The sequence below is a fragment of the Azospirillum thermophilum genome (assembly GCF_003130795.1).
In the GTDB taxonomy this organism is placed as follows: domain Bacteria; phylum Pseudomonadota; class Alphaproteobacteria; order Azospirillales; family Azospirillaceae; genus Azospirillum; species Azospirillum thermophilum.
The window spans coordinates 110,765-226,107 of the sequence record NZ_CP029356.1 but is presented as its reverse complement, the minus strand read 5'-3'; the positions used below and the strand labels follow the sequence as shown (position 1 = coordinate 226,107).

The following is a 115,343-nucleotide window of genomic DNA, read 5'->3' as shown; positions in this document are numbered from 1 at the left end:
TTCAAGCTGCTGGTCGACGGCAAGGTGATCGGCGACGCCAAGGTCGGCGCCACCAGCACCACCGCCTACAAGTTCGATGCGGAGATCGACCCGACCAAGGGTCACACCGTCCAGGTCTGGTACGACAACGATTCCTGGGCGAACGGCCAGGACCGCAACCTGTTCGTCAAGTCGATCAGCATCGCCGGCCACACCATCGCCTCGACCGACGCCAGCATGGTCACCTATGACAAGGGTGCCGTGGACGGCAAGGACGTGGTGAAGGGGCAGGAGGGGCTCTACTGGGGCGGCGCCCTGAACTTCAAGGCCGGGCCGGAGTATTTCTCGCCCGCTCCGATCATCACCGCGCCGAAGGGGCCGGCCTTCTACGTGGCCGCCAACGGCAAGGATACCTGGTCGGGCAAGCTGGCGGTTCCCAACGCCGACGGCACCGACGGCCCCTTCGCCAGCCTGGAGAAGGCGCAGGCCGCCATGCGGGCGAGCGACATCGACACGACCTATGTCCGCGGCGGCACCTACCACCTGACCAAGACGCTGGAACTGACGGGGCTCGACAACGGCCACAGCTTCAAGAACTACCCCGGCGAGAAGGTGACGCTGAGCGGCGGCGAGGTGGTCAAGGGCTTCGTCGACGAGGGCAACGGCATCTATGCGGCCAAGCTGTCCGCCGCCTCCTACCTCGACCTGATCGTCGGCGGCCAGCGCCAGCATCTGGCGGAACTCGGCCATTACGACAACGGCGACGTCACCTCCGGCTGGATGTTCGCCGATGCCGGCGGCAGCGGCGTCGACGGTCGCTTCGCCATCCGCTACCACACCGGCGACATGAAGGCGTCGGACATCGCCCCCGGCACCATCATCCAGGTGATGGACGCCGAGCGGCTGGGCGACGTGCTCTCCACCATCACCTCGGTCAACGACGCGACCCGCCTGATCACCATGAAGACCGGCTCCGGCATGTCCTATGCCGAGGGCACCACCTACAAGCTGCTGAACAACGCCGCCTTCGTCGATCAGGCCGGCGAGTTCGCCTGGCGCCCGTCGGACGGCAAGCTGGTCTACAAGCCGGCCGACCCGGCCCATTTCGAGGCGTCGGGCGTCGAGGTGCCGCGGCTCGGCACGCTGATCCGCCTGAACGGCACCAGCAACGTCACCATCGACGGCTTCACCTTCACCAACACCACCACCGACGGCAACGCCCTGGTGCTGACGAACGCCCAGCACAACTACATCAGCGACAACGTCTTCCAGAATGTCGGGACGGGCATCAAGCTGACCGCCGGCTCGTCCAACAACTTCGTCGCCCACAACGCGATGAACCACCTGGCCAACAACGGGATCGAACTGGACGGCCGCAGCAACGCCAACAACGTCTACGCCAACAGCATCAGCAACATCGGTGAGTTCCGCAAGGCGGTGGCCGGGATCTTCGGCACCGGCGTCGACAACAACCTCATTTCCAACAACGACATCGACCACAGCGCCCGCTACGGCATCTCGCTGAAGGATTACGGCGGCACCAGCAACACGGTGAACTACAACAACATCATCCAGTACAACAAGATCAGCTACACCGGACTGGAAACCGCGGATGGCGGCGCCATCGAAATCCTGGGCCGGTCCAGCAAGGACACCGGCAACATCATCCAGGGCAATCGGATCGAGCATGCGAGCGGCCTGGCGACCAGCAACAGCGACCAGTGGCTGCACAACCACAAGGGGTTCGGCGTCTATCTGGACGACATGGCCGGCGGCATCACGGTGCGCGACAACTTCATCAAGGACGCCGACTGGGCCTCGATCCAGATCCATGGCGGCGACAACAACGTGGTGACCAACAACTTCGCGGTGCTTGCCAGCAACATCGAGGACTTCATCCGGCTGGAATGGGCGCCCAAGCATGGGGCTGCCGGCAACCTCCTGAACAACAGCATCACCGGCAACGTCGTCGTCGGCACCCTGCCGCTCGACGATTACGTCGAGCTGCTGAGCCCCGGCACCTTCGTGATCGACAAGAACCTGACCTACAACGTGCCGGGCTACGGGTACCAGGACGTCTACGCCAACCCGATGTTCACCAACCCCTACTGGGGCGACTATTCGCTGCAGGCATCGTCCAGGGCCTTCGAGATGGGCATCCATGATCTGGCCTGGGTGAAGATGGGGGCCGACGCCTACGGCGTCGTCGGCAGCCTGCAGACCTTCTGGGACGGCGTCTGACCGGCGCGCGGGACGGCCGGGACCGGTCCCGTCGGGATCCCGGCCGCCCGCAGGTGCTGCCGCGGCGCTCCGGGCCGCGGCGTGGTCCGGCGGGCGGCAGCCCGGAACAAGCGCCCCTTGCCCGCATTACCTACGCGATGGTCCCTGCGCAGTCCGGCGCACGGCCCCGCCGGGCAAGGAGAAGACGCCGTGGCTGCCACCTTCGTCCAGGGACCGCCGAGGGCGATCCATCCCGTCCATGCGGTGCTGCTCGCCAGCACCGTCCCGCTGTTCCTGGGCGGCCTGCTCGGCGACGTCGCCTATGCCCGCACGCAGCAGATCCAGTGGAGCAACTTCGCCGCCTGGCTGATCGCCGCCGGCATGGTCTTTGCCGGCCTCGCGCTGTCGTGGGGGCTGGTCGACCTCGTCCGGGCGCCGCGGCGCGGCGGGCGGCCCCTCCTCTATGTTCTGCTGCTGCTCGCCGTCTTCGTCCTCGGCCTCAACAGCTCGTTCATCCATGCGCGCGACGCGTGGGGCAGCATGCCGGAGGGGCTCGTCCTCTCGGCGGTCGTCGCCGTGCTGGCGGTCCTGGCGACCTGGGTCGGCTTCTCCAGCCTTCGCGCGGGGGGCCGGCCATGAGACGGTCCAGCCCGCCGGCCGCCGGCCCCGCCATCCTGCTGGCCGCCCTGCTGTCCGCGGCCCTGCTGTCCGCCTGCGACAACGATCCGGCGCCGCCCGGCTATGGCGCCGACCCGCGCCTTCCCGAACCGCAGCGCGGCCTGCTGCCCAGCATGAAGATCGCCGATCCCGCGCCGTGGGGCGACCGGCGGCCGGCCGTTCCGGACGGCTATGCCGTCGCGCCCATCGCCACCGGCCTCGGCATTCCGCGCCAGACCCTCGTCCTGCCCAACGGCGACATCCTCGTCGCCGAGGGGCGCGGCGGCGGGGCGCCGGCGCTGCGGCCGAAGGACGTCATCGCCGGGGTCATCAAGGCGAGGGGGACGACCCCGGTCAAGAGCGGCAACCGCCTGACCCTGCTGCGGGACCGCGACGGCGACGGCGCCTACGAGGAGCGCACGGTCTTCGCCGAGAACCTGAACGCGCCATACGGGCTGGCGCTGGCCGGCGGCCAGCTCTACGTCGCGAACCAGGATGCCCTGGTGCGGTTCGCCTACAGCGACGGGCAGACACAGGCCGACGGGCCGCCGGTCAAGGTCACCGACCTGCCCTCCGCGATCAACCACCACTGGACCAAGTCGCTGGCCGCCAGCCCGGACGGGCGCTTCCTCTATGTCGGCATCGGCTCCAACAGCAACATCACCGAGCGCGGGATGGAGGCCGAGGTCGACCGCGCCATGATCTGGCAGGTGGACGCCCGGACGGGCGCGCACAGGCCCTATGCCACCGGCATCCGCAACCCGACCGCTCTGGCCATCCAGCCCGGCACGGACACGCTGTGGGCGGTGGTGAACGAACGCGACGAGCTCGGCCCCGACCTCGTCCCCGACTACCTCACCTCGGTCCGCGAAGGCGGCTTCTACGGCTGGCCCTACAGCTACTGGGGACAGACCGTGGATCCGCGCGTGCAGCCGCAGGACCCGCGGAAGGTCGCCTCGGCGATCCGGCCGGACTACAGCCTGGGGGCGCATGTCGCGGCGCTCGGCGTCGCCTTCTCCGCTCCGGCGATGGGCGCCCGCTTCGCCGAGGGGGTGTTCGTCGGCGAGCATGGCAGCTGGAACCGCAGCGTGCCCAGCGGGTACAAGGTGGTCTTCGTGCCGTTCCGCGACGGCAGCCCGGCCGGTCCGCCGGTCGACGTGGTGACCGGGTTCCTCGGCGAGGACGGCAAGACCCGCGGCCGGCCCGTCGGCGTCACGGTCGATCCGCGGGGCGCCCTGATCGTCGCCGACGATCTGTCCAACACCGTGTGGCGCGTCACGCCCGCGCAGCGCTCCTCCGCCGTCGGGGAGCCGCCGCGGCCGGGCGCCCCGCCGCCTTAAGCGGGTCCTTCCGGCCGGTCCGGCTGCGGTCCGGCATAGACGGCGCGGGGGCGGATGAGCTGGTCCGTCCCCCGCTGCTCCAGCGCCTGGGCGATCCAGCCGACCGAGCGGCCGAGCGCGAAGAGGATGAAGGCGGCGCCCTCCGGCAGGGCGAGGTGGCGCCGCAGCGCGACCAGGGCGAAGTCGATCGAGGGTGCCCGCCCCGTCAGGTCGGCGGCGGCGCGCGCCAGCTCCGCCGCTTCGGGATACTCCGGCAGCAGCCGCGCCAGCAGGGCCTTGGCGCGGACGTCGCCCTCCGGATAGAGCGGGTGGCCGAAGCCGGGAATCTCCTCCCCCGCGGCAAGCCGGCGCCGAAGCTGTGCCGCCGCCGGCTCCGCCGCCGACAGGCCCTTCCAGAAATGCTCGATCCGCGTGGTCATCGCGCCGTGCCGGCTGCCCGACAGGGCGCAGAGCCCGCCGATCACCGCCGCCCGCAGGCTGGCCCCGGTCGAGGCGATGCAGCGCGCCGTGAAGCAGGAGGCGTTCAGCTCATGGTCGGCGCACAGAACCAGCGCCCTGCGCACGAGGTCGGCGCCGCGCCCGTCCAGCCCCCAGGCCGCGGCGAGCTGCCGGTGGAGCGGCCCGGCGTCCGGGCGGCTGCGCAGCGCCGCGGCGAACAGCAGCCGCACCAGCCCGCCGCAGTTCGCCGGCAGCCGCGGGTCGTCCCGCCGCCAGGAGGCCGTCGCCTCGTCCGTGGCGGCGGCGGCCAGCAGGGTGGGCAGCGCCTCGCCCGCCGGGCAGGCGCCGAGATGCGGCAGCAGGGCGCCGTACCCGGGCAGCGCCTTGGGTGGCCGGGCGGGGAAGGCCTCCCCGGCCGCACAGCCCCAGAACAGCGCCGCCACCTCTTCCAGGGTCGCTGTCTCCGCCAGCAGGACCGCGTCCCGGCCGCGATAGTAGAGCCGTCCCCGGCTGATCAGCGTGAGGGCCGATTCCAGCACCGGCGCGCCCCAGTCCAGCGTCGCGCGCGCGACCTCCTTCGGCTTGCGGCCGCGCTTGCGCTCCGCTCCCAGCCGCGCGACCTCCTCGGCCAGATAGCGGCGCTGCCGCGGATCCTCCGCCGGTACGGCCTGCAGCAGGCCGCGGCTGACATAGGCGTAGAGAGTCTGGCGCGACACGCCCAGCCGCCTCGCCGCCTCCTCCGCCGACAGGTACCCGGTCATCTGGCTGTCCCCGCCGCCGGCCGCCACGGCCGGTCGCTGATATTGATCGACTTAATCAAGATTGACGATATCCGGCCGGCGCGATGAAGTGAAGCCGTCTTCCCGACCGACGACGGCCACAACCCGATGGAGCGTCCCATGGCGCCGACCAGCGCGGAACCCGCTTCCGCGACACGCCTCCCCCTTGCCCGCGGTCCAGCCGAAGCCGCCGCCGTCCTGTGGCGGGCGGCCGGCGGCGGCGACCGCTTCCTCCCCGCCCTCGACATCCGCGGCGGGGGCGAGCTGCCGTCCGTCTTCGCCGTCAGCGATCTCGCCGCCGCCGCGACCGCCGCGGTCGGGCTGGCGGTCGCCGAATATCGGGCGACGGCCTTCGGCGGCGTCCCCGCGGTGACGGTCGACCGCCGCCTGTCCTCGCTGTGGTTCGGCACCTCGCTGAAGCCGCAGGGCTGGGCGCTGCCGCCGGCCTGGGACCCGGTGGCCGGCGACTACGCGGCGCGGGACGGCTGGGTCCGCCTGCACACCAATGCCCCGCACCATCGCGACGCCGCGCTGGCGGTGCTCGGCGTGGCGGCCGGCAGGGCGGCCGGCCGGGGAGCCGACCGGGCGGCGGTGGCCGGCGCGGTCGCCGGCTGGCAGGCCGATGCGCTGGAGGCCGCCGTGGTGGAGCGCGGCGGCTGCGCCGCGGCCATGCGCGACCTTGACGGCTGGCGTCGCCACCCGCAGGGACAGGCGGTGGCCGCCGAACCCCTGCTGTGGTGCGAGGCGCTGGAGGCCGGTCCCGCCGTCCGCCCGGCCGGCACGCCCGCCCGGCCGCTCGCCGGGGTGAGGGTGCTGGACCTGACCCGCGTCCTTGCCGGGCCGGTCGCCACCCGCTTCCTGGCCGGCTTCGGGGCGGAGGTGCTGCGCCTCGACCCGCCGGGCTGGGACGAGCCGGCGGTCCTGCCCGAGGTGACGCCGGGCAAGCGGCGGGCACGGCTCGACCTGCGCGATCCCGGCGGCCGGGCGCGCTTCGCGGAGCTGCTGTCCGGCGCCGACCTGCTGGTCCACGGCTACCGGCCCGACGCGCTCGACCGGCTCGGCCTCGATGCCGCGGCCCGGCGGGAGATCCGGCCCGGCCTGATCGACGTGTCGCTCGCCGCCTATGGCTGGACCGGCCCCTGGTGCCTGCGCCGCGGCTTCGACAGCCTGGTGCAGATGAGCAGCGGCATCGCGGCCGAAGGGATGCGCCGCCATGGCGCCGACCGTCCGCAGCCCTTGCCGGTCCAGGCGCTCGACCATGCCGCCGGCTGCCTGCTCGCCACCGCGGCGCTGCGCGGGCTGACGCGGCGGCTGCTGACCGGGCGGGGATCCCGCTGGCGCAGCTCGCTCGCCCGCGTGGCGGCGCTGCTGGTCTCGCTGCCGGGGCCGCAGGACGGGCCGCTCATCGAGGGACCGGCCCGCGACGATTTCGCGGACCGGCCGGAGGCCACCGGCTGGGGACCGGCGCTGCGCCTGAAGCCGCCGCTGTCGGTGGAAGGCGCTGCGCTGCGCTGGGACCGCCCCGCCGGGCCGCTCGGCATCGACGACGCACGGTGGTGAGCGGATGGACTCGGCGCGGCGGTCCGGGCGGGAAGGCGTTTTTCCGCGCGTCCTTGTCCGGCTCCCGCTCAACCTTTAGTCTGCGTCCGTCACCGTCCCCCGTGCCGGTCTGCCATGCGGCGCGCCCCGTGCGCCACCGCAGGAGGGACCGCCGCGTGGCGGCGAAAGGCCCGATCGTGCAGCCGATGCACAATGCAAAGGGGAGGGGAAGTCTTCGCAACCGCTTGAACAAAAAGACGGAAAGCAGAAAACAACCCGTTGTGCGGGAGATGGTGGCTGCACAATGCGCCCTGTCCGGCACGATGGGCGCCCCGGCCTCCTAAGGGTTGTTCCCGGTCCCGCCGTCCCTTGACTCCCCCTCCTTCGGGCCTACCAATAACGGGGTACGGCCGCGGCATGCGGTCACCATCGGGACGTCCGGATGCAGTCGGCTCTCGCCTTCCTCAGGCCGGTCAGGTTCAGCGGCGCCGATGCCACGGCCTATGGCGCGCGGGCGGCGGAGCGGGACCGGATCGCGCTGCGCCTCTTCGCGCTGCTGATCATCCTGGTGCTGTGCATCCGCCTGATCTCGGACTGGAGCCTCTATCCGGAGGCCACCTGGATCAGCTCCAGCTACCGGCTGGGTGCGATGGCGGTGCTGCTGGCGCTGATCGCCGGCTCCTTCGGCCGGGTGCTCGACCGGGTCTTCCACCTCGCGGTCGGCACCGGCACCTTCCTGGTCGCCGTGCTGCTCGCGTTCGGCAACGCCACGGCGCCGACCCTCTTCCCGCTGGCCACGGTGGGCATCTGGGTGATGGTCTTCCTGATGGGGATCTTCGCCTTCGGCAAGCGGCTGGTTCTGCTGGAGGCCGCGATGGCGGTGATCCTGCCGATGATCGCGTGGCCGCTGTCCCAGGTCCGGCCGGATCCGCTGACCGCGACCCTGCCGGTGGGGATGCTGACCACCGCCATGTCGCTGGGGCTGAGCTATGTGCTGGAGCAGTACTGGCGCCGCGCCTTCCAGCGGGACCTGGACCTCGCCGCCTCCTACAAGGAGCTGCGCCGCACCCACCGGGACCTCGCCGCCGCCTATGCCAGCCTGACGCAGACCCAGGCCGAGCTGGCGAAGATGGAGCGGACGGTGGCGCTCGGCCGGCTGGTGGCGAACGTGGCGCACCGCATCAACACGCCGCTCGGCACGGTGCTGTCGCTGACCAGCCATCTCGACGAGGCGGTCGCCGCCTTCGCCGGGCGGGTGGGGCAGGGGACGCTGCGGCGGTCCGAGCTCGCCGACTTCATCGCCCTGGTACGCGAGGGCAACGGCATCGTCCTGGACAACGCGCAGCAGATGGCCGGGCTGATGGAGACCTTCAAGCAGCTCGTCGCCGACGCCGGCGGCCCGCCGCGGCGGCTGGAGGTCCGCGACCTGCTGGACACCCTGAGGGAGGCGCTGCCGGGGATGCTGGCGCCCGGCGTGTCGCTGGTGGTCGAGACGCCGCCGCCGCTCGCGGTCACGGCGCAATGGCAGATGATGGAGATGGTCCTGCGCGAGCTGGTGCGGAACGCCGTCCAGCACGGCTTCCCCGCCGGGCGGAGCGGCACGGTCACCATCCGGGCGCGCGCGGCGGGGGAGGGGGCCGTCGAGATCCGGGTGGCCGACGACGGTCGGGGCATCCCGCCGCAGCATCTGGGGCATGTCTTCGACCCCTTCTATACCGACGGCCGGATCGGCCGCAGCTATGGGCTGGGGCTCTCCATCGTCCACAACGCGGTGACCGGGCCGCTCGGCGGGACCATCGCCATCGACAGCCGCGAGGGGCAGGGGACGGCGGTCACGCTGCGCCTGCCGGCCGCCCGGGGCGAACCGGCCCTGGCGGCGGAGCCGGCCCGGCCGCGCCTGTCGGCCTGAGCCTGTCCGCAAGATGGGCGGTGCGGGTCCGGGCTGTCCGGGCCGCCGTATGGCGAACAGCCGCAGGGGCACTACCCGTCGACTGTGAGGTAGCGGTCCATTGCGCTGCTCAGTTGCCGCGGGGTCACCGGCTTGTACATCAGGCCGAAACCGTGGCGCGCGGCGTCGCGCTGGCATTCGGGGCCGGTCTCGCCGGTGACGACGATGGCCGGGATCTCCGTGCCGAACAGGCCGCGGATCGCCAGGATGACGTCGGTGCCGACCTCGCCCTCGCGCAGGCGGTAGTCGGCGATGATGATGTCCGGGGTCCGGTTGCCGGCCCGCAGCTTCTCCATCGCCTGGTCGCCCGATCCGGCGATCAGGACGGTATAGCCCCAGTCCTTCAGGATGGTCTGCAGGCCGAGCAGGACGATGGGATCGTCGTCGACCACGACGGCGAAGCGCTCGCCGCTGCTCGCCCCCGGCGCCTCGGCATCCTGGCCGCGGTCGGGCGGCGGCGGGGCCTCGCCCAGCGGCACCTCGATCGTGAAGGTGGACCCCCGGCCGGGGACCGAGCGGACCGACACCGGATGGTCGAGCAGCCGGCTGATCCGCTGGACGATGGCGAGGCCGAGGCCGAGGCCCTGGGTGCGGTCGCGCTCCTGGTTGCCGATCTGGTGGAACTCCTCGAAGATGCGGGAGAGCTGGTCCTCGGGGATGCCGATGCCGGTATCGCCGACCTCGACCCGCAGCCGGTCGCCGGCGACGTGGCAGGCGACCTCGACGCTGCCCGCCTCGGTGTAGCGGATGGCGTTCTCGATCAGGTTGCGGATCATCCGGCCCAGCAGGACGCGGTCGCTGCGCACGACATGCAGGCAGCCGGACATCCGCCACTCCAGCCCCTTGCTGCGCGCCACCGGGGCGTAGCCGGCGGCGATGTGGTCGAGCAGCGCGTCGATCGGGAAGCTCTCGATGGTCGGGCGGACCACCCCGGCGTCCAGCCGCGAGACGTCCAGCAGGCTGTCCAGCAGCGACTTCAGCATGTCGAGGCCGCGTTCCAGATGGGTGAGGGCGGCCCGGCCCTTCTCGCCCTGGACATGGCCGTGCAGGGCGCCGGCGAACAGGAACAGCGACTGCATGGGCTGGCGCAGGTCGTGGCTGGCCGACGCGAGGAACTTGGACTTGGACTGGGCGGCCTGCTCCGCCTCCTCCTTGGCGCGGCGCAGCGCCTCCTCCACCTCGAACTGCTCGGTCACGTCGGTGTTGGTGCCGAACCACAGGATGATGTTGCCGCGCTCGTCCCGCACCGGCAGGGCGCGCGACAGGAACCGGCGCCACTCGCCGTTGCGGCCGCGCATGGGGAAGGTGTCCTCCCACGGCTCGCCGGTCTCCAGAGAATACTGGAAGCGGGCGACCACCCGCTCGATGTGGTCGGGGTGGTGCACGCTGCGCCAGCCCCAGCCGCGCATCTCCTCGAAGGTCGAGCCGGTGTATTCGTACCAGCGCCTGTTGTACCAGAAGATCGCCCCGTCCGGCCGCGCCATCCAGGCGAGCTGCGGAATGGAGTCGGCCAGCGTGCGGAAGCGCTGCTCGCTGTCCTTCAGCAGCGCCTCGGCCTCCTTCTGGGTGGAGATGTCGCGGAAATAGACGGAGAGCCCGCCACCCTGCTGGGGGTAGATGCTGAAGGACACCCAGCGCCGCAGCACCGGCGAGACGGATTCGAAGTTCGCCATCTGGCCGTCGGCCATCGCCTGGCTGTAGCGGGCGTGGATCTCGCTGCCGCGGATCTGGGGGAAGACCTCGAAGAAGTCGCGGCCGACCATCTCGTCGCGGGTCATGCCGAACAGCTCCAGGGCGTGGCGGTTCACATAGGTGAAGCGCCAGTGCTGGTCGATGGCGTAGAAGGCGTCGCCGATGCTCTCCAGGATGTCGGTGGCGCGGTCGACGGCGTCCTTCAGCCGCTGTTCCGCGGCGAGCTGCTGGGTGATGTCCTCCATCACGGTGACGGCGCCCGAGATGGTGCCGCCATACTGGAGCGGGACGGCGGAGTGCCGGATGGTCTTGCGCACCCCGTCGAAGCTTTCGATGTCGATGATCTCGTTCAGCGAGGTTTCGCCATGGCGGACCGCGCGGGCGGCGGCCCAGTCCTGCGGGGCGACCGGCTCTCCCGTGCCGTGCCACCAGCCGCGGTATTCGCCGTAGCGCTCGATGCCGACCTCGCGGATGCCGCCCCAGATGCGCCGGGCGGCCGGGTTCAGGTTCAGCACCCGCCCGTCGGCGCCGATGACGCCGACGCCGACCGGCAGCGTCTCCATCACCCGGTCCAGCAGCGCCTGATACTGGGTCAGATGCTCGGCCAGCCGCCGCTTCTCCGTCACGTCCTGGAAGTAGACGGCGAGCCCGGCCGGGCTGGGGAAGGCGCGCACCGCGTACCAGCAGCGCAGCGGGCCGTAATAGGCCTCGAACTCCACCGGCGTCTTCTCCGTCATGGCGCGGCGGTACTGCTCCTCGAATTCCGACCCCACCGCCTGGGGAAAGACCTCCCACAGGACGCGGTCGGTGAGGTCGCGCCCGTCGGCGATCAGGTTGCGGGCGCGCTCGTTCATGAAGGTGATGCGCCAGTCCGGGTCCAGCTCGATCACGCTGTCGGTCGTGCTTTCCAGGATCGCGGCCGAGCGCCGTTCCGCCACCGACGAGGCCTCCAGCGCGACGACCCGCCGTTCCGCCGCCTCGCGCCGGGCGTGGGACCGGGCGAGCGACCAGCTTATGGCGAGCGTCAGGAGAAGGGCGGCGGCCCCGCCGACCAGCACGGCGAGCGTGGTGCGGTGGGTCACCCGCTCCACCACCGTGGCCGGCGCGCCGAGGATCACGGTCCAGCCGGTCGCCGCCGAGACCGCGGCTGCCGTATAGACCCGGTCCCCCAGCCGCGACTGCGAAAAGAAGAAGGGGTTGCCCCGCCGCAGCCCTTCGAAGACCGAGGGATCGGGAAGCGTGCCCAGCACCGGGTCCGTCGGCCCTTCCGACAGGGTGCGGGCCAGGAAGCGCTGGTTCTCGTCGAGCAGGGCGACGATCCAGCCCATCGGATAGCCCTGGTCGCGCAGCGCCCGGTTCAGCGCCCAGGCCCGGACATGGGCGGTGAGCGCATAGGCGACCCCGGCATCGCCGAAGACGGGAATGCTGACCGCGATGGTCGGCTCCTGCGGCGGCTCCGGCGTCGCGAGCAGGCCGCTGACCCGCGATTCCCCGAAGCGGAACACGGCGTCGAGCTGGGCGCGGATCGCCTCGCCCGCCAGGGGCCTGGCCGAGGGGTCGTCGCCATGGGCGAAGGCCAGGACCTCGCCCTCGCGGTTGCGCAGGTCCAGCGCCACCCAGTCGAGGCGCTGGCGCAGCGCCCGCGCCATCCGGTCGGCGAAGAGCGGCTGGTCCAGGTTCTCCAGCGCCCGGGAGGTCGCCAGCATCTCCAGCGCGCTGCGCGTCACCGCCACCCGCTCGTCCACCGCGCGCAGCGAGGCGGCGGTCGCCTGCCGCAGCACGGCTTCGACCGACTGCTGCTGTTGCTGGCTGACCATCATGATCATCAGGATCGCAAAGATGATCAGCGGCAAGGCTGCGGCAAGAACGGCGACTGGCAGGCGGAGGCGCATGCGGGGTCTCAACCTTCATTCGACCGGGCGAAGAGGCGTCGCCTCTGCCGTCCTGACCGGAGCGATCAACAGTAAAACGGCCCCGGCCAGTTGTGCATAACTTCGCCGAAGGACAGAATCCGAATCTACTATCCTTTTGCGTCCCGATGCGGGGGTAGATTTGTGGCAGCATTTTCATGACCACGCCGGGACGAGGCCGGCGCCATGGTCCGGGTCGGGTGGGCTGGCCATGCCGGGCAAGCGCCGCAACATCGGACAAATCGATCGCGTGACGGGGCCGTGGGCGCTGCCGCGGCCCGCCATCCTCGCCCTGGTTCTTGCCCTTGCCCTTGCCCTTGTGCTCGTCGCCGGCCACCGGTCCGCCCTTGCGCAGGCGGCCGTGGCGGAAGCGACGCTCGACCGGATCCTGCGGACCGGCGAGGTGCGTATCGGCTATGCGCCGGAGCAGCCCTTCTCCTTCCGCTCGCCGGACGGACAGTTGGGCGGCATCGGACCGGCCGTCGCCCGGCAGGTTTTCGCCGCGCTGGGCGTCACGACCATGAAGGGGGTGGAGAGCGAGTTCAGCGCGCTGATCCCCGATCTGCTGGCGCGGCGTTACGACGTGATCGTCTCCGGCCTCTCGGTGCGGCCGGAGCGCTGCCGGCGCGTCGCCTTCTCCGACCCCTTCTTCCGGGCGGGAAGCGCCTTCGCCGTCCGCGCCGGCAACCCCAGGGATCTGCATGGCTACGCCGACGTGGCGCGCAATCCGGCGATCCGGCTGGGGGCCGTGTTCGGCACCGTCGAGATCGACGACGCCCGTGCCAGCGGCGTCGCGGGAGAGCAGATCCTCCTGTTTCCCGATGCGGCCACGGCGGCGAGCGGGGTCAGGAGCGGGCGGGTCGATGCCTATGCCGCCCGCGCCCCGACGGTGGAGAACCTGGTCCAGCGAAGCCCCCGCCTGCTGGAACGTGCGGCGCCGTTCGAGGAGCCGGTCCTGCCGGGGCGGTCGAGCATCGATCACGGCGCCTTCGCCTTCCGTCCCGAGGACGGCGACCTGCGGGCCGCCTTCAACGCCCGCCTGACCGAACTGCTGCGGACGCCGGACTATCCCGGTCTGATCGGCCGGTTCGGCTTCACCGCCAGCGAACTTCCCGCCCGGAGGCTCGACGAGCTCTGCCGGACGAGCCGGCGCCGGCACGATAGCCGCCCGACCAGCGACACGGTTCCTTGCGGGGATCAGATATGCTAATAATAGTCAGTCGCATTACTGAAGCCGCCCCGTGGCCGTTCCGTCGGTTTTTTTCGCCGGGACGGAACGGATCGGGGGCGCCGGCAGCGCACGGCGCCTGTTCAGTCATGACTGTCGGATCTCGAGAACCATGGGACGAAGGAGGATGACGGTCGGGCGGTCGGGGCGCCGGCGGGAACGGCGCCAAGCGCCGATACCGTCGGCCGCCGGCCGTGGCCGGTCCCGACGGAGGTGACGGAGCATGCATGACGCGCTCACCCTGCTCGTGGTCTTCGCGCTGGTTTATCTCGGCTTCGCCGCGCTGGCCCAGGTGCTGGACCGCCGCCGGCGGGACCTGCTGGACGCCCGCGGCGGGCCGCTGCACCGGACGGCGATGCGGCTGCGGCTCTCGGGCCTCGTCTGCGCCACGGTGGCGCTGGGGGTGGCGGTGCTGCGCGACGGCATGTCCTTCGGCTTTCTGCTGTGGACCCTCGCGCTGACCGTCGGGGCGCTGGCGGTCGGCGCCACCCTGGCCCGGATGTCCGCCGGGAGACGCACCCCGCACCCATGACGGGGCGGCGCTGCGCACCATATCAGTGCTCGGTGATGTTTCGGGAACGACGTCCGGCCGGCGGCAGGAGGTCGTCGTTCGTATCTCAGTGCCCGTTTGCTGTGCAGAAGGCCGTGATGCAATAGCGCGCCTCGAATATCCCTTCGAATACTCTGGTATTGGCTGGCGAGTCAGTATTGATAGTCGTTATCATTGAGACTTGATAGTCATTCTCATTGCCAAAGCTTTGCGGTAGGGCCGACATGGATTGCAAGTTTCGCCTCGATGTGGTTTCTTTGTCGCAACTGGTTTGAAGGGAGACAGAGACATGCAAGGCGATCCAGGCGTCATCGACCGCTTGAACAAGCTGCTGATCGGGGAGCTGAGCGCTGCCGACCAGTATCTCGCCCATGCCAGCATGATGGAGAACTGGGGCTTCAAGGCGATCTACGAGCGCATCGCGCACGAGCGCCATGACGAGCTGGAGCATGCCGACAAGCTGATCAAGCGCATCCTGTTCCTGGAAGGCACGCCGGACGTCGCCAGCCGGGATCCGCTGCGCATCGGCAAGGACATCCCGGAGATGCTGCGCAACGACCTGACGCTGGAGCTGGAGGTCGTCGACGCGCTGAAGGAGGCGATCGCCTATTGCGAGCAGGTGCGCGACTACGACACCCGCCGCATCCTGGTCGAGCTGCTGGAGGACACCGAGGAAGACCACGCCCACTGGCTGGAGCAGCAGCTCACCCTCATCAACATGATCGGCCTGCAGAACTACCTGCAGTCGGCCATCGGCAAGCTGACCTGAGGAGCGGCGCCATGAAGGGCAATCCCGACGTCATCGCCCAGATGCAGATCGTCCTCAAGGACCAGCTCACCCTGATCAACCAGTATTTCCTGCATGCCCGCATGCTGAAGAACTGGGGCGTCAAGGCGCTGGGCAAGTGGGAGTATCACGCCTCGATCGAGGTGATGAAGAGCGCCGACGAGATCATCGAGCGCATCCTGTTCCTGGAATCGATCCCGAACCTGCAGGACCTCGGCAAGCTGCGCATCGGCGAGGACGTGCCGGAGATCCTGTCGAGCGACCTGACGGCCGAGAAGGAGGCGCGCGAGCGTCTGGTCACCGCCGTCGCGGTCGCCGAGGCCAAGGCCGACTACGTCACCCGCGACGAGCTGGCCGAGATCCTGGAAGAGACCGAGGAGCGCATCGACTATCTGGAAATGCAGCTCGGCCTGATCGACAGCGTCGGCCTGCAGAACTACATCCAGACCGCCATCGGCGAGATCGGCGACTGATCCGGCCGCCCCTGATCCGGCCGCCCCGGGCCCGGACATCCCGGATCGGGAGGCGGGCTGCGCCCGATATGGAACCCGATATGGAAAAGGAACGCCGCGGGTCCGTCCGCGGCGTTCCTTTTTTTCTTGCGATGCGCTGTGCCGTCCGGCTGTTCAATGCGGCGTGGGCGCCGAACCGCCGCCCCCGCAGCATCCCGAACAGCCCGAGCCGGCGCCCGGACAGCCGCCGGGCTCCCGGGCCTCGCCAAGCCCGGCGAGGCGGCGCAGGCGGTTCCGGGCCGTCCGGGGCAGGGCGAGGGTCCAGACCACCCAGGCGAAGGCCCCGGCGACGATGACGGCGACGATCACGGTCTGCAGCATGGGTCAGGCTCCCAGCAGGGCGCTCGACACCCGGAAGGTGACGAAGGCCGCGCCATAGGCAAGCAAGGTCATGTAGGCGATCATCACCGCCGTCCAGAACCAGGAGTTCGTCTCCCGCTTCACCACCGACAAGGTGGAGATGCACTGCGGGGCGAAGACGAACCAGGCGAGCAGGGAGAGCGCCGTCGGCAGGCCCCAGTCGGCGGCCAGGACGCCGGCCAGCGAACCGGACAGGGCGTCGCCCGTTTCGCTCAGCGCATAGACGGTGCCGAGCGCCGCCACCACCACCTCGCGCGCCGCCACGCCGGGAACCAGCGCGATGGCGATCTGCCAGGTGAAGCCGATGGGGGCGAGCAGCGGGGCCAGCGCATGGCCGAGCATGCCGGCGAAGCTGTAGTCGATGGCGGGGCCCGTGGCGCCCTCGGGCGGCATCGGGAAGGTGCCGAGGAACCACAGCAGGATCATGATCGCAAAGATCACCGTGCCGGCGCGCGCCAGGAAGATGCGCGTGCGCTCCAGCAGGCCGAGCAGGATGTCGCGCGGGCTGGGCAGGCGGTAGGCCGGCAGCTCCATCAGCAGGGGCTCGCGCGCGCCCTTGAAGATGGTCCGCTTCAGAACGAAGGCGACGGCCAGGGCCGACAGGATGCCCGCCGCGTAGAGCACGAACATCACCAGCCCCTGCAGCCCGACGAAGCCGCCCAGCACCGTCTCGCTGGGGACGAAGGCCGCGATGATCAGCGTGTAGACCGGCAGCCGGGCGGAGCAGGTCATCAGCGGCGCGATCATGATGGTCGCCAGCCGGTCGGCGCGGTTTTCGATGGTGCGCGCCGCCATGATGCCCGGCACCGCGCAGGCGAAGCTGGACAGCAGCGGGATGAAGGCGCGCCCGTGCAGGCCGACCCCGCCCATCAGCCGGTCGAGCAGGAAGGCCGCCCGCGCCATGTAGCCGGTCGCCTCCAGCACCAGGATGAAGAAGAACAGCACCAGGATCTGCGGCAGGAAGACGATGACGCTGCCCACGCCGGCAATGATGCCGTCGGTCACCAGGCTCTTCAGCAGGCCGTCGGGCATCGCCGCGGCGACCATTCCGTTCAGGCTGCTCAGCCCGGCATCGATCAGCTCCTTGGGCGCCTCCGCCCAGGCGAACACCGCCTGGAACATCAGGAACAGCACCAGGAACAGGAAGGGCAGGCCGATCGCCGGGTGCAGCAGGGCGGCGTCGATGCGCCGGGTGATGACCGGCGGGCGGCCGGCATCGCGCAGCGACGCGGCGATGATCTCGCCGACCTGCTGGTGGTAGGCGCGCAGGTCGTGCGAAGACGGCTCGCTCCAGCCGCAGGGGGCGGGATCCGGCTGCTGCCGCACCACCGCCATGGTCCGGTCGATCTGGTCGAGCAGCCCCTGCACGCCGGTGCGGCGGATGGCGACCGTCGGCACCACCGGCACGCCGAGGGCCGCCGACAGGGCGCCGGCGTCGATGCTGCAGCCGCGGCGCTCCGCGACATCCATCATGTTGAGCGCCAGGATGATCGGGCGGCCGAGCTTCTTCAGCTCCAGCACGAGGCGGAGATGCTGGCGCAGGTTGGTCGCGTCGGCGACGCAGACCAGCACGTCGGGCGGCGCCTCATGATCGAACCGGCCGAGCACCACGTCGCGCGTCACCTCCTCGTCGGGGAGCGGGCGCGCAGGCTGTAGGTGCCGGGCAGGTCGACGAGCTGGACGCGCTTGCCGGCGGGGCTGAGGAACTGGCCGACCTTGCGCTCGACGGTGACGCCGGGATAGTTCGCCACCTTCTGGCGCGATCCGGTCAGGGCGTTGAACAGGGCGGTCTTGCCGCAATTCGGGTTGCCCACCAGCGCGATGCGGGGAGGGGCGGCGGATACCACGGTGGACATGGACAAGGGGTCCTCGGGAAGTCTGGCCCGCGTGTGCGGGCCGTCGCCTGTCGGCCGATCCGGGATCAGCCGATCAGGGCGACGATGACGGCGCGCGCCTCGGCGCGGCGCAGGGCCAGCGTGTGTTCGTTGACGGAGACCGCGATGGGGTCGCCGCCCGGATAGCCTTGGTGCAGCACTTCGACGCGTGCCCCTTCGACCAGCCCCATCTCGATCATGCGGCGTTCCAGTTCGCCGGGCGGGAGGGAGGTCGCGATGCCGGTCTCGTCAAGGCCGAGGACTTCGGCGCGCTGGCCCTTGCGCAGTGTGCCGAGACGGGACGTCGGCGTCCCGGGATCATGGAAACTCATCAGCTTCACCTCGCGGCTCGCAGGATCGCGAGCTCATTCGGCGGCCACGGTGCCGTCGAGGGAATGATGGTGCGAGTGATTCGCATTTCGGAATGAGGCGAAACGCCGCACGGGGGCCTTGTCACGGGGCGGCAGCCGCTAGAGGAGCTGCCGCTCCATCATCTGCGCGAAGAAGCCCCCGGTGCGGGACAACTCGGCGTAGGACCCGCTTTCCTCGACGCGACCGTCGCGCAGCACGATGATGCGGTCGGCGTTGATGACGGTGCTCAGCCGGTGCGCGATGACGATGCGGGTGGCGCTGAAATGGTCGATGCTGCCGGTGACGACGGCCTGGGTCCGGTTGTCGAGCGCGCTGGTCGCCTCGTCGAACATCAGGATGCGCGGGCGAGCGATGATGGCCCGCGCGATCAGCACGCGCTGCACCTGACCGCCCGACAGCGTGCCGCCGGCATCGGCGATGACCGTCTGCATGCCCATGGGCATCGCCCGGATGTCGTCCTCCAGCCCGACCAGCCGCGCCGCTTCCCAGGCATCGGCCTCCTGCATGCGGGTGTGGGCGCCCAGGATGTTGTCGAGCAGGCTGCCCGGCATCAGCTGGCCGCCCTGCAGGACGACCCCGCACTGCCGGCGGACCGCCTGGACGTCCAGGCTGGCGAGGTCGCAGCCGTCATAGAGCACCGCGCCCGCCGACGGCGTCTCGAACCCCAGCATCAGGCGCAGCATCGTCGACTTGCCGCAGCCCGACGGGCCGACCACCGCGACATACTCGCCGGCCGCGATGGAGAGCGACAGGTCCTCGAACAGCGGCGGCGAGTCGCCATGGGCGAAGGCGACGTGGCTGAGCTCGATGGCGCCGGACAGCTCGCCGGGGTCGGCCTTGTCCTCCGTCACCTCCGGCACGGCCCGCAGGATGGGGGCGGCATAGGCGTAGACCGGCTTCAGGGCGGCGATCTGCACGATGGCGTTGGACAGGCCGGTCATGCCGCTCAGCGCCTGTCCGAAGGCGGACAGGAAGGCCAGCACCGCGCCCAGCCCCAGCGCCCCGTCGGCAAGGCCGAGATAGTAGATCATGCCGAACAGTGCGGCGGTCGCCAGCGGGCCGTAGAGGCCGGCGATCATCGCCATCAGGTTCCCCACCTGGTCGGCGAGGAAGCGCTGGCGGCTGAACCGGGCATAGCTGCGCGCCCAGCGCAGGAAGGCGCGGTCTTCCGCCGCGGCCAGCCGCAGCTTGGCGATCCCGTTGGCGAGTTGGAGCATCAGCCCCGCCGTCTCGCCCGTCGCCTCCATCACCAGCCGCTCATGCTTCACCCGCAGCAGCCCGAGCACCAGGGTGACCGCCATCAGCAGCACGATCAGCCCGAGCCCGACCAGCGCCAGCTTCACCGAATGCCACGCCATCAGGCCCAGCGCCGACAGGGCGAACAGCGCGTTCAGCAGGGTGCTGGTCAGCGTGCCGTTGACCGCCTGCTCGATGGTCGAGATGGCGAGCGCGCGGCGCGCCAGATCGCCCGAGGTGAACTGCTTGAAGAAGCCGACGGGAAGCCGCAGCAGGCGGTCGATCACCGCCGCCTGGATGCGCGTGCCCGACCGCCCCTCGATGCGCACGAGTGCGATCTGCGCGGCATAACGGGTGACCAGCAGGGTCGCCGCGACGACCAGCAGGACCGCCACCATCTCCCACAGGCGCGGCAGGTCGTGGGCGGGGATGATGGTGTCGACCAGGAAGCCGGTCGCCATCGGCACGCCCATGCCGAGCAACGCGCCGACGAGGCCGAAGCCGACCAGCGCCAGCACGTCGGACAGGCTGAAGCGGAAGGCGCTGAAGCCGATGTCGAGCCCGCGGAGCGGCCGGAAGGGCAGCGGCGCGTAAAAGGAGAAGGCCTCCCCCGCCAGGTCGCGGGCCTCCGCCGCCGACAAGGGCCGCTCCACATCCTCGACCGGGTCGTAGACCAGATAACGGTTGGCGGAAGCGGGGCGCAGCAGGGCGAGCGGCCGGGAGTCGGCGGCACGGATCAGCAGGATCGGGCCGCAGTCGGCGCGCCACCAGCCCTCGTCCAGCACCACCCGCCGGTGGCGCAGCCGGTTGACGCGCAGGATCTCCTCCAGCGTCGGCGCCCCGCCCTCGCGGTCGCGCCGCAGGGCAGGCGGGGTCAGCCGGTGGCCAAGCGCCCCGGCGACGGCGGCGACGGCGCGGGCCAGCGGATCGGCGCCGACCTCCGCGGCCTCGCGCCGCGCCGCCCGGCCGAGCGGCATGGCGAGCCGCTCCGCCGCGGCGATGCGGGCGTTCTCGTTGGCCGAGGCCCGCTCGCGCAGCCGGTTGAACTCGTCCACCGCGGCAAGCCGCAGGTTCAGCGGAAGCGCCTCCAGCATCAGCCGGTGGAAGGCGGCCAGCGCCGGCCACAGGCTGCCGTCCGCCAGAGCGGACAGCGTGTCGCTGCTCGTCACCGTGCAGGTGCCGCCGGCCGTCGCCCAGCTCGCCGCGCAGAGCGGCAGCGCCGTGCCGGCGGCCGTCTCGAACACCTCCTCGCTGTCGAGGAACAGCGGCGGGGCACCGTCGAAGCGCGCCCAGGCGACGCCGCGGTTGCAGCCGAGCCGCTGGTGATGGTGGAGCCGGCAGCCCTCGCCCGGCGCGATGATCAGCGGGATGCGCGGGCGCGGCACGATCAGGCGGGACAGCCCCTGCGAGGCGGCGACCACCCAGCGGTCGACCGCCGCGGCGATGTCGGCGGTGACGGTGGTGGCGGGGCGGGGTCGTGGGCGTCCGCCAGCAGCGGCAGTCCGGCCTCGCAGATCTCGGTGCCGACCGCGCCGACCGCCAGCAGGGAGACCGGCAGCAGGGCGGCCGACAGGTCGAGGCCGAACAGCAGGTCGCCGGCGCGCAGCGTGAAGACATGCTGACGCAGCCCCCGGCTCGCCTCGTCCGACATGTCGGTGAGGAACAGGTCGACCTCGCCCTTCAGGATCAGGACGCAGCGGTTCGGGTCGTCCAGGTGGAAGGGCAGGTTGCCGGCCACCCGGCGCGGCAGCGCGCCGGCGGAGCGGAACAGCCCCGGCAGGTCGCAGGGCGGCGCGGCCGGACCCTGCACCGGCATCACGTGCTGTGCCATGGGCCTCAGGCCTCCACCAGCCGGCGATAGGGGCCGTCGGCCGCGGCCATCGCCTCGTGCGTGCCGCGCTGGACGATGCGTCCGCGGTCCATGACGACGATCTCGTCGCAGTCGCGGATGGTGCTCAGCCGGTGCGCGATGATCAGACAGGTGCAGCCGCGGCGGCGCAGGTTGTCCATGATCGCCTTTTCAACGAGAGGATCGAGGGCGCTGGTCGCCTCGTCCAGGATCAGCAGGGAAGGGTCGGTGACGAGGGCGCGCGCGATCTCGATGCGCTGCCGCTCGCCGCCGGAGAAGTTGCGCCCGCCCTCCTCGACATGGCTGTCGTAGCCGCCGGTGCGGGCGAGGATGGTGTCGTGGATCATCGCGTCCCTGGCGGCGCGGACGACGCGGGCTTCCGGCATCGTGTCGTCCCACAGGGTGATGTTGTCGCGGACCGTGCCCTCGAAGAGGACGATGTCCTGGTCCACCACGGCCAGCGAGTTGCGCAGGACGTCGCGCGCGATGCCCGCGGGGGGCCGCTCGTCGAACAGGATCTCGCCGGCCCAGGGATCGAACAGGCCGGCGACCATCCGGCCGATGGTCGATTTGCCGCTGCCCGAGGCGCCGACCAGCGCCACCCGCGTGCCCGGCTCGAAGCCCAGCTCGAAATCCTGGACCAGCGGGGCCTCCAGCGGGTTGTAGCCGAAGGCGAGGCCGCGCACCGCGGTCCGCCCGCTCAGCCGGCGGACCAGACCGGTGGCGCCGACCGGCGCGCCGCGGTCCCCGCCGGCCCTTTCCTCGTCGCGGGCGAACTCGCCGGCGATGGCATGGGCGGCCACGTCGTCGAACTGGTCGAGCGTGCCGCGGGCGCCCTGCAGCGCGACGCCCGCCTGCATCAGGCTCTGCACCGGCGCGTTGAAGGCTCCCTGCAGCGACTGGAAGGCGACCAGCATGCCGATGGTCAGCGACCCGGCCATCACCTCCATCCCGCCGGCCACCAGCACGGCGACGGTGGCGAGGTGCGAGACCGCCTCCGGCACCAGGGCGAAGACCGCCTCGCCGCGGGCGATGCGCTGGTGCTGCGTCTCCACCAGGGCATGCAGCCCGGACCAGCCCTCGAAGAAGGGGCCGTCGGTGCCGTTGGCCTTCAGCGATTCGATCATCTGGAGGCCCTGCATGGTCTTGCCGGTCAGCTTCACCTGATCCTGCGTCGCCTTGCGCTGCCACTCCTCCTGGCGGCGGCGCATCAGCAGGAACAGGGCGATGTTGCCGGCGGCGCAGGCGACGGTGACGGCGGTCAGCAGCGGGCTGTAGGCCAGCATGACCGCGGCGAAGAACAGCAGCGACAGGGCCTCGATGACCAGCACGGTCAGCGCGCCGGCCGCATGCTGGGCCAGCGCCGGGGCGAGGTCGGTGCGGCCGCCGATCGCGCCGGCATAGCGTTGCGCGAAGAAGCCGATGGGCAGCCGCAGCATCCGCTGCACGAAGCCGGAGGCCTCGCGGATGGCGATGCGGGTCTTCAGCCGCTGCAGCACCGCCTGCCGCAGCCAGAGCAGCCCGCCCTGGACCATCGCGGCGGCGGCCATCGTCAGCAGCAGCGGGATGACCCAGTCCTCCTGCCGCTCGATCAGGTACTGGTCGACGAAGATCCGGCTGAAGCCGGGCACGACGAAGCCGGGGACCACCAGGCCGAGCCCGGCCAGGATCACCAGCAGGACGGAGACGCGCGCCCCCTCCAGCCGGGCCAGCAGCCGGTCGATCAGGCCCGGCCGGGCGCCGCCCCGCTCGAACGCGGCGGTCGGGACGAAGGTCAGGGCGATGCCGGAATAGATGCGGTCGAACTCCTCCTCCGTCAGGACGCGGCGGCCGGCGGCGGGGTCGTTCAGATGGACCCTGCCCTTGCGGAATCCCTCCAGCACCAGGAAATGGTTCAGGTTGACGAACAGGATGGCCGGCATCGGCAGGCTCTTCAGCTCCGCCGGGTCGAGCCGGAACCCCTTGGCCTCCATCCCGTAGCGGCGGGCGGCGCGCACGATGTTGCCGGCCTTGCTGCCGTCGCGCGAGACGCCGCAGGCCACCCGCAGCTCGTCCAGCGGCACCCAGCGCCCATGGGCGGCCAGCACCATGGCGAGCGAGGCCGCGCCGCACTCCGTCGCTTCGAGCTGCAGGACGGTCGGCGTCCGCACCGGCCGGCCCGGCTTGGCATCCGCGGCCATGGCTCAGAGCCCGAGAAGGCGCAGGACGGTCTCCGCCTGCGGCACGACGAGCGCGATCAGCCGGATGTCGTCCACCACCAGCCGGCCTTCGACGATGGTGCCGCCCTCCACCCGGCGGTCCGGCCCGGTGCCGGAGGACCAGCGGTAGCCGGACGGCGTGGCGGGATCGGCCTCCAGCCGCACGGTGACCTCCACCGGCGCGCCCTGGCGCGACCATTGTTCCACCAGCGTGCTGTTCTTGAGGACGCGCATCATCCCCTCGCGCGTCGCCGGGATCGGCGAGACCTCCGCCACGGTGCCGCGGATGAAGCCGTCGCGCTGCACCCGTACGGTGGAGGGGATGACCTGCACCGCCATGCCGGGCTTCACCTTCTTGCCGTCGCCCGGCGGCAGGTAGAGGCGGGCGACGAGCGGCGCGGCGCCGGTGCCGGCCACCTCCTGCGGCAGCATGCGCATGACCGGCGCGCCCAGCGTCACGATGTCGCCGCGGCTGGCCGAAACCTCGACCACCACGCCGTCGCGCGGCGCGGTCACCACCGTCTTGCGGCCGATGTCGCTTTCGATCGCCGCGATCTCCCGCTCGACGGCGGACAGCCGCATGTCGTTCTCCAGCACCTCGCGGGCGGCGCGGGTGCGCTGCGCCTCCTCGTCGGTGGTGAGCTGGACCAGCGCGTTCTCCGCCTCTGCCCGCTGCAGGCGCGCGTCGGACAACTGCGTCGCGGCGGCCAGGACCTTCTCCCGGCTGGTGAAGCCCTTGGCGAACAGGTCGCGCTGGCTGTCGTGGAGCTGGGCGAGGGTCCTCTCGCGCTCGCGCAGGGCGGCGATCTGCGCCTCCAGCCGGCGCCGCCGCTCCTCGGCCAGCGTCTGGCGGGCCTTCGCCTCGCTGTCGAGGAAGCTGCGCACGCGGGCCGCCTGGTCGACCAGCTTCTCCGCTCGCGCCGCTTGCCGTCGAGCTGGGCGGCCAGTTCCGGCTGATCCAGCTCGGCCACCACGGTTCCGGCGCGCACGATGCTGCCGGGCGGGACCAGAACCTCGGCGACGCGGCCGCCCGCCGGGGCCGGGATGTCGGCCACCCCCTCCGGCGTCAGGAGCAGGCCCGCTGCCGCGACCTTGATCGGCGCGGTGGACAGCACGCTCCACACCAGCCCGGCGGCCAGGACGGCGAACAGCACGCCCAGCGCCGACCAGGTGGACGGCGTGCTGACGCGCAGGAGCCGGTCCAGCATATCCGGCGAGGGCAGCCGGACGAGAGCTTGCCGGGTCAGGATGTGCCGGGCTGGGCCGGAGGCGGCTGGTGAGGACGGCACGGGGCTTGCCACTCCGCTTGATGATGCTCAACGGCGACCGCCCGCGGCCGGCGGCGCCGGTCGCGGGTCGTGGCCGTGTCGCCTTGCCGGCGACGGGGATGGGACGGTCCGGATGGCGTCCGGGCGCTTACCGCCGGAAGATCGGGAAGATGGGGAAGAAGGGGAAGAGGAAGGAGGGGGGGAAGGCGACGCCCGGGTTCGGGACGCCGAACGACGCGCCCCCGGCGACGGCGTCGAGGTCGGCATCCGACATCTCGCCGGCCTGCTTGACGGCGGCGTCCAGCCCCTGGCGGATCTGGTCGGCCGGCAGGTCCAGCCCGTTGTCGGTGGCGATCTTCGCCAGGAGGTCGGCCGCCGCCGCGATGTCGGTCGCGGTCTTCAGCGGCTCGAACAGCTCCGGCTTCTCGGCCGCCAGGGTCTGGAAGCGGGCCCAGGATTCGTTCGGGAGGGTCATTTTCTGTCTTTCCTTTGGACTACGTTGTCAGCGGGAACTTGGTGAAAGGGAGTGGTCCGGCGCCCGGCCGTTGCCCGAAGCCAACCGCGGGCCGAGGTCGTCGACGGCCGGAGCCTGTGCCGTAGCGCAGCCGCCTAGATGCGGGTTTCCGAGGGCATCCCCAGCCACCGGAACGGCGCCGGCCAGGAGATGGAGAAGCCGCCGGCCACGGAGTCGAGTTCGCTGTCGGAGAGTTCCGTGCCCTTCTCGATGAAAGCATCCAGCTCTTGTCGGAAGGTCTCGGCCGGGATGTCCAGCCCGTTGTCGGCTGCGATCCGCGTCATCATCTCCGCGGCTGCCGTGGAGTTGGTCGCACCCTTCAGAGGCTCGAAAAGCCCGGGCTTCTCGGTCGCCAGCGCTTTGAAGCGGGCCAGGGATTCGGCTGTGGTCGTCATCGGCTCTCTCCTTCGGTCGGTGACAGGGGCGCGGAAACTCCATCGGGCGCTGCCGGAGGCGAGGGGCTGCGGGGGGACGGGCAGGCCATCTCCCGGTTCAGCAGGTCCCTGGCCAATGCGTTGTCGATCCGTCGCTTAATCTCCTCCTCGGTCGTCGCAATGCCGTTCGCGCCGGCGATACGCGCCAGTTGTCGGGCGATCTCCATCGGATCGCTCAGACGCCGCAGCGGATCGAGCAGGCCGGGCTGCCGGGACAGCAGGTCCTGGACCTGCCGCATGAAATCGCCGCCGCCTACATTCAAGGGGTCGGGCCGCCGGACAGGATGCCGCCGAACAGGACGCCGACGAGCTGGCAGCCGATCGGCTGTTGCGACCCTGCGCCGAGGGACACCGACATCGCCGCCATCGCGCGCCATCCCTCCGTGCCTCCGGCGACGGCATCCAGGTCGGCATCCGACAGCTCGGCGTCCGCCATCCCGGCCCGGCTGCGGGCCGATGCCAGCGCGGCATCGATGTTGCGGCGGATCTCCGCGGCGCTGGTCGGGATCCCGTTCGCGGCGCCGATCCGGGCCAGCATCTCCGCCATGTGCGACGGATCCGCGACGTCCTGAAGAGGGCGGGCGAGCTCCGGCTGGGTAGAGAAAAGCGCCTGGAACTGCGCGATGGGGTTCGTTCCGATCATGGGGGCAGGCCGCGTCGTCCGATATTCGATACGCGGACCATACCTCAATCGGTTTCGCCGCACTTTACCGCTCGTCCCAACTGCTTGACTGCCTGTTCCAATTTCGGGGATCGCGGCTTGTCCGTCTGTCCCAGTCCCGGCGATGCCGCCCCCCCGTCAACCCAGGCTGCGGATCCAGGCCTCCAGCCGCGCCGTCCCGGCGTTGGTCCCCCAGGAGGCCGACTGCGACGAGGCCACGGCACGGGTGTCGCGCGGCGACATGCCGAAGCGGCGGCGGAAGGCCCGGCTGAAGGCGGACTCGCTGGAAAAGCCCCAGTCGTAGGCGATGTCGGCGATGCGCCGGTGCCGCTGCGCCGACGACATGATCTCCATGAAGCAGCGCAGCAGCCGCCGGTCGCGGATATAGTCGGTGACGCCGCCCAGCGGCTCGAACAGCCGGTAGAGGGTGGAGCGCGACAGGCCGAAGACGTCGGCGATATGCTCCGGCGTCAGCTCCTCCGCGGCCAGATGCTCTTCGATGTAACGGCGGATCCGCAGGATCTGCAGGTGCCGCGCCCCGCCCGCCGCCGCCTGCATGTCGGCCACCGGCCCGACCGAGCGGGCGATCATCGCCGCGGTCCCTTCCGCCACGGCGACGCTTTCCGTCCCGGTCATATTAGGGGCTTCTGCGGTCAGGCATTGCAGGTGGTGGCTCAGCACCCGCCCGAGCGCCGACTGCCCGGACAGCACGGCGCCATGCAGCCCGTCCGGGTCGCGCAGCAGCGGCGCCAGCACTGCCCGCGGGACCAGCAGGTTCACATTGCTGAAGGCGCTCGCCGAGGTGTGCACCGGCTGGGCCAGATCGACCACGCAGATGTCGCCGGCCCGCACCTCGATCTCCCGCTGGCCGGCGACGCCGCCATAGCCGCCCGTCTCATAGAGCTGCACGAGGTAGTGATCGACCGCGCTGCGGGCGATGGTGGTGGAGGAGCGGCGGAACTGCTGGGCCGACGCGGTGGCCCGCCCGATCAGCATCGTTCCCATGTGGTGCGCCGACAGCGTGGCCTGGAAGCTCTCCACCGCCTGGCGATTCGCAACCGCGACGTCCCACAGTACGGACATTTGCTCGCGCCATGCCCAGAAGATCTCCTCGGGCGATACCGCAGGACCCGGGAAATGCAGGGCGGCGGCAGGGGGAGCGGAACCTGCGGTCTGTTCCATCAGCGACTTTCTGCTATCCGATCGGTCATTGCGCCACCATCGAAGGGTTTACCCTAATTCGTTTGAGTGCCTACATCAATCTCGCTGCGGTATCGTGCTGCCGTGACGCTGGCGCTTGGAATGGGTTGGAACGGGACCGGATTGCCCCTATCCTGCGCCGGACCCTGCCCCGACCCTGCATCGGGCGACCCGAACGGCGGGACCTGCATGACCGATGACCGACCATCCGCCGCGCCATGCCTGACCAGCCGGTGGCGCTCCGCCGCCGGACGGCGGCTCAGGGCCGCCCTGTTGTGCGTGCTGCTCGGCCTGCCGGCTCCGTCCGCCCCGATCCTTCTGCCGGGGGCGCTGGCGGGCGGCCTCGCCCTCGCCGGGCTGCCGTCCGAGGCGGAGGCGCGCGCCGGCTCCAGCCGGTCGAGCGGCGGCTACAGCCGGCCCGGCGGATCCTCGCGCACGCCCTCCTTCAGCGCGCCGCGGCCGTCGTCCGGCTCGTCGGGCAGCGGCGGCTACCGCCGCCCGTCGCTGTCGCCGCCCCCGTTATACAATCCGGGGCCGAGCTATCAGAGCCCGGCGGACCGCGAGCTGTCGCGGCGCCAGAGCGGCGAGGCGCTCGACCGCTACCGGCAGCCTCCGCCGATGGCGGCGCCCACGGCACCGCGCTCCTCGCCGGTGCCCGCCAGCCCGCCGCCCGCCGCCCGGCGTTACGGACAGACCGACAGTTGGGGCGGTTCGTCCGGCGGCGGAGGCTGGGGCGGAAGTTGGGGTGGAGGGTCCCGGGGCGGCGGGTGGTCCGGAGGCTGGCGGCCGCCCGGCTACGCCTACAACACGCCGCCGCGCTTCGGCATCTGGGACGGGCTGTTCCTGTGGTTCCTGCTGGACAACCTGTCGCGCGCCGGCTCGGCCGACTTCTTCCACAATCACCGCGACGATCCCGGCTATGCCCAGTGGCGCGCCGAGGCCGAGCGGCGGGCGCAGGACGACGCGGAGCTGCGCCGCAAGCTCGACGATCTCGACCGCCAGCTTGCGGAGCGCAAGGACCAGCCGCGCGACCCGAACTACCTGCCGCCCGACATCCCGCGCGATGCGGCGGTGGCGGAGGACCGGGCCGGCGGACGCGGCGGCATGGGATTCGGTCTGGTTCTGGCGGTCCTGCTGATCGGAGGAGGGGTGGCGATGGTTCTGTGGATGCGCAGCCGGCGGCGGAGCCAGACGCCCGCCGGACCGGCCCCGGCCTCCAGCCCCGCCAGCATGGCCGGGCGCATCCTGCGCAACGCCGTCGGCGGCGGCGAACCGTACAAGCCGTCGCTGTTCCGTGTCGGCATGACGCTGACCGCCGACCCGACGCCCTTCATCCTGGCCGGCGGCGTGACCAAGGTCGCCGCCCCCGACACCGGCAGCGGCGGCCTGGTCTCCGTCGAGGCGGTGGGCACCCTGACGGCCGGCGGCACCACGCTGCACCGGCTCTATCTGCCGGGCGGCGGCTTCTTCCAGCTCCATCTCGGCGCCGACGGCAAGCCGGACGAGTGCCGCTACTTCTCGCCGCTCGACGAGGTGTCGCCGGCCAGCGCGGAGGAGTGGGGCTTCTGGCTCGACCCCGCGGAAGGGATGATCGGCTGGCCGGAGTTCCAGACCAAGGACGGCAAGCTCTATGCCCGCCAGTGGGCGCCCGGCCAAAGCCGCGTCCAGCCCTACGGCTTCGCCGAGCAGCGGCAGGAGGCCGGCGGCGAGCAGTCGCGCCGGCTGCAGTCCATGCTCTATGCCGCGCCGACCGGCGCCGCATCGCCGGCGCCGCCGACCGAGTACATCCTGGTGACGGCGGTGGAGCAGGCCGGACAGGCCTGGGTCGAGGTCCATGCCGGCATCGACGTCAACCCCGCCATCCTGTCGCTCGCCTGACCGGCGCAAGAGATCGAAGAAGGAGCCCGCCCCATGGAGAGCAACACCGCCCTGATCCTCAACGGCCTGGGGACCGGGCTGCCGGTCCTGCTGTTGCATTTCGTCGTCACCGTCCTGCTGTTCCTCGCCGGGGTCGGCGTCTATGTCGTCGTGACGCCGATGCGCGAGCGCCAGCTTCTGGCCGACGGCAACCGGGCGGCGGGCATCCTGCTGGGCGGAACGGTGGTGGCGCTGGCGATCCCGCTGGCGGCGACGCTGGCGACCAGCCTGTCCGTGCTCGACATCGTCATCTGGGGGATCGTCGCGCTGATCCTGCAGATCGTCACCTTCGGGATCGCGCTTCTGTTGTTCCGGGACCTGCGGCCGATGATCGAAAGCGGAAACGTCGCCGCGGCGACGACGCTGGCCGCCCTGCAGCTCGGTATCGCGCTGCTCAACGCCGGCGCGATGGCCGGCTGAAACTCTGTGGAGGGACTGGAGATGCTTGCTTTCATCCGCAATCTGGTGGGCGTGAAGACCGATCAGGCGGTCAACAGCGCCGTCGAGGCGCTGGTCCGGTGGGACCCCAAGGCCGCGACCGAGGCGGAGCTGCGCACGATGGAGGAGCATCTGGACCGGCTGGGCCGCCAGGTGGCGGAAGCCCGTCAGTCCTATGACCGCGAGAAGAAGGAGGCGGACGCCATCGCGGCTCTGTCGCGCCAGCGCCTCGCCGCGGCCGAGCATCTGCAGCGCCAGATCGACGGGGAAAGCGATCCCACCCGCAGGGCCACCCTCGAAAAGAGCCTGGAGACGCTGGTCGGCCTCCTGGAGCAGATGGCGCCGGAGGTCGAGCGCGAGGCGCAGGACGCCATCGATGCCGAGGAGTTCCTGCGCATGCTGGAGCAGACCTACCAGCAGGCGGGCGACAAGCTGAAGACGGCCCGCGGCGAGCTGACCCGCGCCGAGCGCGACATGGCCCGCGCCTCGCAGCAGCGCTCCGTCGCCGAGCAGCGGGCGGAGGCGGCGCGGCAGGCCGCCGGGCTCAGCGGCGCCACCAGCGGGCTCGGCATGGCGCTGAAGGCCATGCAGGACGCGGCGGCCCGCGAGCTGGCCGATGCCGAAGCCGCCAACGCCAAGGCGCGGCTGCTGAAGCCGACCCGGCCGGAGGAGGACGATCCCGACATCAAGGCCGCCCTGCAGGCCGCCAGCGGGGCGCAACCGGCCCCCACCGGCCTCAGCGACCGTCTGGCGGCGATCCGGGCGAAGCAGAAGTAGCGGGCGCGCCGGGGGCGGTCCCGGCCAGCATGGCCCGCAGCCGCGGCGTCATGAAGTCGAGGAAGGCGCGGATCCGCCGCGGCGCCCGCTCCCGCCCGAGATAGAGCGCGTGGAAGGCCTCGCTGTCGGCCATCGCCTCGTCCAGAACGCTGACGAGGCGCCCGGCGGCGAGATCGGCGCGGATGTGGAACTCCGCCAGCCGCGCCAGCCCGAGCCCGAGCAGCGCCATGTGCCGCACCGTCTCGCCGTTGTTGGCGACGATGCGGCCATGGACCTCGCGGTCGGTCAGCCGCCCGCCGGTGCGCAGCGGCCAGACGGCGGCGGCGCGGCGGAAGTTGAAGCCGAGACAATCGTGCCGCTCCAGATCGGCCGGCGACCGCGGCGTGCCGCGGCGGGCGAGATAGTCCGGCGAGGCGACGATGCGCCGCCGCACGTCACCCAGCTTGGTCGCCAGCAGGGCGGAATCGGGCAACGGACCCGCCCTGACCGCGATGTCGACCTGCGCTGCATAGAGGTCCACCACCTCGTCGGTCAGGGTGAGGTCGAGCCGGATGTCCGGATAGGCTGCCATGAATTCCGGCAGCAGCGGCAGGATGCAGTGCCGGCCGAAGGGGACGGAGACGTTGATGCGGATCGTCCCGGCCGGGCAGCGGGCGCCGCCCGCCACCTCCGCATCGAACGCGTCCAGTTCCGCCAGCAGGGCTTCCGCGCGCTCGCGGTACAACTCGCCTTCCGCGGTCAGGCGCAGGCGCCGCGTCGACCGCTCGACCAGCCTCACGCCCAGCCGCTCCTCGATGCGCGTGATCAGCTTGGCCGTGGCGGACGGCGTCATGCCGACGTCGCGTCCGGCGGCGCTGAAGCTGCCGCGGGCGGCGACGCGCAGAAAGACCGTCATTTCCCAGGCGCGGGGGTCGCTCATCGGGCTCACCTTGTCATCCAGTGACATAATGATGCGAACCGGCGCCGTATTCCATCCCCGGATTACAGGATGCATCTGAAGGGGCCTCGTCATCCTCCTTCAGATGGAGTCCTCCCATGCCTCTCGCCCTGCTGGCGCTCGCCATCAGCGCCTATGCGATCGGCACCACGGAATTCGTGATCGTCGGCCTGCTGCCGACGGTGGCGACCGACCTCGGCATCAGCCTTCCGCTGGCCGGCATGGTCGTCAGCGTCTATGCGCTGGGCGTCACGGTCGGTGCCCCGGTCCTCACCGCCATCACCGGCCGGCTGCGGCGCAAGCCGCTGCTGCTCGGCCTGATGGGGATGTTCATCGCCGGCAACCTGCTGGCCGGCGTCAGCCCGAACTACGAGACGCTGCTGGTCGCCCGGGTGCTCAGCGCCTTCGCCCACGGCGTCTTCTTCTCGGTCGGCGCCACCATCGCCGCCGACCTCGTGCCCGAGCACAAGCGGGCCTCGGCCATTGCCCTGATGTTCTCCGGCCTGACCATCGCCATCGTCACCGGCGTGCCGATGGGCACCTGGATCGGCCAGCATTTCGGCTGGCGCGCCACCTTCCTGGCGGTGTCGGCGCTCGGCGTCGGCGGCGGCCTCGGCGTCGCCCTGCTGGTCCCCGGCCGCCTCAGCCAGCCGCCGGCGGCCGGGCTCGGCGATCAGGTGAAGGTCCTGGCGAAGCCGCGGCTTCTGCTGGCCTTCGCCATCACCGCCCTCGGCTATGGCGGCACCTTCGTCGCCTTCACCTTCCTGGCCCCGATCCTGGAGACCATCACCGGCTTCTCCAGCGGCACGGTCAGCCTCGTCCTCGTGCTGTACGGGGCGGCCATCGCGGTCGGCAACCTGATCGGCGGCAAGGTCGCCAACCGGCGGCCGGTCCGCGCGCTGGCCTGGCTGTTCGCGCTGCAGGCGCTCGTCCTGTTCGTCTTCACCTTCACGGCCGACGCCAAGATCCCGGCGCTGATCACGCTGGCCGGCATGGGCGCGCTGGCCTTCGCCAACGTGCCGGGGCTGCAGCTCTATGTCGTGCAACTGGCGCAGCGCCATTCGCCGGGTGCGGTCGACGTCGCGTCGGCGCTGAACATCGCCGCCTTCAACCTCGGCATCGCGGCCGGCGCCTTCTTCGGCGGGCAGGTGGTCGATTCCTCCCTCGGCCTTGCCGCGACGCCGTGGGTCGGCGGCCTCTTCGTCCTGGCGGGGCTGGGGCTCACCTTGTGGAGCGGGTTGCTGGACCGGCGCGAGCACCGGACAGTCCAGGCGGCCTGACAGCCTTCCCCCGTCCGAAGCCCGTCCGAAGCCTGGGCGGAACCCGCCTGCGTCCGCGGATGTTGGCCGTTGCGTAGCAGAAAGGAGTGCATCCGCAATGGCCAAGTCCTTCAAACTGCCCAAGAAGATCGCCGGGGTGAAGGTCCCGAAGCATCTGCGCAAGTCGGCGAAGTCGCTCTCCGCTTTCATCGAGACGCCCGCCGGGCGACAGGCGCTGGCCGCCGCCCTGACCGCCATGGCGGGCGTTCTGGCCGGCCGCAGTACCCAGGTGCAGGCGGCGGCGGGCGACGCCGGCCACGCGGCCGGGCAGGCCGCGTCGGGGGCCGCCGGCCTCGTGCGCGAGATGGCGGGGGCCGCCGTGGAGGTGGTGTCCGACGCCGCCCGCGATTTCCTGACGCCGGACCAGCAGAAGGAGCGCGCCCACCAGGGCCGCCAGGCGGCGGAAGGCCGCGGCAAGGCCCACTGAGCGCCCGCCTATGGTCCTTCGGGACCGGTCCCACCGCCGTCGGTCAGCCCATCGGACCAATGCCGGCTCTACCCCATCCGATCAGCAGGGACAAGCGGTGGCTTCGCCTGTTGGTCCGGACAGCAGGGCGCATGATGTGCCGCGTCCTGGCTCCATCAGGGAAGGAGGTCGGTCACACGATGTGCGGCATCAGCGGCGAGATCCGTTTCGACGACAGCCCGGCATCCGCGTCCGCGGTCGGGGCCATGACGGAGGCCCTGGCCCGGCGCGGACCGGACGGGCAGGGCATCTTCGTCCAGGGGCGGGTCGCCTTCGGCCACCGGCGGCTCAGCATCATCGACCTGTCCCAGGCGTCGCAGCAGCCGATGGTGGATCCCGACCTCGGCCTCGGCATCGTCTTCAACGGCTGCATCTACAATTACCCGGAGCTGCGCGCCGAACTGGAAGGCCGCGGCTACCGGTTCTTCTCGCATGGCGATACCGAGGTTCTGCTGAAGGCCTATCATGCCTGGGGTCCCCGCTTCGTCGAGCGGCTCTACGGCATGTTCGCCTTCGCCATCTGGGAGCGCGACAGCGGCCGGGTGACGCTGGGCCGCGACCGCCTGGGCATCAAGCCGCTCTACATCGCGGAGACGCCGGGGCGGCTGCGCTTCGCCTCCAGCCTGCCGGCCCTGGTGGCGGGCGGCGACGTCGACACCGGCATCGATCCGGTGGCCCTGCACCATTACATGAGCTTCCACGCCGTCGTGCCGGCGCCGCTCACCATCCTCAAGGGCGTGCGCAAGCTGCCGCCGGCGACCCTGCTGACGCTGGAGCCGGACGGGACGCGCCGCGAGGAGACCTATTGGACGCTGGCCTTCGGCCCGCAGCCGGGCGACGAGCGGCTTTCCGGGCGCGACTGGCAGGACGCGGTTCTGGCGACCCTGCGCAAGGCGGTGGAGCGCCGGCTGGTGGCCGACGTGCCGGTCGGCGTGCTGCTGTCGGGCGGTCTCGACAGCTCGCTGATCGTCGCCCTGCTGGCCGAGGCCGGGCAGAGCGGCCTGGAGACCTTCTCCATCGGGTTCGAGACGGTGGGGCAGGAGCGCGGCGACGAGTTCCAGTATTCCGACCTGATCGCCGACCGCTTCGGCACCGACCACCACAAGCTGTTCATCGACAGCAGCCGCGCCCTGCCGGCGCTGCAGGAGTGCGTGCGGGCGATGGCGGAGCCGATGGTCAGCCATGACGCCATCGGTTTCTTCCTTCTGTCGCAGGAGGTCGCCCGCCACGTCAAGGTGGTGCAGAGCGGCCAGGGGGCCGACGAGATCTTCGCCGGCTACCACTGGTATCCGCCGATGATGGACGCGGCCGATCCCGTCGCCGCCTATGCCCGGGTCTTCTTCGACCGCGACCATGCCGAGATGGCGCAGGCGCTCGATCCCCGCTACCTCGCGGGCGAGGACGTCAGCCGCGCCTTCGTCGCCGCCCATTTCGCCCGTCCCGGCGCCGACCGCCCGGTGGACAAGGCGCTGCGGCTCGACACCACCGTCATGCTGGTCGACGACCCGGTCAAGCGGGTGGACAACATGACCATGGCCTGGGGGCTGGAGGGGCGGGTGCCCTTCCTCGACCATGACGTGGTGGAGCTGGCCGCCCGCATCCCGCCGGAACTGAAGCTGCGCGACGGCGGCAAGTTCGTGCTGAAGGAGGCGGCGCGGCAGGTCGTGCCCGCCGAGGTGATCGACCGGCCCAAGGGCTATTTCCCGGTGCCGGCGCTGAAATACCTGCGCGGCCCCTATCTGGATCTCGTGCGCGACGTGCTGAACCAGCCGGCGGCGCGCGAACGGTCGCTGTTCCGTCCCGCCTATCTCGACACGCTCTTCCGCGATCCGGAAACCCACATCACGCCGCTGCGCGGATCGAAGCTCTGGCAGGTCGCCCTGCTGGAATTCTGGCTGCAAACCCAAGGGATCTGACGCCGAATGATGACCCAGAACCAAGCCCGCCCTGCCTACCGCATCGAGCGAGTCCTGGTTTCGACCTTGCTGGCCTCGAACCCTTCGGTCAAATCGGCGCTCCGCCCCGCCGGCCCGGTGCCGCGGGCCGCCGTGGAATGCGGCTGGGGACGCCTGCTGTTCGCCCATACCTTCGCCGACGCCGCGGAGCTGATCGAGGAGATGCGGCGCGAGCGGCCCGGCCGGCGCGACATCGCCTTCTATCTGGAGGACCCGCATGTCGTGCTGTCGCAGGCGCCGAACGAGCTGTTCCTCGACCCGTCCCACACCTACCGCCTGCGGCTCCACACCTTCCGGCCGGGTCTGGAGCTGCGCGGCTTCAACGTCGAGGCGCCGCGCAGCCGCGAGGACGCCGACGCGGTGAACCGCATCTATGCCGCCCGCGGCATGGTCACGGTCGATCCCGAATTCTACTGGGCGGAGCGCGACAGCCGCGTGCTGACCCACCTGATCGCGGTCGATCCGGTCACCGGGGCGGTGATCGGGTCGGTCACCGGCGTCGACCATGTCCGCGCCTTCAAGGATCCGCAGAACGGGTCGTCGCTCTGGTGCCTGGCGGTCGATCCGCAGGCGGCCTATCCCGGCATCGGCGAGGCGCTGGTGCGGGCGCTGGCCGAGCATTACCGCTCGCGCGGCCGCAGCTTCATGGATCTCTCGGTCCTGCACGACAATCAGAACGCCATCGCGCTTTACGAGAAGCTGGGTTTCAAGCGGGTGCCGGTCTTCACGCTGAAGACCAAGAACCCGATCAACGAGAAGCTGTTCGCCGGGCCGGCGGTGGAGGCCGGGCTGAACCCCTATGCGATGATCATCATCAACGAGGCGCGGCGCCGCGGCATCGGGGTGGAGGTGCTGGACGCCGAGGCCAACCTCTTCCGCCTCAGCTTCGGCGGGCGCAGCATCCTGTGCCGCGAAAGCCTGAGCGAGCTGACCTCGGCCGTCGCGCTGTTCCGCTGCGACGACAAGGCGGTGACCCGCCGCACCCTCGCCGCCGCCGGACTGTCGGTTCCCGACCAGAGGATCGCCGGCAGCGCCGACGACAACGCCGCCTTCCTGGAGCGCCACGGCAGCGTGGTGGTCAAGCCGGCCCGCGGCGAGCAGGGGCAGGGCATCACGGTGGACGTGCGCGACGCCGAAACGCTGGCCTGGGCGGTGGAGAAGGCGACGGCGATCTGCAGCACCGTCCTGCTGGAGCAGTACGTCAAGGGCTGCGACCTGCGGGTTCTGGTGATCGACAACCGCGTCGTCGCCGCCGCGATCCGCCGTCCGGCGGAGATCGTCGGCACCGGCGACCGGACGATCGCCGAACTGATCGAGGCGCAGAGCCGGCGCCGCGCCGCCGCGACGGGCGGGGAAAGCCGGATCCCGATGGATGCGGAAACCGAGCGTTGCGTGCGCGACGCCGGCTACGCCATGGACAGCATCCTGCCGGAAGGGCAGGTCCTCGCCGTGCGCAAGACGGCAAATCTGCATACCGGGGGCACGCTTCACGACGTGACGGATCGCCTCCATCGGCGGTTGATCGAAGCGTCGATCGAGGCCGCGCGGGCGCTGGACATTCCCGTGGTCGGCCTCGACCTGCTGGTCCCGGACCTCTTCGGTCCGGACTACGTGATCATCGAGGCCAACGAGCGGCCGGGGCTCGCCAACCATGAGCCCCAGCCCACCGCCGAACGGTTCGTGGATCTGCTGTTCCCGTACTCGGCGGTCTGACCCGGAAGAGGAGGGGGCATGGAGCAGGCGATCCTGAGCCGCGGCGTGCTGGAGCGCCCGGTCATCGACATGGACTATCTCACCGGCATCCTGGGCCGGCTGCTCGAAATCCCCAGCCCCACCGGCTACACCGACCAGATCGTGCATTTCTGCGGCGACGAGTTCCGCCGCCTCGGCATCCCGTTCGAGCTGACGCGCCGCGGGGCCATCCGGGCCGATCTGGTCGGCCGGCTGAAGAGCCCGGACCGCGCGCTGGTCGCCCATCTCGACACGCTGGGCGCCCAGGTGAAGATGCTGAAGCCGAACGGCCGGCTGGAGCTGGTTCCGGTCGGCACCTGGTCGGCGCGCTTCGCCGAAGGGGCGCGCTGCACCATCTTCACCGACCGCGGCAGCTATCGCGGCACCATCCTGCCGCTGAAGGCGTCCGGCCACACCTTCAACACCGAGATCGACACCCAGCCGGTGGCCTGGACCAACCTGGAACTGCGTGTCGACGCGCGCAGCGAGGCGCTGGACGATCTGGTGGCGCTCGGCTTCAACATCGGCGACTTCGTGGCGATCGACCCGCAGCCGGAGTTCAACCCGAACGGCTTCATCAACTCCCGCCATCTGGACGACAAGGCGGGTGTGGCGGTGATGTTCGCCGCCGCCAAGGCGATCCGCGACAGCAAGGCCAGCCTGCCGGTGGACTGCCACCTGCTGCTGACCATCTCGGAGGAGGTCGGCTCCGGCGCCTCCTCCGTCCTGCACCGGGACGTGGCGGAGATGGTGACCATCGACAACGGCACGACCGCCGCCGGGCAGAACAGCCGGGAATATGGCGTGACCGTCGCCATGGCCGACTCCTCCGGCCCCTTCGACTACCACCTGACCCATAAGCTGCTGAGGCTGTGCAGCGACTACGGCATCGAGCATCAGCGCGACGTCTTCCGCTATTACCGCTGCGACAGCGCCGCGGCGATCGAGGCGGGCAACGACATCCGCACGGCGCTGGTCTGCTTCGGCATCGACAGCTCGCACGGCTACGAGCGGATCCATGCCAGCTCGCTCTGCTCGCTCGCCGAACTGGTCGCGCTCTACATGCAGAGCGATGTGACGGTGGAGCGCGACCGGGTGCGGATGGGTCCGATGGGCGAGTTCCCCTGGCAGCCGACCGACCCCGCGGAGTGCCCGGAGGATCCGGCTTAAGGCCGGTTCCGCCCCATCGTTCGCGCCGCCGCGGCGACCAGCGCGGCATTGCCGTCCGCCGGCAGCCCGTCGGGCAGGAGGAACCCGTCCTCCAGCCCGACGCGGGTCGAATAGCCCTCGCGCGCCGCCCGCTCCACGAAGGCCCAGACGGTTTCGTCGACGCCGTGGAGCAGGACCGGCTTGGTGACGCCGGCGGCGGACAGCACCGACAGGATGGCATCGGCGGCGGCCATCGCCTCCTCCGTCTCCTGCTCCTCGATCTCGATCAGGACGCGCAGGCAGAGCGGCGCAAGGCCGAGCGAAACCAGCCGTTCGGCATCCAGGACCGACGCCAGCCCCGCCTCGATCCCGATGCCGCGGCGGTGAAGCAGGGCGATGACGTCGGGGGCCGTCGCCTCGCTGAGGTTGACGGAGGCATGGTCGGGCAGGCTCCGCCAGCCGGCGATGAGCTGGATCCGCCGTTCGTCCGACGGTTCGATCCAGGCGCCGGTGCTGAGGCCGACGAAGCTGCCGGGCGCCCGTGCCCGCACCGCCAGCAGCGTCGCGTCGACGGCATCCGGCTCCAGGCTTTCCAGCCCGTCGGGCCCGCGGACATGCAGGTGGATTTCCGCCGCTCCGGCCGCGATGCAGGCCGCCGCGTCGTCGGCGACCTCCTGCGGCGACAGCGGCAGCCGGGGATGGTACCCCCGCGGCCGGGCGCCGTTGATGCAAGCCTGCACGATCATGGCCGGTCGATGCCTCCCCGGATCGTTCACCCAGCTCCTTTACCCGGGTCCTTTACCCAGCTCCTTTACATGGTAGCGCCGATCTGCCAGGGCACGAACTCGTTCCCGCCATAGCCGAGCAGTTCGGACTTGCTGCGCTCGCCCGAGGCGACGGCGATGATGCTGCGGAAGATCTCCTGCCCCTTCTCCTCGATCGACACGCCCTCCAGCACGTCGCCGCAGTTGATGTCCATGTCGTCGGTCATGCGGGCGTAGACGTCGGAGTTGGTGGCGAGCTTGATCGACGGCGTCGGCTTGCAGCCGAAGGCGGAGCCGCGGCCGGTGGTGAAGCACAGCATGTTCGCGCCGCCCGCCACCTGCCCGGTCGCCGATACCGGGTCGTAGCCCGGCGTGTCCATGAAGACGAAGCCCCTGGCGGTCACCGGCTCGGCATATTCGTAGACCGCGGCCAGCGGCATGCTGCCGCCCTTGGCGACGGCGCCCAGCGACTTTTCCAGGATGGTGGTCAGGCCGCCGGCCTTGTTGCCCGGCGAGGGGTTGTTGTCCATCTCGCCGCCGGCGCGGGCGGCGTAGTCCTCCCACCACTCCAGCCGCCGGACCAGCCTGGTGGCGATCTCGGGCGAGACGGCGCGGCGGGTCAGCAGATGTTCCGCGCCGTAGATCTCCGGGGTCTCCGACAGGATGGCGGTGCCGCCGTGACGCACCAGCAGGTCGACCGCGGCGCCGAGGGCGGGATTGGCGGTGATGCCGGAATAGCCGTCGGACCCGCCGCACTGCAGGCCCAGCACCAGCTCCGACGCCGGGATCGGCTCCCGCCGCACGGCATTGACCAGAGGCAGCATCTCGCGCACGCGGGCGACGCCGGCCTCCACCGTCTTGCGGGTGCCGCCGGTGTCCTGGATCGTCATGCTGCGGAACAGCGGCCCCTCGGTCATGCCGTATTCGCTCTTCAGCCGGCCGACCTGCAGCACCTCGCAGCCCAGCCCGACCAGCAGCACGCCGCCGAAGTTGGCATGCGAGGTGTAGCCCCACAGCGTGCGCTGCACGACGTCATAGCTCTCGCCCTTGCCCGCCATGCCGCAGCCGGTCCCGTGGACCAGCGCGACCACGCCGTCGACGTTCGGATAGTCGTCCAGGATGCCGGAGCGGGCGACCTCCTCCGCGATGAAGCGCGCGACGGTGGCCGAGCAGTTCACGCTGGTGGCGATGCCGATGTAGTTGCGGGTCCCCGCCTTGCCGTTCGGCCGGCGGAAGCCCTGGAAGGTCACCCGGTCGCGGTCCGGCAGCAGGTCGACGCGGAGGGAGCCGTCGCGGCTGTCATGGTCGCGGGCGAAGTCGAGCATGCCGGCATTGTGCACATGCACCCAGTCGCCGGGAACGACGGGTTCGGTGGCGGCGCCGATGATCTGCCCGAACTTCAGCACCGGTGCGCCCGCGGCGATCGGCTGGACCGCCACCTTGTGCCCCTTCGGGATGCGGGTACGGGCGGCCGCACCCCCGGCAGCGGCGTTCCCTCCGCCAGCTCGTCGATGGCGATCAGGACGTTGTCCTGCGGATTGAGGCGAAGCGTACGCGGCAGGTTGGAGGCAGCGGACATCGGGAAATCCTCCGCGGGAGACCGTCCGGCAATCCGGGGACGGCATATCGGGCGCGTCGCGGACAATCCGCCGCCCTGCATGTTTCGTGTCTATAAAGAGCGGGGCCGGGGGAGGCTCGTCAACCTGCTTTTTATGCAGAAAAAACGAGTGTAAGAATCAGTCGGCATCGATGGTCTGGTGCGCGTCGATGCGCGAGAGCGAGCGCAGCAGGGTGGTGCGTGCCGTCTTCAGATGCGCACGGAAGGTTATGGTCACCGCCTCGCGGTCGCGGCTCTTCAGCGCGGCGATGCAGGCCAGATGCTCCTGGATGGCGACGGCGTTGCGCTCCTTCTCCTCCGCCTTGTTCCACTGGTAGTGGTAGTGGAAGATCATGGAGATAATGTCGTAGAAGTTGCCGATGAAGCGGTTGCTGGCCGCATCGTTGATCAGCCGGTGGAACCGCTCGTCGAGGTCGGAGAAGTCGGTGAAGCGCTGGTCGATCTCGTCCAGCAGGGCGAGGTGCTGGCGCTCGATCTGGTCGAGCTTGCGCCAGACCGGCGAGTCCGGCGGCTGTTCGATGAAGCGCTGGACCGAGCGGTGCTCGAACAGCTCGCGAACCTCGGACAGTTCCAGCGCGAAGTCCTCGGTGAAGCCGCGGAACATCCAACCGCCGTTCTGCGACTTCTTCAGCAGCCCGAAATGGTTGAAGTGGCCCAGATAATTGCGGATGGCCGAGGTCGACACGCCGAACTGCCGGGCGAGGTCCAGACTGTTGATGTGCTGGCCCGGCCTGCAGTCGCCCTTCAGCACCCACTCCATGAACTTCTTCTCGACGGTGGCGCCGACCGATTCGGTCTCGAAGTCCGGGAAATAGTCCTGCGGCTTCGGTGCCCGCAGCACGGTCTTGCCGCGCCCGTCCAGCGCGATCAGCCGCGCCTCCGCCAGGGCCGAGAGGACGGCGCGCACCGTGGTCCGGCTGACGCCCAGCAGGTCCGACAGTTCCGTTTCCGATCCCAGGTCGCCGCCGGCGGGCAGTTCCGCCAGTCGGTCCAGGCACCGGTTGTACGCGCGCTTGTAGACGGTGTTGGTCTTCATGGCACCGGCCCGTCGGCAGGGGAGGGGGCTGTCCGTGGCGGACGGACTGTTCGTTTAAAAAACAATTTGACAGCACCGGGAATCAACCGTTTTTTGATCATAACGAACAGAAGGGTGCCGCCCCGGCCGGCCTGCGCGGCGCCGGCCTTCACAGCGGACGGGACGACGACGGGAGAGTGGGACATGACGGAAAGGCTGGCCGGCAAGGTCGCGGTCGTCACCGCCGCCGCGCAGGGCATCGGCCGCGCGACGGCCGAGCTGTTCGCCCGCGAAGGTGCGCGCGTCGTCGCCACCGACATCAACGGCGCCAAGCTGGCGGAGCTGGAGGGGCGGGGAATCGAGACGCGCGTGCTCGACGTTCTCGATCCGCAGGCGGTGCGGCGGGAGCTGACCGGCATCGGCCGGATCGACGTCCTGTTCAACTGTGCCGGCATCGTCCACAGCGGCACGATCCTGGAGGCCGGCGTCGAGGATCTCGACTTCGCCTTCGACCTGAACGTCAAGGCGATGATGCGCGCCATCCAGGCCGTGCTGCCCGGGATGCTGGAGCGCGGCGACGGATCGATCATCAACATGTCGTCGGTCGCCTCCAGCGTGAAGGGCGTGCCGAACCGCTTCGCCTATTCCGTGACCAAGGCCGCGGTGATCGGGCTCACCAAATCGGTCGCGGCGGATTTCGTGGCGAGGGGCATCCGCTGCAACGCCATCTGCCCGGGCACCGTCGAGTCCCCTTCGCTCCAGCAGCGGCTGAGCGCGCAGGGGGACTATGAGACCGCCCGCGCCGCCTTCATCGCGCGCCAGCCCATCGGCCGCATCGGCCAGCCGGAGGAGATCGCCGAGCTGGCCCTGCACCTCGCGACGGCAACCTACACGACGGGACAGATTCACGTCATCGACGGCGGCTGGACGATGTGATCGCTCCGCCCTTGCTGCATAACCGGCAAGCGGAACCTCGCCGGCAGCAAGTAACGGATCTGGCTTGTATATGTCTTAGCGCCTATGTCCATTGCGCAACTCCATGAGTTGCGTGGGGCAGGCGTGCCGTTTTCCTTCCTCTGGCCGCGGTCTATTGGATCATCAGCTGACCGGCGCAACAAAATAGCTTGCACGCCAAACAATCTGCTGCTGGTATATTACGGAGGGCGGTCAGCCGGGGCGCGGCGCGACCCCCAAGGTTCCCCGGCCAACCGGGGATGCTTTATAATCGGGAGGACTGCCAAATGGTAACTCGCACCGGGCGCGCGGCGTTGGGCTTCGCCGTGCTGATGGCCCTGCCGTTCACCGTTCCGTCTGCGGCCCAGGCCCAGACCAAGCTGAAATGGGCGCATGTCTACGAGACGTCGGAGCCCTTCCACACCCAGTCGCTCTGGGCGGCGCAGGAGATCGCGAAGCGCACCAGCGGCCGCTATCAGATCGACGTGTTCCCCGCCTCGCAGCTCGGCAAGGAGGCGGACATCAACCAGGGCCTGTCGCTCGGCACCGTCGACATGATCATCTCGGGGTCCAGCTTCGCGGCGCGCAGCTATCCCCCGATCGGCGTCACCTACTACCCCTACATCTTCCGCGATCCCCAGCATCTGCTGACCTACGCGAAGAGCGACGTCTTCAAGACGCTCGCCAAGGGCTACGAGGACAAGACCGGCAACCACATCGTGGCCCTGTCCTACTACGGCACGCGCCACACCACCTCCAACAGGCCCGTTCAGAGCTGCGCGGACATGAAGGGGCTGAAGATCCGCGTGCCCGATGCGCCGGCCTACCTGGCGATGCCCAAGGCCTGCGGCGCCAACCCGACGCCGATCGCCTTCGCCGAGGTCTATCTCGCCCTGCAGAACGGCACGGTCGACGCCCAGGAGAACCCGCTGACCACCATCGAGGCCAAGAAGTTCTTCGAGGTGCAGAAGCAGATCGTCCTGACCGGCCACATCATCGACAGCCTGAACACCATCATCTCCAAGAGCCTGTGGACCAAGCTGTCGCCGGAGGACCGCCAGATCTTCACCGAGGTCACGCAGGAGGCGGCGGCCCGCTCCACCGCCGAGATCCAGGCCAAGGAGAAGGAGCTGGTGGAGGGCTTCCGCCAGAAGGGCCTGACCGTCACCGAGGTCGACAAGGCGGAGTTCAAGGACGCGGTGATGAAGGCGGTGACGCCCGAAAGCGCCGGCTACCGCAAGGCCGACTGGGAGGCGATCCAGGCGCTGCGGTGACGCGCCGCCCGCCGCCCGCCGTCCCGCAAGCCACTGGGGTCCGCATGACGAGCTACGCAAAGCGGTCGGTTCCGCACGGGGCCGGTTTCCACCAGCCTCCCGCGGAGGAACACCACATCCAGATCACGCCGGAGGAGCTGGCCCACAGCTTCGTGGAGGAGGCTCCCCCGGCGGACCTGTCGCATTACGCGGTCGAGGACTGGGCGACGGTCGCCCTGTTCTGGCTGATGGCGGCGGCGGTCTTCCTGCAGTTCTTCACCCGCTACATCCTGAACGACTCGCTGAACTGGACGGAGGAGATCGCCTCCTACTGCCTGGTGGCGCTGGTGTTCGTCGGGTCGTCCATGTGCGTGCGGCTGTCGCGCCACATCCAGGTGGACATCCTCTACCGCTTTCTGCCCGCCGGGCCGGCGCGGCTGCTCTCCACCCTGGTCGACGTGATCCGCACCGCCTTCTTCGTCTATCTGACCCACCTGATGTGGCGGCTGATCGAGGTGGTCGGCGACGAGATGATGGTCACCGTCGAGCTGCCCAAGGGGCTCCTCTACTACGCCGTGCTCGGCGGCTGCGCCCTGATGGCGGTGCGGTCGCTGCAGGTGACGGTGGTGAACTGGCGGCGCGGCCATTCGGTGCTGGAGAAGCCGGAAGCCTTCGACGGGAAGGGAGTGTAAGCGGATGTGGATCCTCATCGGTTCCTTTCTCGGCCTGATGCTGCTGGGGCTGCCGGTGGCGGTCGCCATGGCGGTGGCCTCGCTGATCTATATCGTGGTCAGCGGCTCGGTGCCCGACCTCGTGCTCGCCCAGCGCATGATCGCAGGTGTGGAGAGCTTCCCGCTGCTGGCCGTTCCCTTCTTCATCCTGGCCGGCAACCTGATGAACATCGCCGGCGTGACGGGCCGCATCTACAACTTCGCCATCGCGCTGGTCGGCTGGATGCGCGGTGGTCTGGGGCAGGTGAACATCGTCGGGTCGGTGATCTTCTCGGGCATGTCCGGCACCGCCATCGCCGACGCCGCCGGGCTCGGCACCATCGAGATCAAGGCCATGAAGGACCATGGCTATTCGACGGAGTTCGCGGTGGGGGTGACGGCCGCCTCGGCCACGCTGGGGCCGATCATCCCGCCGTCGCTGCCCTTCGTGATCTACGGGATGATGGCGAACGTCTCCATCGGCGCGCTGTTCCTGGCGGGCGTGATCCCCGGCGTGCTGATGACCGTCTTCATGATGGGGACCGTCGCCATCCATGCCCGGCGCCACCATTGGGGCGGCGACATGGCCTTCGACTGGCGCCGGCTGGGTGCGGCATCGGTCGAGATCGTCGTGGTGCTGTGCTTCCCGATGGCGGTGTGGCTGATGACGCTGGCCGGCGTCCCGGTCAACTGGGCGATCTCCGTCGCCCTGGCCGTGCTGCTGGCGGCCGACTGGTACTTCGACTTCTCCGCCGTGATGGCGCTGATGGCGCCGGTGATCCTGATCGGCGGCATGACGCTCGGCTGGTTCACCCCGACCGAGGCGGCGGTCGCGGCGGTGCTGTGGTCGCTGTTCCTCGGGCTGGTCCGCTACCGTTCGATGACGCTGCGCTCGCTCGCCAAGGCGACGTTCGACACGGTGGAGACGACGGCGTCGGTGCTGTTCATCGTCACCGCGGCCTCGATCTTCGCCTGGCTGCTGACGGCCAGCCAGGCGGCGCAGATCATGTCGGACGCCATCCTCGGCTTCACCGACAACAAGTGGGTGTTCCTGCTGCTGGCGAACCTGCTGATCCTGTTCGTCGGCTGCTTCATCGACACCATCGCGGCGATCACCATCCTGGTGCCGATCCTGCTGCCCATCGTGTTGAAGCTGGGGATCGACCCGCTGCATTTCGGCCTCGTCATGGTGCTGAACCTGATGATCGGGCTGCTGCATCCGCCGCTGGGGATGGTGCTGTTCGTGCTGGCGCGCGTGGCGAAGCTGTCGGTGGAGCGCACGACCATGGCGATCCTGCCCTGGCTGGTCCCCTCTTCGCCGCCCTGATCGCCATCACCTACGTGCCGGAGATCACGCTGTGGCTGCCGCGGGCGATGGGGCTGGGCAAGTAGGGCAGGCAACGACAAGGAATGGGGGGGAGGGCGCGGCATGTCCCTGGTTGGCGATCACCTCGAATACCACGACCGGCGCTTCTACGACCTGACGGTGCCGATTGCGCCGCTGGAGACGCTGTTCACCGGCTGCCGCTGGGCCGAGGGTCCGGTCTGGTTCGCCGACGGCGGCTATCTGGTCTGGAGCGACATTCCCAACAACCGGCTGCTGCGCTGGGTGCCGGATCTCGGCGTCGGGGTGTTCCGCGCCAACTCGAACTATGCCAACGGCAACACCCGCGACCGCGAGGGGCGGCTGGTCAGTTGCGAGCATGGCGGCCGCAGGGTGACGCGGACCGAACACGATGGGCGCATCACCGTCCTGGCCGACCGGTTCGAGGGCAAGCGGCTGAACTCGCCCAACGACGTGGTGGTGAAATCCGACGGCACGGTGTGGTTCACCGACCCGACCTACGGCATCCTCTCCGACTATGAGGGCTACAAGGCCGAGCCGGAGCTGGCGGGCTGCTACGTCTTCCGCCTCGACCCCGCGACGGGCGACCTCGGGGTGGTGGCGGAGGATTTCGCCAAGCCCAACGGTCTCGCCTTCTCGCCCGACGAGCGCACCCTGTATGTCGCGGACTCCGGGGTGTCGCACGACCCGCAGGGGCCGCACCATATCCGCGCCTTCACGGTCGGCGACGACGGGCGGCTGTCCGGCGGCCGGGTCTTCGCCGAGATCTCGCCCGGCGTGCCGGACGGCTTCCGCGTCGATGGTCAGGGCAATGTCTGGACCAGTGCCCGCGACGGCGTGCAGTGCTTCGCGCCGGACGGCGCGCTGCTCGGCAAGGTGCGGATTCCGCAGATGGTGTCCAACCTGACCTTCGGCGGTCCGCGGCGCAACACGCTGTTCATCACCGCCACCTCGACCCTCTACGGCCTCAGCGTCGGCGTGGCGGGTGCGGCGCGGGCCTGAAGGGCGGCGCGGTCAGACCTGCGCCATCTCGCCGCGGGACTGCGCCCGCACCCGCTCGATGTCGGCGCGGTTGTTGGTCAGCAGCTTGCGCATCGCCGCCGCCGCCCCGTCCGCGTCGCGGCGCTGCACCGCCTCCAGCACGGCCTTGTGCTCCTCCAGGTTCGAGACGAAGGCGTTGTCGTGCTCGTTCGCGGTGGCGAAGTTCACGCGCAGCAGGACCGAGAAGGCGGTGAAGACGCTGAGCAGCAGGCGGCTGTCGGCGGCCTCGAACAGGCGGCGGTGGAACAGGATGTCGGCGTCGATCGACGCGACGGGGTCGTCCCGCTCGCGCTCCATCGCCTCGAACGCCTCCCACATGCGCAGGCACTGCACGGTCGTCGCCCGGCGGGCGGCCTTTGCCGCCACCTCCGGCTCGATCATCCAGCGCAGGTCCATCAGCTCGTCCAGCAGCCGTTCGCGCGCCTGCGGGCTTCCCAGGCTCCAGGACAGCAGGTCGGGGTCCAGCAGGTTCCATTCCGCGTGGGGCTGCACGATGGTGCCGGCGCGCCGGCTGGTGCGCAGCAGCCCCTTGCCGGCCAGCATCTTCACCGCCTCGCGCACCGCGTTGCGCCCGACCCCCAGCGCGTCGGCCAGCTCCGGCTCGGTCGGCAGGGTCGAGTCGGGGGGGTATCGCCCTTCGGCGATCCGGCGGCCGAGCACCTCGGCCACGCCGGCCACGCGGCTGGTCGCCGGCTGCTCCCCGCTGTCCCTGTCCTTCATCCGCAACGGACCGCTCCTTCGGCAAGAATCCCCGTCGCACGGTACCGGCGCGGAAGGGGAAGGCAATAGGACCGCCCCCCGGTTTCCCGGTCAACACCGGCGTCGCAGGCTGCGGAGATTAGGTGGGATGAAAAATAATAATCATCCCTTGATATATTGTCACGCCTCTGGATAATCACGGATACGAACAGAGTGGTGCGCGCCCGCTCCCGGTGGGAAGCGCCCGGCAGAAGCCCTGACGGATCGCAGGGCCGGAACGAGGAGGGACCCATTGATGAGCAAACTTTTGTCGGCCGCGGCGGCGGCATCGCTCGTGGCCATGGCCGCGCTGTCCGGCCCGGCCATGGCGCAGGGCAAGGGCAAGACCTACGAGCTGCGTTTCCAGTCCAGCGACACGTCCGGCGCGCTCGCCTTCCAGATCGCCAGGGACTGGGCCGAGCGTGTCGGCAAGATGAGCGGCGGCCGCATCAGGATCGAGATGATGCCGGTGGGCTCCGTCGTCGAATACAGCGAGACGCTGGAGGCGGTGGGCGCCGGCATCCTGCAGGGCCACGTCACCGACAGCTCCTACTTCACCGGCAAGGATCCGGCCTTCGCGCTGATCGCCAACCCGGTGGGGGCGTGGAGCGACCCCAACGACATGCTGAACTTCTTCAACTACGGCGGCGGGCGCGAGGTCTACAACCAGATCGTCAATCCCTACGGCGTGCAGTTCATCGGCGCCTCGGCGGCGGCGGTCGAATCCATCGCCTCGCGCGTGCCGATCGACAAGGTCGCCGACCTCAAGGGGCTGAAGATCCGCGCGCCGGAAGGGCTGGTGCAGTCCACCTTCGCCGCCGCCGGCGCCTCGCCGGTGAACCTGCCGCAGTCGGAGGTCTTCACCTCGCTCGACAAGGGCGTCATCGAGGCGGCCGACGCCACCACGCTCGCCACCAACGACTCCATGGGCCTTCACGACATCGCCAAGCACCCGCTCTGGCCCGGCTTCCACTCGCTGCCGATCGTCGACATCTCGATCAACAAGGCGATCTGGGACGAGATGCCGGAGGATCTGAAGACCATCCTCACCGTGTCGGTCAACGACCTCGCCCGCGACAGCGTCTCGCGGGTCGCCATGATGGACAAGAAGGTCGCGGCCAAGCTGCGCGCCCGCGGCGACGTGACCATCCATGACTGGCCGCTGGAGGAGCGGCAGAAGTTCCGCCAGATCGCCCAGTCGCAGTGGGCCAAGTTCGCCGAGCGCTCCCCCAACGCGCAGAAGGTCTACCAGGCCCTGACGGCCTATCTGAAGGACCAGGGGCTGCTCTGACCCGGGCCGGTGCCGGTACCGGCGGCAAACCGCGACGCGTGACGAAGCCGGGCGGCCCGACCGCCCGGCGCTGGGAGGAGCCATGGAGACGCAGCATGACGGCGGGGCCGCGCCGCCGGGCCAGCCGACGGACCGCCTGTCCGCGGTCATCGCCTGGATAGGGCGCTATCTCTGCATCCTGTTCATCGTCAGCACGGCGGTCTCGGTCTACGAGATCGTCATGCGCTACCTGTTCAATTCGCCGACGGTCTGGGTCCACGAGACGACGACCACGCTGACGGCGATCTGCTTCGCCTTCGGCGGGGCCTATTGCCTGGCGACCGACAAGCACATCCGCGTCGTCCTGATCTACGACCATGTCGGCCCCCGGGTCCGGCGCTGGATGGACATCGTCATCAGCCTCGTCGGCGCGGGGGTGTGCGGGCTGATGGCCTACGCCTCCTGGGGCATGGCCTGGAAGTCGCTGTTCACCCCGTCCGGCGCCTTCCGGATCGAGACCAGCGGCAGCGCCTGGAACCCGCCCTCTCCGGCCCTGCTGAAGCCCTTCCTGTTCCTGATCCTGGTGGTGATGACGCTGCAGTTCCTGCTGCAGATGTGGCGCCACATCCGTCGCCCGCCCGGCGACGTCCATCACGGCCAGCCCGGCGCGGGGGTTTACGAGGATGCTTAACCTGCAGGACCTTGGCATCGGCGGCGGCAGCCTGACGATGTTCGCGCTGCTGCTCGGCCTGCTGGTCACCGGCATGCCGCTCGCCTTCGTCACCATCCTGGTGGCGCTGATCTTCGCGCTGGGATGGTTCGGGCCGATGGTGATCCCGATCGTCACCACGCGCATCTACTCCTTCATCACCCAGTACGTCTTCGTCTCGGTGCCGATGTTCGTGCTGATGGCGTCGATCCTCGACCGCTCCGGCATCGCGCGCGACCTGTTCGACGCCATGAAGATCATCGGCGGGCGGGTGCGCGGCGGCGTGGCGGTGCAGACCCTTGTGGTCTCCGTCATCCTCGCGGCGATGTCCGGCATCATCGGCGGCGAGATCGTGCTGCTGGGCCTGCTGGCGCTGCCGCAGATGCTGCGGCTGGGCTACGACCGCAACATGGCGATCGGCGTCGTCTGCTCGGGCGGCGCGCTCGGCACCATGATCCCGCCGAGCATCGTCCTCATCATCTACGGCCTGTCGGCCAACGTGTCGATCGGCGACCTCTTCACCGCCTCCTTCGTTCCGGGGCTGCTGCTCGCCTCGCTCTATGCGGCCTATGTGCTGATCCGGGTGCGGCTGAACCCGTCGCTGGCGCCGCTGCCGGACGAGGGCGACGGGATGGCCGCGGCGGACCGCTGGTCCCTGATGAAGGGGCTGATCATGCCGCTGCTGGTGGTCGTCTTCGTGCTGGGCTCGATCTACGGCGGCATCGCCTCGGTGACGGAGGCCTCGGCCATCGGCGTGGCCGGCGTGATCCTGTCCACCGTCCTGCGCGGCGAGTTCTCGTGGCGGATGCTGTGGGACAGCGCGCTGCAGACGCTGTCCACCTGCGGCATGATCGTCTGGATCGGCATCGGCGCCAGCGCGCTGATCGGCGTCTACAACCTGATGGGCGGCATCCGCTTCATCGAGGGGCTGCTGCTGAACGTCTCCGACACGCCGATCGTCATCGTGCTCTTGATGATGCTCATCCTGGGCGTGCTCGGCATGTTCCTCGACTGGGTCGGCATCGCGCTGCTGTGCATCCCGATCTTCGCCCCGATCGTGGTGAAGCTGGGGTACGATCCGGTGTGGTTCGGCGTCCTGTTCTCGATGAACATGCAGGTGTCCTTCCTGTCGCCGCCCTTCGGCCCCGCCGCCTTCTATCTGAAGAGCGTGGCGCCGCCGGGGATCACGCTGGGCATCATCTTCCGGTCCCTGGTCCCCTTCATCGGCCTCCAGATCCTGGCGTTGGCCCTGGTGCTGGCTTTTCCGTGGATCGCGCTCTGGTGGAAGCCGTGAACCTGCGAGGTCCCATGTCCACGAAGCAGTTCCCCGCCGACTGGTTCCTGCGCGCCCGGCTGAAGCTACGCCACATGCAGCTTTTCCTGGCGCTGGACGAGCACCGCAACCTGCACCGCGCCGCCGCCAGCCTCAACCTGTCGCAGCCCGCCGCCTCCAAGCTGCTGTGCGACCTGGAGGACTCGCTGGGGGTGGAGCTGTTCGAGCGCCACCCGCGCGGGATCGAGCCGAACTGGTACGGCGCCCTCATGATCCGCCACGCCCGGATGATCCTGTCGGAGCTGGGCGAGATCGGGCAGGAACTGACGGCGCTCCACGCCGGGCACAGCGGCCGGGTGATGATCGGCACGGTCACCGGCCCGGCGGTGGAGTATCTCGCCAAGGCGGTGGACCGGCTGCAGCGGGCCCACCCGCGCCTGCGCATCACGGTCGAGCTGGAGAACAGCGACGTGCTGCTGAACCATGTCGAGCATGGCCGGCTGGATTTCGCGCTGGCCCGGCCGTCCAAGGCGCGCGACCCCTCCATCTTCCTCTATGACGAGATCGGCGAGGAGGAACTGAGCTTCCTCTGTCGCGACGGCCACCCGCTGCTCGATCTCGGCCGGCCGGTCAGGCTGGAGGATTTCGCCGACCAGCTCTGGGCGCTGCCGCCGCGCGGGACCCTGCTGCGCGACCGGGTGGACGCCATGTTCCGCTCGGCCGGGCTGCCCGCGCCGTCACGGGTGGTGGAGAGCGTCTCGCCGGTCATGCTGGCGGCGCTGGTCGCGCCGACCGACACCATCACCGCCTTGTCGCGCCCGCTGGCCTGCCTGTTCCAGGCGCCGGGGCGCTTCGCCATGCTGCCCTTCGAGAAGCGTTTCGCCGTCGAGCCCTTCGGAATCGTCCGCCTGCGCGGCCGGCCGCTGTCGCCGGGCGCGCTGACCGTCCTGCAGGAGATCCGCGCCGCCATGTGCGACGCCGACCTGCTGGTCGGGGCGGACTGACGCCGCATCCCCGTTCCTCCGCCCGTTCATCGGCAACTTCACCGGGAAAGCCCCCATGGACCTGACCCCCGCCGACTGCCTGCCCCAGGATCACGACCGCGCGACGCTCGTCGGGCGGGTCTGGCTGCCCGATGCCGGCGGGCCGGCCGTGGTCCGCGTCACCGCCGAGGGCGTCTACGACCTCTCCGCCCTCGCCCCGACGATGAGCGCGCTGCTGGAGCTCGACCGGCCGGCCGAGGCGGTGCGCAGCCACGGCGGCACCCGGCTGGGGGCGGCGGACGCCGTCCTCGCCAATTCGCGCTGGGACGCCCGCGACCCCGCGCTGCCCTGGCTGCTCGCCCCCTGCGACCTGCAGGCGGTCAAGGCCGCCGGCGTCACCTTCGTCGTCAGCCTGCTGGAACGCGTGATCGAGGAGCGGGCGAAGGGCGATGCATCGCGTGCCGAGGAGGTGCGCGCCGCCATCGCCGGCGTGCTCGGCAGCAGCCTCGCCAGCCTGCAGCCCGGCTCTCCCGCCGCGCAGCGGCTGAAGGAGATGCTGGTCGCCCAGGGCATGTGGTCGCAATATCTGGAGGTGGGCATCGGCCCCGACGCCGAGGTCTTCACCAAGGCGCAGCCGCTCTCCGCCGTCGGGCCGGGGCCGAGATCGGCATCCACCCGAAGTCGGAATGGAACAACCCGGAGCCGGAGGTGGTGCTGGCGGTGGACAGCCGCGGCGCGGTCAAGGGCGCCACGCTGGGCAACGACGTCAACCTGCGCGACTTCGAGGGGCGCAGCGCCCTTCTCCTCAGCAAGGCGAAGGACAACAACGCCTCCTGCGCCGTCGGCCCGTTCATCCGCCTGTTCGGCGAGGGGTTCGGCATCGACGACGTGCGCTCCGCCGAGGTGACCGTCACCGTCACGGGCGAGGACGGCTTCGTCCTGACCGGCAGCAGCGCCATGTCGATGATCAGCCGCGATCCGCTGGACCTCGTGGCCCAGACGATCAACGGCAACCACCAGTATCCGGACGGCTTCGTGCTGTTCCTCGGCACCATGTTCGCCCCGATCCAGGATCGCGGGGCGCCGGGCGCCGGCTTCACCCATCGCCTGGGCGACACGGTCGCCATCGGGTCGCCGCGGCTCGGCCGGCTGGTCAACCGGGTGAACCACAGCGACCGGATCGCGCCGTGGAGCTTCGGGATCGGCGCGCTGATGCGCAACCTGGCGAAGCGGGGGCTGGCCGGCGCCCCGTGAGGCCCGGCCGGCCACCCGCCTGTCAGTCGCGGGTGAGCATCCCGTCCACCCGCCGCCAGAGCTTCAGCGGATTGCCGTCGCGCAGGGCCTCCGGCAGCAGGGCCTGCGGCAGGTCCTGGTAGCAGACCGGCCGCAGGAACCGGCGGATCGCCAGCGTGCCGACCGACGTGGTGCGCCCGTCGGAGGTGGCGGGGAAGGGGCCGCCATGCACCATGGCGTGGCCGACCTCCACCCCCGTCGGGTAGCCGTTGACCAGGATGCGGCCGACCCGCCGCTCCAGCACCGGCAGCAGGGCGCGCACCTCCCCGGTGTCGCTCTCCTCCATGTGGATGGTGGCGGTGAGCTGGCCTTCGATATGCTCCACCACGGTGCGCAGCGTCGCGAGGTCGGGGCAGCGGACGACGAGGGAGGAGGAGCCGAAATTCTCCTCCTCCAGCGCCGGATCGGACAGGAAGCTCGCGGCCTCCGTGACGAACAGCGCGGCCTGGCTCTGGTTCGGGCCATTGCAGGCGCAGCCGCGCCCCACCTCCCGCACCGTCGGATTGCCCGCCAGCTTTTCCAGCCCGGCCGTGTAGGCGGCATGGATGCCGGGCGTCAGCATGGTCGCCGGCTGCACGCCGCCGAGCGCGTCCGCCGCCGCGGCCAGGAACGCGTCCAGCCCGTCTCCCCCGACCGCCAGGACGAGGCCGGGATTGGTGCAGAACTGCCCGGCCCCCATGGTGAGCGACCCGACGAACCCCTTGCCGATCGCCTCGGCCCGCCGGGCCAGCGCGCCGGGCATCAGGATGAAGGGATTGACGCTGCTCATCTCCGCATAGACCGGGATCGGCTCCGGCCGTGCCGCCGCCACCCCCATCAGCGCCAGCCCGCCGCGGCGGGAGCCGGTGAAGCCCACCGCCTTGATGTGGCGGTGCGCGACGAGGTCGGTGCCGATCTGGTTGCCCGTCCCGACCAGCATGGAGAAGACGCCCTCCGGCATGCCGCAGGCCGTCGCGGCCGCCTGGACGGCCCGGCCGACCAGCTCCGACGTGCCGGGATGGGCGGGGTGCGCCTTCACCACCACCGGGCAGCCGGCGGCCAGCGCCGAGGCGGTGTCGCCCCCGGCCACCGAGAAGGCCAGCGGGAAGTTGCTGGCGCCGAAGACGGCGACGGGGCCGACGGCGATGTGGCGCTGGCGCAGGTCGGGCCGCGGCAGGGGCTTGCGGTCGGGCAGCGGCGTGTCGAAGCGCAGCTCCGGCCAGCTTCCCTCGCGCAGCACCTCGGCGAACAGGCGGAGCTGCCCGGCGGTGCGCGCCCGCTCGCCCTCCAGCCGGGCGCGCGGCAGGCCGCTTTCGGCCATGGCGCGCTCGATCAGCGGGTCGCCGATGTCGATGATGGCCTGCGCGATAGCTTCCAGGAAGCGCGCGCGGCTCTCGGCGTCGGTCTCGCGATAGGCGTCGAAGGCGGCCCAGGCCAGATCGCAGGCACGGTCGACCTCCGCCCTGGTCCCGCCGCCGAAGGCCGGCTCCATCCGCTCTCCGGTCGCGGGATTCACCGCGTGGAACTCGGCGTCGCTGCCGCGGATGCTGGACGAGCCGATCAGCATCTCGCCGGTGAGTGTCGTCATGGGGAACTCCTCAAGGCACTGGGGTGGGGCGGCGTCCGTGGGGTGCGGCCGTGGACGGCGGGCCGGCCCCCGCCCGGCACTGCCCGGACGCCGCCGCCCGCGGTCAGCGCGCCCAGCGCAGGACCAGCGGGTCGAGGCGCCGGGCCGTCTCGATCAGGCCGGCGCGCGTCTTCGGGTGCAGCGGCTGCAGCGGATGGCGCACCGCCTCGCTGGCGATGATGCCGCCCTCCTTCATCAGCGCCTTGGCGGCGATCAGCCCCGCCTGCCGGTTCTCGTAGTTGATCAGCGGCAGCCAGCGGCCATAGGCCGCGACGGCGGCCTCGCGGTCGCCGGCCTGCCAGGGGTCCATGATCTGCCGGATGCCATCGGGATAGCCGCCGCCGGTCATCGCCCCGGTGGCGCCGGCGTCGAGGTCGGGCAGCAGGGTGATCGCCTCCTCGCCGTCCCACGGCCCTTCGATGGCGTCGCCGCCCAACTCGATCAGTTCGCGCAGCTTGGAGGCCGCCCCCGGCACTTCGATCTTGAAGTAGCTGACGTTGGCGATCTCCTTCGCCATGCGCGCCAGGAAGGGTGCGGACAGGGCGGTGCCGCTGACCGGGGCGTCCTGGATCATGATCGGGATGGCGATGGCGTCGGAGACGATGCGGAAGAACTCGTGGATCCCGCGCTCCGGCACCCGGATGGTCGCGCCATGATAGGGCGGCATGACCATCACCATGGCGGCCCCGGCGTCCTGCGCCGCCCGGCTGCGCCCGGCGCAGGCGCGCGAGCTGAAATGCGTCGTCGTCACGATCACCGGCACGCGCCCCGCCACATGGGACAGGATGCGGTCGATCAGCAGCGTGCGCTCCTCGTCGGTCAGCACGAACTGCTCGGAGAAGTTGGCGAGGATGCACAGGCCGTTGGAGCCGGCGTCGATCATGAAGTCGACGCAGCGCATCTGGCCGTCGAGGTCGAGCCCGCCACGCTCGTCGAAGATGGTGGGGACCACCGGGAAAACGCCGCGGTAACGGGGCTCAACGCCTGCCGTCATGGAAGTCACTCCTCTCGATGAAACTTGTGGTCGCCCGTTACCCGAAGCGGTCCGGCGGCAGGCCGGCCACGCCGGGGACGCACTCGAAGATGCCGCCGGCCAGCGGCTCGCCGGGCCGCTCGTGGGCGGCGGTCGTGATGATCAGCCGGTCGAGATCGCGGCCGGCGAAGGTGCAGGAGGTGACGCGCGACACCGGCAGCCGGACGATCCGCTCCGGCGTCCCGTCCGGCAGGAAGCGGCTGACCCGGCCGCCGTCCCAGTGGGCGACCCACAGCCCGCCCTCGGCATCGCAGGTCATGCCGTCCGGGAAGCCGTCGGCCTCGGCGAAGCGGAGATGTACCCGCCGGTCGGACAGCGTGCCGTCCGCATGCCGCGTGAAGGCGTAGATGGTCCGGGTGAAGCTGTCGGTGTGGTAGAGCGTGCGCCCGTCCGGCGACAGGGCGGGGCCGTTGGCGACCGTGTAGCCGGGATCGACGCGGACCACCGTGCCGTCCGGGTGGAGGCAGTGCAGGGCGCCCGACGCCTCCTCCTCGGCATCGTGCATCGACCCGATCCACAGCCGGCCCAGCGGGTCGGCCTTGGCGTCGTTCAGGCGGTTGGCCGTGGCATGGTCCTCCAGCCGGGCCAGCTCCGCCACGATCTCCGGATGCGGGCCGTCGAGGCGCAGATGGACCACCCGCCGGCTGCGCAGCCCGGCGACGAACCCGTCGCCGTCGCGGCGCTCCACCAGCCAGCAGGCCGCCTCCTCCATCGGCCAGACGGTCCGTGCCCCATCCGCGAGCGACAGCCGCAGGATGCGCGACCCGCGGATGTCCACGGCATAGACGGCGTTCCGGCCCGGCGACCACAAGGGCCCCTCGCCGAGGATGGCGCCGGCCGGCCAGAGGCAGCGTGCGTCGATGTCCATCGTCGTCCCGTCAGTGGTTGTCGCGCGGGATGCCGAAGGTCTGGGCGACGCGCTGGTACTTCACCGCCGGCTTCAGCACCATGCCCTCGTCGAGCTGCTCCACCATGCCGCGCTGGATCTCCTGCCAGGGGGTCTGCGACGCCGGATACCGGTAGCCGCCGTCCGCTTCCAGCGCGGCGCGCCGGGCCTGCAGCTCCTCCTCCGGGACCAGCATGTCGGCGGCACCGGTCTTCAGGTCGATGCGGATGCGGTCGCCGCTCTTCAGCAGGGCCAGCCCGCCGCCCGCCGCGGCCTCGGGTGCCGCGTTCAGGATCGAGGGGGAGCCCGAGGTGCCCGACTGGCGGCCGTCGCCGATGCAGGGCAGGGAATGGACGCCCTGCTTGATGAGGTGGGCCGGGGGCCGCATGTTCACGACCTCGGCCCCGCCGGGATAGCCGATCGGGCCGGTCCCGCGCATGACCAGGATCGTATAGGCGTCGACGCCCAGATCCGGATCGTCGATGCGGTGGTGATAGTCCTCCGGCCCGTCGAACACCACGACCTTGCCTTCGAAGGCGTCGGGATCGTCGGGGTTCGACAGGTAGCGCTCGCGGAACTCCTCGGAGATCACGCTGGTCTTCATGATGGCGCTGCCGAACAGGTTGCCGCGCAGCACGACGAATCCGGCCTTCTCCTTCAGGGGACTGTCGAAGGGGCGGATCACCCGCTCGTCCAGGATCGGCTTGTCGCGGCAGTTCTCGCCGATGGTCCTGCCGTTGACGTTCATCGCGTCCTCGCGGATCAGGCCGCGGCTGATGAGCTGCGACACGACCGCCGGCACGCCGCCGGCATGATGATAGTCCTCGCCGAGATACTCGCCGGCCGGCTGCAGGTTGACCAGCAGCGGGATCTCGTAGCCGTGGGTCTGCCAGTCGTCCACCGACAGCTCCACCCCGACATGGCGGGCGATGGCGTTCAGGTGGATGGGCGCGTTGGTGGAGCCGCCGATGGCGGAATTGACGGCGATGGCGTTGAGGAAGGCGTCGCGCGTCAGGATGTCCGACGGCTTGATGTCCTGCTCGACCATCTCGACGATGCGCTTGCCGGTCTCGAAGGCGGCCTGCTGGCGCTCGCGGTAGGGCGCCGGAATCGCGGCGCTGCCGGGGAGCTGCATGCCCAGCACCTCCGTCAGCGAATTCATCGTCGTGGCGGTGCCCATGGTGTTGCAGTAGCCGGTGGAGGGGGCCGAGGAGGCCACCAGCTCGACGAAGCCCTGATAGTCGATCTCGCCCGCCGCCATCATCTGGCGGGCACGCCACACGATGGTGCCCGACCCGGTCCGCTCGCCGCGGAACCAGCCGTTCAGCATCGGCCCGACCGACAGGGCGATGGCCGGAATGTTGACCGTCGCGGCGGCCATCAGGCAGGCCGGGGTGGTCTTGTCGCAGCCGATGGTCAGCACCACGCCGTCCAGCGGATAGCCGTACAGCACCTCGACCAGCCCGAGATAGGCGAGGTTGCGGTCGAGCGCGGCGGTCGGCCGCTTGCCGGTCTCCTGGATCGGGTGGACGGGGAACTCCATCGGAATGCCGCCGGCGGCCCGGATGCCGTCGCGGATCCGCTCGGCCAGCACGAGATGGTGGCGGTTGCACGGGCTGAGGTCGGAGCCGGTCTGGGCGATGCCGATGATCGGCTTGCCGGACTGCAGCTCCTCCCGCGTCAGGCCGAAGTTCAGGTAGCGCTCCAGGTACAGCGCCGTCATGTCGGGGTTGTCTGGATTGTCGAACCACGCGCGGGAGCGCAGCGTCTTCTGCGGTGCGGCGGGCTTGCCTGCGTGGGTGGGATCGGACATCGGGACTCTCCTCGGGGCCGATGCCGCTGACCGCGGCATCATGGGACGTCTTCAGGGGGTGGCGGGCCTCTCGCGGGGCCTCACCAGTGAAAGGCTGCGGTCGTCCTGCGGCGGCCGACGGACCAGGCGTCGGCGACCAGATGCAGCGGGGCGGCGTCCACGTCGCTCGTCCCCTCGTCGATCAACCGCCGGAAACGGCGATAGATGCGGCGGTATTCGCTGTCGGGCTCGGACAGCACCGGGGTGCCGTCGACGAACAGGCGCGTGCCGCCGTGGGTCAACTCCAGCCGGCGGCCGTCCTCCAGCTCGACCGCGATGGTCCAGGTCTGCTCGCCCTCCTGCCGGAAGTCGAACTCGACCGACACCGGGCCGACGGGGGCGCCGGCGGCGGCGCGCAGCGTCATCGTGACGGCGATCGGCGTCTCGCGGTTCTCCGGCACCAGCAGTTCCGCCTCGCGGACGAAGAGGGGCGCCGGCATGATGCGGGTCAGGATCGACAGGGCGTTGATCCCAGGATCGAACACCCCGAAGCCGCCGGGCTGCCAGATCCACTCCTGGCCGGGATGCCAGCGCCGGACATCCTCCTTCCAGTCGATCCGCACGGCCCGGATGGCGGCGCCGGCCAGCCGCTCGCGCGCCGCCTCCACCGCCGGGTTGAACTGCGAATGCCAGGCGGTGAACAGGACCCGCCGGTTGCGGGCGGCGACGGCGACGAGGTCGTGCAGCTCGGACACGGTGGCGGCCGGCGGCTTTTCCACCAGCACATGCTTGCCGGCCGCCAGCGCCGCCGCCGCCAGCCCGTGGCGGACCGAGGGCGGCGTGCAGAGCGCGACCGCGTCGAGCCGGGGCAGGGCGGCCAGCATCTCCTCCTGGCTGCGGAAGGTCGGCACGCCCTCGGGCCCGTCGCCTTCCAGCCCGGTCCCGTGCGGGCTGACCAGCGCCGCCAGCTCGAAGCTGCCGGTCTCGGCGATGGAGGGCAGATGCTGGTCGCGGGCGATCTTGCCCACGCCGACGATGCCCAGTGTCGGTCTGCTCATGGCTTGCACCTGGCGTTGGGGCCGGGCGCCGGTCGGGCCGGCGCCTCAGCCCTTGTTCTTGTTGTAGACGTCGAAGAACACCGCGGCGAGCAGCACCAGGCCCTTGATGACCTGCTGCCAGTCGATGCCGATGCCGAGGATCGACATGCCGTTGTTCATCACGCCCATGATGAAGGCGCCGATCACCGCGCCGGTGACCTTGCCGACACCGCCCGACGCCGACGCCCCGCCGATGAAACAGGCGGCGATGACATCCAGTTCGAAGGAAACGCCGGCTTTCGGCGTCGCCGTGTTCAGGCGCGCGGCGAAGATCAGGCCGGCCAGCGCCGCCAGCACGCCCATGTTGACGAAGGTGTAGAAGCTGAGCCGGCGGGTATCGATGCCGGACAGCTTGGCCGCCTTCTCGTTGCCGCCCATGGCGTAGACGCGCCGCCCGATCGTCGTGTCCCGGGTGACGAACGCATAGAGCGCGATCAGCAGGCTCATGATGATCAGGACGTTCGGCAGCCCCTTGTAGGATGCCATCAGGTAGCCGAGGTAGGTCATGCCGCCGGCCAGCACCAGGTTCTTCCCGACGAACAGGACCAGGGGTTCCTGCTCGATCTCCAGGCGCTGGCGGCGCAGCCGGGTCGCCAGGTTCAGCCCCACCAGCGCCAGCGCGACCGCGCCGCACAGCAGCAGCGTCGTCATGTGGACGCCCTGGACCCCGAACAGGTCCGGGATGAAGCCGGAGCTGAGGCGCTGGAACTCCACCGGGAAGGGGCCGACCGACTGGCCGGCCAGCAGCGTCAGGCTGAGGCCGCGGAACACCAGCATGCCGGCCAGCGTGACGATGAAGGAGGGGATGCGGAAATAGGCGACCCAATAGCCCTGCGCCGCGCCGATGGCCGCGCCGACCAGCAGGCAGAGGATCGTCGTCGGGATGAAGTGCAGGCCGTAGCGCACCATCAGGATGGCGGCGAGCGCGCCGATGAACCCCACCACCGACCCGACCGACAGGTCGATGTGGCCCGCCACGATCACCAGCAGCATGCCCAGCGCCATGATGACGATGTAGCTGTTCTGCAGGACCAGGTTGGTCAGGTTCAGCGGCTGCAGCAGCGTGCCGCCGGTCATGTATTCGAAGAACAGGACGATGGCGACCAGCGACAGCAGCATGCCGTAATCGCGCATGTGGCTCTTCACGAACCGGCCCAGCGATCCTTCGGGCGACTGCTGGGAGGCGGGGGCGGGAAGATTGATCTCGGCACTCATTGCAGCGTCTCCCCGGACGACATGATCGCCCGCATGATTTTCTCCTGGCTGGCCTCGGCGGCCGGCATCTCGGCGACCAGCGCGCCCTCGTTCATCACGTAGATCCGGTCCGCCACCCCCAGCAGTTCCGGCATCTCGGACGAGATCAGGATGACCCCCCGCCCCTCGGCGACGAGCTGGTTGACGATGGTGTAGATCTCGTACTTGGCGCCGACGTCGATGCCGCGGGTCGGCTCGTCCAGGATCAGCACCTGCGGGTCCGCGAACAGCCACTTGCTGAGCACGACCTTCTGCTGGTTGCCGCCCGACAGGTTGACCGTCTGCTGGAAGATGCCGGAGCAGCGGATGCGCAGCCGGCGCCGGAAATCCTCCGCGACGCGGATCTCCCGCTCATGGTCGATGACGCCGCCCTTCGCCACGCCGTTCAGGTTGGCGAGCGTGACGTTGTGGCGGATGTCGTTGTCGAGGACGAGGCCGTAATGCTTGCGGTCCTCCGTCGCATAGGCCAGCCCGTTGCGCATCGCCCGGCTGATGGTCGAGACGTCGATCTCCCGCCCGTCGAGATAGGCCCGGCCGCGGATGTTCTGGCCGTAGGAGCGGCCGAACAGGCTCATGGCGAATTCGGTGCGGCCGGCGCCCATCAGCCCGGCGATGCCCACCACCTCGCCGCGGCGGACGGTCAGGTTCACGTCCTTGACGACGCGCCGTCCGGGATGGACCGGGTGGTCGGCGTTCCAGTCCTTCACCTCGAACAGGACGTCGCCGGGACGGTGGTCGCGGCGCGGATAGCGGTCGGACAGCTCGCGCCCCACCATGCCGCGGATGATGCGGTCCTGGCTGATCGGCCCGTGATGGCAGTCCAGCGTCTCCACCGTCGTGCCGTCGCGCAGGATCGTCACCCGGTCCGCCACCTTGGCGATCTCGTTCAGCTTGTGCGAGATCAGGATGGAGGAGATGCCGCGCCGCTTGAACTGCAGCAGCAGGGACAGCAGGGCGTCGCTGTCGCTCTCGTTCAGGCTGGCGGTCGGCTCGTCCAGGATCAGGAGCTTCACCTCCTTCGCCAGCGCCTTGGCGATCTCGACGAGCTGCTGCTTGCCGACGCCCAGGTCGGTGATCAGCGTTTCCGGCGGCTCGTTCAGACCGACCGTCCGCAGCAGCCCGCGGGCGCGCAGCGTCGCCGCCGACCAGTCGATGACGCCGCGCCGCGCCTGCTCGTTGCCGAGGAACAGGTTCTCGGTGATCGACAGCAGCGGCACCAGCGCCAGTTCCTGGTGGATGATGATGATGCCCTGCCGCTCGCTGTCGGCGATGGTGCGGAACGCCATCTCCCGGCCGCGGTACCGGATCTCGCCGCCGTAGCTGCCGTGCGGATAGACCCCGCTCAGCACCTTCATCAGCGTGGATTTGCCCGCGCCGTTCTCGCCGATCAGGGCGTGGATTTCGCCTTCGCGGACCGACAGGTTGACGTTGTCGAGCGCCTTGACGCCCGGGAACGTCTTGGTGATTCCGCGCATTTCGAGGATCGTGTCCATCCGGCCATCCTGGTTGCGAAACGGGTCGCCCCGGCCGCCCCGGAGGGCGGCCGGTTTCGCGCGGCTCGGATCAGCGGATCTCGCTTTCCTTGTAGTAACCGCTGTCGACCAGGACCTGTTTCCAGTTCGACGCGTCGACGCTGACCGGCTTCAGCAGGTAGGACGGCACGACCTTCTTGCCGTTGTCATAGGTCTTGGTGTCGTTGACCGGCGGGGCGCCGCCGCTCATCAGCGCCTCGACCATCTGCACCGTCACCTTCGCCAGCTCGCGCGTGTCCTTGAAGACGGTGGAGCGCTGCTCGCCCGCCAGGATCGACTTCATCGAGGGGATCTCGGCGTCCTGGCCGGTCACCACCGGCATCGGCTGCTGCGGCGTGCCGTATCCCACGCCCTTCAGCGAGGAGATGATGCCGATGCTGATCCCGTCATAGGGCGACAGCACCGCGTCCAGCCGGCGGTTGCCGTAATAGGCGCTCAGCAGATTGTCCATGCGCGCCTGGGCGGTGGCGCCGTCCCAGCGCAGGGTGGAGACCTTGTCCATGCCCATCTGGCCGCTGGCCACCTTCAGCTTGCCGCTGTCGATGTAGGGCTTCAGGACGGACATCGCGCCGTTGTAGAAGAAGTAGGCGTTGTTGTCGTCGGGCGAGCCGCCGAACAGCTCGATGGTGAAGGGGCCCTTGCCCTCCTTCAGGCCCAGCGCCTGCTCGATGTAGCCGCCCTGCAGGACGCCGACCCGGAAATTGTCGAAGGTCGCGTAGTAGTCGACGTTGGAGGAATTGCGGATCAGCCGGTCGTAGGCCAGCACCTTGATGCCGCGGTCCGCCGCGTTCTGCAGCACCTCGGTCAGCGTCGTCCCGTCGATCGCGGCGATCACCAGAACCTTCACGTTCTTGGTGACCATGTTCTCGATCTGGGCGAGCTGGTTGGGGATGTCGTCCTCGGCATATTGCAGGTCGGTCTTGTACCCCTTTTCCTGGAAGTACTTGGCCATGTTGCTGCCGTCGGCGATCCAGCGGGCCGAGGATTTGGTCGGCATGGCGATGCCGACTGTGCCCTTGTCCTGGGCCAGCGCCGTCTGCCCGGTCGGGGCCATCGCGGCGAACAGGCCGATCGCCAGCCCGGCGATCGCGAATACTGGGGATTTCATCCGTCCCTTCCTCCCGGTTGTTCGGCATTGCCCTGTTGAGGCGTCGCCCGCTTTTGCATCGGGCAACTTGAGCGCGGCAGTCCCCGCCTCGGCGATTTGCTTGGGCGGGTCTCCCGACTGCGTCACGGCACCCGCGTCTTGTCGCCGGACACGGGAGGAAGAATCTGTTTGTTCGCCATAACTGTCAAATTCATAAATCGTTAAGCTTGATAACCGTTTTGCTATCGCACATGCTGTTTGGGCACCCCGTCCGGTGAAGCCACCGCCGGCCGGGGGGCGCGATCCCGTCCGGAACGGGGTGACGATTTTTCCGCTCGGGCCGCTTGACCGCCGCCCCGGCCTTCCCATCTATGGCCGGTCGCCGGACGTCCGGCGCCCGTATCAAAAGCTGGTGCTTCAATGAACTAAGCAGAACCGACGCCGCCTCCCAAAAGCTCGGGACCGCGTTCGGACTTCGGGGTCCGGCTCTCTTGCCGGCCTCGCCCGGAAACCTCGGGTCTGCAGAGACCCTTGGTCTGCTGCCGTGCAGGCTTTGCCGCCGTCCGCCGCCGAAAGGCCGGCGCCGGTCCGGTTCGCCTGACGCCGTCATCACCAGACGATCCCCATCGGTCCGCTTTTTTCGGCGGGCCTCTCCGATCCTCCCCGGCCTTGCTCCGGGGCTGGCCGCCTTGCCGTCCCCTCCCGACGGTCTGGCGCCGCCCCGCGGCCGGGGAGGACCCCCATCCGCAGCGTCCTGCCGTACCGGCGGGCGTGCACGCTCCTCCGGCGGCGTCGAATGCCGGATCGTCGCAACCCGCAGCCTTCCCGGGTCCGGGAGCCTGCCATGGGAAAGAACCGGTATGGGACATCACACCAATCTTCAAGCCGGCCGGTCCGGCCTTGCGCGCACCGGCAGCGGACGCGCGCTCGTCCTCCACCCCGTCCTGCGAAGCAGGGAGCAGGACAGCCCCCGCAGCCCCGAGGCCAGCCTCGAGGAGGCGGTCGGTCTCGCCCGCGCCATCGATCTGGAGGTCGTCCACGCGGCGGTCGTCAAGGTCAGCCGGCCGCAGCCGGCAACCCTGCTGGGCGGCGGCGCCGTCGAGCAGGCCGGCCGCCTGATGGAAGAGGCGCGCGGGCGGGACGAGGACATCGACCTCGTCATCGTCGACCACGCCCTGTCGCCGGTCCAGCAGCGCAACCTGGAAAAGGCCTTCGGTGCCAAGGTGATCGACCGCACCGGCCTGATCCTGGAGATCTTCGGCGCCCGTGCCCGCACCCACGAAGGCCAGCTCCAGGTCGAGCTGGCGGCGCTCAGCTATCAGAAGTCCCGCCTCGTCCGCTCCTGGACCCACCTGGAACGGCAGCGCGGCGGCTTCGGCTTCATCGGTGGTCCCGGTGAATCGCAGCTCGAGATCGACCGGCGTCTGATCGCCGGCCGCATCGACAAGCTGAAGAGGGAACTGGACGAGGTGCGGCGGACCCGCGGCCTGCACCGCAAGGCGCGCGCCAAGGTGCCGTACCCCGTGGTGGTGCTGGTCGGCTATACCAACGCCGGCAAGTCCACCCTGTTCAACCGGATGGCCGGGGCGGACGTCTTCGCCAAGGACCTGCTGTTCGCGACGCTCGATCCCACCATGCGCGCCATCGGGCTGCCGACCGGCCGCAAGGTGATCCTGTCCGACACGGTGGGCTTCATCTCGGACCTGCCGACCCATCTGGTCGCCGCCTTCCGCGCGACGCTGGAGGAGGTGCAGTCGGCGGACATCATCCTGCATGTCCGCGACATCGCCCATCCCGACAGCGAAGCCCAGAAGGCGGATGTGGATGGCGTGCTGCGGGATCTCGGCATCGATCCGCAGCAGGACCCGCGGGTGGTCGAGGTCGCCAACAAGATCGACCTGCTGGACGCGCAGGGCCGCGAGGCCGTGCTCGCCCGGGCGGAGCGGTCCGGCAGCCTGTGCGCCGTCTCCGCCACGACGGGGGAGGGGCTGGACACCCTGGCGGCCCTGCTCGACCGCCGGATGACCGCCGGGCGCAAGCTGGTGGAGATGGACATCGAGCTGTCCGACGGCGCGACGCTCGCCTGGCTCTACGCCAACGGCGAGGTGCAGGGCCGCCGCGACGACGATCGCCTCGCCCACCTGCAGGTCGCCATCGAGCCGGCGCTTCTCGCCCGGCTGGAACAGCGGCTCGCGGCTTGAGCGAACTGATCTGACGATGGAAAGGCCGTCCTTCGGGGCGGCCTTTCTCGTTCACGGCCGGCAGGGCTCCAGCCGGAAGGCCGCCTGCGTGCTCTCCCCGGGGGCCAGCACCATGCCGCCGACCTTCTCCCGGCCGAGATGGGTCAGGTTCGGCCAGTCCGTGCAGTTGCTGACCGGCTCCAGGCAGAAGAAGTCGTAGGCGGACGGCGTATAGGCGACCATGAAATCCAGCGGCGCGTCCGCGACCATGCGCATGGCGGCGTTCCGCTCCGGCCAGCGGACGGTGGCGGTGCGGTCCCAGCCCGTGAAGTTGTTGTCGAGATCGGCGTCGCTCACCCTCAGGCCGGTGGCGAGCCGCTCGCACACCCAGCTCCGCTCCAGCGCGGTCGGCATCACCTCCTCGTCGGCGGACCAGATCGCGTCGACCGTGGCGGTGATCGTCGTTTCCGGTGTGCGCGGCCAGTAGGGGTGATGGCCGAGGCCGAGCGGCATTGGCCGGTCGCCGCGGTTGGTCACCGCCAGCGTCACCTGCAATCCCGCCTCGCTCAGCTCGAAGACCTGTGCCGCCGAATAGGCGAAGGGCCAGGCCGCCGGCTCATGCTCGAAGGCGAGGGAGAGGGTGGAGTCCCCGTGGCTTGCCACCGTCCAGGGCCGCCGCCAGGCATCGCCGTGGATGGCATGGCGCGAGGCGGCATAGTTCTGCGGCAGGGTCACCTCGACGCCGTCGAAGGTGAAATGCCCGTCGCGGATCCGGTTGCAGTAGGGGATCAGCGGGAAGCTCGCCATGCCCAGCGGGTTTCGGTCGGCGATCGCCTCCGCGCTGGCGGGACGCAGCCAGTCGATCGGTCGGCCGTCCCACAGGCCGGCGAAGCGGGCGATCGATCCGCCGACCTGCGGCGCGACGTCGAGCGTGAAGGGGCCGGCGGCGATGGTGACGACGCCGGGCAGCCGCGGCGCGGCGGGATTGGTCGGCATTCTGCGTCCTGTCCTGATGGCCGGGGCGGGGGGCCGGAAACCGCGGCTGCCCGTGCCTGATCTTCCCATCGCCGGCCGTGGCGGTCGATTCCGCGAAAGGTGGGAGGGCGAAAGCGCCGGAACCGGCGCGATCCCATTTTTGTCGCGGCCGGCCGGCGCGATCCGCTACCGACTTGGTGATATGCCAGAAGAATAGAAGCCGCTTCGGGCCCGCAGCGCAAAGCAATTCTCCAGTCAAACCGACGCGCTGGAGGCCGGGGGTCTTAGTGTCTGCAAACTCTATGAAAATGGCTGATTCGCTGTCCCATTCCCAATGACGTCTCCGCTGGTATCTCAATCGATTTGAAGCGAAATCTCGGCAGCACAGTACGGGAACCCGAGGGGATTTTCGCTGTTCCCCGACCTCGGAATAGAATGCCGTGATGGTTTGTTCGTCAAATCACAGAACGACGGGCAAGGCCTGGATGATCTGATTTTTCGAAAGTCATCGGATCGTGGGGATGTGGCGCATGAAGTACTCCGAACGCATGATGATAGCTGGTCGTGCGAGAGATTTCGTCAAGGAGGTCCATGCGAATACCGCCCTGATTCTGTAAGGCGGAGCTTCCCGACCTGATCACTGCCGGCGTGGTCCTCGTCCCCTGGACGGGCCGCGGCGGCAATCGACTGCCACGACCAGTCCTGGGGTTCGACCTGGGGCCGAATGAAAGGACCGATCGAATGCGTGACGTGATGACCGGTGCTGCGGGCGGGCCCGCGGTCACCCCCCTCCACGGGGTCCGCAACGGCGTCGCGCTGAGCGGGCGCGCCGGCTTCGACTACCTGATCGTCGGGGCCGGATTCGCCGGCAGCGTGCTGGCCGAGCGGCTGGCCCGGGGCCTGGGCAAGCGGGTTCTCCTGATCGACCGCCGCCCGCATATCGGCGGCAACGCCTACGACCATTACGACGACCACGGGGTGCTGATCCACCGCTACGGGCCGCACATCTTCCACACCAACTCGACCCAGGTCGCGGAGTATCTTTCGCGCTTCACCAGATGGCGCCCGTACGAGCACAAGGTGCTCGCCCATGTCGACCAGCAGCTCGTCCCCATCCCGATCAACCGCAGGACGGTGAATACCCTTTATGGCCTGGAGCTGGACGAGGCCGGCGTCGCCGCCTTCCTCGCCGGGCGGGCCGAGCCGGTGGCCGATATCCGCACGTCGGAGGATGTGGTGGTCGGGGCGGTCGGGCGGGAACTCTACGAGAAGTTCTTCCGCGGCTACACCCGCAAGCAGTGGGGCCTCGATCCGTCGCAGCTCGACAAGGCGGTGACGTCGCGCGTGCCGACGCGGACCAACGACGACGACCGCTATTTCGGCGACAGCTTCCAGAACATGCCGCTGCACGGCTACACGCGCATGTTCGAGAACATGCTGGACCATCCCAACATCAAGATCATGCTGAACACCGACTACCGCGAGGTCCAGCGCGAGGTCCGCTACGACAACCTGATCTTCACCGGACCGGTGGACGAGTATTTCGACTACCGCTACGGCAAGCTGCCCTACCGGTCCCTGAAGTTCCGTCACGAGATGGTCGACCAGGAGCGGTTCCAGCCGGTGGCCGTGGTCAACTACCCGGCGGAGGATGTGCCCTATACGCGCATCACCGAATACAAGCACCTGACCGGCCAGCAGCATCCCCGGACCAGCCTGACCTACGAGTTCCCCTCCGCCGAGGGCGACCCCTACTATCCCGTGCCCAAGCCCGAGAATGCGGAGCTCTACCGCAAGTACCAGGCGCTGGCCGACGCCACGCCGAACGTCCACTTCGTCGGCCGGCTGGCGACCTACCGCTACTACAACATGGACCAGGTGGTGGCGCAGGCGTTGAAGCTCTTCGACCGCATCCTGCATGCCGAGACCGGCGGCCGGTCGCTGACCGAAGCGGCGAAGGCATTCTCCGGCCTCATGCAGGGCACGCCCCTGAAGAAGCGGGTGGATGCCGCCGAATAGCCGGCGGCCCTTTCCCGACAGACGATCCCCCGACAGACGAACCCGACGGACATCATCCGCACCAACGACCGGAAGGAAGACGGATGCATACGCCGACGTTGTTCCAGAGCTTTTTCCTGGGCGGCTTCGAATGCTCCACCCACCGGCGCGACGACGGCCGGCGCCTCGACCTGATCGAGGCGACCGGACACGGCCGCGCCGCGGCGCAGGACTATCGGGCGATGCTGCGCCACGGGATCGGCAGCGTGCGCGACGGCGTGCGCTGGCACCTGATCGAGACCAGCCCCGGCCGCTATGACTGGTCGAGCCTGCTTCCCATGGTCCACGCGGCGCGGGAGGCGGGGGTGCAGGTCGTCTGGGACCTCTGCCACTATGGCCACCCGGACGACATCGACATCTGGCGCCCGCAGTTCGTCGACCGCTTCGCCCGCTTCGCCGCCGCCGTGACGCGGCTGCTGCGCGAGGAGACGGACGATGTGCCGGTCTTCTGCCCGGTCAACGAGATCGCCTACTGGTCCTGGGCCGGCGGCGACCGCGGGATGATGAACCCCTGCGCCACCGGCCGCGGCTTCGAGCTGAAGCACCAGCTCGTCCGTGCAGCGATCGCCGGAATCGGGGCGGTGCGGGCGGTCGACCCGCGCGCCCGCTTCGTGCATGTCGACCCGGTCATCAACGTGGCCGCCCATCCCGACCGCCCGGACGACGCGACGGAGGCGGCGGCCTACACCCGCGCCCAGTACCAGGGCTGGGACATGACGGCCGGCGAGCTGTGGCCCGGCCTCGGCGGCCGCCCGGAGCTGCTGGACGTCATCGGGGTCAACTACTACTCCGACAACCAGTGGTTCCTCGGCGGCGGCACGATCGGGCGGGAGGACCCGCGCTACAGGCCGTTCCGCGACATCCTCGCCGACGTGTGGCAGCGCTTCCGGCGGCCCATCCTGGTGGCCGAGACGGGGGCGGAGGGCGACGCCCGCTCCCCCTGGCTCGACTATGTGGCGGGCGAGGTGCTGGCGGCCATGGAGGCCGGCATCCCGGTCGAGGGCATCTGCCTCTACCCGATCCTCGACTACCCCGGATGGACCAACGACCGGCACTGCCCCGTGGGGCTGCTCGGCTTTCCCGAGACCGGCGGCCGCCCCGTCCACCGGCCGCTGGCCGACACGCTCGACCGCTGGCAGCGGCTGTTCGACCGGCGTCTCGACCGGGAGTTCGGCCAGCGGGCGGCGCGCGTCGCCTGACCAATCCAACGAGGCATCTTCGCCATGGCTTGCGAGCATCGGACATCCGACGCGCCGTTTCCGCAGCGTCCGATTCCCTTCTTCCTGCGCTATGTCCGGCGCTGGCCGGGGCATTTCGGCGGGCTGCTGGCCCTGGTCATCGGGGCCGCCGCCTGCGCCGTCGCCGTCCAGTACGGCATGAAGCTGCTGGTCGACGCCATGGCGGCGCCGGAGCGCGACGCCGCGATCGTCTGGGGGCCGCTGACCCTCTTCGTCGTGCTGATCGGGGTGGAGAACCTGCTGTGGCGGCTGGGCGGCTGGCTGGGGTGCCGGACGGTGGTCGGCGTCGGCGTGGACATCAGGCTCGACCTGTTCCAGCACCTGACGGGCCATTCCATGCGGTACTTCTCCGAGCATTTCTCCGGCTCGCTCGGCAACCGCATCACCGCGACGGCCGGGGCGTCCGGCGCGCTCATCAGCACCTTCACCTGGAACATCCTGCCGCCGATCACCGACTTCATCGGCGCCGTGCTGGTGCTGACGACGGTGGACTGGCGGATGGCGGCGGCGCTGGTGGTCTTCGTGACGGTGGTCGCCAGCGCCATCGCGCTGATCGGCGTGCGCGGCCGGCCGCTCCACCGCAGCTATGCCGACAAGGCCTCCTACGTGGCGGGCGAGCTGGTGGACGTGGTGTCGAACGTCTGGGCGGTGCAGGCCTTCTCCGCCCGCCGGCGCGAGCGCGACCGGCTGGCCGCCAAGTTCGCGTCGGAAGCCGCGGCCCAGCGGCGGAGCTGGCTCTATCTGGAGAAGACCCGCGTCGTCCACGACCTCTGCCTGTGGGTGATGGCCGGCGGCATGCTGGTCTGGGCGGTCTCGCTGTGGGTGTCCGGCCGGATCAGCCCGGGCGACGTGGTGATGGTCAGCGCGCTGACCTTCCGCATCCTGCACGGCTCCCGCGACCTCGCCTTCGCGCTGGTCGGCACAACCCAGCATTTCGGCCAGATCGCCGAGACGCTGCGGGTGATCGGCCAGCCCCATGCGGTGGCCGACCGGCCGGGCGCGCAGTCGCTGATCGGGCTCGGCGGGGCGATCGACTTCGAGGGCGTCGGCTTCGCCTACGCCGACGGCCGGCAGGTCTTCCGCACCCTGTCGCTGCACATTCCGGCCGGCCAGCGCATCGGCATCGTCGGCCCGTCCGGCGCCGGCAAATCGACCCTGGTCAGCCTGCTGCAGCGCCTGGACGACGTGCAGGAGGGCCGCGTCCTGGTCGACGGCCAGTGCATCTCCGCGATCGACCAGGAGAGCCTGCGGTCGGCCATCGCCACCGTCCCGCAGGAGATCTCGCTGTTCCACCGCTCGATCCTGGAGAATATCCGCTACGGCCGCCCCGACGCCACCGACGAGGAGGTGCGCGCCGCCGCCCGTGCCGCCTACTGCGACGATTTCATCCGCGAGCTGCCGCAGGGCTACGACACGCTGGTCGGCGAGCGCGGGGTGAAGCTGTCGGGCGGCCAGCGCCAGCGCATCGGCATCGCCCGCGCCTTCCTGAAGGACGCGCCCATCCTGATCCTGGACGAGGCGACCTCCGCCCTCGACACCGAGAGCGAGATCGAGATCCAGCGCGCGCTGAAGGACCTGATGCACGGCCGCACCGTGCTGGCGGTGGCGCACCGGCTGTCGACCCTGTCGGGCTTCGACCGCATCGTCGTCCTGATCGACGGCCGCATCGTCGAGGACGGCCACCCGGCCGAGCTGCGTCGGCGCGGCGGCACCTTCGATGCCCTGTGGCGCCTGCAGGCGGAGGGCTTCTCGATGGACGAGGCGCTGGACCGCGGCCTGCGCGCGGCGGAGTAACGCCGCACCGCAAAAGAGACGCGGCGGAGCGCCCCGGAGCGCCCCGCCGCGTTTCGCGTCATGAGGCGGAGAGGGTTACTCCGCGGTCTCCCGCACCCGCTCCTCGCGCACGCCGTCACGGCCCTTCAGCGCCAGCTCGACCAGCCCGTCCAGCAGGGCGGTGGCGGTCGGGTCGGCGCCCGGCGCGTCGCGCAGCAGGCGGAAGGTGGTGGCGACCATGCGGCCATGGCCGCAGTTGCGCTCCACGATCAGCGCCGCCGGCTTGTGCACCCAGCCCACGACCATCCCCGCATGCACCCGCGCCTGGAAGTCCCAGGTGGTGCAGTTGGCGATGACGTGGTCGGGGATCACCCGGTCGAAGCTGTGGTCGATCAGCGGACCGCCCGGCAGGCGGGCGAAGGGGCCCGACCGCTTGACCCAGGAGAAGGAGGACGCCCAGGCGCCCAGCCACATCGAGCCGTGGCGCGACACCACGCGGACGTTCTGGAAGTGCGGGAAGACCGGCTGCAGGTCCTGCGGCTCGTCGGCCAGCAGCACCAGCCGCGCCCCGGCACGCACCTCCGCGCACCGTTCCTCGTCCAGCCGGCGGGCGACCACCACGTCCGCGCCGGCGGCGTCGGCGGCGATGCCGTAGCCGAGAGCGGCGAAGCGGTCGGCCAGCTCGGCCTCCGGCGTCCACACCGTCGCCGGGCCGGCGGACGGGCCGGTGCGGCGGGGATGGATCGCCAGCTCGACATGGTTGGTGGCGAGCACGCCGTCCGGCGTGGCGATCTCCAGCTCCAGCCGGTGGAGTTCCGGCCGCTCGACCGTCGGGGCGGGGAAGACCGCCTCGCGGCCGTGGCTCACGCCCGGCTCCAGGTCCATCGCTTCCGACCCGCCGACCGCGCCGGCGTCGACGGTCCAGCGCAGCTCGGTGCCCGTCACCGTCTCGCCGTTGCCCTGGGCGGCGGCGAGGCCGACGCGGATCTCCTCACCCTCCCAGTAGGCGACGCGGTCCCACTGCGGCACGATGACCGTGTCGGCGTTGATGGTGTGGAACACGCCGTGGAAGGCGCGCGGGTTGCGGCGCATGTCCAGCAGCCCGTTCGATTCCCAGTGGCAGTCGGTGAATTCGGTGATGACGTAGCCCGCGAGCGCCGGCTGCCGGCGCATCGCCTCGATCTGGTACTTCAGGGCGCGGAACTGCTGCCACTGGGCCGCCTCGACGAAGCGCTCCAGGCTGCCGAACACGCGGTCCAGGCCGTAGGCGGTGAAGCGCGTCTCGATCCCGTGCGGGTACATGACGCCTTCGCCCCAGTCATGGCCGGTCTCGAACCACCAGGGCTCCTTGCCGTCGGCGCCGCGCAGCGTCTTCGGGTCGGGCAGGCCCCAGTTGCCGAATTCGGAGCACATCACCGGCTCCTGCCCGGTCCGCTTCGCGTCGCCGTGGTGGGTGTAGGTCGCCTCGCGCCGGTTGGCCATGCGCTCGACGAAGCCGTCCCACGAGCCGCGATGGTCGGGAATGGCGGCGTAGAAGTGATAGTCCTCGATGTCCGACTGGACGTGGAAGCTCGGCCACAGCGGCGAGTTGTCCACCACCAGCCGGGTGGGGTCGAACGCCTTCAGCCAGCCGTAGGTCTTGTTGACCCAGGCGCGGTGCTCGGCGTTGTGGACGAGGTCGGTGCCCCAGTTCTCGTTGATGATCGTCCAGCAAATGATGGACGGATGGTTGCCGTCGCGCTCGACGATCCCCTGCAGCGTGGCGCGCAGGCGGCGGGCGGACTGCTCGGTCAGGCGGCCGGCGTTGGGCAGCTCGGTCCAGATCAGCAGCCCGATGCGGTCCGCCGCCTCGTAATAGCGCGGGTCCGGCACCTTGATGTGGCAGCGCAGGCAATTCAGCCCCAGCTCCTTGGCCTTGCGGAACTGGTCTTCCAGGAACTCCATCGACGGAACGGTGCAGATGCCGTCCGGATAGTAATCCTGGTCGAGCGCCGAACGCAGCAGGATCGGCCGGCCGTTCAGGCAGATGCGGCCGTCCCGCGTCTCGACGGTGCGGAAACCGAAGCTCTCGGTCCGGCTGTCCACGCTCTCGCCGTCCTGGCGCAGGATGGCGGTCAGGCGGTAGAGCGTCGGGCTCTCGGGCGACCAGGCCTGCACCTGGGGAACCACCATCTCGGCCGTCACCCGGTCCTGGCCGGCCGCGGCGACCGCCGCCAGCGAGGCGCAGACGCCGTCCGGCCCGCTGATCTCCAGGTCGATGTCATGGTCGCGGCGCAGCGGCTGCGCGAGCTGGACGGCGATCCTCACCGACCCGTCGGCCAGCTCGCCGACCACCCGCAGCCCCGTGACATGGTCGGCGGCGCGGCGTTCCATCGTCACCGACTGCCAGATGCCCGACAGCGGGCCGTACCAGCTCTGCTTGCCGAAGGGCGTCTCGGCGAAGGGGAACTCGGGATAGGCGTCGGGATCGTCGGTCGGGGCGGTGACGGCGACCGCGATCTCGTTGCGGCCGGGGCGCAGGAAACGGCCGACCGACGCTTCGAACGGCAGGTAGCCGCCCTCATGGGCCGCCACTTCGATGCCGTTGACCAGGACGCGGGCGTGATAGTTCACCGCGCCGAACCGCAGGAAGACCGGCGCGCCGGCCCAGTCCATGGGAAGCTCGATGCTGCGGCGGTACCAGGCGCGGCCCTGGCGGTCGCGCAGATCCTCGAACTGCGCCTGCCACGGGCCGGGCACGGTCGCGGTCCGCCACTCGGTCACGTCCTGGAGGGCGACATCCTCGTCGCCGAAAAACTGGAAATCCCAATCGCCGTCGAGAGAGAGGGTGGTGCGCTGCAAGGCTTCGCTCCGCATGTCTTCGGTTGCGCCGCGGCCCTCGATGCGGAGGACCCCGAAAAGGTGAGCGGAGGTTTGATCGTCATGGTTAACAAAAGATAACCCGGATTACTCCGTACAGCCCGCTAAAAAGGGGTGCCGGCAAAAAGCCCGCTCCTACGGGACTTCCGGGTGGTGTGACAAAAACGGGAAAGAACTTGAGGTGTGACAAAGTTGGGCTGCTGTGACCAGCGAGGTCTTCTTAATCTCCTGCTAACCAAGTCCGCGCCAGACCGGACGGGGTGCCACCTACGGCCCCGCCGAAACGGTTCAGGAGGACGGGCCTTGCCGTCACGCGCAGACACCACGCCGGTCGCCGCCATGCCGGTCGCCGCCACGCCGGTCCCGACTCATCCGGCAACGCCCGAGCGCCCGCCCCTGGAACTGTGGGGTGGTGTGGAATGCTCGGTCGTCCGGCTGCGCGGCGGCGGCGTCGACCAGACGCGGCTCAGCGGCCACCAGGACCGGCCGGGAGACCTCGACGCCTTCGCGGAGCTGGGGATCAGGGCGATCCGCTATCCGGTGCTGTGGGAACGGGTGGCGCCGCGCGGTCTGCGCGACGCCGACTGGCGCTGGACGGACGAACGGCTGGGGCGGCTGCGCGATCTTGGGGTCAAGCCGATCGCGACGCTGCTGCATCACGGCAACGGGCCGCGCGGCACGGATCTGACGCGGCCGGACTTTCCGGCGAAATTCGCCGCCTATGCCGCCGCGGTCGCCCGCCGCTATCCCTGGCTGGAGCTTTACACCCCGATCAACGAGCCGCTGACGACGGCGCGTTTCTGCGCCCTCTACGGATTCTGGCATCCGCATGCCCGCGACCAGGGCGTCTTCCGCCGCATCCTGGTCAACCAGATCCAGGCGACCCGGCTGGCGATGGCGGCGATCCGCGCCGTGAACCCGGCGGCGAAGCTGGTGCAGACGGAGGATCCGGGCAAGGTCCACGGCACGCCGCACATGGCCCGGCAGGCGGAGCACGAGAACCAGCGGCGCTGGCTGACCTTCGATCTGCTGGCCGGCCGCGTCGGCCGCGACCATCCGCTGCGCTCCTGGCTGGCCGAGGCCGGTCTGGAGCGCGATCTGGACGAGCTGGCCGCCGATCCCTGCCCGCCGGACATCCTGGGCATCGACCATTACCTGACCAGCGAACGCTTCCTCGACGAGCGGGTGCGCCGGTATCCCGGCGTTCGGCCGACGGCGGAGGGCGGCGAGCGCCACGTCGACCTGGAGGCCGTCCGCGTCCTGGCCGAGGGGGTCGACGGGTTGGAGACGCTGATGGAGGAGGCCTGGACCCGCTACCGCCTGCCCGTCGCCGCCACCGAGGTCCACAACGGCTCCAGCCGGGAGGAGCAGCTCCGCTGGGTCAAGGAAGCCTGGGACGGCGCGCGGCGTCTGCGGGAACGGGGGGTGGATGTCCGGGCGGTGACGGCCTGGGCGCTTCTCGGCAGCTATGACTGGAACAGCCTGATGACCCGCCGCGACGGGTTCTACGAGTCCGGCGTGTTCGACGTGCGCGGGCCGCGGATCCGCCCGACCGCGCTGGCCGGGCTGCTGCGCGATCTGGCGCGGACGGGCGATGCGGACCATCCGGTCTTCGACGGGCCGGGCTGGTGGCGGCGCGAGGACCGTTTCCACTGGGCGCCCGTGCGCAGTTCCCCCTACGTCATCACCCGCAATGGCTGGACCCCGCCGGATGCCGCGCCGCGCCGCCTGCTGATCGCCGGGGGCGGCGGCACCCTGGCCGAGGCCGTGGCGCGGCTGTGCATGGTGCGCGGTCTGCCCCATGTGCGGCTGACGCGGGCCGAGCTGGACCTGACCGATGCCGGCGCCGTGGCGGAGGTGCTGGAGCGCATGCGCCCCTGGGCCGTGGTCAACGCTGCCGGACTGGCCCGCGTCGACGAGGCCGAACTGTGTCCCGCCCGGGCGCAGCGCGACAACGTCCGCGCCGCGAGCATCCTTGCCGGTGCCTGTGCCGCGGCGGGCCTGCCCCTGCTGGGCTTCTCCACCCATCTGGTGTTCGACGGGGAGAAGCGGACGCCCTATCGGGAGCAGGACGACGCCCGCCCGCTCAACGGCTACGGGCGCAGCAAGCGGGAGGCCGAACTGGCGGTTCTCGACCGCTGTCCGGCCGCGCTGATGGTCCGCAGCGGCGCCCTGTTCGGCCCGTGGGACGACCGCAGCCCCGCCGCCCGCGCCATCCGTACCGTCGCCGGCGGCCGCTTCTTCTCGGCGGCCTGCGACGTCACCGTCTCGCCGACCTACCTGCCGGACCTCGTCAACGTCGCGCTCGACCTGCTGATCGACGGGGAGCGCGGGATCTGGCACCTCGCCAACGGCGGCGCCGTCACCTGGGCCGAATTCGCCCGTGCCGCGGTGCGCGGCGCCGGGCTGAACCCCGACCGGGTGCTCGGCGTGCCTGCCGCCGATCTCGGCTGGGTCGCCCGGCGGCCGGCCTACAGCGTCCTCGCCTCCGCCCGCGGGGCGGGGCTGCCCTCCGTCGAGCATGCCCTGCACCGCTTCCTCGCCGCCCGCGGACCCGTGCCGCACGACGCGGCGGAGGTCTGCGTGCCGGAGGCGGTATCGGCTGTCTGACGCGGCGGGAGACGCGACCGTCGGTGGACCCGGCAGCAGTCGGATGAGAAGTGCGCCGCGTGATAAGTCTATTTCCGCAGCGGAGAAAGTTCCTGGCCCGATGTTCCGCAATAAAGGATAGAAGGTCTAATCCGACAGGTGGGGTATTTCTGGGACTTTTCCCCAACTTCACATTCACTTAAGGGTCGGTAGCCAGTCTGGCGGGCAAGAGACATGCGCAGCCATTGCAGGGACCGTCATGCTGACCACCGTCCGCCGAGTGATGAGCCTGTTCCGCCCCTTCTGGCGTCAGCTCGCCCTGATCGCGCTTCTGATGATGCTGCAGAAGGCGGGCGACCTTCTGGTGCCCCTGTTCGGCGGCCGGGTCATCGACGCCATGGCGCAGCGCCAGACGCTCGACGCCATCTACGCGATGACCGCCACCGCCTTCCTCTTCTGGGTCTGCCACGGCAACGTCCTTCCCTACCTGACCGGCCGCGTGGACCTCGCCCGCTTCCAGTATGACGGCCCCCGCCATCTCGGCGTCAGCGTCCTGCACCGGGTCCTGCGTCCCCGCCTGTCGCCCGAGGGGCGGGACACCGCCATGCAGCAGGCGGTGATCGAGCGGGGCGAACTGGTGCTGATGCAGTTCGTCAATGCCGTCGTCCGCGTCGCCATTCCGGTGATCCTGCCGGGTCTGGTCACGCTCGGGCTTCTGCTCTGGTGGTACCCGCTGATCGGGCTGATCGCCATCGTCGGCGGCACGCTCGACATCCTGGCGACCGTCTACCTGAACAAGGTCCTGCGCCCGCTCTATACCCGGCTGCAGGAACTCGACTACGAGCGGCAGCGGGTCCACACCCATGTCTTCCGCAACCTGCTCGGCCTGATCGTCGAGAGCAAGGAGCGGCAGGCGGTCGCCGACTATGACGAGCGCTACGCCGCCTTCGCCGGCTTCGGCGCCCTCACCGGGCGGCGCTTCCTCGCCTTCAACTTCGGCCGTGGCCTGATCGTCAACGTGACCAACCTGTGCAGTTGGGGGGTCGGCGCCTGGTATGTCGACAGCGGGGTCTATTCGCTCGGCTACTTCCTCGCCTCGCTGAGCTGGTCGACCTACCTGATGAACTGCGTCGGCGCCGGGATCGAGCTGCAGAGGCAGTGGATGGAGACGATCCCCGCCATCAAGGCCTTCTTCGCCGAACTCGACGCCTATGGTCCGCCGGACGACGAAGCGGCGGCCGGCGGGGCTGCGGCGGGCGCTGAGGATGCGGTGCCCTGCCCGGTGCCGGCGCTGGCGGTCGCCGCGGAGTAGGCTCCGGCGCGAACGGCATACTCAGGTTGAGGAGTGGACTTCCCGCCGCCGCGGATCGAAGTGCTTACGCCACGCAACAGCCGGCGTTCCCGCACATGAAGTCGCTCGCTCCCGACCCCCTGGTCACCCCGTCCGACGTCGAGCAGGGCAAGCGCGCCCTCGTCTATGACGGAGCCTGGGCGAATGTCGTCGGCGCCCTGTCCGGCGGGATCATCCTGGTGGGCTTCGCCCTGGCGCTGGACGCCGGGCCGCTCGCCATCGGGGCGCTGGCCGCCATCCCCTTCTTCGGCCAGCTCGCGCAGATCCCGGCGATCGGGCTCGTGCAGCGGGTGCGGCAGAGGCGCAAGATCTCCGTCATCGCCATCACGCTCGCCCGCATCGTCATCCTGGCCTGCGCGCTGCTGCCCTTCCTGGAGGACCGCCCGACCGCGCTGGGGCTGCTGATCCTCGGGCAGATGGCGGTCGCGGTGCTGGGCGCCGTCAGCGCCTGTTCCTGGAACTCCTGGATGCACGACCTGCTGCCCAGGGAGGGGCTGGGCCAGTTCTTCGCCCGCCGCCTGTTCTGGGCGACGACGCTGGCGCTGGTGACCGGGCTCGCCGGCGGGCTGCTGGTGGACCATTGGCCCTTCGGCGAGAAGATCTACAGCTATTCCCTGGTCTTCGCCGTCGCCGGTCTCGCCGGCTTCGTCAGCTCCTACTGGCTGACCCGGGTGCCGGAGCCGGTGATGCGCGGCAGCTACGAGCGCCAGCCCTTCCTGCCGATGCTGCGGGTGCCGCTGCACGACACCAACTTCCGCCGGCTCATCATCTTCATGACGAGCTGGAACTTCGCGGTGAACCTGTCCGCCCCGTTCCTCACCACCTATCTGCTGCTCCAGCTCGAATTCGACCTGGGGGTGGTGGTGATCCTCTGGGCGATCAGCCAGACGGCGAACGCGATCACGCTGCGGCAGTGGGGGCGGCTGTCGGACCGGCTGTCGAACAAGGCGATCCTGGCGCTGGCGGCCCCGGTCTTCCTCGGCTGCGTCCTGGCGCTGCCCTTCACCGCCCTGCCGGAGCGCCACATGCTGACGCTGCCCCTGCTGGCGCTGATCCATGCCGTGATGGGGGCCGCCACCGGCGGCATCGGGCTCGCCACCGGCAACATCGGCCTGAAGCTGGCGCCGGAGGGGCAGGGGACGGCCTATCTCGCCTCGGTCAGCCTGTTCGGCTCGCTGGCCGCCGGCATCGCGCCGATCGTCAGCGGCCTTTTCGCCGACTGGTTCGGCGCGCGGGAGCTGTCGGTGGTCATCCACTGGGCGGCCCCGGGGGTGGAGGCCGAGGCGCTCGCCATGCGGCTGCGCCGGTGGGAGTTCTTCTTCGCCTTCTCCTTCGCGGTCGGGCTCTACGCGCTGCATGCCCTGACGCTGGTCCGCGAGGAGGAGGAGGTCAGCGAGCGCCGGGTGGTCCAGCTCTTCGCGCTGGAGGTCAGGCGCAGCATGCGCAGCCTGTCCTCGGTGGGCGGGCTGCGTCTGGCGACGACCTTCCCCTTCGGCCGGCTGGTCGACCGCAAGCCGGAGGAGCCGGGCGCCGCCGGCTCCCCGTCATAGCATGTCGGACGACCGCGTGAGCGTCAGGGTCGAGGGGCCGGCCGGCTCCCGGCCCTGCAGCAGGTTGCCCGCGGCAATGCCGAGCCCGGCCAGAAGGACGAAGATCAGGAGAGCGATCCGCATGACGCACCTTGTTTTTCCGGCGTTTTTCTTGCCGGGGCATCATTGCGAATTATGGTTAACGGCCGGTGTATGGCCAAGCCCACGCAAGATATGTCCGGGGAAAGTCACTCCGCCGCGTCGCAGGCCGGCGACACCGACGGCGTCGGGGCCGAGCGGGTCTCCGGTCCCGGCGGCGGCAGCACGGCGGAGGCCGGCGCGGCGCTCCGCCGCCGTTCCTCCCGCCATGCGTGGAAGAAGGCGCCCAGCGCGTCGTCGAGCGGCGGCATCAGCGACGCGCGCCCGCTGCCCAGCACGCTGTAGCGCGGCCGCCGCGCCGCCCAGCCCAGCTCCTCCCCCGGCAGCGCGCGGACCAGCCCGGCATCCAGCCCGGCCCGCCGCGCCGCCTCCCGCGCCAGTTCGGCCCAGGTGACGGCCCCGGCGCTGGCGAGGTGCCAGATCCCCCGCTCGCCGTCGATCAGCAGCTCCAGCACCGTGTTGACCAGATCGGGCACATAGGTGGGGGAGACGGTGACGTCCTCCGCCGCGGCGACGGGCAGACCCTGCTCCATCCGGCGGAGCGCGGTGGTGATGAAGTTGTGATCGTCCCAGGGACCGAAGAAGGCGCCGGTGCGGACGACCAGCCCGCGCTCCGTCGCCGCGATGGCCCGCTCGGCCGCGACCTTCGTCTCGCCATAGACGTTCAGCGGACAAACCGCGTCTTCCTCCACATAGGACGCCCGCTTCGTCCCGTCGAACACGAGGTCGGAGGAGAAGCCGACCAGCGGGATGCCCGCCGCGGCGCAGGCGGCGGCCAGCACGGCCGGCCCCTCGGCGTTCTCGCGCCGGCAGCGCCGGCCGTCCGCCTCCGCCTCGTCCACCCGGACGAAGCCGGCGGCGTTGATCACCGCCCAGGGCCGGTGGCGGAGCAGCGCCGCCTGTACCGAGGCCGGGTCGGCGATGTCCACCTCGCCGCGGCCCGCCGGATGGTGGGCGAGGCCGCGCCGGGCCGCGACCCGGGCGAAGGCGCGGCCCAGCGTTCCCGTCGCGCCGACGATCAGCAGCCGCCGCGCGTCCTCCGGCCTGCGGTGCCAGGAGGGGATGGGGCGGTCCGGCACGTCCGGGCGGCAGCGCACCGGGCGCCAGCGGAACCGGTCGGCACGGTGCCAGCGTCCGGGGCCGTCCAGCACCGGATGATCGACCGCACCGCCGTCCGCCATCCGGCGGACCATGCGGGCCAGCGCCGTCTCGCGCGGCACCGGCGCCCGCACGTCGAACGGCCCGGCCTCGTAATAGCCGACGCAGCGCGTCAGCAACTGGTCCCAGTCGTAGCTGCCCAGCAGCGACCACACCGTGACGGCCCGCAAATCCACCCCCTCCGCGGCGAGCGACCGGGCGTCCTGCCAGACCTCGTACAGCCAGCGGAGCTGGTCCTCGCGGGTCGAGCCGTTGTGCACCTCCGTCACCGCCATCGGCAGGCGGTAGCGCTCCCAGGCCTCTCGCAGCAGCCCGCCGGGGCCGGTCGGCCCTTCCGCCATCAGCGAGACGGCCTCGACGTCGATGTGGCCGTTGCTGCCGTCGCGCGACCGGCCGAGACCGCGGTAGCGGTGGACCCGGTGGTCGAGGCAGCGTTCGCTCGACAGGTAGTGGTTGAAGCCGATGATGTCCGGCGGGCAGGGATCCGCGACGAAGCCGGCGATCTCCTCGGCCAGCCCGGCATCGCGCAACCGCGGCCAGAACGGATGGTCCGGCGTGACGCGCCCGGTCAGCAGGTCCAGGCTCAGCCAGCGTCGCTGGTTCTGCATCTCCGCGGCGGCGGCCAGCGGCGGGGTCGCGTGGATCTTCGCCAGATCCTCGGTCTGGATCAGCAGGGCGTCCGGGTTGACCCGGCGGATCGCCGCCATGGCCAACCGCGTCGCCCGCGTCTCGGTCACCAGCATGCGCAGGAAGGCCGCCTCGTCCCGCAGATGCGGGTACCACAGGCCGTAGAGCCCGCTGAACCGCGCGGTGGTCAGCGGTTCGTTCACCGGCGTGTAGGCGTCGACCCAGGGGTAGCGCCCGGCCACCATTCCGGCGAAGCGGCCGACGCCGGTGGCGAAGTCCGGGTCCAGCAGGCTGGTGTTGCGCGGGCCGCTGCCATGGTGGACCAGCGTGACGATCGGCTTGATGCCGAGATCGCGCAGGCGGGTCAGCCGCTCGTCCGTCCAGCGCCAGTCGGCGCGGTCGAACCCGTCCGGCGCCACCCGCTCCCACAGCACCGGATAGCGCAGCCGCGTGATCCCCAGCGAGGCGAAGCGGTCCAGATCCTCCGGCCGATGCTCATGCCCGTTCAGCAAGGTCTGGTCGACGTAGGCGTCCCGGATGCGCGCGACCGTGCATTCGAGACCGCCCCAGATTTCGATGTCAGGCATCGGCTCCCCTTGCTGTCCGCCTTGCGCGGAACGGGCGCGTGGTCATGGCGCCGGCAGGCGGGGGTCGTCCCCACCGGCCGGCCGCCGCGGACCGGAGTATTGCGGGCGGTCCCGTTCAGCAGGCGCTGTCGACCAGGGTCTTCATGCGGCCCCAGGTGGTGTCCCAGGACATGTCGCCCAGGACGCGGTCGATGGCGCCGAGCCAGTCCGGCGCATGGCGGTCGACCTTCAGGGCCTCTTCGCAGGCGGCGACGAAGGCCTCCGGCGTGTCGGCGATCCACACCAGCCCGCTGTCGCCGTAGGTCCGCACCACGTCGGTGATCGGGGTGGAGACGACCGGGCAGCCCGCCGCCAGATACTCCGGCGTCTTGGTCGGGCTGATGAAGCGGGTGGACTCGTTGAGCGCGAAGGGCATCAGCGCCACGTCCCAGCCGGCGAGATAGGCGGGCAGCTCGCCATAGCCGCGCATGCCGGGATAGCTGATGTTCGGCGCCTGCGGCAGGGCGGCGGGGTCGATCTTCACCACCGGCCCCAGGATGACGAACTGCCAGTCCGGCCGCAGACGCGCGGCGGCGTCCAGCAGTTCCAGGTCCAGCCTCTCGTCGATCACGCCGTAGAAGCCGAGACGCGGCCGAGGCAGATCCGCCTGGTCGGCCGGCTCGCGGCCGTCGCGCGCCGCGGCGAAGTGCTTGACGTCGACGCTGCTGGGGAAGGGATGGACGTTCGGGTGGCGGTCGCGCTTCGCCTCGTAGAGGCTGTAGCCGCCGGTGAAGACGACGTCCGCGCGCTGCAGAAGCCCGCGCTCGCGCTCCACCAGCTCGGGCGGGGCGCCGCGGAAGGCCGACAGCTCGTCCATGCAGTCGTAGACCACCGCCGCCGCCGCCAGATGGTCGGCGAACTGCGGCGCCATCGGATTGTAGTACCACAGCACGGGGTTGCGGATGCCCAGTTCGGCGAATTTGCGCTCCAGCACCCGGCGCTGCGCCACCTCCGCCTCCCGGCCGCTCATCCCGCGCGGGAGCTGCGGCACCAGCAGCCTGATGCCCGCCGACCCGTCATAGACCACCATCCCCGGCTCGTCGATGTCGGCCTCGACGGGTTCCTCGACATAGAACAGGCGGAACTCCCGGGCGAAGCGTTCCATCAAATGTTGCGGACGCTGATGCACGAAGCCCCATCGCAGATGCGAGAAGCAGATGAAGTCGCTGGGACGCCGGGTACGGCCGGACGGGGGCGGCGATCCCTCGATGGGAAGCACCTCGCTCTTGTCTGCGTATTCCATGCGCGCTCCGATGATCGTTCGACGCAAGAGGCGGGGAAGATACCTCAGGCGGCGGTTGGAAATGGGGGAATGGAAGGAAAAACAGCACAGCCGACCCTCAACAACGGTCTTCATGCCGGGCGGTTCCGCTGCACCGCAGTCCTTGCCTTTGTTGGTACCGTACAGAGCCGTCGCATGAACTTCGCCTATGACTATCGGTATCGGCGCGGCCGATTCCGGGATTTGCAATCCTTCTTTCGGGCTTGTATCCGACCATCCGTCGGTGGATCGCGGGACGGGAGCCGGAACGGCACCGCCGGGCGGTGTCATCCGACAGGGCATGTCGGAAAACGGTGACTGAAACCTTGCCGTAACTTTACTATGCAACGTTGCTGTGCATTCCCTCTGGCGCCATCCCTCTGGAGGAGCGGTCATGTTGCGTGTGCGAAGCCTGGCGATCCTCGTCCTGGTCGTCGCCATCGCCTGCATCCCGGATTCCGCCGCCCTGGCGAAGAAGGGGCGCCGGTCCGCGTCCACGCGTCCGCTCGCCGCCGAGATCCTGATGGACGCGCGCAGCGGGGCAGTCATCAGCGCCCGCAATGCCGACACGCTGACCTATCCCGCGTCGCTGACCAAGATGATGACCCTGCTCCTCACCTTCGAGGCGCTGGACCAGGGGCGGCTGCGGCTGGACCAGAGGCTTCCGGTCTCCCGCCACGCCGCCGGCATGGCGCCCTCGAAGCTCGGGCTCGGCGTCGGCAGCACCATCCGGGTGGAGGACGCCATCCTGGCCCTCGTCACCAAATCGGCCAACGACGCCGCCGTCGTCCTGGCGGAGGCGATCGGCGGATCGGAATCGGCCTTCGCCGAGCGCATGACCCGGCGGGCCAAGGCGCTCGGCATGCGCCGCACCGTGTTCCGCAACGCCTCGGGCCTGCCGAACGCCGCGCAGCGCACCACGGCCCGCGACATGGCGATCCTCGCCAAGGCGCTGGTCGACCGGCCGGCGCGCCACTACGCCTATTTCAGCCGGCGCAGCTTCGACTGGCAGGGCCACCGCGTCTACGGCCACAACCGGCTGATGGCGCGCTATCCCGGCATGGACGGGCTGAAGACCGGCTACATCGCCGCCTCGGGCTTCAACCTCGCGGCCTCGGCGGTGCGGGACGGGCGCCGCCTGATCGCCGTCGTGCTCGGCGGGCAGAGTGCGGCTCTGCGCGACGCCCGGGTGGCGGCCCTGCTCGATTCCGGCTTCCGCAGCGCGCCGCGCGCTCCGGCCCCGCGGGTTCCCGATGCGCTCGTCGCGTCGGTCGGCTCCTCGTCCCATATGGACCGGGCGGTTGCGGACGACAGCCGGAACGACGATGGCCGGGACGACGGCGGCGAGGACGGGGAGGTGATGGCCACCACGGTCAGCACCGCCCCGGCCGGCGCCGGTCCGGTGGGGCATGCCGCCGGCGGACGGCGTGGCTGGAGCATCCAGGTCGGCGCCTTCTCCACCAATGCCGCCGCCCGGCGGACCGCCACCGCGGCGGCGGACGAACTCGGCCGGCTGGCCGCCGGCTCCAGGCCGCTGGTCGTGTCGGCGGACGGTGTCCACAAGGCCCAGGTCACCGGCTTCGGGTCCGGGGCGGCGGCGGCGGCCTGCGAGATCCTGAAGGCCAAGGGGCAGGACTGCTTCACCGTCCGCGCCCCCTGACACTCCGGCCGTCGGCGCGTTCCGGCCGGCGCGTCATCCCGATCGCGGCCGTCCGCAACCGGATGTGGCAGCATGATCGTGGAACGATGCGGCCCCGTCCGGACAGGAGGCCGGACCGGCCGGGCTCACCGAACCGGAGAACGGTCGGATCCAAGGTGGGGAAGACGCCATGACCCTGGACCAGTCACGGGAGCAGCCGCGCGGACAGCCCGACCCCGGCGCTCTTCCGTGCGAACCGGGCTCCGTCGCGGACGTCCCCGCCTGGCATGTCCTCACCGTGGCGGACACGCGTTCCCTGCTGGCTGCCCGGCCCGAGGGGCTGACCGCGACGGAGGTGCGCGAGCGGCAACTGCGCTACGGCCCCAACAGCCTGCCGCCGCCGCGGACGCGCGGGCCGCTGCTGCGCTTCCTGTCGCAGTTCAACAATCTGCTGATCCAGGTCCTGCTCTGCGCCGCCACGGTCACGGCGGCGCTCGGCCACCTGACCGACGCGGCGGTGATCCTGGCGGTCTGCATCCTGAACGCCCTGGTCGGCTTCATTCAGGAGGGCAAGGCGGAACAGGCGCTGGGCGCCATCCGCCACATGCTGTCGGCCAGCGCCACGGTGCTGCGCGGCGGCCGGCGCACCGCCGTTCCGGCGGAAGAGCTGGTGCCCGGCGACCTCGTGCTGCTGGAGGCGGGGGACAAGGTGCCGGCCGATCTGCGGCTGGTCTGGACGCGCAACCTCCACATCCAGGAGGCCGCCCTGACCGGCGAGTCGGTTCCCGTCGCCAAGGGGACGGAGCCGGCGCCGGCCGATGCTCCGCTCGGCGACCGCAGCTCCATGGCCTATTCCGGCACCCTGGTGACGCACGGGCAGGGGCGGGGCATCGCCGTCGCCACCGGCACGGCCAGCGAGATCGGCCGGATCAGCGGCATGATGGCACGGCTGGAGGTGCTGGAAACCCCGCTGCTGCGCCAGATGGCCGGGCTTGCCCGCCGGATCACCGCCTTCATCCTGGCGGTGGCGGCGCTGGTCTTCGTGGTCGGGCTGCTGGCCCGGGACTATGAGACCGCGGAGCTGTTCATGGCGGTGGTCAGCCTGGCGGTCGCCGCGATTCCCGAAGGGCTGCCGGCCATCCTCACCATCACGCTGGCGATCGGCGTGCAGCGCATGGCGCGGTGCAACGCGATCATCCGCCGCCTCCCGGCGGTGGAGACGCTGGGCTCCGTCTCCATCATCTGCACCGACAAGACCGGTACGCTGACCCGCAACGAGATGACCGTGCGGACCGTCGCCACCGCCGGCGGCGCCTACATGGTGGGCGGCGTCGGCTATGATCCGCATGGCGGCTTCCAGTGCGACGGGCAGGAGCGGCTGGCTGACGGCGACCCCGTCCTGGTGGAGCTGGCGCGGGCCGGGGCGCTGTGCAACGACGCCGTCCTGCGCCGGACCGACGGCGGCTGGCAGGTGGACGGCGACCCGATGGAGGGGGCGCTGCTGGTGCTGGCCGCCAAGGCCGGGCTCGACATGGCGGCGGAGGCACGCCGGCTGCCGCGCATCGATCTGATCCCCTTCGAGTCCGAACACCGCTTCATGGCGACCCTGCATCACGACCATGACGGCGGCGAGCTGCTCTGCGTGAAGGGGGCGCCGGAACAGGTCCTGGCGATGTGCAGGGCGGAGCGGGGGTTGGATGGCGACCGGCCGCTCGACCCGGCCGGCTGGCAGGAGCGGATCGAGGCGCTGGCCTCCCAGGGACAGCGGGTCCTGGCGATGGCGGTGCGGCAAGGCTCCACGGGGGCCGGCGGAGGAGAGGGCCTGCGGCGGGAGCTGCGTTTCGAGGATGTGCGCGGCGGGCTGGTGCTGCTCGGCCTCGTCGGGATGATCGATCCCCCGCGGGAGGAGGCGGTGGAGGCGGTGCGGACCTGCCGGGCCGCCGGCATCCGGGTGAAGATGATCACCGGCGACCACGCCGTGACGGCGCGGGCCATCGCCGCCCAGCTCGGGCTGGAGAATGTCCGCGACGCGCTGACCGGGCCGGAGATCGACAGGCTGGGCGACGAGGAGCTGGCGCGGCGCGCGCCGGACATCGACGTCTTCGCCCGTGCCAGTCCGGAGCACAAGCTGCGGCTGGTGCGGGCCCTGCAGCACCGCGGCTTCATCCTGGCGATGACCGGCGACGGGGTGAACGACGCGCCGGCGCTGAAGCGCGCCGACGTCGGGGTCGCCATGGGCTGCAAGGGGACGGAGGCCGCGAAGGAGGTGGCGGAGATTGTCCTGACCGACGACAACTTCGCCTCCATCGCGCGGGCGGTGCATGAAGGGCGGACGGTCTACGACAATCTGAAGAAGGCCATCGTCTTTCTGCTGCCGATCAACGGCGGCGAGTCGATCAGCGTCATCATCGGCATCGTCGCCGGGCTGACGCTGCCCATCACGCCGCTGCAGATCCTGTGGATCAACATGGTCAGCTCCATCGGCCTCGCGCTCGCGCTCGCCTTCGAACCGCCGGAGCCCGACGTCATGCGGCGCCCGCCACGTCCGGCCGCCGAGCCCCTGTTGTCTGGATTCCTGGTCTGGCGGGTCGCCTTCGTCTCGCTGCTGATGACCGGCGGCATCTTCGCCATGTTCCGGTGGTCGCTGCGGCACGGCGCCGACCTGGAGGCCGCGCGGACGGTGGCGGTCAACACGCTGGTGGCGATGGAGGTCTTCTATATGTTCAGCGTCCGCTATCTGCGGGCGCCGTCGCTGACGCTGCGCGGCGTGCTCGGCACCGGTCCGGTCCTCGGGGCGGTCGGCGTCGTGGTCGGACTGCAGCTTTTCTTCACCTACGCGCCGGTGATGGCGGGCCTGTTCGGGACGCGGCCGCTGACCCTCGCCCAGGGCTTCCCCATCCTGGTGGTCGGCGCCCTGCTGTTCGCGGCGATCGAGGGGGAGAAGGCGGTGCTGCGCCGGCTGGGCGTGACGCGGGGCTGAGCAGTTTTCCGGACGCTCTTGCCCGGCCGGCGCCCCTGCGTTAGCCTTTTCCCCGTCAACGCCCGCTTCATGCCCTCGATCAGGCGGTCAGGGCCTTCGACAGGTCCGGCCCCGTGGGGCCCGGCCGGAACCTGGGCAGGCGCTGCACAACGGACGTGTACGAATGGTGCAGGACAAGCCCTTGGTCGGGAACGGGAAAGCCCCTCCCGCCGTCATTGTGCATCAAAGTGGTTCTGCACAATATGCACCGCGGTGCCTGACCGGGCGCCGTGCCGCGGGGCTCAGGCGACCTTCAGGCCGTGGCTGCGGTAGATGCCGATGACCTGTTGCAGCAGCTCGTCGGAAGGGGGCTGGGTGTTCCACAGCTTGTAGGGCTGCCCCATGGCCCGCCATTTGTGCTCGCCCATCTTGTGGAAGGGCAGGACGTCGACCCGCTCCACCACGCCGAGGCCGGCGGCGAACTCCGCCAGATCCCCGATCTCCTTCAGGTCGTCGCTGAGGCCGGGAACCAGCACGTAGCGCAGCCAGATCGCCTTGCCCATCTGCGACAGCCGCTCGGCGAACTCCAGCGTCGGCCGCAGCGGGGCGCCGGTGATCTTGCGGTAGGTCGCTTCCTTGAAGGCCTTGATGTCGAGCAGCACCAGATCGACGTCCGCCAGCAGGTGGTCGTCAGCATGGCTGCCGAGAAAGCCGGAGGTATCGAGGGCGGTGTGCAGACCCATGTCCTTCGCCCCGCGGAACAGGGCGGCACTGAACTCGGGCTGGACCAGCGGCTCGCCGCCGCTCAGCGTCAGGCCGCCATGGGCGCGTTTCAGGAAGGTCGCGTAGGTCGCCAGATCGTCGAGGATCTCGCTCGACTGGGTCGGCGTGCCGTCATGCAGGTGCCAGGTATCGGGATTGTGGCAGTATTGGCAGCGCAGCGGACAACCGGAGAGGAACAGGACGTAGCGGATACCCGGCCCGTCCACCGTGCCGCCGGTCTCCACGGAGTGGACCCAGCCGCGAACGGAGGGACGGGCGACCCCGCCCGCTCCCCTGGGGGAGGCGGGCGGGGTCGTCAGATCAGTGCTTGTCATGGAAGGTCCGGGAGATGACGTCGAGCTGCTGCTCGCGCGTCAGCTTGATGAAGTTGACGGCATAGCCGGACACCCGGATGGTGAGCTGCGGATAGAGCTCCGGATGGTCCATGGCGTGCAGCAGCGTCTCGCGGTCGAAGACGTTGACGTTGATGTGGTGGCCGCCCTGGGCGAAGTAGCCGTCGAGCAGACCCACCAGATTGTCCACCCGCTCGCCCTCGGTGCGGCCCAGGGCGCCCGGCACGATGGTGAAGGTGTAGCTGATGCCGTCCTGCGCGTGCGCGTAGGGCAGCTTCGCCACCGACGCCATCGAGGCCACCGCCCCCTTCCTGTCCCGCCCGTGCATCGGGTTGGCTCCCGGCGCGAAGGGCTGGCCGGCCTTGCGGCCGTCCGGCGTGTTGCCCGTCTTCTTGCCGTACACCACGTTGGAGGTGATGGTCAGCACCGACTGCGTCGGCAGCGCGTTGCGGTAGGTCTTCTGCTTGCGCAGCATCCCCATGAAGGTCTCGACCAGCCAGGTCGCGATGGCGTCCACCCGCTCGTCGTTGTTGCCGAAGGCCGGGTACTCGCCCTCGATCACGAAGTCGGTCGCCAGCCCGCGCTCGTCGCGCACCATCTTCACCGTGGCGTGCCGGATCGCCGACAGGCTGTCCGCCACCACCGACAGGCCGGCGATGCCGCAGGCCATGGTGCGCAGGATGTCGCGGTCGTGCAGAGCCATCTCCAGCCGCTCGTACATGTACTTGTCGTGCATGTAGTGGATGGTGTTGAGCGCGTTCATGTAGGCCTTGGCCAGCCACTCCATCATCGGCACGAAGCGCGCCACCACCGTGTCGTAGTCGAGCACGTCGCCGGTGACCGGCGCGAAGGCCGGGCCGACCTGCTCGCCCGACACCTCGTCGCGCCCGCCGTTGATGGCGTACAACAGCGTCTTGGCCAGGTTGGCGCGGGCGCCGAAGAACTGCATCTGCTTGCCGATGCGCATGGCCGAGACGCAGCAGGCGATGCCGTAGTCGTCGCCCCAGTAGGGCCGCATCAGGTCGTCGCTCTCATACTGCAGCGAGCAGGTCCTGATCGAGGTCTCGGCGCAGAAGGCCTTGAAGCCCTCCGGCAGCTTCTCCGACCACAGCACCGTCAGGTTCGGCTCGGGCGCCGGGCCGAGGTTGTGCAGGGTCTGCAGCATGCGGAAGCTGTTCTTCGTCACCAGCGGCCGGCCGTCCAGCGCCATGCCGCCGATGCACTCGGTCACCCAGGTCGGGTCGCCGGAGAACAGCTGGTCGTATTCCGGCGTGCGCAGGAAGCGGACCATGCGCAGCTTCATCACGAACTGGTCGACCAGCTCCTGGGCTTCCGTCTCGGTCAGGACACCGTCCCGCAGGTCGCGCTCGATGTAGACGTCGAGGAAGCTGGAGACGCGGCCCAAGGACATGGCGGCACCGTTGGCCTCCTTGACCGCCGCCAGATAGGCCAGATAGGTCCACTGCACCGCCTCGCGGGCGTTGGCGGCCGGGCGGGCGACGTCGAAGCCGTAGGACTTGGCCATCTTGACCAAGTCCTTGAGGGCCTTGATCTGCTCGGCCAGCTCCTCGCGCAGGCGCAGCGTGTCCTCGTCGAGGCTGTTGAGCTCGAGCGACTTGACCTGGGCCTTCTTGTCCTCGATCAGGAAGTCGGCGCCGTAGAGCGCGAGGCGGCGGTAGTCGCCGATGATGCGGCCGCGGCCGTAGGCGTCGGGCAGCCCGGTGATGACGCCGGACTTGCGGCAGCGCAGGGCCTCCTCGGAGTAGGCGTCGAAGACGCCGTCGTTGTGGGTCTTGCGCAGGGCCGGGAAGACCTCCTCGAGCTTGGGCGAGGGGGTGTAGCCGTAGGCTTCCAGACCTGCCTTCACCATGCGCCAGCCGCCGAACGGCATCAGGGCGCGCTTGAGGGGCTTCTCGGTCTGCAGGCCGACCACGACCTCCAGCGCCCGGTCGATGTAGCCCGGGGCGTGCGAGGTGATCGAGGAGAAGACCTCGGTGTCGGCGTCGAGCACGCCGCCCTGGCTCGCCCGCTCCTTCTTCAGGAGGTCCGTCACCTCGTCCCACAGCGCCTTGGTCCGGTCGGTGGCGCCGGCCAGGAACCCGGAGGTGCCTTCATACGGGGTGACGTTGCGGACGATGAAGTCGCGGACATTGACCTCATGCTGCCACGCACCAGGGGTGAAGTTCCGCCACGGGCGGGACGCCGTCTCCTGCCCGATCTCTTCGCGGGGATATGCCGACAGCAGGCTGTCCATGATCTCACCTCTCCAAAAGCGCCGGCGGCCCCTCTGCTTCCTGAACCGGCCTGCAACTTGAAGTGCAGCGATGGTCCGGAGGAGGGCCGCGGACTGTGCCGGCGGGCGGCCGGCGCGTCAGCTTGGGCGCCGCCGTCCCGGCAGCACCATCGTCATGATACGCCGACTGCCGGGGGCTGGCTTGACCTGGATCAACGGTCGCATCCGAAAGTCCTGGGTCTGCTCCGCCCCTTGCGCAAACCTGCCGGAGGCCCGGTCCGTTCCCTGCCGGACAGGTCCGTCCGGACAGGCCGAACGGAGAGCTGACCTGCACCGCCGCGGGCTGGACAGAGGCGGCCGTCGGTGTTTGGCTGGTGGCAACTGGAAATGGCAGCAGGAGAGGACCAGAGGCATGAGCGGACAGGGACCGGCCGGCGGGCGCGTCGAGATTCTGCAGACCTCCCCCATGGCGATGCCGTCGCCCGAGGCGTTCGAGGCCGCCTTCACCGTCCATCGGCTGTGGGAGGCGGCAGACCCGCAGGCCCTGCTTGCCGAGGTCGGTCCCCGCATCCGGGGGCTTGCCGCCGGCGGCCATGTTCCGATCGACGGCGCCTTGATGGACCGGCTGCCGGCGCTGGAACTCGTCGCCAACTTCGGGGTCGGCTACGACAAGGTCGATGTGGCCGCCGCCGCCGCCCGCGGCGTCGTGGTCACCAACACGCCGGACGTGCTGACGGAGGAGGTCGCCGATCTGGCGCTCGGCCTGCTGCTGGCGACGGTGCGGCGGTTGCCGCAGGCCGACCGCTTCCTGCGCGAGGGTCGCTGGCTGAAGGGGGCGTTCCCGCTGTCCACCTCCCTGCGCGGACGGACCATCGGCATCCTCGGGCTCGGGCGCATCGGCAAGGCTGTGGCCCGGCGCTGCGAGGCCTTCGGGCTGGAGGTCGCCTATCACGGCCGCCACCGGCAGGAGGACGTCGCCTACCGCTATTTCGGGTCACTGGTCGAGATGGCGCGGGACGTCGACGTGCTGATCGTGGTCACCCCTGCCACCGCCCAGACGGAGCGGCTGGTGAATGCCGAGGTGCTGGGGGCGCTGGGGCCGGACGGCATCCTCATCAACGTCGCCCGCGGATCCGTGGTGGACGAGCGGGCCGTCATCGACGCCCTGCGGGAGAAGCGCATCCTGGCCGCCGGCCTCGACGTGTTCGAGGACGAGCCGCGGGTCCCGGAGGAGTTGATCGCGCTCGACAACACGGTGCTGCTGCCGCACATCGGCTCCGCCTCGGTCCATACCCGGCAGGCCATGGGGCAGCTCGTGGTCGACAACCTGCGCTCCTGGTTCGCCGGCCAGGGACCGCTCACCCCCGTTCCGGAGACGCCGGTTCCTCCCAAGGCGCCTGTCCGTTAGCTCCGGCCGCTCCTCATCCCGGTCGCTTCCCTATCCGTCCGGGTATCATGCGAGGAGGCGGGACGACTGCCGATACCCACTCTGCGCTTGGTGACAATTCCCTGGTCATCGGCGGCCGGGCCGTTGCATCTGCGGGAAAAGAGCCTACACAAGAGGGCAGGCACCCGGAGACTGAGGAGAGTTGCGGCGGCATGCGCCCCACCTGGAGGTCGATCTGGACAGAAGTGAATGCCCGGCTCGGCGACGCCGATGCGCAGTACGCGCTTGCCGAGGCGTGGCGGCAGGGCCTGGACGGGAAGGCCGTGGACCTGTCCACCGCGGTCTACTGGTATCGCCGGTCGGCCAAGGCCGGCCATCTGGCGGCCCAGACGATGCTCGCCTTCCTGCTGGCGAATGGCCTTGGCACCCAGCCCAACCCGCGGGCGGCCGTCGCCTGGTACCGGCGGGCGGCGCGCATGGGGGATGTCGGCGCCCAGAACAATCTCGGCTATATGTACGAGAAGGGCTTCGGCGTCCCGAAGGATGAGAGCAAGGCGGCGCTGTGGTACCGGCTGGCCGCGCTCCAGCACTCCGCCACGGCGCAGATGAACCTTGCCGTCCTGCTGCTCGAGGGGCGGGGAGTGGCGCGGGACGAGACGGAGGCCGTGCTGTGGCTGCGCCGGTCGGCCGCCCAGGGGCATGCGCCGGCGCAGGCCCGCCTCGGTCTTTGCCTGCGCGACGGCACCGGCTGCGCCGCCGACCCGGTGGAGGCGTTCCGCTGGCTGAGCCGGGCGGCGCAGCGCGGGAACCGCGACGCCATGACGGCGCTCGCCCAGATCTACGAGCAGGGAGCCGGCGCCGCGACGGACGAGGTCGAGGCGGCCGACTGGTCGCAGCGCGCGGCGATGCTGCGCCAGGCGGTGGCCGGAGCCGGGGCGGCCGATCCTGCCCAGAGGTTATAAGCACCGCACCGAAAGCTATTTCCGGCCGCGGTCCCGCTGCCGCTAGGCTTGGCCTACCGTGGTGTTGCGGGCAGGCTGTCGGGGAGCGAAGGGTCATGAGGGTAGTCGTCATCGGGGCGGGGATCGCCGGGACCAGCACGGCCTACTATCTGGCGCGCGACGGTCACGAGGTGACCGTGGTGGACCGCCATGGCGCGGCGGCGCAGGAGACGAGCTTCGCCAACGGCGCTCAGCTCAGCTACAGCTACGTCGCCCCCTTCGCCGGGCCGGACGTGCCGGCCAAGCTGCCCTTCTGGCTGCTGAACCCGTCGGCCCCCGCCCGCTTCAGCCCGAGCGCCGACCCCGCCCAATGGCGCTGGGTGCTGTCCTTCCTGATGGCCTGCACCCGCGAGGCGAGCGACCGCACCACCCGGGACCTGCTGTCGCTGTCCTTCCTCAGCCGGAGCCTGATGGCCGCCTTCCTGGCCGAGGAGCCGGACGTCGCCTTCGACCATGCCCCGACCGGCAAGCTGATCGTCCATTCCGACGCCGCCGGCTTCGAGAGCGCCAAGCGCCAGATGGACTACCAGGCGAGCCTGGGCTGCGAGCAGGAGGCGCTGGACCGCGCCGCCTGCCTGACGCTGGAGCCGGCCCTGGCCGCCCTCGGCGAGCGGATCGTCGGCGGCATCTTCACCCGCAGCGAGGCGACGGCCGACTGCCGCAAGCTGTGCGAGGGGCTGGCCGCCGCCGTGCTCCGCCAGGGCGGACGGTTCCGCTACAACGCCGACGTCACCGGCTTCGTCCGGCAGGGCGAGCGGATCACCGCGGTCCGCACCAGCCAGGGCGAGATCCCGGCCGACGCGGTGGTGGTCGCTGCCGGCACCGACATCAACGCCCTGCTGCGCCCGCTGGGCTTCACCCTGCCGATCCATGCCCTGAAGGGCTACAGCGTCACCGCCCCGATGCGGCCGGGCGTCACGCCGCTGAAGATCAGCGTCACCGACTTCGCCAACAAGATCGTCTACGCCCCGCTGGGCGGCACGATCCGGGCGGCCGGCTTCGCCGACATCTCCGCCGACCCGGAGCCCAGCCCCTCGCGGGTGCGCCAGCTCCGCCGGCAGGCGATGGACGGCTTCGGCGCGCTGGCCGACTTCTCGGGTGCCGAGGTGTGGTGCGGCCGGCGGCCGGCCACCCCGACCGGCCGGCCGCTGCTGGGCCGCAGCCCGGTCGCCAACCTGCACCTGTGCGCCGGGCTCGGCGGGCTGGGCTTCACGCTGGGCTTCGGCGCCGGGCGGCTGATCGCCGACCTGCTGGTGGAGCGGCCGGCGGCGATCCCGATGGACGGCTTCCGGCTGGCCGCCTGAGCCGGCGGCGGACAGGGGGCCTCAAACCAGCGCCGGACGGGCCTGCAGCGTCCGGCGCAGGGTATCGACGAAGTTGCGCACCGTCTGGGTCGGTGGCGCCAGCTCCGGCGTCAGCGCCACGACCGAGAAGGTCAGCCGCGGGTCGAGCGGGCGGATATCCAGCCGGTGCCCCCAGCTTCGCGCCGTGAACTCGTCGAGGATGGCGCAGCCGGCCCCCTCGGTCGCGAAGGCCGCGGCGACGGCGTAGGTGTAGACCTGGATCGCCGGGCTGTAGTCGAGCCCGCTGTTGCCGAAGGCCTCCACCAGCAGGGTGCCGACCGGCGAATCGAGGTCGAGCCCGATCAGCCGGTCGGCGTCGATCCCGGTCAGCGGCACCGGACCCGTGCCGGCCAGCGCGCCCGGCCGATCGACATAGACGAGGTCGGCCTCCCCGATGGAGGTGCTGGCGATGCCCGGCTGCTTGCGGATGTCGAAGGCGACGCCGACGTCGATCTCCAGCGACCGCAGCTTGGCCAGCATGTCGTCGTGGTTCAGGGTCCGGATCTCGAAGGTGACCAGGGGATTGACCGCCCGGAAGGCGGTGATCGCCTGCGGCGCCAGCCCGACCCCCAGGCTGGGCAGCAGGCCGACCCGCAGGTTGGTCACCGCCCCGCCCTTCAGGTTCTTCACCAGCCGCCGCAACTCCTCCACCCCGCGGTAGATCTTCTCCGCCTCGACGAAGATGATCTCGGCCTCCACGGTGGGGACGAGGCGCTTGCCGGCACGGGTGAAGAGCGCGAAGCCGATCAGCGATTCCGCATGCTGGATCGTCCTGCTCAACGCCGGCTGCGAGATGTTGAGGATCTTCGCCGCGGCATTGACCGAGCCCGCCTTGCGGATGGCGTAGAAGGCCTCGATGTGCCGCAGCCGGATCACGCCGCCTCCGCCCGCCGGCGGCCGACCAGGGATGCCGCGGACAGCATCACCTCCGGCCCGGCGCCGGGCCGGTGGGCGTTCTCGCTGAGGTGCCGGCGCCACGCCCGCGCCCCCGGCAACCCCTGGAAGAGGCCGAGCATGTGGCGGGTCACCGCCGACAGCGGCGTGCCGCGGGACAACTGCCGCTCCACATAGGGAACCATCGCCTGCACCACCGCCTGCCGGTCCGGCCCCGGCTGGCCGCCGAAGAAGCGGCGGTCGGCGTCGGCCAGGATGTAGGGATCCTCGTAGGCGGCCCGGCCGATCATCACGCTGTCCAGCCCGGCGAGATGCTCCGCCGCCGCGTCCAGCGTCCGGATGCCGCCGTTGATGGCGATGGTGAGGTGGGGATGCTCCTGCTTCAGCCGGTGGACGAGGTCGTAGCGCAGCGGCGGGATGTCGCGGTTCTCCTTGGGGCTCAGGCCCTTCAGCCAGGCCTTGCGGGCATGGACGATGAAGTGGCTGCACCCGGCGGCCGAGACGGTGCGGATGAAACGGTCCAGCGTCGGCCATTCCTCCATCTCGTCGATGGCGATGCGCGACTTGACCGTCACCGGGATCGACACCGCCCCGCGCATCGCCCCGACGAGGCGGGCGACGAGGTCGGGTTCGGCCATCAGGCAGGCGCCGAAGCGGCCGGACTGCACCCGGTCGCTGGGGCAGCCGACATTCAGGTTCACCTCGTCATAGCCCCACTCCTCCGCCACGCGGGCGCAGGCGGCCAGCTGCGCCGGCTCCGACCCGCCGAGCTGGAGGGCGACCGGATGCTCCGCCGCGTCGAAGTCGAGATAGCGGTCACGGTCGCCGTGCAGGATGGCGCCGGTGGTGACCATCTCGGTGTAGAGGAGCGTGCCCTTGGACAGGATGCGGTGGAAGTACCGACAATGGCGGTCGGTCCAGTCCATCATGGGGGCGACGCTCAGCGGGATCGCGGTCATGCGCGGGGACTTGTCCTGGAGGAGGGAGGAAGCGGTTTCATCTGGCCGAACCGCCGTCGATTCGCAAGGGCGGCGACGCCCGTCCCGCCGCGCAGCCGCCTTGTGCATTGTGCATCGACCACCGGACGCACAATGGTGGGGAGCAGGGAATTTCCGATGCAGGACAGAGGTTTGCGAGGAGTCATCTGTACACGGTCGTTGTGCATCGCCGCCCTCCGGACACATGGCCATCACCCATGACGTGCCAATCCGCACCGCGCCGCCGGCTCACGCCGGGCTGCAGGGAGCGGACAAGCGTATAGCGAAGAGGTTATTGAAGAAGTCCTGTGGCACCGGCCAGCGCTTCCTGGTGGCAGCGAGGGGGGTGGCAGCGAGGGGGGTGGCAGCGAGGGGGCGGGAACGAGGCGCGGCAGCGGGGCCAGGCCTGGTGGCGGGATGGCCCGCCCAAGGCCGATGATGCCGGAAAGTATGACTGACTTCCCTGCGGCTTCAAGCAGTGAATCACACGCCCCGGGCAGCGCATGCGCCGGCCAGGAAGCCGCCCTGACCGAAAGGGAAGAGGGCGGCGGAGGCGACATCCTGCGGAAAGCGGGTGCGGCAGGGCGCGCGGGATCCGGCACCGTTGCGGTCCATGGGCATCGGATCCGCGGATTTGGCAATCCCTGCTTTACCATTTTGCGACAGGATGACGCAGGGCGCGCCGCCGCAGCCTGCGGGCCGGGACCGCGCCCGCTTTCCCCTCTGCCCCTCGGGAAGGGCCATGGAACCCGCAAGCTGCTGCCTGTCGCGCCTGCCGCTGTCCGGAAAGTTCTGGTTGAAGCGCGCCCTGGTGGACGCAGCCCTGCTGACCGGCGATACGCCGCCCCCCGATCCCGACGGGCGGCTGCTGGCGGACATCCGGGTGGAGGCCGGGCGGATTCGCGCCGTGCTGCCGGCCGGGGAGGCCCCCTGCTGTTCCCCGGACTCGATCTCGGCGGGACGCCGGTGCAGCCGCTGACCGCGGGCGGGCGGGTCGGGCCGGGCGAACCGGCCGATCTGGCGCTGGTCCTGCCGCGGCTGGGGCCGGTGGAGATGCGCAGCGGCCACATTCCGGCGCCAATCGGTCAGTGAGCGGAACTTTCTCGACAGAGGAAGTGAACTGAACGATATAGTTCAGTCCGCGATTCAGCCGATGCTGTGCCGCGAAAGATCATTGCCGACAGATTTTTGCCGACCCATTCGGACCGGACCCCCATGCGCCATACGTTCCGCATCGTCGCCATCCTTGTCCTGGCTGCCCTCAGCGGCGGGGCGTACTGGTACTTCGTCAAGCAGGGCGGCACCGTCGCCGGGCTGATGGCGCTGGCGACCGGGGCAGGGGCGCCCGCCCAGGGCGGGGCGTCCGCCGGCAAGCCGGCCGGTCCCGGCGGCCCGGGAGGCGCGCCGGGCGCCATGCCGCCGATGCCGGTCGAGGCGTCGCCCGTCCGCGTCGGGGCGGTGACCCGCACCGTGACCGCGGTTGGCTCCCTGCTGTCAAACGAGTCGGTCGTCGTCCGGCCGGAAGTGGCCGGCCGCATCGTAGAGCTTCCCTTCCAGGAGGGGCAGCGCGTCGGCAAGGGGACGGTGCTGGTCCGGCTGGATGATTCGGTCGCCCGCGCCACCCTGGCCCAGGCGCAGGCGAGCATCGCCTTCTCCCGCGCCGAGCTGGCGCGCGCCGATCAGCTCGCCCGCCAGAACACCGGCCCGCTGCGCAACCGCGAGCAGGCCGCCGCCAAGCTGCAGGCCGACGAGGCCTCCGTGCAGCTCGCCAGGGCGCAGCTCGACAAGATGGTGCTGACGGCCCCCTTCGACGGGGTGCTCGGCCTGCGCAAGGTGTCGGTGGGCGACATGGTGCAGGCCGGCAAGGACATCGTGAACCTGGAGGCGATCGACACCCTCAAGGTCGATTTCCGCATCCCCGAGATGTTCCTGCCGGCGGTCAAGGTCGGGCAGCCGGTGGAGATCCAGGTGGATGCCTTCGGCGGCCGCAAGTTCACGGGCCAGGTCTACGCCATCGACCCGCTGATCGACGTGAACGGCCGGGCGCTGGCGCTGCGGGCCCGCGTCGCCAACCCGGACGGCGTGCTGCGGCCGGGCCTGTTCGCCCGCGTGACCCTGACGCTGAACACCGTGCCGGACGCCGTGCTGGTGCCGGAACAGGCGCTGGTCGCCTTCGGCAAGGACCAGTTCGTGTTCAAGGTGGTGGAGGGCAAGGTCGCCCAGACCCGGGTCGCGGTGGGCGAGCGGCGCAACGCCGAGGCCGAGATCACCCAGGGGCTGAAGCCGGGCGACGTGGTGGTGACCGCCGGCCAGCTCAAGATCCGCGACGGCGCGCCGGTCGCGGTGATCAACTCCAAGCCGGCGAGCTGACGCCATGAAGCTGTCCGACATCTCCGTCCGCCGGCCGGTGCTGGCGACCGTCATGAGCCTCGCGCTCATGCTGATCGGCATCGTGTCGTACCAGCGCCTGTCGGTGCGCGAGTACCCCAAGATCGACGAGCCGGTGGTCACGGTCGAGACGACCTACAAGGGCGCCTCCGCCCAGATCATCGAAAGCCAGGTCACCCAGACGCTGGAGGACAGCCTCTCCGGCATCGAGGGCATCGACGTGATGTCCTCCATCAGCCGCGCGGAGAAGAGCCAGATCACCCTGCGCTTCCGCCTGGACCGCAACGTCGACGTGGCGGCCAGCGACGTGCGCGACCGCGTGGGGCGCGTGCGCTCCCTGCTGCCGAACGAGATCGACGAGCCGGTGATCGCGAAGGTCGAGGCCGACGCCCAGCCGATCATCTATCTCGCCTTCTCCTCCGACCGGCATTCGCCGCTCGACGTGACCGACTTCGCCGACCGCTACGTCAAGGACCGGCTGCAGAACCTGCCGGGCGTGGCGCAGGTCCGCATCTTCGGCGAGCGCAAGTTCGCCATGCGGCTGTGGCTCGATCCCCAGCGCATGGCCGCCTATCACGTCACGCCGCAGGACGTCGAGAACGCGCTGCGCCGGCAGAACGTCGAGATCCCGGCCGGCCGCGTCGAGAGCGTGGCACGCGAATTCACCGTGGTGTCGGAGACCGACCTGCGCACGCCCGAGGAGTTCGAGCGGATCATCCTGCGCGACGACGGCGGCTATCTGGTGCGGCTGCGCGACGTCGGCCGGGCCGAGATCGGCGCCGCGGACGAGCGGGTCAGCGCCCGCTTCAACGGCCGCAGCGCCGTCGCCATCGGCGTCGTGAAGCAGTCCACCGCCAACCCGCTGGACGTGTCCAAGGCGGTCAACAACGCACTGCCGCTGATCCGCACCGCCCTGCCGGACGGCATGGGGGTGGATGTCGGCTATGACAGCTCGGTCTTCATCGCCAAGTCGATCGACGCGGTGTTCCGCACGATCTTCGAGGCGATCGTGCTGGTCGTGCTGGTGATCTTCTTCTTCCTGCGCAGCCTGCGCGCCACGCTGGTACCGCTGGTGACCATCCCGGTGTCGCTGGTCGGCAGCTTCGCGCTGATGCTGGTCTTCGGCTTCTCCATCAACACGCTGACCCTGCTGGCGATGGTGCTGGCGATCGGCCTCGTGGTGGACGACGCCATCGTCATGCTGGAGAACATCTTCCGCTACGTGGAAGAGGGGATGAACCCCTTCCAGGCGGCGCTGAAGGGATCGAAGGAGATCGGCTTCGCGGTCATCGCGATGACCATCACGCTGGCCGCGGTCTATGCCCCCATCGGCTTCATGACCGGCCGCACCGGGCGCCTGTTCACCGAATTCGCCCTGACGCTGGCCGGCGCGGTGATCGTCTCGGGCTTCGTCGCGCTGACCCTGTCGCCGATGATGTGTTCCAAGCTGCTGAAGCACGAGGCCAAGCACGGGCTGCTCTACCGGCTGATCGAGAGATTCCTGGAGGGGATGACCCGCGGTTACCGCGGGATGCTGCGGCTGTCGCTGCGGGCGCGGCCGCTGGTCCTGCTGATCGGCGCCGGCGTCGCCGCGGCCAGCTACATGCTGTTCACCGGCCTGAAGTCCGAGCTGTCCCCGGTCGAGGACCGCGGCACCATCGTCGGCATCGCCATCGCGCCGGAAGGCTCGACGCTGGACTACACGCAGAGCTACATGCAGCGCATGGAAGGGCTGTTCAAGCAGATCCCCGTGCTGGAGAAGTTCTTCGTCGTCGTCGGATTCCCGGTGGTCAACCAGGGCATCAGCTTCGTCCGCCTGATCGACTGGGACGAGCGCGACGTGAAGCAGCAGGCGATCACCGCCCAGCTCTTCCCCAAGATGTTCGGCATCCCGGGCGTGCTGGCCTTCGTCACCAACCCGCCGTCGCTGGGCCAGAGCCCGGTCGAGAAGCCGGTCAACTTCGTCATCCAGACCGCGCTTCCCTATGACGAGCTGCAGAAGATGGTCAACGCCATGATGGCGGAGGCGCGCAACTTCCCCGGCCTGACCAACCTCGACACCGACCTGAAGCTGAACAAGCCGGAACTGCGCATCTCGCTCGACCGCGACAAGTCGGCCGACCTCGGCGTCGACGTGGATACCGTCGGCCGCACGCTGGAGACGCTGCTCGGCGGCCGGCAGGTCACCCGCTTCAAGCGCGACGGCAAGCAGTATGACGTGATCGTGCAGGTCGCCAACATCGATCGGCGCAATCCGGACGACATCGCCTCGATCTACGTGCGCGGCGGCACCACGACGGCCGGCGGAGCGGCGCCGATGATCTCGCTCGCCAACCTCGTCCACATCGAGGAGCGGGTGGCGCCCAAGGAGCTGAACCACTTCAACAAGCTGCGCTCGGCCACCATCACGGCGACTCTCGCGCCGGGCACCTCGCTGGGCGAGGCGCTGGGCGTGCTGCAGGCGGCGGCGCAGAAGGTCCTGCCGCCGACGGCGCAGACCGACTATGCCGGGCAGAGCCGCGAATTCCGCGAATCCGCCACCGGCCTCTACTTCGTGTTCATCCTGGCGCTGGCCTTCATCTATCTGGTGCTGGCGGCCCAGTTCGAGAGCTTCATCGATCCCTTCGTGATCATGCTGACGGTGCCGCTGTCGATGACCGGCGCGCTGGCCGCCCTGCATCTGAGCGGGGCGACGCTGAACGTCTACAGCCAGATCGGCCTCGTCACCCTGGTCGGGCTGATCACCAAGCACGGCATCCTGATCGTGGAGTTCGCCAACCAGCTCCAGCGCAGCGGCGAGGATATCCGCAAGGCGGTGGAGGACGCGGCCGTGCTCCGCCTGCGCCCGATCCTGATGACCACCGGCGCCATGGTGCTGGGCGCCGTCCCGCTCGCCAACGCCCATGGCGCCGGTGCGGAGAGCCGGCAGGCGATCGGCGCGGTCATCGTCGGCGGCATGATCCTGGGGACCTTCCTCACCCTGTTCGTCGTGCCGACCGTCTACAGCTACATCGCGAAGAAGAAGCCGTTCCAGGAGGATGAGCCGGCGGCACAGGCGCCGCACGGCGTCGCCCACCCGGCGGAGTGACCGTCACCCCGGCTTGGCCGCTGGCGTCTCGGCGGCCAGGTCGAGCGGGACCGCCTTGCCGACCGTGAAGCCGGACATGGCCGGATGGCGGTCCTGGACCCGCTTGCGGGCCTCCTCGGCGGTCTCGCCGGTGACGGCGTAGTGGCGGACGCCGGTCCAGGCGGCGGCCTTCTCCGAGGCCTCCACCGCCACGTGCCACACCGTGCCGCGGCGGCCGGCGATGCGGTCGAAGACATGGTAGGAGATCGCCGCCTCCGGATCGGGCTCCTTGGGCTGGGCCGCGAGCCGGCGCAGGTCCTCCTCCTCCTCGGCGAGCTGCCGGCGCAGCTTGCCGAGCATCTCGTGGGCTTCTTCCCGGCGGACGACGGCCAGCTTGTTGTAGTTCCGGTAGACCTCCAGCCGCTCGTTCAGCGTCCTCAGCCGCTCGCGCTGGTGCCGGTAGCGGCTGCGCAGCCGCCCGCCCACGATGCTGCCGATCAGCAGGAAGACGATGATCGTGATGCTCCAGACGACGATCACTTGCCGGCCCTGCCGATGACGAGCGCTTCGAAGGCGGCGGCCGGGACGGACGGCGGCGCGTCCTCGTTGGCGGCCGCCTCCACCGTCTCCTCGCCCTCGGCCTGGGAGACCACCATGCCGCTGCCGCTGTTGAAGACGGCGGAGGTCAGCATCCTGGCGATGGAAGGATCGGTGGCCCAGACGTGGATCTCGTTCCGGTGATGCCAGATGTCGGGATGGAAGATCATCCGGTCCCGCTGGTGTTGCGACAGGCCGCCGGCCGCCTGGACGGCGAAGCGGAACAGCTTGCGCCCCGGTTCGCAGCCGCCGATCTCGTGGACGAACAGGATCGACTTGGCGGCCTTTCGCCTGGACTTGTAGCGCTTTAGCTTGTGCTTGCCGACCTCCTCGAGGGCCGTGCTGAGGACGCCGATCTGCTGGTTCAGTGCCTCCAGGTCGGTCGAGCGTCCGTCCAGCACGTCGCGCTCCCGGCTCAGGACCTCCACCGCCGCCCTGATCTCGCGGTCCTGCTTGTAGAGAAGGCAGCGGTAGGCGAGAAGCAGGACGGCGACGAATGCGATGCTCCCGTTGGCGGTCAGTGCCAGGACGTCCTGGAGCGGTACCAACCCTTCGCCCGTCATAGCAGCGGCCCTACACAGCTTCGAATTGCAGTTTAAATCATCTGTCAGGATCTCTTCTATGCCACAGAATAGTTTAAGAGCAATTAGCGTTTACCATCAGTTTACCCAACTATATTGACGGTTATTGTTGCTTTTTGCTGCGGGATGACGCAATCCGTGCATTTCCGGGTTGCGCTACTTTCGGTGGTGCGCCGGGATGGCGGGATGCCGACGGAAAAAGGGCCGGGGGCTGTATCCGCCCCCGGCCCGTCTCCCAGCCCCCAAGCCCCTGGTGTCATGTCCCGGTTTCAAAGCCGGGTTCCCTGCCGCCGGTCAGGCGCCGCCGTTTGCGATGGTGATGCGCTTGACCTCGGGTTTCGGTGTCTCGCCTTTCGGCAGAGTGATGGTCAGCACGCCCTTGTCGAACCTGGCCGCGATGTCCTCGACCTTCACGGTTTCGGGCAGGCGGAACGACCGGGCGAAGCTGCCGCAGCTACGCTCCATGACGTGGTAGTTCTTGTCCTTCTCTTCGCTTTCGGCCTTCTTCTCCCCTTTCAGGGTCAGGATGCCGTCGGCGACCGTCAGTTCGACGTCCTTTTCGTCGATGCCGGGAAGGTCGGCGGTAATGGTCAGCGCCGTCCCGGTTTCGGCCACGTCGACCTTGGGCATGGGTTTATCCCAGCCGGGCCAGCCGGTGCGGGCGAGATCGGTACGGAAAACGCTGTCGAACGCCCGGTCGATCCGATCGCGCAGATCGAGGAACGGGTCTCCTGTCCGGAACAGGCCGGGCATGCCCGGACGGTCCGGCTTCGTGGGTGTCATCTGGGTGGACATGATGTCCTCCATGGCTGAAATGCCGTGGCGTCCCAGTGCGCCGCCCGCGACGATCCCCCGATGGGCGGGGATCACCGGATGGGCGGTGTAAGAGGGGCGTCGCGAACGTCGCCGCCTTTACATGCGTCAATATGCGCTTGGCCCGGCCCGCATTAAAGACCGTGGAGGGATTAGGGACACTCTGTCGCACCGCCTTGATATCGGTGCCCGGAGACCCCGTCACAGCACCTGCCTGGGCAGGGACAGCAGCTCCTTGCGGATGCGGTTGAGGCTCGGCCGCTCGTCGGGCGTGAAGGCGATGGGGCGGCAGAGATGCATGGCGGTGATGCCGACCCGCGCGGTCAGCAGGCCGTTGATGACGCCCTGGCCCATGCGGGTGGAGACGGCGGCGACCAGCGAGCCGCCGAGAGCCTCCACCGCCACATGGTGGGCGCTCTCCGCCACGCCGGCGACGGCGATGTTGGCGAGCATCCGGCGCAGCAGCTTCAGGGAGCCGAGATAGCCCGGCCGGGCGCCGTAGAGGGCCGCCACCTCGCGCACCAGCTTCAGGTTCCGCCACAGCACGACGGCGAGGTCGAGCACCGCGGCCGGGCTGAGGGCGGTGGCGACCGCCGTGTCGCGCGCCGCCCGCAGGACGAGCTGGTAGGCCGCCCGGTCGAGCGGGCTCAACAGGCCGCGGTCGATCAGCCGGACGATCTCGCCGTCGTCATGGGCGTCGGTGATGTGGTCGCGCAGCCGGCTCAGCGCCGGGGCCAGCTCCGGCCGGCCGGAATAGAGGCCGACCAGGGAGCCTGCGAAGCGCGCCGCCTCGCCCTGCCGCGGTTCTTCCGACTGGATGTCGGCGGTCAGCGCATCGGCCCGCTCGCGCAGCCCCTCGATCCGGCGCAGGCGGCGCAGCGCCAGCAGCTCGTTGACCAGCAGGGCGACGGCGGCGACCCCGGCGGTCGCCACCAGCAGGGAGACCAGGCCGCCGAGCGCGATGCTGGTGGCGAAGGAGCGCTGCAGCAGGTCGGCGGTATCGAACCCCAGCGCCACCAGCACCAGGGCGGCGACGGCGCCGAACAGCCAGCGTCCGATGCGCCGCTTCGGACCCGGCGCCACGGCCAGCAGGGCGGGCAGCCGCTCGGCGGCGCTGTCGCCCGGCGGCGGTTCCACCTCCTCCTCGACCACCGCCGGCCGCGCGGCCTGTTCCGGATCGAGTTCGAGCGGCGGGACCCAGTCCGGCCGGCGGCGCTTGTCGGGGGCGGATCGACGGGAAACTCGATCATTCCAGGTAATCCCCCAGCAGGAACTGCAGCGCCTGATCGACCCGGATGTGCGGCAGCCCGCGGCCGTCCCGCGCCAGGTCGGCCGGCGGCCGGAAGGGCAGGAAATTGTAGGGACGCTCCTGCCCGTCGGGGAAGGCGTCGGCGTTGTCGGGGATCTCGCCCGGGAACAGGATGGTCGGGCGGTCGCGGCCGACCGGCACGCCGCGGACGCAGCGGAGCTGCCGCCCCTCATGCTCGGTCACCACCGACTCCGTGCATTTCAGCGCGGCGATGGCCATGGTCTCGACCGCGGCGCCTTCATAGCGGATGGCGCCCCGGGCGTCGCCGACCAGCCGGTCGAGCAGGACCCGCAGGCTGGTGTGCTGGTGGGAGGCGATGTGGTCGGCCTTGGTCGCGGCGAACAGCACGCGGTCGATCCTGGTGCCGAACAGCCAGTCGAGCCAGCCGGCGCTGCCGTGGCGGAAGGGCTCCAGGCTCATCTCCAGCGCGCGCTTCATGTCGGCCATGCCGGCCGGTCCGGCGTTCAGCGCCCCCAGCACGTCGATCAGCACGATCTGCCGGTCGAGCCGGGCGAAGTGGTCGGAGAAGAAGCGGCGGACGACGGAGGTCTTGTAGGCCTCGTAGCGCTCCTCCATGAGCTGCCACAGGCTGCCGCGCCCCCGCTGGCTGCCGGGCAGGGGGCAGAAGGTCAGCAGCGGCGCGTCCTTGAGGTCGCCGGGTTCGACGAAGCGGCCCGGCTGGATCAGGCTGAGCAGCGTGTCGGCACGGCGGCAGGCGTGGAGGTAGTCGGTGTAGAGGGCGGCGCCGCGCCGCGCCACCTCCTCCTCCGCCGGGGCGGCGGGGTCGATGGTGGCGAGCCAGCCGCGCCAGGACGAGGAGAGCGCGTCGCGCGGCGGCCGGGCGGCCAGCGTCAGGGTCAGGCCGCTCCACTCGGCGAAGCTCTGGCGCAGCAGGGGCAGGTCGAGCAGCCATTCGCCGGGATAGTCGACGATGTCGAGGTTCAGCGTCGTCACCGGCTGCACCGTCCGCTTCAGCGTCGAGCCCGGCCGGTAGCGCAGCGACAGGCGGAGCTGCCCGATGCCGCGCGTCGGCTCGGGCCAATGGGGATCGGGGCCGGTGAGGGCGGCGAGATGGCCTTCGTAATCGAAGCGCGGCACGTCGGGATCGGGCTGCGGCCGCAGCCGCGCCCCCTGCAGCCGGCCGGAGGACACGACGTCGAGGAAGGGCAGCCGCCCGGCCTTCAGGAGGTTCTCCACGAGCGTGGTCACGAAGACCGTCTTGCCGGCACGCCGCAGCCCGGTCACCCCGAGCCTCACGTCGCTCTCAAGCAGCCCGCCCGCCAGATCGCCAGCCTGTTCCAGGATGCGGGAGCCGGCGTCTCTCAGGTCGTCGAAGATGGGAATGCGCAAGGGTGCTGGCCTTCGGCGCTGGGTCGGTCGAAGCCCCTATATGGGAGCCGGAGCGGCGCCGTCACAGTGGCCGCGGCGTCGCAGCCCGCCGCCTATCCGGCCGCCGGACCGGCGGATGCCCGGAAGTTCAGCAGGCTCGGCGCCTTGTCGATGATCTCCTCCAGGATCAGGGATGCGGTCTCCAGGTCGCGCTCCAGCTCCGGGCCCAGCTTGCCGGCATAGTTCGGCTGCTTCAGCTTCTTGGCGGCGTCGTGGAGGCTGCGCAGTTCGGCCACGAAGATCTCCCGCGCGCCCATCGGGAGGATGGGGTTGGCCGACAGCACGAAGAAGAAGCGCATGCTGGCCCGGACCAGCAGGGCCAGCATGACGGTGTCGAGCTTCTCGAACTGGTCGCGCAGGTCGTCGGAGCGCGAATCGACGAGGTTGTGGAGCCGCTGCTCGATCAGGATGACGAGGGCCTGGAACTCCCCCACCTTGTCGCGGAAGTCGCGGTAGGCGCCGAAGCTGTGCTTGCTCGCCTCGTGCTCGGCGAGCTGGGCGAGCTTGGAGGCCTCGCGGCACTGCCGTTCCAGCGCGCCGAGCAGTTCCTTGACCTCCGCGCGGGTGTACTGACGCTTGCTCATGTCGGTCGGATCGTCACGGAAAAGTGGCCCTTCCTATAGCACGGAGGGGGTAGGGCGGCCAACGGCGGCCACCGCCGGCCGGCCGGAAATGGGCGCATCGTGCAGCATCGCTTTCATGCACAATGCTGCCGGGGGCGACTTTTGTGTTTCCACCCAACGGGTTATCGGGAACCCGCCGTACACTGCCGTTGTGCGGGGGATGCACAATCCGCGCACCGGCGCCGAAAACCGCGGGCCGGACCGGCACGCCGGGTGAAGGGACGTATCCGACGGACGGCACAAGGAGACCGGCGATGAGCGGAAGGTACCGACTCCGCCGGACCGGAGCAACAACAGCCGGCAACGGGACGGCGGGGCGGACCGCCGTCCCGCCCGTCCGGTCGGTGTCCCCCCGGTCAGTGGTCGGCCTTCACCACGGCGCCGGGCCGGCGGAGCAGCGGCATGAAGAGCAGGCCGGAGACGAAGACCAGCGCCATCAGCAGGAAACAGTCGTTGAAGGTGAGGATCATCGCCTCGCGCTGGACCATGCCGGCAAGCGTCTTCATCGCCGCGGCGTTGGCGTCGGCCACCAGCCCGTCGAAGCGGGCGACGAGGCCGTCGAGCATCTGCTGCACCTCCGGCCGGGCGAGGTTCAGGTTGTCGCCCAGCCGGTTGTTGTGCAGGGCCGCGCGGTCGATCAGCACCGTGTTGATGGCGGCGAGGCCGATGGCGCCGCCGAGGTTGCGCATCAGGTTGTAGAGCCCGGAGGCGTTCTTCAGCTTTTCCGGCGGCAGGGTGCCGAGCGCGATGCTGTTGACCGGGATGAAGCACAGCATCAGCGACAGACCGCGCACCGCCTGGGGCAGGAACAGCTCCCAGAAGCCGCTCTCGGCCGTCAGGAAGCTGTTCAGCCACACGCCGGTGCCGAACAGCAGCAGCCCCATGGCGAGCATGACCCGCAGGTCGATCTTCTTCGACAGCGCGCCGGCGATCGGGGCGGACAGGAACTGGAAGGCGCCGGTCACCGCCATGATGGTGCCGATCTGCAGGCTGTTGAAGCCGCGCACCCGCGCCAGGAACAGCGGCTGCAGATAGACCGCGCCATAGAGGCCGATGCCGATGATGAAGCTGTAGAGCGAGCCGATGGCGAAGTTGCGGTCGGCGAAGGCGCGCAGCTCCACGATGGGATTGCGGTAGCTCAGCACCCGCCAGAAGAAGCCGACCGCCCCCAGCGCCGCCACCACGGCCAGGATGAAGACCGCCTCGTCCTCGAACCAGTCGTTGCGCGGCCCTTCCTCGACCACATACTCCAGGCTGCCCAGGAACGCCGCCATCAGGGCGAGGCCGATGAAGTCGAAGCCCTTGCGCAGTTCCGGGTTGGGCTTGTCCACGTCGACCAGCAGCCAGACCAGCGAGGTCACGGCGATGCCCGGCAGCACGTTGGCGAGGAACAGCCAGTGCCAGGACAGGCTCTGCGTCAGGTAGCCGCCGAGCGTCGGGCCGATGGTCGGCGCCATCGTCGCGACGAGGCCGATCATCACCGAAACGCCGGCCCGCTTTTCCGGCGGGAAGATGGCGAAGCTGGTGGCGAAGACGGTGGGGATCATGGCGCCGCCGATGAAGCCCTGCAGCGCGCGCCAGACGATCATCGTGCCGATGCTGCCGGTGAAGGCGCAGGCGACGCTGGTCAGGGTGAAGCCGGCCGCCGCGATGGTGAAGAGGACGCGCGTCGACAGGATGCGGGAGAGGATCCCGGACAGCGGGATCATCACCACCTCGGCGATCAGGTAGGAGGTCTGCACCCAGGAGATCTCGTCGGCGCTGGCCGACAGGCCGGCCTGGATCTCCGACAGGGAGCTGGAGACGATCTGGATGTCCAGGATCGCCATGAACATGCCGACGACCATCGCGAAGAAGCCGACGATGTCGCGCCCGCCGAGGGGGCGGGCGCCCGGTGCGGTGGCAGGACCAGCCATGACCTATCTCCGGGATGGTGGGGTGGGATGGGGGAGGGGCCGGTTCGGCGGGGGGCCTTGGCTCGCGGCGTCCTCCCCCATCCCCGCCCTTCTTCCGGGGCGGGAAGAAGGGTGTCTCTGACCTTCAGCGCCGTGCCGGCGCCTTACTTCTCGGCGACCGCCTGCTTGGCGGGGAGCGCCCCGAAGACGCTGCCGGCGACGTGCGGCTGCCGGTCGGCGCCGCGGGTGTCGACCTCCGCCACCACGGACAGGCCGGGGCGCAGCAGGCCGGTCAGCGGGTTGTCCGACGGAACGGCGATGCGCACCGGCACGCGCTGGACGATCTTGGTGAAGTTGCCGGTCGCATTCTCCGGCGGCAGCAGGCTGAACTTCGAGCCGGAGGCGGGGGCGAAGCTCTCGACCCGGCCTTCCAGGTGGCGGCCGGGGAAGGCATCGACCGACAGGGTGACGGTCTGGCCGGGCCGCATGCGGGAGAGCTGGGTCTCCTTGAAGTTGGCGACGACATAGACGTCGGGCAGCGGCACCAGCGAGAGGAGCTGCACGCCGGGACGGGCATACTGCCCGACCTGGACGCCGCGGTTGCCGACGACGCCGTCGACCGCCGCATGGATGACCGTGTTGGTCAGGTCGTTGCGGGCCGACTGCAGCGTCGCCTGCACCTGCTGGAGCCTCGCCTCCGTCTCCGCGCGGGTGGCCCGCAGAACGTCGGTCTGGTCCTTCTCCGCGGCCAGCGCCGCGCGCGACTTGGCGACCTGGGCCACCGCCTTGCGCAGGTCGGCGTCGGCGGTCTCCAGCTTCTGGCGGCTGGTCCAGCTGTCGCTGGCCAGCGACCGGGTCCGTTCGAAATCCTGCTGGGCGCGGCGCTGCTCGGCCTCCGCACTCGCCAGCGTGGCCGCCGCCTGCTCGATCAGGGCCTTCTGCAACTCCAGCTTGCTGTCCAGCGTGCCGAGGGCCGCCTTCTGGGCGGCGACGGCCGCCTCGGCCTCCGCGACCTTGGCGCGGAAGTCCTGGTCGTCCAGCACCACCAGCACGTCGCCGGTGCGCACCTGCTGGTTCTCCGCCACCCGCACCTCGCGGACATAGGCCGAGACCTTCGGGCTGACGACGGTGATGTCGCCCTGGACATAGGCGTTGTCGGTCGATTCGATGAAGCGCCCTTCCGTCCACCAGTCCCAGCCGGCATAGCCGCCGCCGAGCAGTACGGCCGCGGCAACCCCCGACAGGATGATCTTCCGCACGTTCGATGCCATCTTCGTTGCCCCGTCCCGTCCCGTTCATCCGGTCGTTCCCTCCGGCCTTCTGTCGGCGCCGGATGAGACTGAACCGTTCAGTTTAGTCTTGCGTCAAAATGACCGCGGGCCTACCTGTTGTCAAGACCGAACTGAACGGTTTAGTTTGCACTGAAAGGGTTGTGGTTTTATGCGGAACGCGGTACGGGCGAGGAATGGTGCTCCAGACGAGGCGCGCATGAACACGTTGGTTGCCCCGACGCCCGAAGCAGGCTCCAAGCCCGCCCAGATCCTGGAGGCGGCCGGGGCGCTGTTCCTGGAAAACGGCTATGGCGCCGTCAGCATGGACGCGGTCGCCAAGCGGGCGAACGTGTCCAAGGCGACGCTCTACGCCCATTTCGGCAGCAAGGACGAGCTGTTCCGCGCGATGATGGCGCGCGAATGCGCGACGCTGCTGACCGCCTCCACCTGGGAGGAGGCGCGGTCCCTGCCCATCGCCGACGGGCTGCGGCTGGTCGGCGAGCGCTTCGTGACCTTCGTCACCTCGCCCAAGGCGCTGGCCGGCCACCGCGTGATCTTGGGCGAGGCGCACCGCTTCCCCGAGCTGTCCCGCGCCTTCTTCGAGGCCGGTCCCGCCCACACCATCCGGCTGTTCACCGGGATCATGCAGGAGGCCCAGCGCCGGGACGAGCTGTCCATCACCGACCCGGCGCTGGCGGCGGAGCAGTTCCTCGCCCTGATCAAGGCGAACATGCACATGAAGCTGCTGCTCTGCGTCACCGAACGCCCGACGCAGGAGGAGATCCGCCACTATGTCAACGCGGCGGTCGAGCTGTTCGTGAAGGGCTACGCCCCCGCCGGCTGACTGAACAGGTAGGGCACGAAGCTGCGGTGGTTCTCGTTCACGCTCAGCTCGCTGCCGATCGGCGGGAAGGCGCGCTGCTGGCAGTCCATCCGCTCGCACAGGCGGCAGTTGACGCCGATGGGCACCGCCGCCTCGGTGTTGGTGATGTCGATGCCCGCAGCATAGACCAGCTCCGGCGCATGGCTCGCCTCGCAGCCCAGCCCGACGGCGAACTGCCGTGACGGCTTGAGATAGGCGCCGCCGCGCTTGGTGACGGTGCGGGCGATGCAGATGTAGGTGGTGGTGTCCGGCATCTGGGCGAACTGCACCAGGATCTTGCCGGGCTGGGCGAAGGCCTCGTGCACGTTCCACAGCGGACAGGCGCCGCCGAAGCGCGCGAAATGGAAGCGCGTGGCGGAATGGCGCTTGGTGATGTTGCCGGCCATGTCGACCCGGACGAAATAGAAGGGCACGCCGCGCGCCCCCGGCCGCTGCAGGGTGGAGAGCCGGTGGCAGACCTGCTCGAAGCTGGCGGAGAAGCGGCTCTGCAACTGTTCCACGTCGTGGCGCAGGGCGCGGGCCTGGGCGGCGAAGGCGCGGTAGGGCATGACCAGCGCGCCGGCGAAGTAGTTGGCCAGCCCGACCCGGCAGATCGACCGCGCGTCCTCGCTGGAGAATTTGGCCCGCTCCACCAGATCCTCGATCACATCGCTGAAGCCGAGCAGGGCGATCTGGTGCGCCATGTGGAAGGCGCGGCTGGAACTGCTGAGCAGGGCGGACAGTCGCAGCGTGCCGGTGCTGGCGTCGTAGCTGCGCATGGCGGTGTCGCCCGCCTCGTCCGCAACGATCTTCACGCGGACGTCGTGGCGGCGCTTCAGGTAGGCGGCCAGCTCGTTCAGCAGGGAGCCGGCGTGCATCCGCTCGGTCTCCCACAGCCGCTCCGCCGCCTCGTCCAGCGGGCCGATGTAGTTGTTGCAGTAGTGGAAATAGTCCCGCACCTCTTCATAGGGGAACTGCGGTCCGGCGAAGTCCCCGCCCTCCTGCTCCTGGCTGGAGAGGCTGTCGGCCAGCGACTGCACCCGCTCGTGGAGCTTCTGGTAGGCCTGGTGCAGGCTCAGCACGCGGCGGGCGAGTTCCGGGCTGGAGCCGACGGCGGCGCGCAGCTCCGCCGTGGTCAGCGGCGCGCCGGTGAACAGCGGGTCGGCCAGCGCCTCGCGCAGGTCGGAGACGAGGCGGCTGTCCTCGTCCTCCACGAAATTCGCGAGGTCGACCTCGAACACGCCGGAGATCTTCAGCAGGACCGGCAGGGTCAGCGGGCGCTGGTTGTTCTCGAGCTGGTTCAGGTAGCTGGGCGACAGGTCCAGCGTCTTGGCCAGCGTGGCCTGCGTCATGCCGCGCTGCTCGCGCAGGCGGCGGAGTTTGTAGCCGAGGAACAGTTTCTTCTGCATGACCGCCGCCTTCCGTCCCCGGTATCATGCCCCGCGCGGGGGAAGTGCCGGAACCGCGTTCTTCGCAACCTTGGCAACGCGTATAGCGCGTTTGCAAAGCTGTTCGCAAGTTCGCACGTTTTTGCGAAGCGACTGTTGGACCGCCTGCGAATTTGTGAATAATCCGCGACGTTCCGGCGAATGGACAGCGTCGCCACCTTCGCACACGATCGCCGGAATGGGCCGTCCGGGCTTAACGACGCACGATAAAAGTGGGAACGCCTGATGCAAGAAATTCTGGCCAAGTTGGAGTCCATGCGTGCCGCGGCGCGACTGGGCGGCGGTGAAAAGCGCATCGCCTCCCAGCACAGCAAGGGCAAGCTGACCGCCCGCGAACGCATCGAACTGTTCCTCGACGAGGGGTCGTTCGAGGAGTTCGACATGTTCGTGCAGCACCGCTGCACCGACTTCGGCATGGAAGACCAGAAGGTGCCGGGCGATGGCGTCGTCACCGGCCACGGCACGGTGAACGGCCGCCTGGTCTTCGTGTTCAGCCAGGATTTCACCGTCTTCGGCGGCTCGCTGTCGGAAGCGCACGCCGAGAAGATCTGCAAGATCATGGACCAGGCCATGAAGGTCGGGGCGCCGGTGATCGGCCTGAACGACAGCGGCGGCGCCCGCATCCAGGAGGGCGTCGCCTCGCTCGGCGGCTATGCCGAGGTGTTCCAGCGCAACGTCAACGCATCGGGCGTCATCCCGCAGATCTCGCTGATCATGGGGCCGTGCGCCGGCGGTGCCGTGTATTCGCCGGCCATGACGGACTTCATCTTCATGGTGAAGGACAGCTCCTACATGTTCGTCACCGGCCCGGACGTGGTGAAGACCGTGACGCACGAGGTGGTGACGGCCGAGGAACTGGGCGGCGCCATCACCCATTCCAGCAAGTCCGGCGTCGCCGACATGGCGTTCGAGAACGACGTCGAGGCGCTGCTGCAGCTCCGCCGCTTCATCGATTTCCTGCCCGCGTCGAACCGGGAGAAGCCGCCGGTGCGTCCCTGCGCCGACGCTCTCGACCGCGACGACTTCTCGCTCGACACGCTGGTGCCGGAGAACCCCAACAAGCCCTACGACATGAAGGAGCTGATCCTGAAGGTCGTGGACGAGGGCGACTTCTTCGAGCTGCAGCCCGACTTCGCCCGGAACATCATCATCGGCTTCGGCCGGGTGAACGGCTCGACCGTCGGCATCGTGGCGAACCAGCCGATGGTTCTGGCCGGCTGCCTGGACATCGACAGCTCGAAGAAGGCCGCGCGCTTCGTGCGCTTCTGCGACGCCTTCGAGATCCCGATCGTCACCTTCGTGGACGTCCCCGGCTTCATGCCCGGCACGGCGCAGGAGTATGGCGGCATCATCAAGCACGGCGCCAAGCTGCTGTTCGCCTATGCCGAGGCGACCGTGCCGAAGGTGACCGTCATCACCCGCAAGGCCTACGGCGGCGCCTATGACGTGATGGCCTCCAAGCATCTGCGCGGCGACATCAACTATGCCTGGCCGTCGTCCGAGATCGCGGTGATGGGGCCGAAGGGCGCGGTGGAGATCATCTTCCGCTCCGACATCGGCGACGCGGCGAAGATCGAGGCGCGCACCGAGGAGTACCGGCAGAAGTTCGCCAACCCCTTCGTGGCGGCGTCCCGCGGCTACATCGACGACGTCATCATGCCGCACGGCACCCGCCGGCGCCT

Annotated in this window: 86 protein-coding genes and 4 pseudogenes (2 of these 90 running past the window's edge); 45 read left to right on the top strand and 45 right to left on the bottom strand. The window is 70.1% G+C overall.

All coding sequences use genetic code 11. From position 1 onward, the window contains the following. From DEW08_RS22230 to DEW08_RS22220, 3 genes are all read left to right on the top strand, one after another. Positions 1–2,220, top strand: the 3' portion of a protein-coding gene (locus DEW08_RS22230) for a carbohydrate-binding domain-containing protein (RefSeq protein WP_109331436.1). 933 nt of this gene lie to the left of the window's left edge; only the last 2,220 of its 3,153 coding nucleotides appear in the window; the start codon falls outside the window, past its left edge; its stop codon occupies positions 2,218–2,220. Positions 2,221–2,409: 189 nt separating this feature from the next. Beyond that, positions 2,410–2,838 carry a DUF2231 domain-containing protein gene (locus DEW08_RS22225; protein ID WP_109331435.1) on the top strand — a complete coding sequence of 143 codons (429 nt, stop codon included), beginning with the start codon at positions 2,410–2,412 and terminating at the stop codon, positions 2,836–2,838. Further along, positions 2,835–4,196: a PQQ-dependent sugar dehydrogenase gene (locus DEW08_RS22220; protein WP_109331434.1), complete on the top strand. Its 1,362-nt coding sequence runs from the start codon at positions 2,835–2,837 to the stop codon at positions 4,194–4,196. The genes DEW08_RS22225 and DEW08_RS22220 overlap by 4 nt, the downstream gene beginning before the upstream one ends. Here DEW08_RS22220 and DEW08_RS22215 read toward each other — a convergent pair. Further along, a complete protein-coding gene (locus tag DEW08_RS22215; protein ID WP_109332332.1) occupies positions 4,193–5,395 on the bottom strand; it encodes a citrate synthase family protein in 1,203 nt (400 codons plus the stop codon). The two genes, DEW08_RS22220 and DEW08_RS22215, sit on opposite strands and share 4 nt — an antisense overlap. A gap of 138 nt (positions 5,396–5,533) precedes the next feature. Here DEW08_RS22215 and DEW08_RS22210 point away from each other — a divergent pair, with 138 nt between their 5' ends. Further along, the gene (locus DEW08_RS22210; RefSeq protein ID WP_109331433.1) at positions 5,534–6,973 is read left to right on the top strand and encodes a CoA transferase; all 1,440 of its coding nucleotides are present in this window, start codon (positions 5,534–5,536) and stop codon (positions 6,971–6,973) included. Between the two features lie 421 nt (positions 6,974–7,394). Beyond that, positions 7,395–8,861: a sensor histidine kinase gene (locus DEW08_RS22205; RefSeq protein WP_109331432.1), complete on the top strand. Its 1,467-nt coding sequence runs from the start codon at positions 7,395–7,397 to the stop codon at positions 8,859–8,861. A gap of 71 nt (positions 8,862–8,932) precedes the next feature. On the opposite strand, the gene DEW08_RS22200 is transcribed toward DEW08_RS22205, so the two are convergent. Further along, entirely contained in the window at positions 8,933–12,484 is a 3,552-nt protein-coding gene (locus DEW08_RS22200; RefSeq protein WP_109331425.1) for a hybrid sensor histidine kinase/response regulator, read from the bottom strand. Positions 12,485–12,713: 229 nt separating this feature from the next. On the opposite strand from DEW08_RS22200, the gene ehuB reads away from it, so the two are divergent. The 4 genes from ehuB to bfr (DEW08_RS22180) all read left to right on the top strand — a co-directional run bounded on the left by ehuB (position 12,714) and on the right by bfr (DEW08_RS22180) (position 15,540). Next, positions 12,714–13,712 (top strand): ectoine/hydroxyectoine ABC transporter substrate-binding protein EhuB, encoded by a 999-nt coding sequence (gene ehuB, locus DEW08_RS22195; protein WP_109331424.1) that lies wholly within the window; start codon positions 12,714–12,716, stop codon positions 13,710–13,712. A 241-nt stretch (positions 13,713–13,953) separates the two neighbouring features. Continuing rightward, positions 13,954–14,262, top strand: a complete 309-nt coding sequence (locus DEW08_RS22190; RefSeq protein WP_109331423.1) for a DUF3325 family protein — start codon at positions 13,954–13,956, stop codon at positions 14,260–14,262. A gap of 307 nt (positions 14,263–14,569) precedes the next feature. Beyond that, the gene (gene bfr / locus DEW08_RS22185) at positions 14,570–15,049 is read left to right on the top strand and encodes a bacterioferritin (RefSeq protein WP_109331422.1); all 480 of its coding nucleotides are present in this window, start codon (positions 14,570–14,572) and stop codon (positions 15,047–15,049) included. Positions 15,050–15,060: 11 nt separating this feature from the next. Further along, positions 15,061–15,540 carry a bacterioferritin gene (gene bfr / locus DEW08_RS22180; protein WP_109331421.1) on the top strand — a complete coding sequence of 160 codons (480 nt, stop codon included), beginning with the start codon at positions 15,061–15,063 and terminating at the stop codon, positions 15,538–15,540. Between the two features lie 153 nt (positions 15,541–15,693). Here the strand turns inward: bfr (DEW08_RS22180) and DEW08_RS22175 are convergent, their stop codons facing one another. The 12 genes and pseudogenes from DEW08_RS22175 to DEW08_RS22125 form a co-directional block, all read right to left on the bottom strand. Further along, positions 15,694–15,900, bottom strand: a complete 207-nt coding sequence (locus tag DEW08_RS22175; RefSeq protein ID WP_109331420.1) for a hypothetical protein — start codon at positions 15,898–15,900, stop codon at positions 15,694–15,696. A gap of 3 nt (positions 15,901–15,903) precedes the next feature. Continuing rightward, positions 15,904–17,795 (bottom strand): annotated as a pseudogene (gene feoB / locus DEW08_RS22170) (ferrous iron transport protein B). 65 nt (positions 17,796–17,860) lie between these two features. Further along, the gene (locus tag DEW08_RS22165) at positions 17,861–18,145 is read right to left on the bottom strand and encodes a FeoA family protein (RefSeq protein WP_109332331.1); all 285 of its coding nucleotides are present in this window, start codon (positions 18,143–18,145) and stop codon (positions 17,861–17,863) included. Positions 18,146–18,283: 138 nt separating this feature from the next. Then, positions 18,284–20,842, bottom strand: coding sequence for an NHLP bacteriocin export ABC transporter permease/ATPase subunit (locus DEW08_RS22160; RefSeq protein ID WP_109331419.1), 2,559 nt, complete (start codon positions 20,840–20,842; stop codon positions 18,284–18,286). Next, entirely contained in the window at positions 20,809–21,252 is a 444-nt protein-coding gene (locus DEW08_RS22155; protein ID WP_109331408.1) for a hypothetical protein, read from the bottom strand. Before DEW08_RS22155 ends, DEW08_RS22160 begins: the two co-directional genes overlap by 34 nt. A 5-nt stretch (positions 21,253–21,257) precedes the next feature. Further along, positions 21,258–23,450, bottom strand: a complete 2,193-nt coding sequence (locus tag DEW08_RS22150) for an NHLP family bacteriocin export ABC transporter peptidase/permease/ATPase subunit (protein ID WP_109331407.1) — start codon at positions 23,448–23,450, stop codon at positions 21,258–21,260. Between the two features lie 3 nt (positions 23,451–23,453). Continuing rightward, positions 23,454–24,590 (bottom strand): NHLP bacteriocin system secretion protein, encoded by a 1,137-nt coding sequence (locus DEW08_RS22145; RefSeq protein ID WP_168220479.1) that lies wholly within the window; start codon positions 24,588–24,590, stop codon positions 23,454–23,456. Between the two features lie 294 nt (positions 24,591–24,884). Beyond that, positions 24,885–25,211 carry a hypothetical protein gene (locus DEW08_RS22140; RefSeq protein WP_109331405.1) on the bottom strand — a complete coding sequence of 109 codons (327 nt, stop codon included), beginning with the start codon at positions 25,209–25,211 and terminating at the stop codon, positions 24,885–24,887. Positions 25,212–25,345: 134 nt separating this feature from the next. Beyond that, a complete protein-coding gene (locus DEW08_RS22135) occupies positions 25,346–25,645 on the bottom strand; it encodes a hypothetical protein (protein ID WP_109331404.1) in 300 nt (99 codons plus the stop codon). After that, positions 25,642–25,923 (bottom strand): hypothetical protein, encoded by a 282-nt coding sequence (locus DEW08_RS30825; protein WP_146214753.1) that lies wholly within the window; start codon positions 25,921–25,923, stop codon positions 25,642–25,644. Before DEW08_RS30825 ends, DEW08_RS22135 begins: the two co-directional genes overlap by 4 nt. A gap of 20 nt (positions 25,924–25,943) precedes the next feature. Then, positions 25,944–26,327, bottom strand: a complete 384-nt coding sequence (locus tag DEW08_RS22130) for a hypothetical protein (RefSeq protein WP_109331403.1) — start codon at positions 26,325–26,327, stop codon at positions 25,944–25,946. 156 nt (positions 26,328–26,483) lie between these two features. Continuing rightward, positions 26,484–27,527 carry a helix-turn-helix domain-containing protein gene (locus DEW08_RS22125; RefSeq protein ID WP_109331402.1) on the bottom strand — a complete coding sequence of 348 codons (1,044 nt, stop codon included), beginning with the start codon at positions 27,525–27,527 and terminating at the stop codon, positions 26,484–26,486. A 207-nt stretch (positions 27,528–27,734) separates the two neighbouring features. On the opposite strand from DEW08_RS22125, the gene DEW08_RS22120 reads away from it, so the two are divergent. Genes DEW08_RS22120 through DEW08_RS22110 form a run of 3 tightly spaced genes read left to right on the top strand, consistent with a single transcriptional unit; the run spans position 27,735 to position 30,677 of the window. Continuing rightward, positions 27,735–29,423: a DUF2491 family protein gene (locus DEW08_RS22120; protein WP_245986873.1), complete on the top strand. Its 1,689-nt coding sequence runs from the start codon at positions 27,735–27,737 to the stop codon at positions 29,421–29,423. Between the two features lie 33 nt (positions 29,424–29,456). Beyond that, positions 29,457–29,882 carry a DUF350 domain-containing protein gene (locus DEW08_RS22115; protein ID WP_109331401.1) on the top strand — a complete coding sequence of 142 codons (426 nt, stop codon included), beginning with the start codon at positions 29,457–29,459 and terminating at the stop codon, positions 29,880–29,882. 21 nt (positions 29,883–29,903) lie between these two features. Further along, the gene (locus DEW08_RS22110; RefSeq protein ID WP_109331392.1) at positions 29,904–30,677 is read left to right on the top strand and encodes a hypothetical protein; all 774 of its coding nucleotides are present in this window, start codon (positions 29,904–29,906) and stop codon (positions 30,675–30,677) included. Here DEW08_RS22110 and DEW08_RS22105 read toward each other — a convergent pair. Continuing rightward, a complete protein-coding gene (locus DEW08_RS22105) occupies positions 30,637–31,596 on the bottom strand; it encodes a LysR family transcriptional regulator (RefSeq protein WP_109332329.1) in 960 nt (319 codons plus the stop codon). The genes DEW08_RS22110 and DEW08_RS22105 overlap by 41 nt on opposite strands. Before the next feature lie 116 nt (positions 31,597–31,712). Between DEW08_RS22105 and DEW08_RS22100 the strand changes: the two genes are divergently transcribed. The 5 genes from DEW08_RS22100 to DEW08_RS22080 all read left to right on the top strand — a co-directional run bounded on the left by DEW08_RS22100 (position 31,713) and on the right by DEW08_RS22080 (position 38,255). Next, the gene (locus DEW08_RS22100) at positions 31,713–32,894 is read left to right on the top strand and encodes an MFS transporter (RefSeq protein WP_109331391.1); all 1,182 of its coding nucleotides are present in this window, start codon (positions 31,713–31,715) and stop codon (positions 32,892–32,894) included. Between the two features lie 97 nt (positions 32,895–32,991). Continuing rightward, on the top strand, positions 32,992–33,360 hold the full coding sequence (locus DEW08_RS22095) for a hypothetical protein (RefSeq protein WP_109331390.1): 369 nt from the start codon (positions 32,992–32,994) through the stop codon (positions 33,358–33,360). A gap of 179 nt (positions 33,361–33,539) precedes the next feature. Next, complete coding sequence (locus DEW08_RS22090; protein ID WP_109331389.1) at positions 33,540–35,315, top strand: N-acetylglutaminylglutamine amidotransferase; 1,776 nt, start codon at positions 33,540–33,542, stop codon at positions 35,313–35,315. 6 nt (positions 35,316–35,321) lie between these two features. Further along, positions 35,322–37,067: an N-acetylglutaminylglutamine synthetase gene (ngg, locus tag DEW08_RS22085; RefSeq protein ID WP_109331386.1), complete on the top strand. Its 1,746-nt coding sequence runs from the start codon at positions 35,322–35,324 to the stop codon at positions 37,065–37,067. Between the two features lie 18 nt (positions 37,068–37,085). Beyond that, positions 37,086–38,255: an osmoprotectant NAGGN system M42 family peptidase gene (locus DEW08_RS22080; protein ID WP_245986871.1), complete on the top strand. Its 1,170-nt coding sequence runs from the start codon at positions 37,086–37,088 to the stop codon at positions 38,253–38,255. Here the strand turns inward: DEW08_RS22080 and DEW08_RS22075 are convergent. From DEW08_RS22075 to DEW08_RS22065, 3 genes and pseudogenes are all read right to left on the bottom strand, one after another. After that, entirely contained in the window at positions 38,252–38,980 is a 729-nt protein-coding gene (locus DEW08_RS22075) for a 3-keto-5-aminohexanoate cleavage protein (protein WP_109331385.1), read from the bottom strand. The genes DEW08_RS22080 and DEW08_RS22075 overlap by 4 nt on opposite strands. Positions 38,981–39,045: 65 nt before the next feature. Continuing rightward, a pseudogene (locus tag DEW08_RS22070) lies at positions 39,046–40,577 on the bottom strand (UxaA family hydrolase). Between the two features lie 157 nt (positions 40,578–40,734). Continuing rightward, entirely contained in the window at positions 40,735–41,652 is a 918-nt protein-coding gene (locus DEW08_RS22065) for a GntR family transcriptional regulator (protein WP_109331384.1), read from the bottom strand. Between the two features lie 183 nt (positions 41,653–41,835). Here DEW08_RS22065 and DEW08_RS22060 point away from each other — a divergent pair, with 183 nt between their 5' ends. From DEW08_RS22060 to DEW08_RS22040, 5 genes and pseudogenes are all read left to right on the top strand, one after another. Then, on the top strand, positions 41,836–42,567 hold the full coding sequence (locus DEW08_RS22060) for an SDR family oxidoreductase (protein WP_109331383.1): 732 nt from the start codon (positions 41,836–41,838) through the stop codon (positions 42,565–42,567). A 350-nt stretch (positions 42,568–42,917) separates the two neighbouring features. Continuing rightward, entirely contained in the window at positions 42,918–43,859 is a 942-nt protein-coding gene (locus DEW08_RS22055) for a sialic acid TRAP transporter substrate-binding protein SiaP (RefSeq protein ID WP_109332327.1), read from the top strand. A 44-nt stretch (positions 43,860–43,903) separates the two neighbouring features. Next, entirely contained in the window at positions 43,904–44,530 is a 627-nt protein-coding gene (locus DEW08_RS22050) for a TRAP transporter small permease (RefSeq protein WP_109331382.1), read from the top strand. 4 nt (positions 44,531–44,534) lie between these two features. Then, positions 44,535–45,940: pseudogene (locus tag DEW08_RS22045) on the top strand (TRAP transporter large permease). 37 nt (positions 45,941–45,977) lie between these two features. Further along, positions 45,978–46,895, top strand: coding sequence for an SMP-30/gluconolactonase/LRE family protein (locus DEW08_RS22040; RefSeq protein ID WP_109331380.1), 918 nt, complete (start codon positions 45,978–45,980; stop codon positions 46,893–46,895). 12 nt (positions 46,896–46,907) lie between these two features. Here the strand turns inward: DEW08_RS22040 and DEW08_RS22035 are convergent, their stop codons facing one another. Further along, positions 46,908–47,654, bottom strand: a complete 747-nt coding sequence (locus tag DEW08_RS22035; RefSeq protein WP_109331379.1) for a FadR/GntR family transcriptional regulator — start codon at positions 47,652–47,654, stop codon at positions 46,908–46,910. A 274-nt stretch (positions 47,655–47,928) separates the two neighbouring features. Between DEW08_RS22035 and DEW08_RS22030 the strand changes: the two genes are divergently transcribed. From DEW08_RS22030 to DEW08_RS22010, 5 genes and pseudogenes are all read left to right on the top strand, one after another. Then, positions 47,929–48,963 carry a TRAP transporter substrate-binding protein gene (locus DEW08_RS22030; RefSeq protein WP_109331376.1) on the top strand — a complete coding sequence of 345 codons (1,035 nt, stop codon included), beginning with the start codon at positions 47,929–47,931 and terminating at the stop codon, positions 48,961–48,963. 82 nt (positions 48,964–49,045) lie between these two features. Next, positions 49,046–49,633, top strand: coding sequence for a TRAP transporter small permease subunit (locus DEW08_RS22025; RefSeq protein WP_109331375.1), 588 nt, complete (start codon positions 49,046–49,048; stop codon positions 49,631–49,633). Next, entirely contained in the window at positions 49,626–50,945 is a 1,320-nt protein-coding gene (locus tag DEW08_RS22020; RefSeq protein WP_109331374.1) for a TRAP transporter large permease, read from the top strand. The genes DEW08_RS22025 and DEW08_RS22020 overlap by 8 nt, the downstream gene beginning before the upstream one ends. Positions 50,946–50,959: 14 nt before the next feature. Beyond that, positions 50,960–51,928, top strand: a complete 969-nt coding sequence (locus DEW08_RS22015) for a LysR family transcriptional regulator (protein ID WP_109331372.1) — start codon at positions 50,960–50,962, stop codon at positions 51,926–51,928. 55 nt (positions 51,929–51,983) lie between these two features. Beyond that, positions 51,984–53,161 (top strand): annotated as a pseudogene (locus DEW08_RS22010) (fumarylacetoacetate hydrolase family protein). Positions 53,162–53,183: 22 nt separating this feature from the next. Here the strand turns inward: DEW08_RS22010 and DEW08_RS22005 are convergent. The 8 genes from DEW08_RS22005 to chvE all read right to left on the bottom strand — a co-directional run bounded on the left by DEW08_RS22005 (position 53,184) and on the right by chvE (position 63,508). Continuing rightward, on the bottom strand, positions 53,184–54,767 hold the full coding sequence (locus DEW08_RS22005; RefSeq protein WP_109331371.1) for an aldehyde dehydrogenase (NADP(+)): 1,584 nt from the start codon (positions 54,765–54,767) through the stop codon (positions 53,184–53,186). Between the two features lie 103 nt (positions 54,768–54,870). Next, a complete protein-coding gene (locus DEW08_RS22000) occupies positions 54,871–55,800 on the bottom strand; it encodes a dihydrodipicolinate synthase family protein (protein ID WP_109331364.1) in 930 nt (309 codons plus the stop codon). Between the two features lie 37 nt (positions 55,801–55,837). Then, entirely contained in the window at positions 55,838–56,707 is an 870-nt protein-coding gene (locus tag DEW08_RS21995) for an SMP-30/gluconolactonase/LRE family protein (protein WP_109331363.1), read from the bottom strand. A gap of 10 nt (positions 56,708–56,717) precedes the next feature. Next, positions 56,718–58,538 (bottom strand): IlvD/Edd family dehydratase, encoded by a 1,821-nt coding sequence (locus DEW08_RS21990; RefSeq protein ID WP_109331362.1) that lies wholly within the window; start codon positions 58,536–58,538, stop codon positions 56,718–56,720. 80 nt (positions 58,539–58,618) lie between these two features. Continuing rightward, entirely contained in the window at positions 58,619–59,575 is a 957-nt protein-coding gene (locus DEW08_RS21985) for a Gfo/Idh/MocA family protein (RefSeq protein WP_109331361.1), read from the bottom strand. A gap of 45 nt (positions 59,576–59,620) precedes the next feature. After that, positions 59,621–60,829 (bottom strand): multiple monosaccharide ABC transporter permease, encoded by a 1,209-nt coding sequence (mmsB, locus tag DEW08_RS21980; RefSeq protein WP_109331360.1) that lies wholly within the window; start codon positions 60,827–60,829, stop codon positions 59,621–59,623. After that, a complete protein-coding gene (gene mmsA, locus DEW08_RS21975) occupies positions 60,826–62,361 on the bottom strand; it encodes a multiple monosaccharide ABC transporter ATP-binding protein (RefSeq protein WP_109331359.1) in 1,536 nt (511 codons plus the stop codon). Before mmsA ends, mmsB begins: the two co-directional genes overlap by 4 nt. A 70-nt stretch (positions 62,362–62,431) precedes the next feature. Further along, a complete protein-coding gene (gene chvE, locus DEW08_RS21970) occupies positions 62,432–63,508 on the bottom strand; it encodes a multiple monosaccharide ABC transporter substrate-binding protein (RefSeq protein ID WP_109331358.1) in 1,077 nt (358 codons plus the stop codon). 839 nt (positions 63,509–64,347) lie between these two features. On the opposite strand from chvE, the gene hflX reads away from it, so the two are divergent. Further along, a complete protein-coding gene (gene hflX / locus DEW08_RS21965) occupies positions 64,348–65,688 on the top strand; it encodes a GTPase HflX (protein ID WP_109331357.1) in 1,341 nt (446 codons plus the stop codon). A gap of 51 nt (positions 65,689–65,739) precedes the next feature. Here the strand turns inward: hflX and DEW08_RS21960 are convergent, their stop codons facing one another. Beyond that, positions 65,740–66,663: an aldose 1-epimerase gene (locus DEW08_RS21960; protein WP_109331356.1), complete on the bottom strand. Its 924-nt coding sequence runs from the start codon at positions 66,661–66,663 to the stop codon at positions 65,740–65,742. A gap of 720 nt (positions 66,664–67,383) precedes the next feature. Here DEW08_RS21960 and glf point away from each other — a divergent pair. The 3 genes from glf (at position 67,384) to DEW08_RS21945 (ending at position 71,732) form a co-directional block, all read left to right on the top strand. Beyond that, complete coding sequence (glf, locus tag DEW08_RS21955; protein ID WP_245986870.1) at positions 67,384–68,661, top strand: UDP-galactopyranose mutase; 1,278 nt, start codon at positions 67,384–67,386, stop codon at positions 68,659–68,661. Positions 68,662–68,744: 83 nt separating this feature from the next. After that, positions 68,745–69,899, top strand: a complete 1,155-nt coding sequence (locus DEW08_RS21950; protein ID WP_109331355.1) for a glycoside hydrolase family 1 protein — start codon at positions 68,745–68,747, stop codon at positions 69,897–69,899. A gap of 24 nt (positions 69,900–69,923) precedes the next feature. Continuing rightward, positions 69,924–71,732 carry an ABC transporter ATP-binding protein gene (locus DEW08_RS21945; protein WP_109331354.1) on the top strand — a complete coding sequence of 603 codons (1,809 nt, stop codon included), beginning with the start codon at positions 69,924–69,926 and terminating at the stop codon, positions 71,730–71,732. A 75-nt stretch (positions 71,733–71,807) separates the two neighbouring features. On the opposite strand, the gene DEW08_RS33330 is transcribed toward DEW08_RS21945, so the two are convergent. Further along, a complete protein-coding gene (locus DEW08_RS33330) occupies positions 71,808–74,552 on the bottom strand; it encodes a glycoside hydrolase family 2 protein (RefSeq protein WP_109332325.1) in 2,745 nt (914 codons plus the stop codon). Positions 74,553–74,873: 321 nt separating this feature from the next. On the opposite strand from DEW08_RS33330, the gene DEW08_RS21935 reads away from it, so the two are divergent. The 3 genes from DEW08_RS21935 to DEW08_RS21925 all read left to right on the top strand — a co-directional run bounded on the left by DEW08_RS21935 (position 74,874) and on the right by DEW08_RS21925 (position 80,060). After that, the gene (locus DEW08_RS21935; protein WP_342760790.1) at positions 74,874–77,180 is read left to right on the top strand and encodes a family 1 glycosylhydrolase; all 2,307 of its coding nucleotides are present in this window, start codon (positions 74,874–74,876) and stop codon (positions 77,178–77,180) included. A gap of 238 nt (positions 77,181–77,418) precedes the next feature. Then, complete coding sequence (locus DEW08_RS21930; RefSeq protein WP_109331353.1) at positions 77,419–78,471, top strand: ABC transporter ATP-binding protein; 1,053 nt, start codon at positions 77,419–77,421, stop codon at positions 78,469–78,471. 95 nt (positions 78,472–78,566) lie between these two features. Then, complete coding sequence (locus DEW08_RS21925; protein WP_109331352.1) at positions 78,567–80,060, top strand: MFS transporter; 1,494 nt, start codon at positions 78,567–78,569, stop codon at positions 80,058–80,060. Here the strand turns inward: DEW08_RS21925 and DEW08_RS33325 are convergent. From DEW08_RS33325 to DEW08_RS21915, 3 genes are all read right to left on the bottom strand, one after another. Next, positions 80,055–80,183 (bottom strand): hypothetical protein, encoded by a 129-nt coding sequence (locus DEW08_RS33325; protein WP_281262071.1) that lies wholly within the window; start codon positions 80,181–80,183, stop codon positions 80,055–80,057. The genes DEW08_RS21925 and DEW08_RS33325 overlap by 6 nt on opposite strands. A gap of 104 nt (positions 80,184–80,287) precedes the next feature. Then, on the bottom strand, positions 80,288–82,570 hold the full coding sequence (locus DEW08_RS21920; protein ID WP_109331351.1) for a family 1 glycosylhydrolase: 2,283 nt from the start codon (positions 82,568–82,570) through the stop codon (positions 80,288–80,290). A 115-nt stretch (positions 82,571–82,685) separates the two neighbouring features. Beyond that, positions 82,686–83,852, bottom strand: coding sequence for a glycosyltransferase family 1 protein (locus DEW08_RS21915; RefSeq protein WP_109331350.1), 1,167 nt, complete (start codon positions 83,850–83,852; stop codon positions 82,686–82,688). 412 nt (positions 83,853–84,264) lie between these two features. Here DEW08_RS21915 and DEW08_RS21910 point away from each other — a divergent pair, with 412 nt between their 5' ends. Together DEW08_RS21910 and DEW08_RS21905 are read left to right on the top strand one after the other, a co-directional pair. After that, the gene (locus DEW08_RS21910) at positions 84,265–85,530 is read left to right on the top strand and encodes a D-alanyl-D-alanine carboxypeptidase family protein (RefSeq protein ID WP_109331349.1); all 1,266 of its coding nucleotides are present in this window, start codon (positions 84,265–84,267) and stop codon (positions 85,528–85,530) included. Positions 85,531–85,699: 169 nt separating this feature from the next. Further along, a complete protein-coding gene (locus tag DEW08_RS21905) occupies positions 85,700–88,489 on the top strand; it encodes a cation-transporting P-type ATPase (RefSeq protein ID WP_109331348.1) in 2,790 nt (929 codons plus the stop codon). 281 nt (positions 88,490–88,770) lie between these two features. Here DEW08_RS21905 and pflA read toward each other — a convergent pair whose 3' ends face one another. Together pflA and pflB are read right to left on the bottom strand one after the other, a co-directional pair. Further along, the gene (pflA, locus tag DEW08_RS21900) at positions 88,771–89,565 is read right to left on the bottom strand and encodes a pyruvate formate-lyase-activating protein (RefSeq protein WP_109331347.1); all 795 of its coding nucleotides are present in this window, start codon (positions 89,563–89,565) and stop codon (positions 88,771–88,773) included. Continuing rightward, positions 89,552–91,837 (bottom strand): formate C-acetyltransferase, encoded by a 2,286-nt coding sequence (gene pflB / locus DEW08_RS21895; protein WP_109331345.1) that lies wholly within the window; start codon positions 91,835–91,837, stop codon positions 89,552–89,554. The genes pflA and pflB overlap by 14 nt, the downstream gene beginning before the upstream one ends. A gap of 391 nt (positions 91,838–92,228) precedes the next feature. On the opposite strand from pflB, the gene DEW08_RS21890 reads away from it, so the two are divergent. The 3 genes from DEW08_RS21890 to DEW08_RS21880 all read left to right on the top strand — a co-directional run bounded on the left by DEW08_RS21890 (position 92,229) and on the right by DEW08_RS21880 (position 95,508). After that, positions 92,229–93,224, top strand: coding sequence for a 2-hydroxyacid dehydrogenase (locus DEW08_RS21890; RefSeq protein ID WP_109331341.1), 996 nt, complete (start codon positions 92,229–92,231; stop codon positions 93,222–93,224). 191 nt (positions 93,225–93,415) lie between these two features. Beyond that, a complete protein-coding gene (locus DEW08_RS21885) occupies positions 93,416–94,165 on the top strand; it encodes a tetratricopeptide repeat protein (protein WP_168220478.1) in 750 nt (249 codons plus the stop codon). A gap of 95 nt (positions 94,166–94,260) precedes the next feature. Further along, positions 94,261–95,508, top strand: a complete 1,248-nt coding sequence (locus DEW08_RS21880) for a D-amino acid dehydrogenase (RefSeq protein ID WP_109331339.1) — start codon at positions 94,261–94,263, stop codon at positions 95,506–95,508. A gap of 21 nt (positions 95,509–95,529) precedes the next feature. Here DEW08_RS21880 and DEW08_RS21875 read toward each other — a convergent pair whose 3' ends face one another. Then, positions 95,530–96,423: a LysR family transcriptional regulator gene (locus tag DEW08_RS21875; RefSeq protein ID WP_168220477.1), complete on the bottom strand. Its 894-nt coding sequence runs from the start codon at positions 96,421–96,423 to the stop codon at positions 95,530–95,532. Then, the gene (dusA, locus tag DEW08_RS21870) at positions 96,420–97,400 is read right to left on the bottom strand and encodes a tRNA dihydrouridine(20/20a) synthase DusA (protein ID WP_109331337.1); all 981 of its coding nucleotides are present in this window, start codon (positions 97,398–97,400) and stop codon (positions 96,420–96,422) included. Before dusA ends, DEW08_RS21875 begins: the two co-directional genes overlap by 4 nt. Before the next feature lie 760 nt (positions 97,401–98,160). Here dusA and DEW08_RS21865 point away from each other — a divergent pair. The 4 genes from DEW08_RS21865 (at position 98,161) to DEW08_RS21855 (ending at position 102,894) form a co-directional block, all read left to right on the top strand. Then, positions 98,161–98,397 (top strand): hypothetical protein, encoded by a 237-nt coding sequence (locus tag DEW08_RS21865; protein WP_109331336.1) that lies wholly within the window; start codon positions 98,161–98,163, stop codon positions 98,395–98,397. Then, a complete protein-coding gene (locus DEW08_RS33320) occupies positions 98,385–98,510 on the top strand; it encodes a hypothetical protein (RefSeq protein ID WP_281262070.1) in 126 nt (41 codons plus the stop codon). The genes DEW08_RS21865 and DEW08_RS33320 overlap by 13 nt, the downstream gene beginning before the upstream one ends. 123 nt (positions 98,511–98,633) lie before the next feature. Continuing rightward, complete coding sequence (locus DEW08_RS21860) at positions 98,634–99,788, top strand: efflux RND transporter periplasmic adaptor subunit (protein WP_109331335.1); 1,155 nt, start codon at positions 98,634–98,636, stop codon at positions 99,786–99,788. Between the two features lie 4 nt (positions 99,789–99,792). Continuing rightward, positions 99,793–102,894: an efflux RND transporter permease subunit gene (locus tag DEW08_RS21855; RefSeq protein WP_109331334.1), complete on the top strand. Its 3,102-nt coding sequence runs from the start codon at positions 99,793–99,795 to the stop codon at positions 102,892–102,894. 3 nt (positions 102,895–102,897) lie between these two features. Here DEW08_RS21855 and DEW08_RS21850 read toward each other — a convergent pair whose 3' ends face one another. From DEW08_RS21850 to DEW08_RS21815, 8 genes are all read right to left on the bottom strand, one after another. After that, positions 102,898–103,413 (bottom strand): hypothetical protein, encoded by a 516-nt coding sequence (locus DEW08_RS21850; protein WP_109331333.1) that lies wholly within the window; start codon positions 103,411–103,413, stop codon positions 102,898–102,900. Beyond that, positions 103,410–104,033: a hypothetical protein gene (locus DEW08_RS21845; protein WP_146214752.1), complete on the bottom strand. Its 624-nt coding sequence runs from the start codon at positions 104,031–104,033 to the stop codon at positions 103,410–103,412. The genes DEW08_RS21850 and DEW08_RS21845 overlap by 4 nt, the downstream gene beginning before the upstream one ends. Before the next feature lie 312 nt (positions 104,034–104,345). Further along, positions 104,346–104,846 (bottom strand): Hsp20/alpha crystallin family protein, encoded by a 501-nt coding sequence (locus DEW08_RS21840; RefSeq protein WP_245986869.1) that lies wholly within the window; start codon positions 104,844–104,846, stop codon positions 104,346–104,348. 219 nt (positions 104,847–105,065) lie between these two features. Further along, the gene (locus DEW08_RS21835; RefSeq protein ID WP_109332319.1) at positions 105,066–106,124 is read right to left on the bottom strand and encodes a YcjF family protein; all 1,059 of its coding nucleotides are present in this window, start codon (positions 106,122–106,124) and stop codon (positions 105,066–105,068) included. Beyond that, positions 106,111–107,523, bottom strand: coding sequence for a YcjX family GTP-binding protein (locus tag DEW08_RS21830; protein WP_109331331.1), 1,413 nt, complete (start codon positions 107,521–107,523; stop codon positions 106,111–106,113). The genes DEW08_RS21835 and DEW08_RS21830 overlap by 14 nt, the downstream gene beginning before the upstream one ends. A gap of 92 nt (positions 107,524–107,615) precedes the next feature. Next, positions 107,616–108,146: a hypothetical protein gene (locus DEW08_RS21825; RefSeq protein ID WP_109331330.1), complete on the bottom strand. Its 531-nt coding sequence runs from the start codon at positions 108,144–108,146 to the stop codon at positions 107,616–107,618. Positions 108,147–108,541: 395 nt separating this feature from the next. Beyond that, positions 108,542–110,101, bottom strand: coding sequence for a DHA2 family efflux MFS transporter permease subunit (locus DEW08_RS21820; RefSeq protein WP_109331329.1), 1,560 nt, complete (start codon positions 110,099–110,101; stop codon positions 108,542–108,544). Between the two features lie 143 nt (positions 110,102–110,244). Then, the gene (locus DEW08_RS21815) at positions 110,245–111,351 is read right to left on the bottom strand and encodes an HlyD family secretion protein (RefSeq protein ID WP_109331328.1); all 1,107 of its coding nucleotides are present in this window, start codon (positions 111,349–111,351) and stop codon (positions 110,245–110,247) included. A 217-nt stretch (positions 111,352–111,568) separates the two neighbouring features. Between DEW08_RS21815 and DEW08_RS21810 the strand changes: the two genes are divergently transcribed. Next, the gene (locus DEW08_RS21810; RefSeq protein ID WP_245986864.1) at positions 111,569–112,195 is read left to right on the top strand and encodes a TetR/AcrR family transcriptional regulator; all 627 of its coding nucleotides are present in this window, start codon (positions 111,569–111,571) and stop codon (positions 112,193–112,195) included. Here the strand turns inward: DEW08_RS21810 and DEW08_RS21805 are convergent. After that, positions 112,177–113,622, bottom strand: coding sequence for a helix-turn-helix domain-containing protein (locus DEW08_RS21805; protein ID WP_109331320.1), 1,446 nt, complete (start codon positions 113,620–113,622; stop codon positions 112,177–112,179). The genes DEW08_RS21810 and DEW08_RS21805 overlap by 19 nt on opposite strands. A 264-nt stretch (positions 113,623–113,886) precedes the next feature. Here DEW08_RS21805 and DEW08_RS21800 point away from each other — a divergent pair, with 264 nt between their 5' ends. Continuing rightward, on the top strand, positions 113,887–115,343 hold the 5' portion of the coding sequence (locus DEW08_RS21800; protein ID WP_109331318.1) for an acyl-CoA carboxylase subunit beta. 76 nt of this gene lie beyond the right edge of the window; only the first 1,457 of its 1,533 coding nucleotides appear in the window; it begins with the start codon at positions 113,887–113,889; the stop codon falls past the right edge of the window.

Coding starts and splice junctions, on each gene's coding strand:
- DEW08_RS22220 (WP_109331434.1), top strand. CDS start 2,835: ATGAGACGGTCCAGCCCGCCGGCCGCCGGCCCCGCCATCCTGCTGGCC.
- DEW08_RS22215 (WP_109332332.1), bottom strand. CDS start 5,395: ATGACCGGGTACCTGTCGGCGGAGGAGGCGGCGAGGCGGCTGGGCGTG.
- DEW08_RS22210 (WP_109331433.1), top strand. CDS start 5,534: ATGGCGCCGACCAGCGCGGAACCCGCTTCCGCGACACGCCTCCCCCTT.
- DEW08_RS22205 (WP_109331432.1), top strand. CDS start 7,395: ATGCAGTCGGCTCTCGCCTTCCTCAGGCCGGTCAGGTTCAGCGGCGCC.
- DEW08_RS22200 (WP_109331425.1), bottom strand. CDS start 12,484: ATGCGCCTCCGCCTGCCAGTCGCCGTTCTTGCCGCAGCCTTGCCGCTG.
- ehuB (WP_109331424.1), top strand. CDS start 12,714: ATGCCGGGCAAGCGCCGCAACATCGGACAAATCGATCGCGTGACGGGG.
- DEW08_RS22190 (WP_109331423.1), top strand. CDS start 13,954: ATGCATGACGCGCTCACCCTGCTCGTGGTCTTCGCGCTGGTTTATCTC.
- bfr (WP_109331422.1), top strand. CDS start 14,570: ATGCAAGGCGATCCAGGCGTCATCGACCGCTTGAACAAGCTGCTGATC.
- bfr (WP_109331421.1), top strand. CDS start 15,061: ATGAAGGGCAATCCCGACGTCATCGCCCAGATGCAGATCGTCCTCAAG.
- DEW08_RS22175 (WP_109331420.1), bottom strand. CDS start 15,900: ATGCTGCAGACCGTGATCGTCGCCGTCATCGTCGCCGGGGCCTTCGCC.
- DEW08_RS22165 (WP_109332331.1), bottom strand. CDS start 18,145: ATGAGTTTCCATGATCCCGGGACGCCGACGTCCCGTCTCGGCACACTG.
- DEW08_RS22155 (WP_109331408.1), bottom strand. CDS start 21,252: ATGGCACAGCACGTGATGCCGGTGCAGGGTCCGGCCGCGCCGCCCTGC.
- DEW08_RS22150 (WP_109331407.1), bottom strand. CDS start 23,450: ATGGCCGCGGATGCCAAGCCGGGCCGGCCGGTGCGGACGCCGACCGTC.
- DEW08_RS22140 (WP_109331405.1), bottom strand. CDS start 25,211: ATGACCCTCCCGAACGAATCCTGGGCCCGCTTCCAGACCCTGGCGGCC.
- DEW08_RS22135 (WP_109331404.1), bottom strand. CDS start 25,645: ATGACGACCACAGCCGAATCCCTGGCCCGCTTCAAAGCGCTGGCGACC.
- DEW08_RS30825 (WP_146214753.1), bottom strand. CDS start 25,923: ATGCGGCAGGTCCAGGACCTGCTGTCCCGGCAGCCCGGCCTGCTCGAT.
- DEW08_RS22130 (WP_109331403.1), bottom strand. CDS start 26,327: ATGATCGGAACGAACCCCATCGCGCAGTTCCAGGCGCTTTTCTCTACC.
- DEW08_RS22125 (WP_109331402.1), bottom strand. CDS start 27,527: ATGGAACAGACCGCAGGTTCCGCTCCCCCTGCCGCCGCCCTGCATTTC.
- DEW08_RS22120 (WP_245986873.1), top strand. CDS start 27,735: ATGACCGATGACCGACCATCCGCCGCGCCATGCCTGACCAGCCGGTGG.
- DEW08_RS22115 (WP_109331401.1), top strand. CDS start 29,457: ATGGAGAGCAACACCGCCCTGATCCTCAACGGCCTGGGGACCGGGCTG.
- DEW08_RS22110 (WP_109331392.1), top strand. CDS start 29,904: ATGCTTGCTTTCATCCGCAATCTGGTGGGCGTGAAGACCGATCAGGCG.
- DEW08_RS22105 (WP_109332329.1), bottom strand. CDS start 31,596: ATGAGCGACCCCCGCGCCTGGGAAATGACGGTCTTTCTGCGCGTCGCC.
- DEW08_RS22100 (WP_109331391.1), top strand. CDS start 31,713: ATGCCTCTCGCCCTGCTGGCGCTCGCCATCAGCGCCTATGCGATCGGC.
- DEW08_RS22095 (WP_109331390.1), top strand. CDS start 32,992: ATGGCCAAGTCCTTCAAACTGCCCAAGAAGATCGCCGGGGTGAAGGTC.
- DEW08_RS22090 (WP_109331389.1), top strand. CDS start 33,540: ATGTGCGGCATCAGCGGCGAGATCCGTTTCGACGACAGCCCGGCATCC.
- ngg (WP_109331386.1), top strand. CDS start 35,322: ATGATGACCCAGAACCAAGCCCGCCCTGCCTACCGCATCGAGCGAGTC.
- DEW08_RS22080 (WP_245986871.1), top strand. CDS start 37,086: ATGGAGCAGGCGATCCTGAGCCGCGGCGTGCTGGAGCGCCCGGTCATC.
- DEW08_RS22075 (WP_109331385.1), bottom strand. CDS start 38,980: ATGATCGTGCAGGCTTGCATCAACGGCGCCCGGCCGCGGGGGTACCAT.
- DEW08_RS22065 (WP_109331384.1), bottom strand. CDS start 41,652: ATGAAGACCAACACCGTCTACAAGCGCGCGTACAACCGGTGCCTGGAC.
- DEW08_RS22060 (WP_109331383.1), top strand. CDS start 41,836: ATGACGGAAAGGCTGGCCGGCAAGGTCGCGGTCGTCACCGCCGCCGCG.
- DEW08_RS22055 (WP_109332327.1), top strand. CDS start 42,918: ATGGCCCTGCCGTTCACCGTTCCGTCTGCGGCCCAGGCCCAGACCAAG.
- DEW08_RS22050 (WP_109331382.1), top strand. CDS start 43,904: ATGACGAGCTACGCAAAGCGGTCGGTTCCGCACGGGGCCGGTTTCCAC.
- DEW08_RS22040 (WP_109331380.1), top strand. CDS start 45,978: ATGTCCCTGGTTGGCGATCACCTCGAATACCACGACCGGCGCTTCTAC.
- DEW08_RS22035 (WP_109331379.1), bottom strand. CDS start 47,654: ATGAAGGACAGGGACAGCGGGGAGCAGCCGGCGACCAGCCGCGTGGCC.
- DEW08_RS22030 (WP_109331376.1), top strand. CDS start 47,929: ATGAGCAAACTTTTGTCGGCCGCGGCGGCGGCATCGCTCGTGGCCATG.
- DEW08_RS22025 (WP_109331375.1), top strand. CDS start 49,046: ATGGAGACGCAGCATGACGGCGGGGCCGCGCCGCCGGGCCAGCCGACG.
- DEW08_RS22020 (WP_109331374.1), top strand. CDS start 49,626: ATGCTTAACCTGCAGGACCTTGGCATCGGCGGCGGCAGCCTGACGATG.
- DEW08_RS22015 (WP_109331372.1), top strand. CDS start 50,960: ATGTCCACGAAGCAGTTCCCCGCCGACTGGTTCCTGCGCGCCCGGCTG.
- DEW08_RS22005 (WP_109331371.1), bottom strand. CDS start 54,767: ATGACGACACTCACCGGCGAGATGCTGATCGGCTCGTCCAGCATCCGC.
- DEW08_RS22000 (WP_109331364.1), bottom strand. CDS start 55,800: ATGACGGCAGGCGTTGAGCCCCGTTACCGCGGCGTTTTCCCGGTGGTC.
- DEW08_RS21995 (WP_109331363.1), bottom strand. CDS start 56,707: ATGGACATCGACGCACGCTGCCTCTGGCCGGCCGGCGCCATCCTCGGC.
- DEW08_RS21990 (WP_109331362.1), bottom strand. CDS start 58,538: ATGTCCGATCCCACCCACGCAGGCAAGCCCGCCGCACCGCAGAAGACG.
- DEW08_RS21985 (WP_109331361.1), bottom strand. CDS start 59,575: ATGAGCAGACCGACACTGGGCATCGTCGGCGTGGGCAAGATCGCCCGC.
- mmsB (WP_109331360.1), bottom strand. CDS start 60,829: ATGAGTGCCGAGATCAATCTTCCCGCCCCCGCCTCCCAGCAGTCGCCC.
- mmsA (WP_109331359.1), bottom strand. CDS start 62,361: ATGGACACGATCCTCGAAATGCGCGGAATCACCAAGACGTTCCCGGGC.
- chvE (WP_109331358.1), bottom strand. CDS start 63,508: ATGAAATCCCCAGTATTCGCGATCGCCGGGCTGGCGATCGGCCTGTTC.
- hflX (WP_109331357.1), top strand. CDS start 64,348: ATGGGACATCACACCAATCTTCAAGCCGGCCGGTCCGGCCTTGCGCGC.
- DEW08_RS21960 (WP_109331356.1), bottom strand. CDS start 66,663: ATGCCGACCAATCCCGCCGCGCCGCGGCTGCCCGGCGTCGTCACCATC.
- glf (WP_245986870.1), top strand. CDS start 67,384: ATGCGTGACGTGATGACCGGTGCTGCGGGCGGGCCCGCGGTCACCCCC.
- DEW08_RS21950 (WP_109331355.1), top strand. CDS start 68,745: ATGCATACGCCGACGTTGTTCCAGAGCTTTTTCCTGGGCGGCTTCGAA.
- DEW08_RS21945 (WP_109331354.1), top strand. CDS start 69,924: ATGGCTTGCGAGCATCGGACATCCGACGCGCCGTTTCCGCAGCGTCCG.
- DEW08_RS21930 (WP_109331353.1), top strand. CDS start 77,419: ATGCTGACCACCGTCCGCCGAGTGATGAGCCTGTTCCGCCCCTTCTGG.
- DEW08_RS21925 (WP_109331352.1), top strand. CDS start 78,567: ATGAAGTCGCTCGCTCCCGACCCCCTGGTCACCCCGTCCGACGTCGAG.
- DEW08_RS33325 (WP_281262071.1), bottom strand. CDS start 80,183: ATGCGGATCGCTCTCCTGATCTTCGTCCTTCTGGCCGGGCTCGGCATT.
- DEW08_RS21920 (WP_109331351.1), bottom strand. CDS start 82,570: ATGCCTGACATCGAAATCTGGGGCGGTCTCGAATGCACGGTCGCGCGC.
- DEW08_RS21915 (WP_109331350.1), bottom strand. CDS start 83,852: ATGGAATACGCAGACAAGAGCGAGGTGCTTCCCATCGAGGGATCGCCG.
- DEW08_RS21910 (WP_109331349.1), top strand. CDS start 84,265: ATGTTGCGTGTGCGAAGCCTGGCGATCCTCGTCCTGGTCGTCGCCATC.
- DEW08_RS21905 (WP_109331348.1), top strand. CDS start 85,700: ATGACCCTGGACCAGTCACGGGAGCAGCCGCGCGGACAGCCCGACCCC.
- pflA (WP_109331347.1), bottom strand. CDS start 89,565: ATGACAAGCACTGATCTGACGACCCCGCCCGCCTCCCCCAGGGGAGCG.
- pflB (WP_109331345.1), bottom strand. CDS start 91,837: ATGGACAGCCTGCTGTCGGCATATCCCCGCGAAGAGATCGGGCAGGAG.
- DEW08_RS21890 (WP_109331341.1), top strand. CDS start 92,229: ATGAGCGGACAGGGACCGGCCGGCGGGCGCGTCGAGATTCTGCAGACC.
- DEW08_RS21885 (WP_168220478.1), top strand. CDS start 93,416: ATGCGCCCCACCTGGAGGTCGATCTGGACAGAAGTGAATGCCCGGCTC.
- DEW08_RS21880 (WP_109331339.1), top strand. CDS start 94,261: ATGAGGGTAGTCGTCATCGGGGCGGGGATCGCCGGGACCAGCACGGCC.
- dusA (WP_109331337.1), bottom strand. CDS start 97,400: ATGACCGCGATCCCGCTGAGCGTCGCCCCCATGATGGACTGGACCGAC.
- DEW08_RS21865 (WP_109331336.1), top strand. CDS start 98,161: ATGGAACCCGCAAGCTGCTGCCTGTCGCGCCTGCCGCTGTCCGGAAAG.
- DEW08_RS21860 (WP_109331335.1), top strand. CDS start 98,634: ATGCGCCATACGTTCCGCATCGTCGCCATCCTTGTCCTGGCTGCCCTC.
- DEW08_RS21855 (WP_109331334.1), top strand. CDS start 99,793: ATGAAGCTGTCCGACATCTCCGTCCGCCGGCCGGTGCTGGCGACCGTC.
- DEW08_RS21845 (WP_146214752.1), bottom strand. CDS start 104,033: ATGACGGGCGAAGGGTTGGTACCGCTCCAGGACGTCCTGGCACTGACC.
- DEW08_RS21840 (WP_245986869.1), bottom strand. CDS start 104,846: ATGTCCACCCAGATGACACCCACGAAGCCGGACCGTCCGGGCATGCCC.
- DEW08_RS21825 (WP_109331330.1), bottom strand. CDS start 108,146: ATGAGCAAGCGTCAGTACACCCGCGCGGAGGTCAAGGAACTGCTCGGC.
- DEW08_RS21820 (WP_109331329.1), bottom strand. CDS start 110,101: ATGGCTGGTCCTGCCACCGCACCGGGCGCCCGCCCCCTCGGCGGGCGC.
- DEW08_RS21815 (WP_109331328.1), bottom strand. CDS start 111,351: ATGGCATCGAACGTGCGGAAGATCATCCTGTCGGGGGTTGCCGCGGCC.
- DEW08_RS21810 (WP_245986864.1), top strand. CDS start 111,569: ATGAACACGTTGGTTGCCCCGACGCCCGAAGCAGGCTCCAAGCCCGCC.
- DEW08_RS21805 (WP_109331320.1), bottom strand. CDS start 113,622: ATGCAGAAGAAACTGTTCCTCGGCTACAAACTCCGCCGCCTGCGCGAG.